Source organism: Streptomyces sp. NPDC006463, assembly GCF_042870715.1.
Lineage (GTDB): Bacteria > Actinomycetota > Actinomycetes > Streptomycetales > Streptomycetaceae > Streptomyces.
The window spans coordinates 181714-297056 of sequence record NZ_JBIAHP010000004.1 but is presented as its reverse complement, the minus strand read 5'-3'; the positions used below and the strand labels follow the sequence as shown (position 1 = coordinate 297056).

At 71.6% G+C, this 115343-nt stretch carries 65 protein-coding genes and 2 pseudogenes (1 of these 67 running past the window's edge); 24 read left to right on the top strand and 43 right to left on the bottom strand.

Annotated elements, in window-relative coordinates:
• The 9 genes from ACFYOB_RS10330 to ACFYOB_RS10290 form a co-directional block, all read right to left on the bottom strand.
• Window positions 1-1125, bottom strand: the 5' portion of a protein-coding gene (locus ACFYOB_RS10330; RefSeq protein WP_388557352.1) for a bifunctional salicylyl-CoA 5-hydroxylase/oxidoreductase. 1125 nt of this gene lie to the left of the window's left edge; 1125 of the gene's 2250 nt are visible here — the first part of the coding sequence; the start codon lies at window positions 1123-1125; its stop codon lies off the left edge, out of view.
• A 4-nt stretch (window positions 1126-1129) separates the two neighbouring features.
• Complete coding sequence (locus ACFYOB_RS10325; RefSeq protein ID WP_328928164.1) at window positions 1130-1957, bottom strand: enoyl-CoA hydratase family protein; 828 nt, start codon at window positions 1955-1957, stop codon at window positions 1130-1132.
• A 131-nt stretch (window positions 1958-2088) separates the two neighbouring features.
• Window positions 2089-3099, bottom strand: coding sequence for an ornithine carbamoyltransferase (gene argF, locus ACFYOB_RS10320; protein WP_388557348.1), 1011 nt, complete (start codon window positions 3097-3099; stop codon window positions 2089-2091).
• 95 nt (window positions 3100-3194) lie between these two features.
• Window positions 3195-4421 (bottom strand): arginine deiminase, encoded by a 1227-nt coding sequence (locus tag ACFYOB_RS10315; protein ID WP_388557345.1) that lies wholly within the window; start codon window positions 4419-4421, stop codon window positions 3195-3197.
• 46 nt (window positions 4422-4467) lie between these two features.
• Window positions 4468-4980, bottom strand: coding sequence for a hypothetical protein (locus ACFYOB_RS10310; RefSeq protein WP_388557342.1), 513 nt, complete (start codon window positions 4978-4980; stop codon window positions 4468-4470).
• 176 nt (window positions 4981-5156) lie between these two features.
• Window positions 5157-7706, bottom strand: coding sequence for a polynucleotide kinase-phosphatase (locus ACFYOB_RS10305; RefSeq protein ID WP_388557338.1), 2550 nt, complete (start codon window positions 7704-7706; stop codon window positions 5157-5159).
• Entirely contained in the window at window positions 7703-9226 is a 1524-nt protein-coding gene (locus ACFYOB_RS10300) for a 3' terminal RNA ribose 2'-O-methyltransferase Hen1 (protein ID WP_388557334.1), read from the bottom strand. The genes ACFYOB_RS10305 and ACFYOB_RS10300 overlap by 4 nt, the downstream gene beginning before the upstream one ends.
• Before the next feature lie 38 nt (window positions 9227-9264).
• Window positions 9265-10140 carry a homocysteine S-methyltransferase gene (mmuM, locus tag ACFYOB_RS10295; RefSeq protein WP_388557330.1) on the bottom strand — a complete coding sequence of 292 codons (876 nt, stop codon included), beginning with the start codon at window positions 10138-10140 and terminating at the stop codon, window positions 9265-9267.
• Window positions 10141-10166: 26 nt separating this feature from the next.
• Window positions 10167-11090: an LLM class F420-dependent oxidoreductase gene (locus ACFYOB_RS10290; protein WP_388557327.1), complete on the bottom strand. Its 924-nt coding sequence runs from the start codon at window positions 11088-11090 to the stop codon at window positions 10167-10169.
• A 215-nt stretch (window positions 11091-11305) separates the two neighbouring features.
• Between ACFYOB_RS10290 and ACFYOB_RS10285 the strand changes: the two genes are divergently transcribed.
• A complete protein-coding gene (locus ACFYOB_RS10285; RefSeq protein ID WP_388557323.1) occupies window positions 11306-11563 on the top strand; it encodes a hypothetical protein in 258 nt (85 codons plus the stop codon).
• Between the two features lie 49 nt (window positions 11564-11612).
• Here ACFYOB_RS10285 and ACFYOB_RS10280 read toward each other — a convergent pair whose 3' ends face one another.
• The 4 genes from ACFYOB_RS10280 to ACFYOB_RS10265 all read right to left on the bottom strand — a co-directional run bounded on the left by ACFYOB_RS10280 (window position 11613) and on the right by ACFYOB_RS10265 (window position 14373).
• Window positions 11613-12098: a DUF6099 family protein gene (locus ACFYOB_RS10280; protein WP_388557317.1), complete on the bottom strand. Its 486-nt coding sequence runs from the start codon at window positions 12096-12098 to the stop codon at window positions 11613-11615.
• A gap of 125 nt (window positions 12099-12223) precedes the next feature.
• Window positions 12224-12565 (bottom strand): nucleotide pyrophosphohydrolase, encoded by a 342-nt coding sequence (locus ACFYOB_RS10275; RefSeq protein ID WP_388557686.1) that lies wholly within the window; start codon window positions 12563-12565, stop codon window positions 12224-12226.
• Window positions 12566-12644: 79 nt separating this feature from the next.
• Window positions 12645-13910, bottom strand: a complete 1266-nt coding sequence (locus ACFYOB_RS10270) for an ATP-binding protein (RefSeq protein ID WP_388557313.1) — start codon at window positions 13908-13910, stop codon at window positions 12645-12647.
• A gap of 67 nt (window positions 13911-13977) precedes the next feature.
• On the bottom strand, window positions 13978-14373 hold the full coding sequence (locus ACFYOB_RS10265) for a cell division protein SepF (protein WP_030012729.1): 396 nt from the start codon (window positions 14371-14373) through the stop codon (window positions 13978-13980).
• A gap of 159 nt (window positions 14374-14532) precedes the next feature.
• Between ACFYOB_RS10265 and ACFYOB_RS10260 the strand changes: the two genes are divergently transcribed.
• The gene (locus ACFYOB_RS10260; protein WP_388557683.1) at window positions 14533-15267 is read left to right on the top strand and encodes a DUF2470 domain-containing protein; all 735 of its coding nucleotides are present in this window, start codon (window positions 14533-14535) and stop codon (window positions 15265-15267) included.
• Window positions 15268-15311: 44 nt separating this feature from the next.
• A pseudogene (locus tag ACFYOB_RS10255) lies at window positions 15312-16127 on the top strand (NADP-dependent oxidoreductase).
• A 79-nt stretch (window positions 16128-16206) separates the two neighbouring features.
• Here ACFYOB_RS10255 and ACFYOB_RS10250 read toward each other — a convergent pair.
• The 6 genes from ACFYOB_RS10250 to ACFYOB_RS10225 are packed head-to-tail and all read right to left on the bottom strand — an operon-like array spanning window position 16207 to window position 22047.
• Window positions 16207-17547, bottom strand: a complete 1341-nt coding sequence (locus ACFYOB_RS10250) for an LLM class flavin-dependent oxidoreductase (RefSeq protein WP_388557310.1) — start codon at window positions 17545-17547, stop codon at window positions 16207-16209.
• 49 nt (window positions 17548-17596) lie between these two features.
• Complete coding sequence (locus ACFYOB_RS10245; protein WP_388557308.1) at window positions 17597-18634, bottom strand: ABC transporter permease subunit; 1038 nt, start codon at window positions 18632-18634, stop codon at window positions 17597-17599.
• Window positions 18631-19452 carry an ABC transporter ATP-binding protein gene (locus tag ACFYOB_RS10240; protein WP_388557305.1) on the bottom strand — a complete coding sequence of 274 codons (822 nt, stop codon included), beginning with the start codon at window positions 19450-19452 and terminating at the stop codon, window positions 18631-18633. The genes ACFYOB_RS10245 and ACFYOB_RS10240 overlap by 4 nt, the downstream gene beginning before the upstream one ends.
• Window positions 19453-19458: 6 nt before the next feature.
• Window positions 19459-20493 (bottom strand): ABC transporter substrate-binding protein, encoded by a 1035-nt coding sequence (locus ACFYOB_RS10235; RefSeq protein ID WP_388557302.1) that lies wholly within the window; start codon window positions 20491-20493, stop codon window positions 19459-19461.
• A gap of 31 nt (window positions 20494-20524) precedes the next feature.
• A complete protein-coding gene (gene ssuE, locus ACFYOB_RS10230; RefSeq protein ID WP_388557299.1) occupies window positions 20525-21082 on the bottom strand; it encodes an NADPH-dependent FMN reductase in 558 nt (185 codons plus the stop codon).
• Window positions 21083-21117: 35 nt separating this feature from the next.
• Window positions 21118-22047, bottom strand: coding sequence for a TauD/TfdA dioxygenase family protein (locus ACFYOB_RS10225; protein WP_388557296.1), 930 nt, complete (start codon window positions 22045-22047; stop codon window positions 21118-21120).
• A gap of 972 nt (window positions 22048-23019) precedes the next feature.
• Here ACFYOB_RS10225 and mutA point away from each other — a divergent pair.
• From mutA to meaB, 3 genes are read left to right on the top strand one after another with little or no spacing between them, the layout of a single operon-like run.
• A complete protein-coding gene (gene mutA, locus ACFYOB_RS10220; RefSeq protein ID WP_388557293.1) occupies window positions 23020-24885 on the top strand; it encodes a methylmalonyl-CoA mutase small subunit in 1866 nt (621 codons plus the stop codon).
• Window positions 24882-27068: a methylmalonyl-CoA mutase gene (gene scpA / locus ACFYOB_RS10215; protein WP_388557291.1), complete on the top strand. Its 2187-nt coding sequence runs from the start codon at window positions 24882-24884 to the stop codon at window positions 27066-27068. Before mutA ends, scpA begins: the two co-directional genes overlap by 4 nt.
• Window positions 27069-27078: 10 nt before the next feature.
• A complete protein-coding gene (meaB, locus tag ACFYOB_RS10210; RefSeq protein WP_388557289.1) occupies window positions 27079-28059 on the top strand; it encodes a methylmalonyl Co-A mutase-associated GTPase MeaB in 981 nt (326 codons plus the stop codon).
• A gap of 33 nt (window positions 28060-28092) precedes the next feature.
• Here meaB and ACFYOB_RS10205 read toward each other — a convergent pair whose 3' ends face one another.
• On the bottom strand, window positions 28093-31365 hold the full coding sequence (locus ACFYOB_RS10205) for an NACHT domain-containing protein (protein WP_388557287.1): 3273 nt from the start codon (window positions 31363-31365) through the stop codon (window positions 28093-28095).
• Window positions 31366-31630: 265 nt separating this feature from the next.
• On the opposite strand from ACFYOB_RS10205, the gene ACFYOB_RS10200 reads away from it, so the two are divergent.
• Window positions 31631-32179: a hypothetical protein gene (locus ACFYOB_RS10200; RefSeq protein WP_388557284.1), complete on the top strand. Its 549-nt coding sequence runs from the start codon at window positions 31631-31633 to the stop codon at window positions 32177-32179.
• Between the two features lie 28 nt (window positions 32180-32207).
• Here the strand turns inward: ACFYOB_RS10200 and ACFYOB_RS10195 are convergent, their stop codons facing one another.
• Window positions 32208-33209 (bottom strand): asparaginase, encoded by a 1002-nt coding sequence (locus ACFYOB_RS10195; RefSeq protein WP_388557281.1) that lies wholly within the window; start codon window positions 33207-33209, stop codon window positions 32208-32210.
• A 148-nt stretch (window positions 33210-33357) separates the two neighbouring features.
• Here ACFYOB_RS10195 and ACFYOB_RS10190 point away from each other — a divergent pair, with 148 nt between their 5' ends.
• Window positions 33358-33813 (top strand): Lrp/AsnC family transcriptional regulator, encoded by a 456-nt coding sequence (locus ACFYOB_RS10190; RefSeq protein ID WP_388557278.1) that lies wholly within the window; start codon window positions 33358-33360, stop codon window positions 33811-33813.
• An 86-nt stretch (window positions 33814-33899) separates the two neighbouring features.
• On the opposite strand, the gene ACFYOB_RS10185 is transcribed toward ACFYOB_RS10190, so the two are convergent.
• The 7 genes from ACFYOB_RS10185 to ACFYOB_RS10155 form a co-directional block, all read right to left on the bottom strand.
• A complete protein-coding gene (locus ACFYOB_RS10185) occupies window positions 33900-34709 on the bottom strand; it encodes an ABC transporter permease (protein ID WP_388557275.1) in 810 nt (269 codons plus the stop codon).
• Window positions 34706-35674: an ATP-binding cassette domain-containing protein gene (locus ACFYOB_RS10180; RefSeq protein ID WP_388557272.1), complete on the bottom strand. Its 969-nt coding sequence runs from the start codon at window positions 35672-35674 to the stop codon at window positions 34706-34708. The genes ACFYOB_RS10185 and ACFYOB_RS10180 overlap by 4 nt, the downstream gene beginning before the upstream one ends.
• A gap of 92 nt (window positions 35675-35766) precedes the next feature.
• Window positions 35767-37200 carry a class II 3-deoxy-7-phosphoheptulonate synthase gene (locus tag ACFYOB_RS10175; protein WP_388557268.1) on the bottom strand — a complete coding sequence of 478 codons (1434 nt, stop codon included), beginning with the start codon at window positions 37198-37200 and terminating at the stop codon, window positions 35767-35769.
• On the bottom strand, window positions 37197-38000 hold the full coding sequence (gene trpC, locus ACFYOB_RS10170; RefSeq protein WP_388557265.1) for an indole-3-glycerol phosphate synthase TrpC: 804 nt from the start codon (window positions 37998-38000) through the stop codon (window positions 37197-37199). The genes ACFYOB_RS10175 and trpC overlap by 4 nt, the downstream gene beginning before the upstream one ends.
• On the bottom strand, window positions 37997-39022 hold the full coding sequence (gene trpD / locus ACFYOB_RS10165; protein ID WP_388557680.1) for an anthranilate phosphoribosyltransferase: 1026 nt from the start codon (window positions 39020-39022) through the stop codon (window positions 37997-37999). Before trpD ends, trpC begins: the two co-directional genes overlap by 4 nt.
• 1 nt (window position 39023) lies before the next feature.
• Window positions 39024-39611 (bottom strand): anthranilate synthase component II, encoded by a 588-nt coding sequence (locus tag ACFYOB_RS10160; RefSeq protein WP_388557262.1) that lies wholly within the window; start codon window positions 39609-39611, stop codon window positions 39024-39026.
• Window positions 39608-41095 (bottom strand): anthranilate synthase component I family protein, encoded by a 1488-nt coding sequence (locus tag ACFYOB_RS10155; RefSeq protein WP_388557259.1) that lies wholly within the window; start codon window positions 41093-41095, stop codon window positions 39608-39610. Before ACFYOB_RS10155 ends, ACFYOB_RS10160 begins: the two co-directional genes overlap by 4 nt.
• Window positions 41096-41387: 292 nt before the next feature.
• Here ACFYOB_RS10155 and gntA point away from each other — a divergent pair, with 292 nt between their 5' ends.
• Window positions 41388-42128: a guanitoxin biosynthesis heme-dependent pre-guanitoxin N-hydroxylase GntA gene (gene gntA / locus ACFYOB_RS10150; protein WP_388557256.1), complete on the top strand. Its 741-nt coding sequence runs from the start codon at window positions 41388-41390 to the stop codon at window positions 42126-42128.
• 52 nt (window positions 42129-42180) lie between these two features.
• Window positions 42181-43083 (top strand): DUF5937 family protein, encoded by a 903-nt coding sequence (locus ACFYOB_RS10145; RefSeq protein ID WP_388557253.1) that lies wholly within the window; start codon window positions 42181-42183, stop codon window positions 43081-43083.
• Window positions 43084-43087: 4 nt separating this feature from the next.
• Here ACFYOB_RS10145 and ACFYOB_RS10140 read toward each other — a convergent pair whose 3' ends face one another.
• The 4 genes from ACFYOB_RS10140 to ACFYOB_RS10125 form a co-directional block, all read right to left on the bottom strand.
• Entirely contained in the window at window positions 43088-43555 is a 468-nt protein-coding gene (locus ACFYOB_RS10140; RefSeq protein WP_388557250.1) for an ATP-binding cassette domain-containing protein, read from the bottom strand.
• Between the two features lie 295 nt (window positions 43556-43850).
• Window positions 43851-60587 carry a non-ribosomal peptide synthase/polyketide synthase gene (locus tag ACFYOB_RS10135; protein WP_388557247.1) on the bottom strand — a complete coding sequence of 5579 codons (16737 nt, stop codon included), beginning with the start codon at window positions 60585-60587 and terminating at the stop codon, window positions 43851-43853.
• Between the two features lie 241 nt (window positions 60588-60828).
• Window positions 60829-79032 (bottom strand): non-ribosomal peptide synthase/polyketide synthase, encoded by an 18204-nt coding sequence (locus ACFYOB_RS10130; RefSeq protein WP_388557244.1) that lies wholly within the window; start codon window positions 79030-79032, stop codon window positions 60829-60831.
• 81 nt (window positions 79033-79113) lie between these two features.
• The gene (locus tag ACFYOB_RS10125) at window positions 79114-80511 is read right to left on the bottom strand and encodes a serine hydrolase domain-containing protein (protein WP_388557241.1); all 1398 of its coding nucleotides are present in this window, start codon (window positions 80509-80511) and stop codon (window positions 79114-79116) included.
• A 233-nt stretch (window positions 80512-80744) separates the two neighbouring features.
• Between ACFYOB_RS10125 and ACFYOB_RS10120 the strand changes: the two genes are divergently transcribed.
• Window positions 80745-81524 carry an ABC transporter ATP-binding protein gene (locus ACFYOB_RS10120; RefSeq protein WP_388557238.1) on the top strand — a complete coding sequence of 260 codons (780 nt, stop codon included), beginning with the start codon at window positions 80745-80747 and terminating at the stop codon, window positions 81522-81524.
• Between the two features lie 11 nt (window positions 81525-81535).
• Window positions 81536-84094: an FtsX-like permease family protein gene (locus ACFYOB_RS10115; protein WP_388557235.1), complete on the top strand. Its 2559-nt coding sequence runs from the start codon at window positions 81536-81538 to the stop codon at window positions 84092-84094.
• 143 nt (window positions 84095-84237) lie between these two features.
• On the opposite strand, the gene ACFYOB_RS10110 is transcribed toward ACFYOB_RS10115, so the two are convergent.
• The gene (locus ACFYOB_RS10110) at window positions 84238-84465 is read right to left on the bottom strand and encodes an MbtH family protein (protein ID WP_388557233.1); all 228 of its coding nucleotides are present in this window, start codon (window positions 84463-84465) and stop codon (window positions 84238-84240) included.
• A 153-nt stretch (window positions 84466-84618) separates the two neighbouring features.
• On the opposite strand from ACFYOB_RS10110, the gene ACFYOB_RS10105 reads away from it, so the two are divergent.
• The 6 genes from ACFYOB_RS10105 (at window position 84619) to ACFYOB_RS10080 (ending at window position 90706) form a co-directional block, all read left to right on the top strand.
• Window positions 84619-85425: an alpha/beta fold hydrolase gene (locus ACFYOB_RS10105; protein WP_388557231.1), complete on the top strand. Its 807-nt coding sequence runs from the start codon at window positions 84619-84621 to the stop codon at window positions 85423-85425.
• Between the two features lie 13 nt (window positions 85426-85438).
• A complete protein-coding gene (locus ACFYOB_RS10100) occupies window positions 85439-86110 on the top strand; it encodes a hypothetical protein (RefSeq protein ID WP_388557229.1) in 672 nt (223 codons plus the stop codon).
• A 127-nt stretch (window positions 86111-86237) separates the two neighbouring features.
• Window positions 86238-86432, top strand: a complete 195-nt coding sequence (locus tag ACFYOB_RS10095) for a hypothetical protein (protein WP_388557227.1) — start codon at window positions 86238-86240, stop codon at window positions 86430-86432.
• 27 nt (window positions 86433-86459) lie between these two features.
• Window positions 86460-88760: a TOMM precursor leader peptide-binding protein gene (locus ACFYOB_RS10090; protein ID WP_388557225.1), complete on the top strand. Its 2301-nt coding sequence runs from the start codon at window positions 86460-86462 to the stop codon at window positions 88758-88760.
• Between the two features lie 70 nt (window positions 88761-88830).
• On the top strand, window positions 88831-90075 hold the full coding sequence (locus tag ACFYOB_RS10085; RefSeq protein WP_388557223.1) for a sensor histidine kinase: 1245 nt from the start codon (window positions 88831-88833) through the stop codon (window positions 90073-90075).
• A 19-nt stretch (window positions 90076-90094) separates the two neighbouring features.
• Window positions 90095-90706: a response regulator transcription factor gene (locus ACFYOB_RS10080; RefSeq protein WP_328928121.1), complete on the top strand. Its 612-nt coding sequence runs from the start codon at window positions 90095-90097 to the stop codon at window positions 90704-90706.
• Window positions 90707-90801: 95 nt separating this feature from the next.
• On the opposite strand, the gene ACFYOB_RS10075 is transcribed toward ACFYOB_RS10080, so the two are convergent.
• Both ACFYOB_RS10075 and ACFYOB_RS10070 read right to left on the bottom strand, forming a co-directional pair.
• Window positions 90802-91455 (bottom strand): response regulator, encoded by a 654-nt coding sequence (locus ACFYOB_RS10075; protein ID WP_388557220.1) that lies wholly within the window; start codon window positions 91453-91455, stop codon window positions 90802-90804.
• On the bottom strand, window positions 91443-92609 hold the full coding sequence (locus ACFYOB_RS10070; RefSeq protein ID WP_388557217.1) for a histidine kinase: 1167 nt from the start codon (window positions 92607-92609) through the stop codon (window positions 91443-91445). The genes ACFYOB_RS10075 and ACFYOB_RS10070 overlap by 13 nt, the downstream gene beginning before the upstream one ends.
• 181 nt (window positions 92610-92790) lie before the next feature.
• On the opposite strand from ACFYOB_RS10070, the gene ACFYOB_RS10065 reads away from it, so the two are divergent.
• The gene (locus ACFYOB_RS10065) at window positions 92791-92964 is read left to right on the top strand and encodes a hypothetical protein (RefSeq protein WP_388557214.1); all 174 of its coding nucleotides are present in this window, start codon (window positions 92791-92793) and stop codon (window positions 92962-92964) included.
• Between the two features lie 115 nt (window positions 92965-93079).
• On the opposite strand, the gene ACFYOB_RS10060 is transcribed toward ACFYOB_RS10065, so the two are convergent.
• Window positions 93080-94897 (bottom strand): galactose oxidase-like domain-containing protein, encoded by a 1818-nt coding sequence (locus tag ACFYOB_RS10060; protein ID WP_388557211.1) that lies wholly within the window; start codon window positions 94895-94897, stop codon window positions 93080-93082.
• 421 nt (window positions 94898-95318) lie between these two features.
• On the opposite strand from ACFYOB_RS10060, the gene ACFYOB_RS10055 reads away from it, so the two are divergent.
• A complete protein-coding gene (locus tag ACFYOB_RS10055; protein WP_388557208.1) occupies window positions 95319-97892 on the top strand; it encodes a DUF262 domain-containing protein in 2574 nt (857 codons plus the stop codon).
• Between the two features lie 200 nt (window positions 97893-98092).
• Here the strand turns inward: ACFYOB_RS10055 and ACFYOB_RS10050 are convergent, their stop codons facing one another.
• The 4 genes from ACFYOB_RS10050 to ACFYOB_RS10035 all read right to left on the bottom strand — a co-directional run bounded on the left by ACFYOB_RS10050 (window position 98093) and on the right by ACFYOB_RS10035 (window position 107427).
• Window positions 98093-99757: a flavin monoamine oxidase family protein gene (locus tag ACFYOB_RS10050; RefSeq protein ID WP_388557205.1), complete on the bottom strand. Its 1665-nt coding sequence runs from the start codon at window positions 99755-99757 to the stop codon at window positions 98093-98095.
• Window positions 99758-100383: 626 nt separating this feature from the next.
• Window positions 100384-105813: a sacsin N-terminal ATP-binding-like domain-containing protein gene (locus tag ACFYOB_RS10045; protein ID WP_388557202.1), complete on the bottom strand. Its 5430-nt coding sequence runs from the start codon at window positions 105811-105813 to the stop codon at window positions 100384-100386.
• Window positions 105814-106272: 459 nt separating this feature from the next.
• Window positions 106273-106563: a carbohydrate-binding protein gene (locus ACFYOB_RS10040; RefSeq protein ID WP_388557199.1), complete on the bottom strand. Its 291-nt coding sequence runs from the start codon at window positions 106561-106563 to the stop codon at window positions 106273-106275.
• A 15-nt stretch (window positions 106564-106578) separates the two neighbouring features.
• Complete coding sequence (locus ACFYOB_RS10035) at window positions 106579-107427, bottom strand: hypothetical protein (RefSeq protein ID WP_388557196.1); 849 nt, start codon at window positions 107425-107427, stop codon at window positions 106579-106581.
• A 129-nt stretch (window positions 107428-107556) separates the two neighbouring features.
• On the opposite strand from ACFYOB_RS10035, the gene ACFYOB_RS10030 reads away from it, so the two are divergent.
• A complete protein-coding gene (locus ACFYOB_RS10030; protein ID WP_388557193.1) occupies window positions 107557-107781 on the top strand; it encodes a hypothetical protein in 225 nt (74 codons plus the stop codon).
• 137 nt (window positions 107782-107918) lie between these two features.
• Here the strand turns inward: ACFYOB_RS10030 and ACFYOB_RS10025 are convergent.
• Window positions 107919-108288, bottom strand: a pseudogene (locus tag ACFYOB_RS10025) (transposase); the annotation flags it as partial.
• 101 nt (window positions 108289-108389) lie between these two features.
• On the opposite strand from ACFYOB_RS10025, the gene ACFYOB_RS10020 reads away from it, so the two are divergent.
• Window positions 108390-109838, top strand: coding sequence for a hypothetical protein (locus tag ACFYOB_RS10020; RefSeq protein WP_388557190.1), 1449 nt, complete (start codon window positions 108390-108392; stop codon window positions 109836-109838).
• A 271-nt stretch (window positions 109839-110109) separates the two neighbouring features.
• On the opposite strand, the gene ACFYOB_RS10015 is transcribed toward ACFYOB_RS10020, so the two are convergent.
• Complete coding sequence (locus tag ACFYOB_RS10015; RefSeq protein ID WP_388557188.1) at window positions 110110-111447, bottom strand: class I SAM-dependent RNA methyltransferase; 1338 nt, start codon at window positions 111445-111447, stop codon at window positions 110110-110112.
• Between the two features lie 170 nt (window positions 111448-111617).
• Window positions 111618-113666 (bottom strand): APC family permease, encoded by a 2049-nt coding sequence (locus ACFYOB_RS10010; protein WP_388557186.1) that lies wholly within the window; start codon window positions 113664-113666, stop codon window positions 111618-111620.
• Between the two features lie 197 nt (window positions 113667-113863).
• Here ACFYOB_RS10010 and ACFYOB_RS10005 point away from each other — a divergent pair, with 197 nt between their 5' ends.
• Window positions 113864-114532: a TrkA family potassium uptake protein gene (locus tag ACFYOB_RS10005; protein ID WP_266614489.1), complete on the top strand. Its 669-nt coding sequence runs from the start codon at window positions 113864-113866 to the stop codon at window positions 114530-114532.
• Entirely contained in the window at window positions 114529-115191 is a 663-nt protein-coding gene (locus tag ACFYOB_RS10000) for a TrkA family potassium uptake protein (protein WP_328928088.1), read from the top strand. Before ACFYOB_RS10005 ends, ACFYOB_RS10000 begins: the two co-directional genes overlap by 4 nt.
• Window positions 115192-115343: the final 152 nt, after the last annotated feature.

Here is a 115343-nt window from a genome sequence, read left to right as displayed (position 1 = left end):
CCGTTCCACGGCCCGGGTGAACCGGTCGTCGCGCAGCCGCAGGTTGTCGTGGGTGACCCGGCGGCTGCGCGTGAGCAGGTTGAAGGCGAACTGCCGGGCGGGCTGGCCCACGTATCCGGCCGCCTCCTCGAACCAGCGCATGCTGGCGGCCGCCGCCCGCTGGGTGCTGGCCACGGCCGGCCGCCGCGCGGCCTCGTACGCCGCGAGCGCGGCGGGTACGCCGGGCTCGGCGCGGACGGCTTCGGCGAGCGCGAGGGCGTCCTCGACGGCCAGCTTGGTGCCGGACCCGATGGAGAAGTGGGCGGTGTGGGCGGCGTCGCCGAGCAGCGCCACGTTTCCGTGCGACCAGCGTTCGTTGACCACCGTGCGGAACTGGGTCCAGGCCGAGCGGTTGCCGTGCAGGGGCCGGCCCCGCAGTGCCTCGCTGAAGATCTTGGCGCAGCGGGCCGCCGACTCGTTCTCGTCGCACAGGTCGAAGCCCGCCGCCCGCCACACCTCCTCCCGCATCTCCACGATCACCGTGGAGGCGTCCGCGGAGTAGGGATAGGCGTGCAGCTGCATCACCCCGTGCTCGGTCTCCGCGATCTCGAAGCGGAAGGCCTCGAAGGCGAAGTCGGCGGCGAGCCAGATGTACCGGCACCGCCCGCCGGTCACGGTCGGCCCGAAGTGCGCGGCGCCCGCCTCGCGCGTCGCGCTGTGCACCCCGTCGGCAGCGACCACCAGGTCGTGGGAGGCCGCGAGCGCCGCGGCGTCCACCGCCCCGGCACGAAAGCGAAGCCGGACGCCCAGCCCCGCGCAGCGCTCGTGCAGGATCTCCAGCAGCCGGCGCCGCCCGAGGGCGGCGAAACCGTGGCCGCCGGAGGTCAGCAGCCGGCCCCGGTGCACGATGTCCACGTCGTCCCAGCGCACGAACTCCGCGCTCAGGGCCTCGTAGACCACGGTGTCGGCCCGCTCGATGCCGCCGAGGGTCTCGTCGGAGAGGACCACGCCGAAGCCGAAGGTGTCGTCCGGCGCGCCCCGCTCCCAGACCTCGACGGTGTGGCCCTGGCGGGCCAGCAGTGCGGCGGCGTACAGCCCGCCCGGTCCCCCGCCGACGACGGCGACCCGCATGGCGCCCTTGGACATCCGGCTACCTGCCCTTCCAGGCCGGCGGCCGTTTCCCGGTGAAGGCCGCGTGGAACTCCGCGTAGTCCTGGCCGTTCATCAGCAGCGCCTGGGTGTTGGCGTCCAGCTCCACGGACGCGGCCAGGGGCATGTCGAGCTCGGCGGTGAGGAGCGCCTTGGTCTGCGCGTAGGCGAGGGCGGGGCCGGCGGCCAGGTGCGCGGCGAGCTCGGCGGCCCGTACGTGGGCCTTGCCCTCCTCGGTGAGCTCGCTGAGCAGGCCGATCCGTTCGGCCTCGGCGGCGCGTACGGGCTCTCCGAGCATCAGCAGCCGGGTGGCGTGGCCGAGGCCGACGACGCGGGGCAGCAGGTAGGCGGCGCCCATGTCCCCGCCGGAGAGGCCGACCCGGGTGAAGAGGAACGCGAAGCGGGCGCTGGGGTCGGCGATCCGGAAGTCGGCGGCGAGCGCGAGGACGGCCCCGGCTCCGGCGGCGACCCCGTGCACGGCGGCGATGACCGGGAAGGGGCACTCGCGGATGGCGCGGACGACCTGGCCGGTCATCCGGTTGAAGTCGAGGAGCTGGGCGGTGTCCATGGCGAGGGTGGCGCCGATGATCTCGTCCACGTCCCCGCCGGAGCAGAAACCGCGCCCCTCGCCGCCGAGGACGAGGGCGCGCACGGAGCGCTCGCGGGAGAGTTCGGCCAGCAGATCGCGCAGGTCGGCGTAGGCGCCGAAGGTGAGCGCGTTCAGCTTGTCGGGGCGGTCGAAGGTGACGGTGGCCACGCCGTCCTGCCGGGTCACCCGGAGGTGGCGCCACCGTTCGGTCGCTTCTGTGGAACCGGTGAAGGGGCTCACACGATCGACGGTATCACCAGATCGTGACTGCCGTCACAGAAGCGCGACATGTTGGAGGCGCCACCGTCCCCGCCGCCTCCGCGCGGCGGTCCGCCCTGCCCCGACCGGCCCGCGCATGACTATGCGTGGGGCTACACCCGGGTCTTCCCGAGCGTGGCGACCAGCACGGCCTTGATGGTGTGCAGCCGGTTCTCGGCCTCGTCGAACACGATGGAGTGGTCGGACTCGAACACCTCGTCCGTCACCTCCAGGGAATCCAGCCCGTGGCGCTCGTGGATCTCCCGCGCCACCTCGGTGCCGAGGTCGTGGAAGGCCGGAAGGCAGTGCATGAACTTCACGTCCGGGTTCTCGGTGGCGCGCAGCACGTCCATGGTCACCGCGTACGGGGACAGGGCCGCGATCCGCTCGTCCCAGACCTCCTTGGGCTCACCCATGGACACCCAGATGTCGGTCAGGACGAAGTCGGCCCGGGCCACGCCCTCGGCGATCTCCTCGGTCAGCGTGATCCGGGCGCCGCTGCGCTCCGCGAGTTCGCGCGCCGCGGCCACCACGGGCTCGGCCGGCCAGTAGGCCTCGGGCGCGACGATCCGTACGTCCATGCCCAGCAGCGCGCCGGTCACGAGGTAGGAGTTGCCCATGTTGAAGCGGGCGTCGCCGAGGTAGGCGAAGGAGATCCGCTCCAGGGGCTTGGCGGTGTGCTCGGTCATGGTGAGCACGTCGGCCAGCATCTGGGTGGGGTGCCAGTCGTCGGTGAGGCCGTTGAAGACGGGCACGCCCGCGTGAGCGGCGAGCGCCTCGACGGTGTCCTGGCTGTCACCCCGGTACTCGATCCCGTCGAACATCCGGCCGAGCACCCGCGCCGTGTCCTTGACCGACTCCTTGTGGCCCATCTGGGAGCCCGCGGGGTCGAGGTAGGTGGTGCGGGCGCCCTGGTCCGCGGCGGCGACCTCGAAGGCGCAGCGGGTGCGCGTCGAGGTCTTCTCGAAGATCAGCGCGATGTTCCTGCCCTGGAGCGCGGGCTGCTCGGTCCCGGCCTTCTTGGCCGCCTTGAGGCCTGCGGCGAGCTCGATCAGACCGCGGAACTCGGCGGCGGTGAAGTCGAGCTCCTTGAGGAAACTGCGGCCTGCGAGGTCGGTGGCCATGGGGTCGCTCCAGCATCACGGTGACAGGGGATGCTGGAAGTCTATACGATCCACTGCATTGATATACAGCCCTGCCTCCGCATGTGACGAAGCCTTCAGACAGCGTCCCGCTCGACCGGGCAGCTCATGCAGCGCGGCCCGCCCCGGCCCCGCCCCAGCTCGCTGCCCGGGATCTCGATCACCTCGATGCCCTCCTTGCGCAGATGGGTGTTGGTCGTCACGTTCCGCTCGTAGGCGACCACCACCCCCGGCTCCACGGCCAGCACGTTGCACCCGTCGTCCCACTGCTCGCGCTCCGCCGAGTGCACGTCCTGCGTCGCGGTCAGCACCCGGATCGAGTCCAGCCCGAGCGCCGCCGCGACGGCCCGGTGCATGTGCTCCGGCCGGTGGTCGGTCACCTTCAGCTCGCCCGGACCGTCACCCGGCTCGATCGTGTAGGAGCGGAGCATGCCGAGTCCGGCGTACTGGGTGAACGTATCTCCGTCGACCATCGTCATCACCGTGTCCAGGTGCATGAAGGCCCGCCGCTTCGGCATATCCAGGGCCACGATGGAGGTCGCCGACCCGGCGGCGAACAGCCCCCGCGCGAGCATCTCCACCGCCTGCGGGGTGGTCCGCTCGCTCATCCCGATGAGCACCGCGCCGTTCCCGATGACCAGCACGTCACCGCCTTCGATGGTCGAGGGGTAGTCGGCCTGCCCCTGCGACCAGTAGTGGAAGGCGCCGGAGGAGGTGAAGAGCGGATGGTGCTTGTAGATCGCCTCGAAGTGGACGGTCTCGCGCTGCCGTGCGGGCCAGCGCATCGCGTTGATGGACACGCCGTCGTAGATCCAGGCCGAGGTGTCCCGGGTGAACAGGTGGTTGGGCAGCGGGCCCAGCAGGAAGTCGTCCAGTTCCAGGGCGTGGAAGCGCACCGACACCGGCTCGGTGTGCCGCTCCAGGAACTCCCGCTTGGTCATCCCGCCGACCAGCGCCTCGGCCAGGGCGGCGGAGCTCAGCCCGTCGAAGGCCGACCGGAGGTGGTCGGTGGCGAGCGGCCCGTACTCCTTCTCGTCGAAGACCCGGTCCAGTACGAGGTGTCTCGCCTCCGGGATGCCGAGGGCCTCGCACAGCAGGTCGCCGAAGAGGTGGACCTCCACGCCCCGGTCGCGCAGCACGTCCGCGAAGCCGTCGTGCTCCTGGCGGGCCCGGCGCACCCAGAGCACGTCGTCGAAGAGGAGCGCGTCCTTGTTGCTCGGTGTGAGCCGCTTCAGCTCCAGGTCGGGCCGGTGGAGGATGACGCGGCGAAGCCGCCCGGTCTCGGAGTCGACATGGAATCCCATGCCGTACACGTTCGCAGACCGGGCGGCCTTTTGACGTGGCGTCTGCTCAGCGGGGGGTGCCGAGGCCGAGAAGCGCCGTCGGGGCTCCGATCAGTTCCGGGGCGGTCAGGCCCAGTTCGGGCAGGCCCACGTTCGGCACACCGGAGTTGGAGGCGTCCGGCATCGTCAGCAGACCGCCTGCGACCACGCCGGGGGTCCGGGCGACCAGGTCGGTGGCCGGTGACTCCAGCGAGCCCTCGCCGTCCGTCTCCGGCTTGCCCAGCAGGTTCGGCACCGGCGAGGTGACGAGGGTGCCGCCGAGCTCGGTAGCGATCGGGACCGCCGGGAGCAGCGGGGTCGGGAGCATGCTCCCCCTGTGGAAGCGGGGCGCCTCGGGCGCTCCCACGGCCGGCACCGGCACCCCGGTCGCCACCCGCGGGGTGTCCACCCCCAGCGTGGTCTTCACGGCGTCCAGCGGGACACCGACCGGCACCGAGTCGGCCACGGCCGGGGTGGCCGCGCCGGCCGCGGCCATGCAGGTCATGAGTGCCGCAATGCTTCCGCGCGCGGTCATCTTCATAGGTGACGTTCCGTCCTTCCAGGGTCGCGGACATTCCGCTGCCCTGGATGAACGATCCCGCGAGTGGGTTTCCCGGAGTTCTCCGCGAAAGTTCCCCCATACGACCTAATTCGAGGCCGTACGGGGGCCCTGGCTTTACGCCCCGGTTCACACCCCGGTTCACGCCCGGGTGGATCTCACAGCCGCGGGTCGACCGGCTCCGACTCCAGGGCGAGCACCGCGAAGACGGCCTCGTGCACCCGCCACAGCGGCTCCCCCGCCGCCAGCCGGTCGAGCGCCTCCAGCCCGAGCGCGTACTCGCGCAGGGCGAGCGAGCGCTTGTGGCCGAGGAACCGCTCGCGCAGCCGCTCCAGGTGGTCGGGGCGCGTGTACTCCGGACCGTAGATGATCCGCAGGTACTCGCGCCCGCGCACCTTGACCCCGGGCTGGACCAGGCGCCCCTTCCCGTCGCGGGCGTACGCCTGGAGCGGCTTGACGACCATGCCCTCTCCGCCCGCGGCCGTCAGCTCCAGCCACCAGTCGGTGCCCGCCCGTACGGAGTCCTCGTCCGCGGTGTCCACCAGGATCCGGCCGGTGCGGCGCAGCAGCCCGGTGCCCGCCGCCTCGTCGGCGGCGACGAGCCGGTCCAGCCAGAACAGCTGCTCGTCGTGGGGGACCGCGGCCAGCGACCGTCCGGCCGCCGCCAGCAGCTGGAACGGCGCGAACCGTACGCCCTCCAGCCCGTCCGTGGTCCAGCAGTAACGCCGGTAGGCGTCGGTGAACGCGGCGGCGTCATCGGCCCGGCCGCGCTGGCGTGCCAGCAGCTCGCCGGTGTCGATGCCCCGGGCGGCGGCCGCCTCCAGGGCGGCGATCGCGCCCGGGAAGACGGCCCCCGAGGCCGCGCCCACGGCGGCGTACTGGTTGCGCAACAGGCCGCCGGACTTCAGGGACCAGGGCAGCAGTTCGCCGTCGAGCAGCAGCCAGTCCGTACCGAGCTCCTCCCAGAGTCCGGCGTCGGTGACCGCCGAGCGGAGCCGGGTGAGGACCTCCTCGGTGACCTCGGGGTCCTTGAAGAAGGGCCGCCCGGTGCGGGTGTAGACGGACCCGGTCGGGCCCTCGACGCCGAAGCGCTCGCGCGCCGCGTCCGCGTCCTTGCAGACCAGGACGGTGGCGCGGGAGCCCATGTGCTTCTCCTCGCACACCACCTGGGCGATGCCGTCCTTGCGGTACTGCGCGAAGGCCTCGGCCGGGTGCTCCAGGTAGCCGTCCTCGCGGGAGGTGGCGGTCGGCGCCATGGTCGGCGGCAGGTACGGGACGAGCCGCGGGTCGACCGCGAAGCGGCTCATGACCTCCAGGGCCGCGGCCGCGTTCTCCTCACGCACGTTGACGTTGCCCAGGTGCCGGGTCTCGACGATCCGGCGTCCGTGCACGTCGGCCAGGTCCAGGGGGCGGCCGTCATGCCCCCCGGGTGCCTCGGCGGCGAGCGGCTTGACCGGCTCGTACCAGACCTTCTCGGCCGGTACGTCGACCAGTTCGCGCTCGGGCCAGCGCAGGGCGGTCATCTTCCCGCCGAAGACGGCGCCGGTGTCGAGGCAGATGGTGTTGTTGATCCAGGCGGTGTCCGGGACCGGGGTGTGGCCGTAGACCACCACGGCCTTGCCGCGGTAGTCCTCGGCCCACGGGTAGCGCACGGGCAGGCCGAACTCGTCGGTCTCGCCGGTGGTTTCCCCGTACAGGGCGTGCGAGCGGACCCGGCCGGAGGTGCGGCCGTGGTACTTCTCGGGCAGGCCGGCGTGGCAGACCACGAGCTTGCCGCCGTCGAGGACGTAGTGGCTGACGAGGCCGCGGATGAACTCCCGTACCTCCTGGACGAACTCCTCCGGCTCGTGGGACAGCTGCTCGATGGTCTCGGCCAGTCCGTGGGTCTGCTGGACCTTGGAGCCCTTCAGATAACGGCCGAGCTTGTTCTCGTGGTTCCCGGGCACGCACAGGGCGTTGCCGGACTTGACCATGCCCATGACGCGCCGCAGCACGCCGGGACTGTCCGGCCCACGGTCGACGAGGTCGCCGACGAAAACGGCGGTGCGGCCCTCGGGGTGCACCCCGTCCTGGTAGCCGAGCTCGGCGAGCAGGGTCTCCAGCTCGGAGGCGCAGCCGTGGATGTCACCGATGATGTCGAAGGGGCCGGTGAGGTGGGTGAGGTCGTTGAACCGCTTCTCCAGGACGACCTCCGCCGTCTCGGCCTCCTCGACCGAGCGCAGCACGTGCACCTTGCGGAAGCCCTCGCGCTCCAGGCCGCGCAGCGAGCGCCGCAGGTCCCGGCGGTGGCGCTGGATGACGGCGCGGGGCAGCCCGGCCCGGTCGGGGCGGGCGGCGTTGCGTTCGGCGCACACCTCCTCGGGCATGTCCAGGACGACGGCGATGGGCAGCACGTCGTGCTCGCGGGCGAGCTGGACCAGCTGACGGCGGGCGTCGGCCTGGACGCTGGTGGCGTCGACGACGGTGAGGCGTCCGGCGGCGAGGCGCTTGCCGGCGATGTAGTGCAGGACGTCGAAGGCGTCCCGGCTCGCACTCTGGTCGTTCTCGTCGTCGCTGACCAGGCCCCGGCAGTAGTCGGAGGAGATCACCTCGGTGGGCTTGAAGTGCTTGCGGGCGAAGGTGGACTTGCCCGACCCGGTGGCTCCGATCAGGACGACGAGGGAGAGATCGGTGACGGGAAGTACGCGGTGGGTCTCGGTGCCGGTCATGCTGCCTCGCCCTCCTTCGGGGTGCGGTCGGTGCCGTCGGTACGGCCGGTGCGGGTGGAGTGGTCGGTGTGGTCGGTGTGGTCGGCCGCGGTGAAGAATGCCATCTGGGTGGGCGGTCCGACCTCGGGGTCGTCATCCCCGACGGGGACGAACTCGACCCCGTACCCGTGGCGCCGGGCGACCTCGCCCGCCCAGGCGCGGAACTCCGCGCGGGTCCACTCGAAGCGGTGGTCGCCGTGGCGGACGTGCCCGGCGGGCAGGGACTCCCAGCGGACGTTGTACTCGACGTTCGGGGTGGTGACGAGGACCGTGCGGGGGCGGGCCGAGCCGAACACCGCGTACTCCAGTGCGGGCAGCCGCTCCGGGTCCAGGTGCTCGATGACCTCACTGAGCACGGCGGCGTCGTAGCCGGCGAGCCGCTTGTCGGTGTAGGCGAGGGAGCCCTGCAGCAGCCGCACGCGCGTGCTCTGCCGCTCCCCCATCCGCTCCAGCCGCAGCCGCTTGGCCGCCAGGTTCAGGGCCCGCACGGACACGTCCATGCCGACGATCTCGGTGTACGCCGGGTCCCTGAGCAGCGCCTGGACCAACTGCCCCTGTCCGCAGCCGAGGTCGAGGACGCGGGCGGCTCCGGCGGCGCGCAGCGCGGCGAGGATCGCGTCGCGCCGGTGCACGGCGAGCGGCACGGGCCGCTCCTGCGTGTCGCAGTTCTCGTCCACGGCGTTGTCGAGCTCCTCGACCTCGCTGCCGTCGGCCTCGGCGAGGCGCACCAGCTCCAGCCGCTCCAGGGCGTCCTGGGTCAGGCGCTTGTGGCGGGCGAGGTAGCGCGAGCTGATCAGTGCGTTCTCGGGGTGGGCGGCGAGCCAGCCGTCTCCGGCGCGCAGCAGCTTGTCGACCTCGTCGGGGGCGACCCAGTAGTGCTTGGCGTCGTCGAGCACGGGCAGCAGGACGTACAGCTGGCGCAGGGCGTCGGCGAGCTTCAGCTCGCCCTCCAGCACGAGCCGCACGTAACGGGAGTCCCCCCACTCGGGGAACCGTTCGTCGAGCGGTACGGGTTCGGCCTGCACGAGGTCCCACCCGAGCGGGTCGAACAGCCGGTGCACCAGCTCCGGCCCGCCGCGCGCGGGCAGCACCGGGATCTCGACGCGCAGCGGCCGGGCCTGCTCGGCCAGTTCCGGCCGGGCGGTGCACCGGCCCTTGAGCGCGCTGCGGAACACCCCGCTCAGCGCGACGGCGAGCAGCGAGGAGGCGGCGTACGGGCGGTCGTTGACGTACTGCGCGAGCGCGGCGTCGGGCGCTCCGCCCCGGCCCTTGCCCTGACCGCGCCGCACGAGCGCGACGGGATCCACCTCCAGCAGCAGGGCCGCCGTGCACAGCTGGGCCGTGGCCTCGGGATAGAACACGTGGGCGGTGCCGTGGGAGGTGGAGAACGCCTGCGTCTTCCCGGGATGCTTGTGCAGAAGGAAGCCCAGGTCGGTGGCGGGTCGTTCGGGGGAGCCGGTGGTGGAGATCGTCAGGAACACACGACCGATTGTTGCTGGTCACCCGTCCTGGCTGCGCCCTATTTTCCGGCGGCCAGATCCGCGATCCGGTCGGGGCCGATGCGGCAGCAGCCACCGATGAGGCGGGCGCCCGCGCGGCGCCAGGCGTCGGTGGGCCAGGGGACGGGCGTCCGGGGGGACTGCCAGGTGCGGGTAGCGGCGTCCCAGACCGAGCCGTCGTTGGGGTAGGCCAGGAGCGGCTTGCCGGTGGTGGCGGCCGCCGCTTCGAGGGCGGGCAGGACGTCGGCCGGGTCGCAGCAGTTGACGCCGACCGCGATGACCTGCGGCGCCGCGGCCGCGAGGGCGAAGGCCTCGGGGAGGGGGCCGCCGGATCGGGTCCGGCCGCCGGCGACGGTGTAGCTCAGCCAGGCCGGGGCGCCCGTCTCCGCGAGGACGGTGAGCAGGGCCTCGGCCTCGGCGGGGTCGGGGAGGGTCTCCAGGGCCAGGACGTCGGGGCCCGCGGCGAGCAGGGCCTCGATGCGGGGCCGGTGGAAGTCGGCGAGCTCGCGCACGCTCAGGCCGTACCGGCCGCGGTACTCGGAGCCGTCCGCGAGGACCGCTCCGTACGGGCCGACGGAGGCGGCCACCCACACCTCGTGGTCGGCGGCCTCGGCGGCTCGGGCGGCGAGGTCCACACTGCGGTGGAGCAGGTCGGCGGCCCGGGGGTGGCCGGAGCCGATCTGGTAGCTCGCGGTGATCAGCACCTCTGCGCCGGCCCGCGCGTACGCCGTGTGGGCGGCCCCGACCTGGTCGGGACGCTCGGCGAGCACCCGGCCCGTCCAGAGGGCGCCGGACAGGTCGCAGCCCTGGGCGGCGAGCTGGTTGCTCAGCCCGCCGTCCAGGAGCACGGTCCTGCGGGCCAGGGCTTCGGCGAGCGGGCCGGACGCACGTGGCATGCGGTACTCCCTCCTCGGGTCCTCGGTCAGCCGAGCTGGGGAAGAACCTGGGCGGAGATCAGCTCCAGGTGGTCCAGGTCGTCGAGGTCGAGGAGCTGGAGGTAGACGCGGGAGGAGCCGATGGCTCCGTAGGCCCCGATCTTCTCCACCACCTCGGCCGGGGAGCCGGCCAGGCCGTTGGCCTTGAGCTCGGCCACGTCGCGGCCGATGGCGGCTGCCCGGCGGGCCACTTCGGCGTCGTCCTTGCCGACGCAGACCACGAGCGCGTTGGAGTAGACGAGGCCGTCGGGCTTGCGCCCGGCCTCCTGCGCGGCCTCCCGGACCCGCCCGAACTGCCGCTCGCTGTCGGAGACCGAGGCGAAGGGCATGTTGAACTCGTCCGCGTACCGCGCGGCGAGCCGCGGGGTACGCCGGGCCCCGTGACCGCCGATGAGGACGGGCACCTTGGCCTGGGCGGGCTTGGGGAGCGCGGGGGACTTCTCCACCTGGTAGTGGGTGCCCGCGAAGTCGAAGGCGGCTCCCACCTCGGTGGCCCACAGACCGGTGACGATCTCCAGCTGCTCCTCCAGCCGGGACATCCGGTCCGCCGGGAAGGGGATCCCGTACGCCTTGTGCTCCTCCTCGAACCAGCCTGCGCCCAGGCCGAGTTCGACCCGCCCGCCGGACATCTGGTCGACCTGGGCCACCTGGATGGCGAGCACGCCGGGCAGCCGGAAGGTCCCGGCCGTCATCAGCGTGCCCAGGCGGATCCGCTTGGTCTCGCGGGCCAGACCCGCGAGGGTGATCCACGCGTCAGTGGGTCCGGGCAGGCCGTCGGCCGAGCCCATCTTCAGATAGTGGTCGGAACGGAAGAAGGCGTCGAAACCCAGGTCCTCGGTGGCCTTGGCGACGGCCAGGAGGGTCTCGTAGCTCGCACCCTGCTGGGGCTCGGTGAAAATTCGGAGGTCCATGCCTCCCATCCTGCCCTCCCTCCCCGCCCGCACCGCCCCCGCCGGGTGAATCGCGTCAACCGGACGTGTCCGCCCCTGCCCGGCCAGTGACCAGCCCGGAAGGGGATCGTTTGCTCGGACGGAGCCGGACCGCCCGGCCCGCGCGCCGGCGGCCTTTCGCCGGTGCGTCCACCGCCCCCTTCCGCTGCGGAAGGGGCAGGGCCGAGGAGGCCGCCATGTCCCACGAGGCCGTGCCGGAGACCCGCCGACAGACCGGACAGACCGGACAGGCGGCACATGACGATGCGTGCCATGACTCCACCTCGTCCGCCCAGGGCGGCGCGCCGAAGGGCCTGCTGCAGCAGATGGAAGAGCTGATGGCGGCACTGAACACCGACCTCTCGCAGCTCGACGCCGACCTCCAGTCCTCCACGGACCGCACCCCCGGCAGCCACGCCCCCGAGAGCGAGGGCCGCTCCGACCGGTCGTACTGACCGTGCGGGTCCCGTCGCGCGCGACGGGACCCCACACGTGCCGCCGCGCTCAGGCCACTCCCGAGGCGGACCCCCGCTCGCGGACCGCCATGCGGCGCAGGAGCGCCCGTACCCGGTCGCTCGACTCGTCAGCCGCGTCGATCGACTCTATGCACTGCCAGTACAGGGTCTCGTCGTCCGTCCCGCAGGCGACCCCGACCAGGGCTATGCCCACTTCGCCCAGCAGCGCCTGGAGTCCGAGCAGCGCCTGGCGGACATCCGACACCTGCGTCAACTGCGCGGCCCGCGGCGGATAGTCGGGCGCGCTGCCCTCTCCGCGCAGGGCCGCCCGGTCGATCACCCCGCAGCCTCTGCTTCCCGCTTCCCCCAGCCCCCGTGCCTCCGATCTCATCTCCGGCGGCCCGGTGACCGCCAGATAGCCTCCTACGCCCTGCGTGAGCGCCTGGGCCTGCCAGGCCTCGCCCACGATGTCCCACGCAGCTCCGCTCTGTGCCAGCGCGTGCCGGCCGGCCGCGATGAGCCGTACCGCATCCATATGCCGTCCCCCGTCCGCACGACATCCCACCGTTCCTCACCACTACCCAGAGTGAGGGCAATGAGCCAGTAAAGCCAGGGGTATTCGGAAAATAGTGGACACAAATGTGATTGTGATGGAGTCCATCACTCCGAAGAGTGACGATTCGCCGCCGGACCGCCCGGCACCGGGAAGCGGAGCTCGTTCCTCTCGATCTTCGCGGCGAGCGCATCCAGCACATCCACCCCGAGGACCTCACAGAATTGCAGCAGATACGCGAGCACGTCGGCCACCTCATCGGCCACGCGGTGGGCCGTTTCCGGCTTCTCCATGACCCTCGCCGACTGTTCCGGCGTCAGCCACTGGAAGATCTCGACCAGTTCCGAGGCCTCCACGCTCAGCGCCACCGCCAGGTTCTTGGGCGTGTGGTACGGCTCCCAGCCGCGGGCCGCCGCGAAGTCGACGAGCCTGCGCCGGAGTCGGTCCAGCCTGTCGCCGGACGTTTCGGGGGTCTCGCCCGTGCCGCCCGTACGTGCCGCGCCGCCCGCGCCGTCCGCGCCGTCCGTGTCATGCGTGTCGTTCATGGGTCAGGTCTACCACCGTGACCCCGGGGAGGCGGCGGGCGGCCGCCGCGGTCTCCTCCCCCACCGCCGCCGCCAGCCGGATGTGGCCGCGCCCGCAGGCCAGCAGGGCCAGGCGGAGCAGTTCGCCACTCTGGGCCCGGTCCAGGCCCCGGTCGAACCCGTCGGCCAGCACCGTCAGCGCCTGGCGCGCGGACAGCAGCTCGGCTGCCGGGTCCATGGCGAGCACCCCGGGCCCGGTCAGCAGGACCAGCGCCAGCGCGAGGAAGCGCAGTTCGCCCCCGGCCAGACGGGCCAGTTCTGTGGCGGGCCGGACGGGGCCGCGGTCGAGCACCGCCGTGACGGGGCCGCCCGCGTGGGCCCGTACGTCCAGCCCGGCGACGGGTCCCGCGCACCCGGTGCGGGCCGCCTCGGCGAGCAGCGCGTGCCGGGTGCCGCATTCGTGGCGGGTCCGGCGCAGTACGTCGGCCAGGTTGGCGCAGTCGCCCAGCAGCCTGCCCTCCCCCGGCGGGACGGGGGCACGCATCCGCTCGGGGCGGGGGTCGCAGGGGAACACCGAGCGCAGGGCCACCACGACCTGCTCGGCGCAGGCCAGCACCTGGCGCTGGCCTGCCGTGGCACCGGCCACGCGGAGCGGGAGCAGGGCGGTACCGAGCCGGTCGTCGGGCAGTGGGGCCCGGGTGACACCGATGGCGCCGCCGGTCAGCCACGCGGCTTGTACGGTGCGCCGGCCGGGGTCGCGCAGGGCGGTGGCGAGCAGGATCCGCCCCTCCTGCGAGAGCCGTTCGCCGACGATGCGCACGGTGGGCTCGGCCTGGACGGCGAGGTCGAGCCGGACCGGACCGGCGGGGCCGTCGACCGTGCAGCCGACACGGAAGCCGCGCCGCCCCTCGGCGTCGGGGACGGCCAGGTCGGGGATCCGGGCAGCGGGGTCGGGGAAGGCCTCCTCCAGGGTGGCCCCGGAAGCCAGCGCGGCGAGGGCCTCGTAGGCGGCCAGCGCCTGGGACTTGCCGCTGCCGCTCGGTCCGGCGAAGAGGGTGACGGGCCCGAGCCGGAAGGCCGCACCGCGGTGCGGCCCGAAGGCGGAGAGGCGTAACTCGGTGACCACGGGCCGCGGCTGGGCGCGACCCGCCTGCGCGGGAACGACGGGAGCGGCGGGAACTGAGGCGACAGCGAGCTCGTCGGGAACGGCGGCGGCTAACGCGACCGCGGCGGGGGCCAGGCCCGCCGGCGCGTCCAGGGGGGCGTCCATGCGCGGGACGGTACGGGCCGCCGGACCCCCCGTGGACCCGGCGAACCGTTCCGTCGCGGCGACCTTCCTACGATCGGGGGACGGCGGCGGCCGCGATCCCCTCGACCTCGGTCCCGACGGGCGCCAGCAGGAAGACGTTCCGGTCGACCCGGTGCATTCCGCTGCCGAGCCCGAAGACGACACCACTGCTGAAGTCCAGGATCCGCTTGGCCACTTCGCTGTCCGCGCCGGTGAGGTCGAGCAGCACCGGGATCTGCGCGATCAGATACTCCGCCACCTCCCGCGCGTCCGCGAAGATCTGAACCCTGATCACCACGAAGCGCCGCTGCTCCGCCGCCGACGCCCCGGGCGCCGTGGGGATGGTGCGGTGGTCCACCCGGGAGGGCCATTCGTTGCGACTGCGCAGGGGGACCACCTGCGCGAGCCCCTCCCACTGTTCGTCGGTGACGTCGTACCTGCTCACCGGGCCGCCTCGGCCGCGCGCTTCTTGTGCATCCCCCTATCCTCTCGCGTTTCACCCGTTCAGCCCAACACCGACACGGACCAGACCGGCTACTCCCCACGAAGCGAGTAGGTTAGGTTAGGCATGCCTAACTCAGTCGCGACGATGGAGAAGATCCAGATGCGCATCTCCGGTGTCCCCGCCCACCCGGCCGCCCGTCCCACCGATGCCGAGCGGGTCCGGTCGATCCTGGCCGCCGCCCACTCCATGACCGTGGTCACCGACGGACTGCGCACCGAGGTCCGCCACCTCGACGGCACGGACCCGATGGGCCGGCTGCACCTGCACCCCGCCGAGCCCGGCGGCGACGCCGAGCTCCGGCCCGCGCTCCGGCTGGAGTTCACCGACGTCGCCCCCACCCCCGTGCGCGACCGGGTGCGGGCCCGGGTGACCGTCCTGGGCCGCCTGCTCACCCCCTACTCGGACCACCCGAACGGCCCGGGCGGCTCGGGCGAGAGCACCGGCTCCACCTGCGTGGAGTTCGGCCAGGCCGTCCTGGAGACCGCGGACGGCTTCTCGTACGTGGGACTCCACGAGCTGGACGCGGCCCGCCCCGACCCGCTGGCCCCGTACGAGGCGGGCATGCTCACGCACCTCCTCGACGACCACGCCGACCTCGTCACCCTGCTGCTGCGCCTGGTCCAGCCGCTGCCCACCGCCGCCCTGGTCCGCGCGCTGCCGGTCGCGATGGACCGGTACGGGATCACCCTGCGGCTGGAGGAGCGGCGCGGCCACCGCGACGTACGGCTGCCCTTCCCCTCGCCGCTGGACGACGTGGATCAGTCGGGCGCCCAGATCCAGGCCCTCTTCAGCGCTGCGAGGCGGCGTTCGCACCGCAACACCCTGCCCGCCTGATTCCGGCCCGGCCAAGCCCGGGAATAGCGGGCCACCGCGCCCGGTTGGCGGTGACCACGAAGGCCATCGCATACAGCGCATACGGAACTGCCGCGGATCTCGAGCTCGTTGACACACCGGAGCCCGAGGTCGGACCGGGCGAGGTGCTCGTCCGCGTCAAGGCCGCGGGCGTGAACCCGGTGGGCTGGAGCATCGCCGCCGGATACCTCGACCCGATCCTCGAAGTCCGCTACCCCGTCATACCCGGCTGGGACGTGGCCGGGATCGTCGAGGCGGTCGGCGCGGACACCTTCGACTACGCGGTCGGCGACGAGGTGTACGGCTACGTCCGCAAGGTCGGGCGCACACCTACGCCGAACTGGTCAGCGCCCCCGTCCGCACCCTCGCCCGCAAGCCCCGCGGCGGGCGGCACCGGCTCCTTCGGCGTGCAGATCGCCGTCGCCCTCGGCCTGCGGGTCATCGGCACGGCGGGCGCGCACAACCACGACTACCTGCGCTCGCTCGGCGCCGAGCCCGTGCTGTACGGGGACGGCATGGCCGACCGCATCCGCGAGCTGGCGCCCGAAGGCGTCGACGCGGCCCTCGACTTCTACGGGGACGACGTCATCGACATCCTCCAGTCGCTCGTCAAGCAGCACGACCGGGTGGTCTCCATCGCCGACTACGAGGCCGCGGCCAAGGGCGCCCACCAGCTGTGGGTGCGACCGGACACCGCCGACCTGACCTTCCTGGCGGAGCCGGCCGACAGCGGGTGCCTCACCGTCAACGTGGAGCACGCGCTGCCGCTGGCCGAGGCCGCCAGGGCCTGGGAACCGAGCGCCGCGGGCCGCACCCGCGGCAAGATCGTCCTCACGGTCTGACGGCCTGCCCCGCCCTGCCGCACAGAAGCTCTGACCGCATGAGACGGGGGCTCCTCGCGGACCGCCCCCGCCCCCGCACTCACGATGCGATGGGCTGCGTACCGGCGTAGCGGTTGGCCGGGCGCGGCAGGCCGTAGTTCTCGCGGAGGGTGCGGCCCGTGTACTCGGTGCGGAAGAGTCCGCGCCGCTGGAGGATCGGCACCACGTGGTCGACGAAGTCGGTCAGGCCCGTGGGCAGGACGGGCGCCATGATGTTGAAGCCGTCGGCGGCTCCTTGTGTGAACCACTCCTCCAGCTGGTCGGCGATCTGCTCGGGGGTGCCGGCGAAGACCCGGTGGCCGCGGCCGGCGCCGAGGCGGGCGATCAGCTCGCGCAGGGTGAGGCCGTCGCGGCGCGCCAGTTCCGCGACGAGGGTGAAGCGGCTCTTGTTGCCGTTGATGTCCCGCTCCTCCGGGAGATCGGGCAGGGTGCCGTCGAGGGGGTGGCCGGTGAGGTCGACGCCGAGCATGTTCGAGAGCTGGGCGAGGCCGTACTCCGGCACCTGGAGGTCGGTGAGCTGCTGCTCCAGCGCTTTGGCCTCGGCCTCGGTGGAGCCGATGACGGGCGCGATGCCGGGCAGGACGAGCAGGTCGCTCTCGGTGCGGCCGTACTTCGCCAGGCGGGACTTGAGGTCCTTGTAGAAGGTCTGGCCGTCGGCGAGGGTCTGCTGGGCGGTGAAGACGGCCTCGGCGTACTGGGCGGCGAACTCCTTGCCGTCCTCGGAGGATCCCGCCTGCACCAGGAGCGGGTGGCCCTGCGGGGAGCGGGGCACGTTGAGCGGGCCCGCCACGCCGAAGTGCTCGCCGCGGTGGGCGGCCGGGTGGAGCTTGTCGGTGTCGGCGTAGATGCCGCGCTCCTTGTCGAGGACGATCGCGTCGTCCTCCCAGCTGTCCCAGAGCTTGGTGGCGACGTCGAGGAACTCACGGGCCCGGTCGTAGCGCAGGCCGTGCTCCAGGTGCTCCTCCCGGTTGAAGTTGCGGGCCTCGTCGACGCTGCCGGAGGTGACGATGTTCCAGCCGGCCCGGCCGCCGCTGATGTGGTCGAGGGAGGCGAACTTCCGGGCGGTGTGGAAGGGCTCGTTGAAGGTGGTGGAGACGGTCGCGATCAGCCCGATGTGCTCGGTGACGGCGGCGATCGCGGAGAGCAGGGTGAGCGGCTCGAACCCGCCGACGGCGTTGTAGCGGGCCTTCCCCCAGAGGGCGACACCGTCGGCGAAGAAGATCGAGTCGAGCCGTCCGCGCTCGGCGGTGCGGGCCAGTTCCTGGAAGTACCGCAGGTCGGTGACGCGTTCGGGGGTGCTGTCCGGATGGCGCCATGCGGCGTCGTGGTGTCCGGCGTTCATGAGGAAGGCGTTGAGGTGCAGGGTCCGGGGTGCGGTCATGGCTGTTCCTTGTGTTCGATATCGGGGGCCGGGGCCTGAGACGGAGCGGTCAGGCGGGGACGCGCCAGACGCTGAGGCGGCGTTCGACCGCGACCAGCAGCTGGTTGAAGGCCACGCCGATGGCGGAGATGGTGACGATGCCCGCGTACATCTGCGGGATCGCGAAGTTGAACTGCGAGGCGTTGATCAGGTAGCCGAGGCCCGCCTTCGCACCGATCATCTCGGCGGCCACGAGGACGAGGATGGAGACGGCTCCGGCGAGGCGGATGCCGGTGAAGACGGCCGGGACCGAGGCCGGCAGGATCACCTTCTGGAAGAGCCTGGGCGTGGACAGGTCCATCGAGCGGGCCAGTCTGACGAGGGTGGGGTCGGCGTTCCCGACCGCGCTGATGGTGTTCAGCAGGATCGGCCACACGCAGGCGTAGACGACGATCGAGACCTTCGACGTCTCCCCGATGCCGAGCAGGAGTACGAAGACCGGCAGCAGGGCGAGCGCGGCCGTGTTGCGGAACACCTCCAGCAGCGGGCCGAGCAGCGCGGCGACCGGCCGGTACCAGCCGATGAGCAGGCCGAGCGGGACGGCGACGGCGACGGCGATCCCGAAGCCGCCGAAGGAACGGACGAGGCTGGCCGAGACGTGCGTGCCGAGCTGGCCGTTGCCCAGGAGTTCCCACCAGGCCACGGCGACCTGGCTGACCGGGGGCAGGAAGGTGGCGTCGACCAGGCCGAGCCGGGGTGCCGTCTCCCAGACGGCGAGCAGGGCCAAGATGGCCGCGGACCGCAGGGCGACGGCGCGCAGCCACCGGGCCAGTACCCGGGCTGGCTGCCGGACGGGGCCCGAAGCCTTGGCCGGCGCTCGTGCCGGGGCCGGGGCTTCGGCCGTGGCTCGGCCTGCGCTCCGCCCGGCGCCGGGGAGCGCGGGCGGCGCGGGGTCCCGTACCGCATCGGCGGTGGCCGGGGGCCGGGTGGCCCCCGGCACCGGACGGGCATCCGGCCCGGTGGCGGGTGCCTCCGGCGCGGCCGGGCCGCGAGCGTCCTCCTCCTGCCCGGCCAGGGCCGTGGCGGCGGGGCTGGTGTTCGTGGTCATACGGCGGCCTCCTTCTCCAGTTGCTGGGCACGGGCCACCTCGTCGTGGAGCAGGGTCCAGATCTCGTGGCGGTAGCGGGCGAACTCCGGGCTGGAGCGCAGGTCCTCGCCCTGCAGGCCGGGTCCGCGCTCGCCGAAGGTGACCGGGACGACCTCCTTGACCCGTCCCGGGCGGGAGGTCATGACGGCCACCTTCTGGCCGAGGTAGACGGCCTCCTCTATGCCGTGGGTGATGAAGACGACGGTCTTGCCGGTGCGCTGCCAGATGCGGCGCAGCTCGTCCTGGAGGGACTCGCGGGTCTGCGCGTCGAGCGCGGCGAACGGCTCGTCCATCAGCAGCACGTCCGGGTCGTAGGCCAGCGAGCGGGCGATCGCCACGCGCTGGCGCATGCCGCCGGAGAGTTCGTGCGGGTGCCGGTCCTCGAAGCCGGCGAGTCCGACGAGGTCCAGGAACTCCCTGGCACGCTCCGCTCGTTGACGCCTCGGTACGCCGGTGGCCTCCAGGCCGAATTCGACGTTGCCCAGTGCCGTGCGCCACGGGAGCAGCGCGTACTGCTGGAAGACGATGCCCCGGTCCAGGCCGGGACCGGTGACGGGCTCGCCGTCGAGCAGGATCCGCCCGGCCGTCGGCCGGGACAGGCCGCCGAGCAGGTCCAGGAGGGTCGATTTGCCGCAGCCGCTGGGGCCCACGACGACCACGAACTCCCCCGCCCCGATCTCCAGGTCGATGCCGTCGAGGGCGGTGAACTCCTCCTTGCCGCGGCCCTTGTTCTTGGCCGGGAAGGTCTTGCCCACTCCCTCGAACACGATCTTCGCCATGTCCGGTCAGCCCTTTCCGTAGCCGTTGAACTCGTTGGTGTAGAGGTCGGACGGCTTGAACTGGCCCTTCTTGATGTCGCCGCGCTCGCCGAGCCAGTCGATCCAGAGCTGGAAGGACTGGTCGGGTATCCGGCCGCCCGTCTCGGCGATCCCGAACGAGCGCCAGTACTGCAGTGCGGCGGTGTCCTCGTTGCGCCCGCGCTTCTTGACGATCTCCGTCATGCGCGCGACGGCCTCCTCGCGCGGCGTGGTGCGGGACCATTCGATGGCCTTGGCCACGCCGGTCGTGAAGGTCCGTACGGTGTCCGGGTTCTGCTTGATGAAGCGCTCGGTCATGATGTAGGTGCCGGCGCTGAAGGGTCCGAGCAGCTCCACATCGGTGAACAGCGGGCGGATGCCGCCGCTCGCGAGGGCCTTGTCGCGGAGGATTCCGGTGAGTACTCCGACCTCGATCTGCTTCTGGCGCAGCGACTGTTCTGTGTTGACGGGCGGCACCACCAGGGCCTCGACCTTGGCCGCGTCCGCCTTGGACAGGCCGTTGCGGCTCAGGTAGAGATCGAGCAGGGCCTGGTAGTGGGCGCCCAAGGTGTTCATGCCGACCTTTTTGCCGATCAGGTCTCGGGGGGAGCGGATCGGGCTGTCCTCCAGGACGAAGTAGCCGCCGTAGGAGTACTGGTCGGAGCCGTAGGAGGAGATGACGGCCTTGATCGGGGCGTTGCCGGCGGCGAGCTTGATCACCGCGCCGTTGAAGGCGCTGCCGAAGTGGGTCTGGCCGGTGGCGGCGGACTGGATGTCCTGCGGGCCGCTGATGGTGTTGCCGACCCATTCGAGCTTGACGTCCTCGAAGTAGCCCAAATCCGCGGCGAGTTCGGGGAGCGTCACGGCGCCGACGGCACCCTGGTACTTCAGGGTCTTGATCTGCGAGCCGGAGCCGGAGCCGCCGGCGGTGGCCGTGCCGCAGCTCACCGCGGCCGCCGAGATGCCGAGCAGGGTCAGGAACTGGCGCCGGGAGGTGGGGGTCGAGGTGAGGGCTGCGGGCATGGCGGATCCTTGTCGGTACGGGGCCGGGTCGTTACGGGGTGGCGGTGAGCGCGGTGGGGTGCGCGGCGCGCACGGCGTCGGCGAACTCGTCGACGGCCTGGAAGAGGTCCAGCTCCGCCTCGGGACGCAGCCGGTCGGGGCCGTGGCCGCGCTCGACGGAGGAGTCGAGGACGAACCGGCCGGCGGTGACGTGCCCGGCCCCGAGGGCGGCGAGCACGGGGCGCAGGGCGTAGTCGATGGCCAGGACGTGGGCGAGGCTGCCGCCGGTGACCAGCGGCAGAACCGTCTTCCCGGCCAGGCCGTCCTGCGGGAGCAGGTCGAGGAAGGCCTTGAGCAGACCGGTGTACGAGGCCTTGTAGACCGGGGTCGCGATGACGATGCCGTCCGCCTCGGCGACGGCTTCGAGTGCCCGGCGGATCTCCGGCTCGCCGCGCCGGGCGGAGAGCAGGTCGGCGGCGGGGAGGTCGCGGACGGCGAGGTGCGCGGTCTCGAACCCGGAGTGGGACAGGCGGCGCAGCACGTGGTCGGCGACGACCTCGGTACGGGAGTGGAGGGACGGGCTGCCGGTGAGGCCGAGCAGTTGGGGCACGGGGGCTCCTTGGGTCTCGTACGGGAGCGGGACGGTCAGGTGGTGGAGGCGCCGGAGGCGATGCCGAACGCGGGGTCCGGGACGGCCTCGGGGCTGATCAGCCGGGAGGGCTCGCCGTCGGGGCCTACCGGGATGTCTCCGTCGACGGTGACGCGGCGCAGGGTGCGCTCGTGGTCGTCGGAGTCGTCCACGCCGTAGTGCTGGGTGGCGCGGTTGTCCCAGATGGCGACGTCCCCGGCCCGCCACTGCCAGCGGACGGTGTTCTCCGGGCTCTCGATGTGGGCCTGGAAGAGGTCCTGGAGGGCGCGGGAGTCGCGGCCGGTGAGGCCGTTGATCCGCTGGACGAAGTTGCCCAGCAGCAAGGTGCGTTCACCGGTCTCGGGGTGGACGCGGACCACCGGGTGCTCGGTGAGGAACTTGGTGGAGGTGAACACCTCGCGGTACTGGGCCAGTGCCTCGGGCAGGACGTCCGGCCTGAGGGCGGCGTAGTCGTACTCGTTGGAGTGGACGGCGCGCAGGCCGTCGGCGAGTGCCCGTAGCGGCTCGGGGAGGTTGCTGTAGGCGGTGGCCGTGTTGGCCCACAGGGTGTTGCCGCCGTACGGGGGGATGGTGACGGCCCGCAGGATGGAGAAGGCCGGGTAGGCGGGGACGAAGGTGACGTCGGTGTGCCACTGGTTGGCGCGGGCGCCGTGGTGGGAGTCGATGCCGAGGGCGTAACGGCCGTCGGCCGAGGGGACGGTGGGGTGCGCGACGGGCGCGCCGAGCAGCTGGGCGAAGGCCTCGTGGCCGCCCTCGTCGAGGTGGTCCTGGCCGCGGAAGAAGACGGCCTTGTGGGCGAGGAGCGCGGCGCGGATCTCGGCGACGGTGGCGGCGGGCAGGTCGCCGCCGAGCCGTACGCCGTCGATCTCGGCGCCGATGCGGCCGCCGATCTTCGTGACGGTGACGGAGGTGATTGCAGTGGCCATGGGAACTCCCTGGTTCGTTTCCGCAGCGGAAGAAATAGGGGTACGGGGCAGGAGGTGGCGCGGGGACGCGGGCGCGACGCCGCCACGCGACGGGGCGGGGCGAGGCGGGGCGGGGCGGGGCGACGGAGCGGGACGGGCGGCCACGGACGAATTCGGGCGGCGGGGCCGCCGGGGCGTGGGGCAGGGCCCTTCGGAACAGCCGGGCTCAGGCGCGGCGCGGGGCCGGACAGCGGCCCGGACACTCACCCGGCGCGGTACACGGGCCGGTGGTGTGGAGCCGCGGGACGAGGAGTTCGTTCGCGGACATGGCCCGGAGCGTGTCAGCGCCCCGGCCACCGGTCAACCCCCGGAGCGGCCCGCCCCGGGGGTTGCCCCACCGACCCCGTACGCCCCCTGCGACCTGGCCTTTCCCCGTACCGAGAGGGGTATGTCCACCGGGTCTCGGCGGCCGAAAACCGTGGCCGGATTTCATGGCCCCGCAACGCGGCCGCCACGCATCGGTCGGGGGCGGGGGTGGGGTGGGGTGTTGGCCGGGACGTAAAACGTGATTCGTGGCGCGTGTCGGCGACTGAGGGACGACGCCAACCCGGGGCGCCATAGATCATGCAGTCCCGGCCGACACCCCCCCCCCCCCCCGCCCCGCCCCGGCACAGCCGAGCCCACCCCCGCCACCGCGCGGCGGCCTTTCTGTTGGATGTCTTCAATCCCGCGATCATGGTCGTGACCGAGCTGCCGAGCGTCCTGCACGAGGGGCATCTGGAGGAGATCCGGGGCGCCGCGACGGAGTTCTCGCACGTCTGCGACGCCCCCGCGCGGATCGTCGTACCGCACACGGGTCCGGCAGCACTCCCGGAGGCGGCGGCAACGGCGCTGCTCAGCCGGGTTTCCAGGATCCGTTCGGCACGCTGCGAGAGTGCGAGATCACACCCGTCGGTATGGTGCCACCTGAGCGCCCTCCCCTACATTCGAGCCATGACGGTCCTGCCTGACGACGGGCTCTCCCTGGCCGCCGAGTTCCCTGACGCGACGCATGAGCAGTGGCAGCGCCTTGTAGAGGGCGTACTGCGCAAGTCGGGCAAGGAAGCCTCCGGCGAGGCCGCTGAAGAAGCGTTGTCCACCCCACTCGAGGACGGGCTCACCACCCGCCCGCTGTACACCGCGCCGCCCGACGGGACGGCTCCCGACACCGGTTTCCCCGGATTCGCCCCCTTCGTACGGGGTGGCCGACCGGAAGGCACCACCGCGAACGGCTGGGACGTGCGCCAGCGCCTCGCGGGCACCGATCCGGCACGGCTGAACGAGGCGGTCCTCGCCGACCTGGAGAACGGGGTCACCTCGCTCTGGCTGACCGTCGGCCGCAGCGGCGTCCCCGTCGACGGCCTCGCCCGGGCACTGGACGGGGTCTACCTGGACCTCGCCCCGGTTTCCCTGGACTCCGGAGCCGAATACGCGCAGGCCGCGCGAGCGTTCCTGGCCCTGTGCGCCGAGCGCGGGACGCAGCCGACGGCGGTACGGGGGAGCCTCGGCGCCGACCCCCTGGGCCACGAGGCCCGTACGGGCGAAGCGCTCGACATGGCCGACGCCGTGTCCCTGGCCCGGGAAGCCGCCTCCGGCTATCCCGGGGTGCGCGCCCTGACCGTGGACGCCCTGCCGTACCACGAGGCCGGCGGCAGCGCCGCCGAGGAGCTGGGCCTGTCCCTGGCCACCGGTGTCGCCTACCTGCGTACCCTCACCGGGGCCGGCCTGAGCACCGCGGCCGCCCTCGGCCAGCTGGAGTTCCGCTACGCGGCCACGGCCGACCAGTTCCTCACGATCGCCAAACTGCGCGCCGCGCGCCGCCTGTGGGCCCGTGTCGCCGAGGCCTCGGGGGCCCCGGAGGCGGGCGCCCAGCTGCAGCACGCGGTGACCTCGCCGGTGATGATGACCCGCCGCGACCCGTGGGTGAACATGCTGCGCACCACCGTGGCCTGCATGGCCGCGGGCGTGGGCGGAGCGGACTCGGTCACCGTGCTCCCCTTCGACAACGAGCTCGGCCTGCCGGACGCCTTCGCGCGCCGGATCGCCCGCAACACCTCCACGATCCTGCTGGAGGAATCGCACCTGGCCCGCGTGATCGACCCGGCCGGCGGCTCGTACTACGTCGAGCGGCTCACCGACGAACTCGCCCACGCCGCCTGGGAGTTCTTCCAGACCTTGGAGAAGGCGGGCGGCCAGGCCGCCGCCCTGCGCTCCGGGCTGGTCGCCGAGCGGCTCGCCGCCACCTGGGCCGAGCGCTCGAAGAAGCTGGCCAAGCGCCGCGAACCGATCACCGGTGTCAGCGAGTTCCCGCTGCTGTCGGAGAAGCCGGTCGTACGCGAGAGCGCGCCCCCCGCGCCCACCGGGGGACTCCCCCGCGTGCGGCGCGACGAGGCCTACGAGGCCCTGCGCGCACGCAGCGACGCGCACCTGGCGGCGACCGGCGCCCGGCCCCGGATCTTCCTGGCCGCGCTGGGCCCGGCGGCCGCGCACACCGCGCGGGCCACCTTCGCCTCGAACCTGTTCCAGGCGGGCGGTATCGAGCCCGTGCACGACCCGGTCTCCGTGGACCCGGCGACCGCCGCCGAGGCGTATGCGGCGAGCGGCGCCGACGGCATGGCCGTGCTGTGCTCCAGCGACGCGCTGTACGAGGAGCAGGCCGAGTCGGTGGCCGCCGCGCTGCGCGCCGCGGGCGCCACGACCGTGTTCCTCGCGGGCAAGCCGGGTACCGCACAGGCTTCCGTGGACGAGTACGTCTTCGCCGGCTGTGACGCCGTCGCCGTGCTGTCCTCCGTACTCGACCGGATGGGAGTGCCGTCTTGAGCATCCCCGATTTCTCCGAGCTGGCGCTCGGCCCGACCGCCGCCGCCGGGATCTCCGAGGACCAGTGGCGCTCCGCGGTGAAGGAGTCCACCGGCACCGCCGCCTCCGACCTGCTGTGGGAGACCCCCGAGGGCATCGGCGTCAAGCCGCTGTACACGGGCCGGGACCTGGAGGGCCTGGACTTCCTCCAGACGTACCCGGGGGTGGCCCCGTACCTGCGCGGCCCGTACCCGACGATGTACGTCAACCAGCCCTGGACGATCCGGCAGTACGCCGGCTTCTCCACGGCCGAGGAGTCGAACGCCTTCTACCGGCGTAACCTGGCGGCCGGCCAGAAGGGCCTGTCGGTCGCCTTCGACCTGCCGACGCACCGCGGCTACGACAGCGACCACCCGCGCGTGACGGGCGACGTCGGCATGGCGGGCGTCGCCATCGACTCGATCTATGACATGCGGCAGCTGTTCGACGGGATCCCGCTGGACAAGATGTCGGTGTCGATGACGATGAACGGCGCCGTGCTGCCCGTTCTCGCCCTGTACATCGTGGCGGCGGAGGAGCAGGGCGTCTCCCCCGACAAGCTCGCCGGGACCATCCAGAACGACATCCTCAAGGAGTTCATGGTCCGCAACACCTACATCTACCCGCCCAAGCCCTCGATGCGGATCATCTCCGACATCTTCTCCTTCACCTCGCAGAAGATGCCGCGGTACAACTCGATCTCCATCTCCGGCTACCACATCCAGGAAGCGGGGGCGACGGCCGACCTGGAGCTGGCGTACACCCTCGCCGACGGCGTGGAGTACCTGCGCGCCGGTCAGGCCGTCGGGCTGAACGTGGACGCGTTCGCGCCGCGCCTGTCGTTCTTCTGGGCGATCGGCATGAACTTCTTCATGGAGGTCGCGAAGCTGCGCGCCGCCCGCCTGCTGTGGGCGCGCCTGGTCAAGCAGTTCGACCCGCAGAACGCCAAGTCGCTGTCGCTGCGCACGCATTCACAGACCTCGGGCTGGTCGCTGACCGCGCAGGACGTCTTCAACAACGTGACGCGTACGTGCATCGAGGCGATGGCGGCGACCCAGGGCCACACCCAGTCGCTGCACACCAACGCCCTCGACGAGGCGCTCGCGCTGCCGACGGACTTCTCGGCGCGCATCGCCCGCAACACCCAGCTGCTGCTCCAGCAGGAGTCGGGGACGTGCCGGTCGATCGACCCGTGGGGCGGCAGCGCGTACGTCGAGAAGCTGACGTACGACCTCGCCCGGCGGGCCTGGCAGCACATCGAGGAGGTCGAGGCGGCCGGCGGCATGGCCCAGGCCATCGACGCGGGCATCCCGAAGCTGCGCGTGGAGGAGGCCGCGGCTCGTACGCAGGCGCGGATCGACTCGGGCCGGCAGCCGGTGATCGGCGTGAACAAGTACCGCGTCGAGAACGACGAGGCGATCGACGTCCTGAAGGTCGACAACTCCTCGGTGCGCTCGCAGCAGATCGCCAAGCTGCGGCGGCTGCGCGAGGAGCGCGACGAGGCGGTCACCCAGGACACCCTGCGGGCGCTGACGAACGCGGCCGAGCGCGGTGACGGCAACCTGCTCGCCCTGGCGGTGGACGCGGCGCGCGCCAAGGCGACGGTGGGTGAGATCTCCGACGCATTGGAGAAGGTGTACGGGCGGCACGCGAGCCAGATCCGTACGATCTCGGGTGTGTACCGCACCGAAGCAGGCGAGTCCCCGTCCGTGGAGCGCACCCGCGGCCTGGTCGACCGGTTCGAGGAGGCGGAGGGCCGCCGTCCGCGCATCCTGGTCGCCAAGATGGGCCAGGACGGCCACGACCGCGGCCAGAAGGTGATCGCGACCGCCTTCGCCGACCTGGGCTTCGACGTGGACGTCGGCCCGCTGTTCCAGACCCCGGCGGAGGTGGCCCGCCAGGCCGTCGAGGCGGACGTCCACGTGGTGGGCGTCTCGTCGCTGGCGGCCGGCCACCTGACCCTCGTACCGGCGCTGCGCGAGCAGTTGGCGGAGGAGGGCCGCGAGGACATCATGATCGTCGTGGGTGGGGTCATCCCGCCGGCCGATGTCCCCACGCTGCTGGAGATGGGCGCCACGGCGGTGTTCCCGCCCGGAACGGTGATCCCGGACGCCGCCCACGACCTGGTGACGCGGCTGGCCGCGGATCTGGGCCACGAGCTGTAGGCGGCCGCCGGTGCCGAAGATCGACATCGAGGCCTACGCCAAGGGGGTGCTCGACGGGAAGCGCGCGTTCATCGCACGCGCGATCACGCTCGTCGAGTCCACCCTGCCCGCTCACCGGGTGCTGGCGCAGGGCCTGTTGACGGAGCTGCTGCCGCACGCGGGCCGGGCCCGGCGGATCGGCATCAGCGGGGTGCCGGGGGTGGGCAAGTCCACCTTCATCGACGCGTTCGGCACGATGCTGACGGGGCTCGGCCACAAGGTCGCGGTCCTCGCGGTCGACCCGTCGTCGAAGCGCACGGGCGGCTCCATCCTCGGCGACAAGACGCGGATGGAGCGGCTTTCGGTCGACCCGGCGGCCTTCGTCCGCCCGTCGCCCTCGGCGGGGACGCTGGGCGGGGTCGCGAAGGCCACCCGCGAGTCGATGATCGTGATGGAGGCGGCGGGCTACGACGTGGTCCTCGTCGAGACGGTCGGCGTGGGCCAGTCGGAGACGACTGTCGCGGGCATGGTCGACTCCTTCCTCCTCCTGTCCCTGGCCCGTACGGGCGACCAGCTGCAGGGCATCAAGAAGGGTGTCCTGGAGCTGGCCGACGTCCTGGCGGTCAACAAGGCGGACGGCCCGCACGAGCGGGACGCGAAGGCGGCGGCCCGCGAACTGGCGGGCGCGCTCAGGCTGATGCACCCGGTGGACGCGGCCTGGACGCCGCCGGTCCTGACGTGCAGCGCCCGCGAGTCGGCCGGCCTGGACGAGGTGTGGAACCGCCTCGAACAGCACCGGACCCTGCTGGACGCGGGGGGCCGGCTGACGGCCAAGCGGGCGGCGCAGCAGGTGGAGTGGACCTGGTCGATGGTCCGCGACGAACTGCTGGAACGGCTGCGGGCCGACCCGACGGTACGGGAACTCGCGCCGGGCCTGGAGGAATCGGTCCGCGCGGGCACGCTCACGCCCACCTCGGCGGCGGACCGGATACTGGCGGCGTTCGGGAACTGAACGGCCGGACGGCGCCCGCCGGGCGCCGTCCGGTCACCCCAAACGGAGTCGTACGGACGGCGGCAGCAGTTCGGCACCGCGGACGCGGCCGCTGCCCCCCAGGATGTGGATCTCCTGCAGTGCGGACAGTTCGGCCAGCGGCGCGATGTCGATGTCGCCCTCTGCCGTCAAGTCCCCGATGAACTGGCAGTCGTTCAGCAGGGGGAACGCCGTGGGCAGTCGCCGGATCGCCGCCTGCACCACTCCTTGCCCGTCGCCGCCGAGCAGTTCCAGACTGGTGACGTCCGGCAGTGACGCCTCCTCCGGAAGGGTCTGGAAGGACGAGGCGGACACACTGAGGTAGCCGAGGGAGCTCAGGCCGCAGATCTCCTGCCAGTCGGCGGCCGAGATCGGGCTGGACTCGGCGTTGAGCGCGAGGCTCGTCAGCTCGGAGAACGCGCCGAGCCCTGAGATCCCGTGCACGGCACTGACCCCGCCGGTCACACTCAGCACTTCCAGAGGGGCGCCGGTGGGCAGTTCCCGCGCGGACCAGCTCATGCCCGCGGGCCCGCGCAGGAGGAGGGATCGCAACTCACCCAGTTGCGAGACCACCTGCAGGTCGAGATCGGCTCGGGTGGTGCCAACGCTCAGGTGCCGGAGCGGCAGGCCTGCGAGCGCCGACAGGTCCGTCAGCTCCGGGCAGTAGTTGACGTCGAGGAACTCCAGGGCGTTCTGCCCCCTCAGGAATCCCAGATCGGACCCCGCGTTGTGCGAGAGCACAAGCTCGGTGAGGCCGTACCGGGCGACAAACGTCGCCAGGGCTTGCTGGGACACGTCGCTCCTGATGTCCAGACGGTCCGGCCGCAGTCCGAGGCGCTCCAGTTGCTCCAGCTGTTCGTCGGACCGGACGGTGTAGAGGAGTCCGGCCGGATCCAGGTGCGCGATGACCTCGTCGGCGTAGTCGGCGCATTCGAAGCGTGACCAGCCCCAGAGCAGCTGGGAACGGACCGGAATCCAGCCGTGCGCGACGAACCGTGCGAGGAAGGAGACGGCCGCGTCCGACTTGACGTGCGAGGCCGCGATCACCACGTGGTACGCGTCCGTGTCGTCCAACTTCTCCGGGCCGGGGAGAAGGCCCAGGACCAGCGGACCGACCTCCGCGAGGGCGCGTGCCTCCTCCTCGTTCGCCGGCGGAATGAGGGTGGCGGTGCGCTCTTCCACGGCCGCACGCACGTCGGGGTCCAGGGTGGTGGCGTGTTCGACACAGGCGGCGGCGAGCAGGTAGATACGGGCCCGGGTGCGCTTGTCGTCGCAGCCGTCTCCCCGGGCGAGCAGGTCACGGATGATCGTGACGCGCTCGCCGGGCCGGGCGAGGGCGACCGCCATCCGGATGACGTCTTCCCACTGGTCGTTGTCGGCGTGGTCGATGAGCAGGCCGAAGTCGCCCTCCTCCACGGCGGCCCGCGCACCGAGGAAGTCCTGGAAGGTGCGGTGGATGAAGTCCACGGTGTCGGGCGCGGGTTCCCGCAAGAGCCCGCTGCGCTGCAGGAAGTGCCGGAAGACGACGGGTGCTTCGCCGAGAGCGGCTGCTTCCGGGACCATGGGCAGAGCTCGGGCGATGATGCCCTCCGCCCGGGAACGGTCCATCTCCGTCCTGCCGTTCTTGATCAGCCAGTACGCGAGCCGCTGGAGCAGGTCGAGCTGCGGCTCCTCGCGGAGGTCGGGGCCCGCCATGTCGCGCTCGCGGTCTCGGCGGCTCAGCAGCATCGAGAGCGCGGCCTCGTAGAGGTCTTTGCGGCCGTGCGGGAGGTAACCCCGCCGGTCCCGGTGGAGGGCGCAGATCAGCCCGCACATCAGGGGGTTGGTGGCCAGGCGGCCGAGATCGGGCTTGGTGCGGACGGCCATGAGGAGCTGGGCCTCGTACGTCCGGAGAACGGCGTCGTCGTCCGTGTCGGTGTGGGCCGCCTTGTGCCACCGCTTGATGAACGTGGCGATGTCGGCGGGACCCATGGCGGACAGCGTCAGCTCGGTGAACTCGTCCTCGGCAAGCCAGTCCGCCGCGACCGCGGAGGGGCGCGAGGTGACGAGCCAGCGGTTGTCGCCGTCGTACGTGTCCATGAGGTCCCGCAGCCAGCCGCGGGTCCGCTCGCGCTCACGGTCGGGGATCTCGTCGATGCCGTCGACGAGGACCAGGCCCCGCCCTGCGGCGAGGACCCGGTGCGCCCAGCCGTCGGGCTGGGCTCCCCCGAGCGGGCAGCCCGCGGCCCCCAGGAAGTCCTTCGGCGCGGGAAGCCGCTCGCCGTGGCGCGTCAGCGTGCGCAGCGGCAGGACGAACGGGATGCGGTCGTAGAGGTACTCCATCTGCGGGCCGAGGTCCTGGCGGGCGGCGGTGACGGCCAGCCACTGGACCAGTGTGGTCTTGCCGGAGCCGGCCTCGCCCCGGAGGAGGACACGGTGGCTGCCGGCCAAGGCCTCATCGGCGGCCTGCGGACCCAAGGAGTCGCGGTACGCCTGGAGGAACATGCGGCTCGCCGCCTGCGCATCGGTGGAGGCGGTGAGAGCGAGCCCCGCGCGGACGAGTTCCGGATCCTCGACGACGTGGTCGAGGGACAGGCGCGACTGCGACGTCGCCTCCAGGCTCAGGTACGCCGCGTCCAGCGGCCACCGCGCCGGGGAGTTGCTGAGGTCGATCCCGTAGATCGTCAGCTTGCCGTGCCTCTTGGCCACGTACGGCAGGTACGTCTGCTCGAAGGCGGCGTCCTCGGCGCCCGGCAGCGGCGCGCGGCGGATCAGTTCGTCGACCTTGGCCGTCAGCTCGGCGATCCCGCGCGTCTGCTGTACGAGGGCGTGGGCGACGAACGTCGAGCGCTGCGTGAAGAAGTGGAGGATGTGGAGGCAGGCGGCTTCGAGCAGCCGCTCGTAGAAGTACGTGGCCTCGGCGCTCAGTTGGCGCTCGGGCCCGCCGCTGACCCGACGCAGCTCTCGGGCGAGGGCTTCGGGGCCGAGCCGGACCGCGTCCAGATCGGACATCGTGATGTCGCCCAGCGCGTGCAGGGTGGTGGCGAGGGCGTCGGCCACCGCTGACTGCTCGTCGGCGGTGATGGGGCGCTCGCCCGTACGGAGGGCCTGCCTGACCAACTTGGCCGCCAGGTCTCGGACATCGGATTGCGTGAGCGAGCGCTTCTCGCCCCTGAAGGACACGTAACCCGAGATCCGGACCGGTTTGTCGACGAGACCGGCGCCAGGGCCCTCGGTGACGAAGAGCTTCTTGACGAGCGGGGCGATGACCGCCGAGGCGAGTCGGATGCCGATGGTCCCGGGCTCCATGCGTCCCCCCGTGGCGCGATGACCGATGCACCGGATCCTACGGCGCCCCGGTCATACCGCGCTGAGGAACGGAGGGCCCAAGGGCTGTCCCGTAGTAGGGCCCCGCGGTGGCGGGCTTCAGAGGCAGAGCGGGAACTCCTTCTTGATGCACAGCTCCAGGATGCCCGCCGGAGGGGACGGGGGCCGTTCTGTCGGTACCCCGTGGCACACTCAGCCCTTGATCACGGGGGCGCACGACCCCCGCGACGACCTGGGGGGTACGACTGTGCGCAGGACGACATGGGTCACCGTGGCGGTAGCGGTCATCGCGCTCGGAGCCGCGGGCTGCGGCACGAGCGGCGCCGGCGCCGGCGTGGCCGCCGCCCCGGCGCCGGCGTCGCCCCGGCCCGAGGGCACCGCGCCGCTCACGAAGGAGGTCGTGCGCACGGACCTCGACACCTCGGCCGCGGGCGCGGGCGTTCCGGCGAACGCACCGGAATACGCCCGAGTGCCCGAGGACGCTTCGCCCGGCTCGCCGCAATCGTGCAGCGTCGCTTTCAAGGGCTTCGGCACCAAGACCGCCCAGGTGGACGTCGCCCGCTTCAAGGCGGTGGTGAGCGAGCTGCGCGAGCGCGACTGGCAGCAACTCCGGGAACCGAAGGAACGCAAGGGCGCCGACGGGGTGATCCACGAGGCCCAGGTGTTCCTCACGCAGCGCGGCTGGAACATGGTCGCGGAGTACCGGAACTTCCAGGAGGGCGGCGCGATCACCCTGACGGCCATTGATGACGCGTGCATGAAGAAGAACGGCGCCGACGCGGGTCCGGTCGGCTGACCGGCCACGCCTCGCACGGGGACAGCCCTTAGGCGCCGATCAGGACCGGGCCCTCGGAGGAGAGGGTCTCGCGCAGGATGCGGGTCTGCTCCGCGCCTTCGGTGGAGGCGAGCAGGGCCGAGAGCACCGCGATGCGGGCCTGGCCCGCGCGCAGGGTGCCCGTCGGTACGGCTCCGGCCGCGACCAGGTCCACGGCGCCGCCGTGGGTGTAGATCTCGGTGACCGGACCGGCCATCACACGTGTGGTGAGCGCGACCAGTACGCCGCGCCCGATGGCGGCCTTGACGGCGTCCACGATCTCGGGGGTCGCGTTGCCCGCGCCCGTCCCGACGAGGACGATGCCCCGCGCGCCCGCCGCGACGGCGGCGTTCAGCAGCACAGCGTCGCCGTCGGTGTGGTGCACCACCACGTCGACGCGCGGCGGGAGTTCGGGCATCGCGGGCAGCGGGAGCGGAGCGGGGCGCTGGGGTGTGCGCAGGATCGCGACCTTGCCGAAGCCGACCTTGCCGAGGAGTTCCTTCGAAGGGTCGGCGAACGCGTCCAGCGCCACGGCCTGGCTCTTCACCGTGCCGCGGGCGGCGTGCACCCGGCCGGCGAAGGCGATCAGCACGCCCAGCCCGCGCGTGGTGTCGGCGGTGAGCAGCGCGTCGTAGAGGTTCTCCGGTCCGTCGCCGTCGGCGGTGCCCATGGGCCGCTGCGAGCCCGTGAAGACCACGGAGCGCGGGTCGTGGTGGTGCAGGTCGACGAGGAACGCCGACTCTTCGAGGGTGTCGGTGCCGTGCGTGACGACGATGCCGTCCACGCCGGGGTCGGCGAGCACCTCGTGCACGGTACGCAGCAGGGTGAGCTGGTGGGCGGTGGTGAGCCGCGGGCTGTTCACGCTGAACAGGTCCACGAGCTCGACGGTGATGCCCTCGGGCAGCGGCGCGGTGGCCATGACCTCGCTGCCGTCGGCGTCCGCCGCGAAGCCCGAGCCCTGCCAGCGGCTGGCTATCGTCCCGCCGGTGCTGATGACGACGATCCGTCCCATGGCCGTGGCCGCCCTTCCTCGTATTCCTAGTCACTCGCACAGGTGAACTCGCACACGCGTGCTGAAACGGCAATCATAGAGAGATCTACGCGCAATGCGATTGCTTCTTTGGCCCCGCCTGTAACACTGGCTGGGTGATAATTGCGCAATGGACGCCATCGACCGGGATATCTTGCGCGAGCTCCAGGCGGACGGCCGCCTCAGCAACCAGGAGCTCGCCCAACGCGTGGGCCTGACCCCCTCCCCCTGCATGCGCCGGGTGCGGCAGCTGGAACAGGACGGGGTGATCCAGGGCTACCGCGCCGTGATCTCCCCCGAGGCGGTGGGCCGCGGTTTCGAGGTGCTCGTCTCCGTGGAGGTGCGCCGCGACCGCGAGGCGGTCGAGGCCTTCGAGGCGGCCCTGCAGGACATCCCCGACGTCATCGAGGCCTACCGCCTGTTCGGCAGTCCCGGCTGCCTTCTGCGGATCGCCGTCGCGGACCTGCGCGCGTACGAACGCCTGTGGATCGAGAAGTTGACGGCGCTCGAAGGCGTCACCGAGGTCAACTCGCAGATCATCATGAAGCGCATCAAGGAGCCGACCGGCCTGCCCGTCGAACGCTGAAGGAAGAGGGGAGGGCGACGGACGGGGCGGCAGCGACCCCCCGGCCGCTGCCGCCCCTGTCCTCACGGCCTGCGGCCGCCGCCGGGCTACCTGCCCAGGCGGCGGCGGTACGCGCGCATCGACAGCGGGAAGAAGACCAGGACGAAGCCGGCCATCCAGGCCAGACCGCCCAGCAGCGGCCCCGTCAGCGAGCCCTCGCCCAGCAGCAGCGAGCGGTTGACGTCGGTCATCAGGGTGACCGGGTTGATGTTCACCCAGACCTGCAGCCAGCCCGGCATGGTCTCGGCCGGGGCGAAGACGTTGCTGCCGAAGCTGAGCGGCATGACGGCGCCGATCAGGACGCCGGGGACGGCCGCCGGAGTGCGGACCAGGATGCCCGCCAGGATCGACATCCAGCACACGGACAGGCCGAAGGCGATCATGAGGACGACCGCGAACAGCACGGCGAGCGGATTGGTCTGGATCCGGAAGCCCATCAGCGTTCCCACGCCGAGGACCACGGCGACCGACAGGAAGTAGCGCGCCACATCCCCGATCACGATGCCCGCCAGCGGTGCGGAGCGGGCTATGGGGAGGCTGCGCAGGCGGTCGAAGAAGCCCTTCGAGATGTCCGTGCACAGTGCGACACCGGTGCCGATGGTGACGAACAGCGGGCTGAACACCAGCAGGCCCGGGACGAGTTGCTGGAGGTAGCCGTCGCGGTCGCCCCCGGCGATGGCGCCGCTGAACAGGAACGTGAACATGAACAGCATCAGCAGCGGCTGGAGCGTCACGTCGACCAGGGCGTCAGGGTTCTTCCTGAGCTTGGTGACGTTCCGGGAGGCCAGGGACAGTGCGTTGCCGACGGCTTCCAGCGGGCCGATGCGGCGGCGCGCCGCCCGGGTGGGGGTCGTCATCGAAGCTTCTCTTCCGTGAGGGGGGCCCGTACGCCGCCCGGGCTGGTGATCGCGAGGAACGTCTCGTCCATGGTGGGCAGGCGCAGCCCGAGCTCGTCGAAGGCCACGTCGGCCGCTTCGAGCTTGTGGACCAGGGCGGAGAGGATCACCGGGTCCTGGACCGGCACGGTGAGCCGGCCGGTGTCCTCGTCGCGGGCGGGCAGCTGGCCGGTGAGGCCGAGCATGATCTCGGCGACGGTGTCCACCTGGTCGCGCCGGGCAGCCCTCACCTCCAGGGTCTGGCCGCCCGCCATCCGCTTGAGTTCGTCCGGGCGGCCCTCGGCGACGACCGTGCCGTGGTTGAAGACGGTGATGCGGTCGGCGAGCTGGTCGGCCTCTTCGAGGTACTGCGTGGTGAGCAGGACGGTGACCCCGCCCGCGACGAGGCCACGGACGGTGTCCCAGACCTCGCCCCGGCTGTGCGGGTCCAGGCCGGTGGTCGGCTCGTCCAGGTAGAGCACCGACGGCCGGCCGACCAGACTGGCCGCGAGGTCGGCGCGGCGGCGCATGCCGCCCGAGTACGTCTTCACCGGACGGCCCTCCGCCTCGGTGAGGCCGAAGTCGGCGAGGAGTTCACGGGCCCGGGCCCGGGCGTCGGCTGCCGGCAGCCGACGCAGCCGGCCGATGAGCGTGAGGTTCTCGACGGCGCTGAGCTCCTCGTCGAGGGCCGCGTACTGGCCCGTCAGGCCGATCACGCCGCGCACCCCGACCGGGTCGCGGATCAGGTCGTACCCGCCGACCGTCGCCCGGCCGGCGTCCGGGGTGAGCAGGGTCGCGAGGATGCGTACGGCGGTGGTCTTCCCGGCCCCGTTGGGGCCGAGGACGCCGTGGACGGTGCCGGCCGGCACCGCGAGGTCGACGTCCCGCAGGGCCGTCGTCTCCCGGTACCGTTTGACCAGTCCCTCGGCCTCGATCGCGAGCGGCATGGGAGTTTCCCTTTCGTAGGCTGGCGTGCGAAATGTTTCCACCCGCCTGATCGGCGTCACAAGGTCATTAAGGCCTCGCCTAATCGCCCCGCTCAGACGGAATGCTGCGAGCGCAGCAAGTCCCCTACTCGGAAGGCGAGTTCGAGGGACTGCACGGCATTGAGCCGCGGGTCGCAGGCCGTCTCGTAACGCGTGCCGAGCTGCCCGTCGAGAATCTCCTCCAGATCACCGCCGAGGCATTCGGTGACGTCGTCACCGGTGAGTTCGAGGTGAATTCCCCCGGGGTGGGTTCCCTCTTCACGGTGTACGGCGAAGAATTCGGCGACTTCGGCGGTGACATCGGACAGCCGGCGGGTCTTGTAACCGCTGTCGGAGACGAAGGTGTTGCCGTGCATCGGGTCGCAGGCCCACACGGGGAGGTGTCCGGCGGAGCGTACGGCGCGCAGCAGCGGCGGCAGCAGGTCCGCGGACCTGCCCGCGCCGAGGCGGGTGATCAGGACCAGCCGGCCGGGTTCCCGGTCTGGGTCCAGCCGTTCGCACAGCGCGCGCAGGCCCTGCGGGGTGGTGCCGGGGCCGACCTTGACGCCGACCGGGTTGCCGAGCCCGGACAGCAGCTCCACGTGGGCGCCGTCGGGGTCGCGGGTGCGGTCGCCGATCCAGAGCATGTGGGCGCTGGTGCCGAACCAGGTGCGGCGGCGCTCGTCGTACCGGGTCAGGGCCTCCTCGTAGGGCGGCAGCAACGCCTCGTGGGAGGTGTAGAGCTGGATCCGCTGGAGTGCGGAAAGGGCGCGGGGGTCCACCCCGCAGGCGGTCATGAACCGCAGGGCCCGGCTGATGTCGTCGGCGGCCGATTCGTAGCGCTGCCCGGCGGCGCTGCGCCGGACGAACTCCTGGTTCCACGCGTGCGCCTGGCCGAGGTCGGCGTATCCGCCGAGGGTGAGCGCGCGCAGCACGTTGAGGGCCGCCGAGGAGTGCTGGTACCCGCGCAGCAGCCGGTCCGCGTCGGGACGGCGGGCCTCGGCGGTGAACTCGGGCGCGTTGACTATGTCGCCGCGGTAGACGGGCAGTTCCTCGCCGCCGACGGTCTCGGTGGGGCGGCTGCGCGGCTTGCCGAACTGCCCGGCGATCCGGCCGACCTTCACCACCGGCAGGCCGGATCCGTACGTGAGTACGACGGCCACCTGGAGGATCACGCGCAGCTTGCTCCGTATGCCGTCCTCGGTGCAGGAGGCGAACCGCTCGGCGCAGTCCCCGGCCTGGAGCAGGAAGCCCTCGCCCGCCGCGACGCCCGCGAGCGCACCGCGCAGGCCCATGATCTCGTCGGGCAGGACCAGCGGCGGCTGGAAGGCGAGGGTGCTCTCCACCCGCGCCAGCGCCTCCGGGTCGGGCCAGTCCGGCTGCTGGGCGGCGGTCCGCGTACGCCACGAGCCGGGGCTCCAGGAGCCGGTGGCGGCGGGCGCGTCCGCGGAGACGGCCGACGGGCCGCTCACGGTGGCGGTGGCGGTGGCGGTGGCGGTGGCGGTCATCCGATCAGCTCCTTGATCACGGCACCGGGGTGCGCGGCTCGCATGAGGAGTTCACCGACGAGGACGGCGTCCACCCCGGCCCGTTCCAGTGCGCGGGCGTCCCCGGCGCCGCGCACTCCGCTCTCGCCGACCATGACCCGGCCGGGGCCGACCCGGTCGCGCAGCCGGGCGCAGAGCGTGCGGTCGATGGCGAAGTCCCGCAGATCGCGGTGGTTGACCCCGATGACGGTGGCGCCCGCGGCGAGCGCGGCGTCCACCTCGGCCTCGTCGTGCACCTCGACGAGCGGCTCCATGCCGAGCTGCCTGGTGGCGGCGACGAGTTCGGCCAGGCGCGGCGCGCTCAGGGCGGCGGCGATGAGCAGCAGGGCGTCCGCGCCCAGCGCCCGGGCCTCCAGGACCTGGTACTCGTCGACGATGAAGTCCTTGCGCAGGAGGGGGACGTCCACCACGGCGCGGACCGCGGCCAGGTCCTCCGGGCTGCCGCCGAAGCCGGCCTCGTGGGTGAGGACGGAAAGTGCGGCGGCCCCGCCCGCGGCGTAGGCGCGGGCCAGTTCGACGGGCCGGTAGTCCTGGGTGAGGGGCCCCTTGGAGGGGCTGCGGGGTTTGAGTTCCGCGATGACGCCGAGGCCCGGGGCCCGCAGGGCGGCCGCGAAATCGCGGGGCGCGGGCGCGGCGGCGGCCCGTACGGCCAGTTCCGCCACGGGGCGGGCGGCACGGCGGCGTTCGGTCTGCTGCCGGGCCTCGTCCACCAGGGTGCCCAGGACCCCGGTCAGGACCCCGGTCGGCTGTGCGGCGCTCATGCGGACACCTCCAGCTCGGCTCCGGCGAGCTGCCGGGAGACCGCGACCCACCGGTCCAGCAGGGTCGCGGCGGCTCCGGTGTCGAGGGCCGCGCCGGCCGCGGCGAGGGCCTCGTGCCAGGTGTCGGCCGCGTCCGCGACGCGCAGCGCGGCGGCCGCGTTGAGCAGCACGGCCTCGCGGGCGGGGCCGCGTTCCCCGGCCAGGACCCGGCGGATGACGGCCGCGTTGACGGTACGGTCGCCGCCGGCCAGGTCGGCGGGGGTGTACGGGCGCAGGCCGAGCCCTGCCGGGTCGAAGCGGTACGCCGTACGGGTGCCGTCGGGCAGCAGCTCGACGACGCGGGCGGCGGCTCCGGTGCTGAGTTCGTCCATGCCGTCCTCGCTGTGGAAGACCATCGCGCGCCGGGCGCCGAGCCGGGCCAGCACCTCGGCCATCGGCTCGACCAGGTCGGCGCTGGGCACGCCGAGGGTGCGCAGCCGCGCCCCGGAGGGGTGGCAGAGCGGGCCGAGCAGGTTGAAGACGGTCCGGGCGCCCAGCTCGCGGCGCGGCGCGGCGGTGTGCCGGAACGCCGGGTGGAACCGGGGGGCGTACAGGAAGGTGATGCCGGTCGCGGCCAGGCAGTCGGCGGCCTCGCGGGGGCCCAGGTCGATGCGGACCCCGAGTTCCTCCAGCACGTCGGCGCTGCCGCAGGCCGAGGAGGCGCTGCGGTTGCCGTGCTTGGCGACGCGGACTCCGCAGGCGGCGGCGACGATCGCGGAGGTGGTGGACACGTTGAAGGTGTTCAGGCCGTCGCCGCCGGTGCCGCAGGTGTCCAGCACGTCCCCGCCGAACGGTACGGGCGTGGCGAACTCCTGGGCGGCGCGGGCCATTCCGGTGAGGTCGTCGACGGAGGCGCCGCGCACGGTGACGGCGAGGGCGAAGCCCGCGATCTGGGCGGTCGTGGCCTCGCCGCGCATGATCGTACGCATCGCGGAGGCCGCCTCCGCCTCGGTGAGGGACCGCCGGGAGACGGTCTTCAGCAGGTCAATCAAGGCTGCACTCCAGGAAGTTGGCGATCAGCTGCTTGCCGTCGGGGGTGAGCACCGACTCGGGGTGGAACTGCACGCCGAAGGTGGGGTGGTCGCGGTGGCGCAGGCCCATGAGGGTGCCGTCGGCGGTGCGGGCGTTGCCGGCGAGTTCGGCCGGCAGGCTGTCCGGGTCGACGACCAGCGAGTGGTAGCGGGTGGCGGTGAACGGGTCGGGCAGTCCGGCCAGGACGCCGCTGCCGTCGTGGTGGACCGGGGAGGTCTTCCCGTGGACCGGGGCGCCGCGGACCACGCTCGCCCCGAAGGCCTCGGCGATGGCCTGGTGGCCGAGGCAGACGCCGAGGATGGGCAGCCGGCCGCTGAGCGCGCGCACGGCCTCGACGCAGATCCCGGCGCCCGCCGGGCTGCCCGGGCCGGGCGACAGCAGGAGCAGGTCGTAGCCGGCGAGTTCGGCGACGGTGGTGGCGTCGTTGCGGAAGACCTCGGGCGCTCCGCCCATCTCGCCGATGTAGTGCACCAGGTTGTAGGTGAAGGAGTCGTAGTTGTCGAGGACCGCGACGCGGGGTGCGGCGGGCGGGGTGTTCACGCGTGGGCCTCCGCCCGTCGTACGGCGGTGATCATGGCGCCTGCCTTGTGCAGGGTCTCCTGGTACTCGGCGCCGGGGTCGGAGTCGGCGACGACGCCCGCTCCGGCCTGTACGTGGACCTGGCCGTCCGCGACGACCATGGTGCGCAGCGCGATGGCGAAGTCGGCCTGGCCGTCGTGGCCGGCGAAGCCGAGCGCGCCGCCGTAGACGCCGCGGCGCTGCGGCTCCAGCTCGGCGATGATCTCCATCGCCCGGATCTTGGGCGCGCCGGAGAGGGTTCCGGCGGGGAACGCGGCGCGCAGGGCGTCCAGCGGGGTGCGGCCGGGCGCCAGTCGGCCGGAGACGGTGGACGACAGGTGCATCACGTGGGAGAACCGCTCGACGCGCATGACCTCGTCGACGGTGACGCTGCCGATCTCGGTGACCCGGCCGAGGTCGTTGCGGCCGAGGTCGACGAGCATGACGTGCTCGGCGCGTTCCTTCTCGTCGGCGAGGAGTTCGCGCTCCAGCGCGAGGTCGATCACCGGGTCGGGGTGGCGGGGCCGGGTGCCGGCCAGCGGGCGCGTCCGTACCCGGCGGCCCTCGCTCTTGACGAGCAGTTCGGGCGAGGCCCCGATGACGTGCCGGCCCCCGCCCAGGCTCAGGTGGTACATGTACGGCGAGGGGTTGGTGGACCGCAGGTGCCGGTAGAGGTCGAGGGGTTCGGCTTCCAGCGGCTTGCTCAGGCGCTGTGAGAGCACGATCTGGAAGGCGTCCCCGGCCGTGATGTGGGCCTGGGCCCGCCGCACCCGGTCGCGGAACTCGCCCTCGGTGAGGTTGGCGGTCCAGCCCGCCGTGGGGTCGGCGACCGGGACGGAGGGCAGCAGCGGGCGGCCGGAGATCCGGCCGGCGGGGACGGCCGTGCGCAGCCGCCGGGCCATGGCGTCGATCCGGGCGACCGCCTCCTCGTACCTCTCGGCGGCCGGGCGGTGCAGGGTGATGAGCAGGACGCGCTGCGTGGCGTGGTCGAAGACGACCAGGTCGTCGGCGATCAGGAAGGCGGATTCCGGCAGCCCGGGTCCCGGGTCCGCGGCGAGCGGCAGTTCCTCGAAGTGGCGTACGGATTCGTACCCGAGGTAGCCGACGACCCCGCCGTGGAAGGGCGGGAGCCCGGGCACGGGCGCCTCGGACGCCGCGAGCCGCTCCTGGAGCGCGGCCAGCGGGTCGCCGTCGGGCAGCGCGAGCGGTACGGGGCGGTGGCCGACGTACGAGTAGCGGGCGACGCCGCCGGAGACGGGCACGCTCTCCAACAGGAAGCCGGGCTCGTCGGACCCGCAGAGCAGCGCGAAGGCGGCGCCCGGCGTGAGGGTGTCGGTCAGGAACTCCTGCCGGACGGGGACCACGTCGTGGGTGCGGGCCAGGGCGGCGGTGGCGGCCCGGTCGGGCACGGTCGCGGGGTCGTCCGCGAGGGCCGTCCCGGTGGCGGCTTCGGTGGGAGCCGGCACAGATGTCCTCCAAGTGTTTTCCGGTCGATTTCGGTGCTGCGTCGGGGAGGGTGTCCGGCCGGACCGTAACCCCGGTCACCGGTCCGCACCATGACTTTCAATTTCCGCTGAAGTGACCCCCAAGCACCCCTCAAGGTCGCCCTACACCCACTCTGACCTGCGGAAACAGCATCTCGCCCGACATGTTTCCGGCCAGTAACCGTGAATAATTCATATTCAACACGAAGAAGAATTCATACCCCGGCATGCGAACTACTCACGTTGCCAAGAAACAAGCCGATGTCTAAAGTGGATGGCGCTGCATGGGGGAGGAGGTGCATGCATTTGTACACGATGCACATCGCGGCAAGGGGGAACCATGGAAAATCCGGTTCACAGGCATCTGGCGGACTGGATCATGGGCGAGGATTTCTCGTGCCTGGCGGCCAAAGCGGCCGTACGCAGAGGGACCCTGACGCCCGTTCAACTCGGCAGCATGGGCAGTGCGGACGCGACGTCCGACCTGCACACCGCAATTTTCGAATTCACGAAAATGGAATTGTCGCCGACCGAGAACTTCGCGACACTCGTCGCGGTATTCGAGGAGCCGACGGCTCTCACCGAGCCGGAATTCGACGCGCTGATGTGGCAGCAGCTCACCGATCTGCACGCCGTGGACGTGGAGCGCGGGTTCTCCTGGGCTCCGGACGTCTCCCCGGACCCGGCATCGCCGGACTTCGCGTTCAGCCTGGCCGGCCACCCGTTCTTCGTGGTGGGCATGCACGGGAACGCGTCCCGGATCTCCCGGCGGTACCCGCGCCCCGCCCTCGCCTTCAACTCCAACCACCAGTTCCGGCGGCTGAAGCAGTCCGGCGTCTACTACGGCCTCCAGCGCCGTATCCGGCAGCGCGAGGAACGTCTGCAGCGGTCGATCAACCCCAACCTCGCCGAGTTCGGTGAGGCTTCGGATGCCCGCCAGTACTCCGGAGCGGCCACCGGCGAACAGTGGCGCTGCCCCTTCCATCCCCAGGACGGCACGGCCTCCGGCTCTTGAGCCGCCGACCGGCCCGGCCCCCCTTCTTCGATCACGGAGTGTGCATTCCGTCATGCAACGCGTGCATTTTTCCGGCCAGGACCTGGCGCGCACGGTCGTCAAGGTCGCCGAGCGGCCCCTCGTCGAAACGTTGTTCGCCCTGGACCTGCTGGCCCGTCAGGGGGGCGGCGACGGCTACGCCTCCTGGCGTCAGCGGACCACCAGCCGGCTGGGCCGGCGCTCCTGGTCCCTGATGACGCTGGCCCGTACCCTGCGGCCGATCCCCGACCTGCTGCACATGGCCGACAACTCGGCGAACCAGGAGCCCGGGACCGAGCGGCAGAACCTGGCCGGGATGCTGGAGGAGTTCCACAAGGCGGCCCTCGCGCCGTACTGGGACCGGGTCTCGGCCACCCTGGAGGCCGACTGCGTCGCCCGCGGCCGGACGGTCCTGGCGGGCGGCATCGAGCAGTTGCTCTCGACGCTGCACCCCACGGTGCGGTGGAACGGCGGCGTCCTGGAGATCCCCAGCCACCGCTCCCAGGACGTGGTCCCGGGCGGGGCCGGTCTGCTGCTGGCACCGTCGATGTTCCTGGTCGACCGGCCGGTGCTGATACCCGCGGCGGGCCGGGGCCGCCCGCCGGTGCTCGCCTACCCGGTCGCCGCCGGTTCGGCCGAGACCGTGCTGGCCGCGCCGTCGTCCGAGCAGAGCTGCGCCGACGCCCTCGGCCCGCTCGTCGGACGGACCCGGGCGGCCATCATGAAGACCCTGACCGACAGCTGCACCACCACCGAACTCGGCCGCCGCATGGGCATCTCGGCGGCCTCCGCCAGCCAGCACACCTCCGTGCTGCGCAGCGCCGGGCTGATCACCACCCAGCGGCGGCTCAACACCGCGCGCCACTCGCTCACCCCGCTCGGCGCCGCCCTGCTGGACGGCTACCACCACCGGGACCTGGCGCGCGTGAAGCCCTGACGGTTCAGAGGCACGACGCGGTCAGCTGCGCCAGGCGCACGTCGATCTCCGCGGCCGTGACGTCGCACATGACGTCGGCGAGCCGGCCCTCCACCAGGAACAGCACGACATCGGCGGCGGCCGCCACGGCCGCCGCCGATGTCGTGACGAGCACCGTACGGGCCTCGTCCTCGAGGCCCATCACCGTATACAGGCTCCCGGCGTCCGCCAGGTCGTCGGCGACGAGCAGCTCGGGCCGGGCCGGGTCGGCGGCCGGCAGTCGCTCCCAGCAGGACGGGTCGGGGGTGACGATCCGGTCGTGCCGGCCCACCCACCCCGAAGTCGGTGCCCGGCGGCCGGTGGCACACGCCAGCAGGGTGCTCTTGCCCGCCCCCGGGGGGCCGATGACGGCGGTCACCCCGCCGCGCACGAGGCCGATCGTCACCTCGCTCAGGGCCTGCACCTCACCGTAGTTCTTCGAGACGGCGTCCATTTCCAAGGCATACGGCGAAATTTCCAGGGAGTCACAACCCCCGGCTGCTTCCTTGGTGTTCATTTTGCGTGGACCTCCAGTGCATCGAGCGATATGAAGAAGCTACCGACCGGGCGCGGACCGGGTAAGCACGTGAGGTGCACTTCCGACAGTGGAGCAGGCTCCACCAATGAACGGGGGGCAGAGGGTAATGCCCCCCGTCGATTCCCTGCCTAGTCTTCTCTTCGAGAACAAAAAGGGCTCCCCGGCCCGCAGCGCGCTCAATCCCCCGCGAGCGCCTGCGGGCCGGGGTTTTTCATGACCTCGGCGTGACACTGCCGGCGAGGTCGCGGAGCAGGTCGCCTAGCCGGGCCGTGAGCCGCTCGATGTCGGCGCGTTCGTGGACGGCCGTCGAGTACGAGACCCCGACCGTCAGCCGATCGCCCTGGACCCCGCACACCACGTCCAGGAGGTGGGCGCGCACCCCGGCTCCGCCCTGCGCGGCGGAGGTGTCCTCCAGCAGGCTCCCGTAGAAGCCGGGGTCGAAGCCGTCGGACCTGCCGACGTAGTTGAAGCTCACGTCGGGCAGCGGGCGGCCCAGCGGGGCGTCCGCGCGCAGGTGGCGCAGGACTCCGTAGCCCAGGCCCTTGTGCGGCACCGCCCGCAGCCCGCGCTTGACCGCGGCGACGTACGGCCGCCAGTCCTCGCCCCCCGGAACGTCCCAGGCGAAGGGGAACAGGGTCGTGAACCAGCCGACCGTACGCGACAGGTCGGCGCCCTCGACGAGTTCCTCCTCGCGGCCGTGGCCCTCCAGGGTGACCGCCACCCGGTCCTGGCCGCTCCACCGGGCCAGGGCCCGGCCGAGCGCGGCGAGCAGCACCTCGTTGACCCGCGCCCGGTGGGCGCCGGGGACGGTCTGCAGCAGCGCCCGGGTGGTCCCGGCGTCCAGCCGCAGCGAGACGGTGTCCTCGAAGTCCGCGGTGTTGGCCGGTGAGCCGGACCCCGGCAGGCGCGGTACGCGCTCTGCCTCCCGCCAGTAGGGGATCTCCTCGTCGAAGCGGCCGGCGGCGGCGAGTCCGGTGAGCTTCCCGGACCACTCCTGGAAGGAGGTGGTGCGCTCGCCCGGTTCCGGCCGCTCCCCCGCGGCGATCAGCCCGTAGCAGCGGGCCAGGTCGGCGAGCAGGACGCCCCAGGAGACGACGTCGGTGACCAGGTGGTGGGCGACGAGGGCCAGGCGCACCGGCAGGCCCGCCCCCTGGTCGAAGACCAGGGCCTTGAGCAGGGGTCCGGCGGCGATGTCCAGGCCTTCGTGCGCGTCGGCGAGGTGCCGGGCCATCTCGGCCTCCCGCTCGGCCGGGTCCTCCTGGAACAGGTCGTACCAGGTGAACCAGTTGCCGTCCTCCCGCTCGACGACGGTCTGCTCCCAGCGGCCGTCGCCGTCGCGGGTGTACCGCGAGCGCAGGCCGTCGTGGTGGTTGTAGAGCGCGGCGACGGCCGCCCGCAGGGTCGCGCGGTCGGGCCGCTCGGCGAGTTCGGCGTAGGCGGACATCGTGAAGCGGTCGTGGGAGCCGCGTTCGCCGTCCAGGAACCAGCGCTGGACGGGGGTCAGCGGTACGGATCCGGTGACGGGTCCGGTGCCGGCCCACTCGCCCGCCGCGCCGGGGGAGCCCGCCAGTTCGGCCAGGCCCGCCACGGTCGGCGCGGCGAAGAGCTGCCTGGTGGAGATCGCCAGCCCGGCGGCCCGGGCCCGTGCGACGACCTGGATGCTCAGGATGGAGTCGCCGCCGAGCTCGAAGAAGTTGTCGTGGACGCCGACCTCTTCGAGGCCGAGCACCACCTTCCACACCTCCGCCAGGGTGATCTCGCGCTCCGTGCGCGGGGCGGTGTACGAGGCCGCGCGCGCCGGGAGTCCGGGCGCGGGCAGCGCCCGCCGGTCCACCTTGCCGTTGGCGGTGAGCGGGAGTGCGTCGAGCGTCACCCAGGCCGCCGGGACCATGTACGGCGGCAGCGAGCGGGCGGCGTGCTCGCGCAGCGTGTCGGGGTCGGGGAAGGAGGCGGGGTCGTCCGCGACGACGTAGGCGACGAGCCGCTTCACGCCCGGCTGGTCCTCGCGGATCTGGACCAGGGCCCGGCGCACGCCCGGGTGGGCCGCGAGCACGCTCTCGATCTCGCCGGGCTCGATGCGGAACCCGCGCAGTTTGACCTGGTCGTCGGCGCGGCCGGTGAACTCCAGCTGCCCGTCGGGCAGCCAGCGCACCAGGTCGCCGGTGCGGTACAGCCGCTCCCCCGGTGCGAACGGCGAGGCGAGGAAGCGGCTCGCGGTGAGCGCGGGCCGGCCCAGGTAGCCCCGGGCGACGCCCGCGCCGGCCACGTACAGCTCGCCGGGGACGCCGGCCGGTACGGGGCGCAGCCGGGCGTCGAGGACGTAGACGCGCGCGTCCTGGTTGGGGCGGCCGATGGGCACTGCGGTGCCGGGCACGAGGCGGTCGCTGATGGTGGCGGAGATGGTGATCTCGGTGGGCCCGTACGCGTTGAACATCGCGCGGCCGGGCGCCCAGGCGGCGACCAGCTCGGGCGGGCAGGCCTCGCCGCCCACCACCAGGGTCCGCAGGTCCGGCAGGGGGGCCTGGCCGGCCCCGGCGAGCGCGGCCGGCGGGATCATGGCGTGCGTGACCCGCTGGCGGCCGAGGACCTGGACGAGGTCCTCGCCGAGGACCCGGCCGGGGGCGGGCAGGACCAGGGCCGCGCCGGCGGACCAGGCCATCAGGATCTCCATGACCGAGGCGTCGAAGTTGGCGGACGCGGCCTGGAGCACCCGGGAATCGGCGGTGATCGCGAAGCGGTCCGCCTGGGTGGCGGCGAAGGCGGCCACGCCGCGGTGGGTGACCAGGACTCCCTTGGGAACTCCGGTGGAGCCGGAGGTGTAGATCAGGTAGGCGCCCGCGTCCGGCAGGGGCGGGCCGGCCGGGTCCGGCGCGGCGTCGTCCCCGGTGGCGGGGGCGTCGACCAGGAGCGCGGGCACCGCCGAGGTGTCGAGCAGCGCGGCGTGGTCGGCGTCCGTGACCACCAGGGCGGCGCCGGAGTCGGTGAGCATGAACGCCCTGCGGTCGGCCGGGTAGTCGGGGTCCAGCGGCAGGTAGACCGCGCCCGCCTTCAGCACGCCGAGGAGGGCGGTGATCCAGTCGGCGCCGCGCGGCAGGCAGACCCCGACGACGGTCTCGGCGGTCACGCCCGCGGACCGCAGCCGCCGGGCCAGGGCCGCGGCGCGGCCGTCGATCTGGGCGTAGGTCCACCGCTCGGTGTCGGTGACGACGGCCGTCGCGTCGGGCCGCAGCGCCGCCTGCCGCTCGAACAGCGCGTGCAGGGCGGCCGGTTCCAGCCCTGAGTCGGTGGCGTTGCGCTCCTCGGTCAGGGTGCGCCGTTCGGCGGCGGACAGCAGGTCCAGGTCGCAGAGGGCGCGCGCCGGGTCGTCGGCGAGGGCGGTCAGGACGGTGAGCAGGTGGCCCGCCATCCGGCGGATGGTGGCCGCGTCGAACAGATCGGTGTTGTAGACGAGGTGGGCGTGCAGCTCCCCGTCGGCCTCGCCGAAGTCGAAGGTGAGGTCGAAGGGGGAGGTCCAGGACCGCAGCGGGTACTCGGTCCAGCTGACCGCCCCGCCGCTGTCGCCGTCGGCCGCCGCCGGGCTCTCGTAGCTGATCACCGCCTGGACGAGGGGGCTGCGGCTGGGGTCGCGTTCGGTGACGACGGCGTCGACGACCCGGTCGAAGGGCGTCTCGGCGTGCACGAAGGCGTCCAGGACCGTGCGGCGTACGGAGGCCAGCAGCTCGGCGCCGGTCGCGTGCTCGTCGATCCGGGTGCGCAGGGCGAGGGTGTTGACGAAGAAGCCGACGACGTCTTCCAGTTCGGCCCGGTCGCGGCCGGAGGTGACGGTGCCGAGGACCACGTCGGGCCGTCCGCTGTAGCGGGCCAGCAGCAGCTGGGTCGCCGCGGTCAGGCCCATGAACAGGGTGGCGCCCTGCGCCTGGCAGAGCTCGGTGAAGCGGGCCAGGATCTCCGCCGGCACGGCCACCTGCTCGCTCGCGCCGCGCGTGGTGCGCTCGGCCGGGCGGGGCCGGTCGGTGGGCAGCTCCAGCACCGGAGCGTCGGCGAGCTGCTCACGCCAGTAGCCGAGGCCCGCCTCCAGGGCCGGCGGTGTCAGCCGTTCTCGCTGCCAGCGCGCGAAGTCGGCGTACTGCACCGGCGGGGCCGCCGGGGTGCGGCCCGCGTACAGTTCGGCCAGCTCCCGGGTGATCACGTTCAGGGACCAGCCGTCGGTGACGATGTGGTGCATGGACAGGACCAGGATGTGGTCCTCGTCGGTGATCCGGACGAGGGTGGGCCGCAGCAGCGGTCCCCGGCGCAGGTCGAAGGGCTCGCCGAACAGGGAGCGGACGAGGGCGTCGACGCCGTCGGGGGCGCACTCGGCCACCGGCAGGGGGACGGGGGCGGCCGGGTGGACCACCTGGACGCCGTGGCCGTCGGCCGCGGCGAAGGTGGTGCGCAGCGACTCGTGCCGGGCGACCAGGGCGTCGAGCGCCCGGCGCAGTGCGGCCTGGTCCAGCGGGCCGGTCAGCCGCAGGGCGGTGCCGGAGTTGTACTCGGTGCTCTCCGGGTCGAGGTCGGCCGCGAACCACATGCGGGCCTGCGCGTACGACAGCGGCAGGGCGCCGTCGCGGGCGGTGGGCACGACCGGGTCGGCGGGCCCGGCCGCGGCCCCGGCGAGTGCGGCGAGCCGGGCGACGGTGGGCGCGTTGAACAGCTCGCGCACGCTGGTGTCGTAGCCTGCGGCGCGCATCCGGGAGACGGCGCGGGTGCTGAGGATGGAGTCGCCGCCGAGTTCGAAGAAGTTGTCGTGGACCCCGACGCGTTCGGCGCCCAGTACGTCGGCCCAGACGGCGGCGATGGCCGTCTCGGCGTCCGTACGAGGGGCGGTGTAGGCGTCGGTGAGCGCGGCCGGGTCGGGCGCGGGCAGGGCGCGCCGGTCCACCTTGCCGCTCTGGTTGAGCGGGAAGGCGTCGAGGAGCATCCAGGCCGTCGGGACCATGTAGTCGGGCAGGGCGTCGGCCGCGTAGGCGCGCAGCCGCGCCGCGTCGAGGCCGGCGCCGCCGACGACGTACGCGACGAGCCGCTTGACGCCGGGGCGGTCCTCGCGGGCGACCACGACGGCCTGGGTGACCTCGGGGTGGCGGGCCAGGACGGTCTCGATCTCGCCGAGTTCGATGCGGAAGCCGCGGACCTTGACCTGGTCGTCGCGCCGGCCGAGGAACTCCACCGTGCCTTCGCGGGTCCAGCGGACCAGGTCGCCGGTGCGGTACATGCGTGTCCCGGTGAACGGGCAGGCCACGAAGCGGCCGGCGGTCAGGCCGGGCTTGCCGACGTAGCCGCGGGCGAGGCCCGCGCCCTCGATGTACAGCTCGCCGACGACTCCGGCGGGCACCGGGCGCAGGGCCGCGTCGAGGACGAAGGCGCGCGCGTTGCCGACCGGGCGGCCGATCAGCGGCCGGTCACTGCCCTGGGCCGTCCAGGTCAGCGAGTCGCAGGTGCACTCGGTGGGCCCGTAGAAGTTGTACGCGGCGATCTCGGGGTGGGCGCGCAGGGTGTCCCAGATCTGTCCGTCGACGGCCTCGCCGCCGAAGACGATCACGCTGGGCACGTGGACCGGGTCCTCCAGCAGGCCGTCGGCGATCAGCTCGCGCAGGTACGTGGGCGCCTCGTCGATGACGTCGACGCGCCGCTCGCGCAGGTAGTCGCGGAAGGCCCGCAGGTCGATGTGGGTGTCGTGGTCGACGGTGTGCAGCTGGTGGCCGCCGACCAGCCAGAGCAGGGCGACGCAGGAGGCGTCGAAGGAGATCGAAGCGGTCTGCGCCATCCGCAGCTGGCGGCCCCGGGAGGCGGGTTCGAACATGCGCCGGCGGTGGTGTGCGAAGAGGTTGCGGAAGGCGCCGTGCCGGATGAGCGTCCCCTTGGGCAGGCCGGTGGAGCCGGAGGTGTAGATGACGTAGGCGAGGTGGTCGGCGGTCAGCGGCGGTACGGGACCCGGCGCCTGGGGGTCGAGGTCCTCGTCCGCGCCGCGGTCCAGGGTCAGCAGGGTGCCGCCGTAGTCGGCGAACCGCTGCGCGAGGTGCTCCTGGACGAGCACGGTCGCCGTACCGGAGTCGGCCAGCATGTGCCGTACCCGCTCGGCCGGGTAGGCGGGGTCGATGGGCAGGGAGGCGGCCCCGGCCTTCAGGATGCCGAGCAGGGCGACCACCACGTCCGCCCCGCGTTCGGCGCAGACGCCGACGACCGTGTCGGGTCCGGCGCCCTGGGCGCGCAGACGGTGGGCGAGGCGTCCGGCGGCTCGGTCGAGTGCCGCGAAGGTGAGCTGCTCCTCTCCGTCGACGAGGGCGACCGCGTCGGGGGTGCGGGCGGCCTGGGCGGCGAACAGCTCGGGCAGCAGCGGTTCCGGGACCGGGACGGCCGTGTCGTTCCAGCCGTGCGTGATGGTGCGCTCCTCCTCGGCGCCCAGCATCCGGACGGCGGACAGCGGCTTGTCCGCGTCGGCCATCTCGCTCAGTACGCGGACCAGGTGGGCGCCGAGCCGGTGGACTGTGGCGGCGTCGAAGAGGCCCGTGTTGTAGTTGATCACCATGGCCAGGGAGCCGTCGCGGTCGGCGAAGTCGACGGCCAGCTCGAACTGTGCGGTGTCCACCTCGAAGGGCTGGTCCCGCCAGGTCAGGCCGGCGCCGGTGGCGGGCCGCGGGGCGGTCTCCATGCTGACCAGTGCCTGCACGAGGGGGCTGCGGCTGGGGTCGCGCTCGGTGACGACGGCGTCCACGACCCGGTCGAAGGGGATCTCGTCGTGGGCGAAGGCGTCCAGGACGGTCTCGCGGACGTCGTCCAGCAGCGCGGCGACGCTGCGCTGCTCGTCGATGCGGGTGCGCAGGGCGACGGTGTTGACGAAGAAGCCGATCAGGCCCTCCAGTTCGGCGCGGGAGCGGCCGGAGGTGACGGTGCCCACGAGGACGTCCTGCTGGCCGCTGTAGCGGGACAGCACCAGCTGCACGGCCGCGACCAGCCCCATGAACAGGGTCACGCCGCGCGCCTTGCACACCTCGGCGAAGCGGTCCACGGTCTCGGCCGGGACCTCGATGTCCGCGAGCGCCCCGGCCCAGGTCCGCTCGGCGGGGCGCGGCCGGTCCGTCGGCAGTTCCAGCACGGGTACGCCGGCCAGCCGCTCGCGCCAGTGCGCGACTCCCGCCTCCAGGGCGTCCGGGGTCAGGTTCGCGCGCTGCCAGGCGACGAAGTCGGCGTACTGGACGGCCGGTTCGGGCAGTTCGACGCCTTGGTAGAGCTGGTCGAGCTCGCGGACGGCCACGCCCATCGACCAGCCGTCGGTGATCATGTGGTGCATCGCGAGTACGAGGACGTGCTCCTCCTCCTCGATCCGCAGCAGGGTGGCCCGCAGCAGCGGTCCCGTGCGCAGGTCGAAGACCCGGCCCAGGGCGGCGCGGATGCGGCCGGGCAGCTCGGCGGCCGTGCAGGCGGCCACCGGCAGGTCGACGGGGGCGGGCGGGTGGATGACCTGGACGGCTTCGCCGTCGGCTTCCGCGAAGGTGGTGCGCAGCGACTCGTGGCGGGTGACGAGGGCGTCGAGTGCCCGGCGCAGCGCGGCCAGGTCCAGCGGACCGGTCAGCCGCAGGGCGCCGCCCGAGTTGTACTCGGTGCTCTCCGGGTCGAGTTCGGCCGCGAACCACAGGCGGGCCTGGGCGAAGGACACGGGCAGTGCGCCGTCGCGGGCGACCGGCACGACCGGACCGCCGTTGTCCGGAAGATCGGTGGCGGTCTCGATCCGGGTGGCCAGGGCGGAGACGGTGGGGTGGTCGAAGAGGGCCCGGACGGTGGCCGCGTAGCCGGCCCGGCGCAGCCGGGAGACGGCCTGGATGCTGAGCAGCGAATCGCCGCCGAGGTCGAAGAAGTCGTCGTCGGCGCCGATCCGGTCGGCGCCGAGCAGCTCGGCGAAGACGGCGGCCACGGCGCGCTCGGCCTCGGTGGCGGGCGCCACGTACTCCCGTACGAGGTCGGACAGGTCGGGGGCGGGCAGGGCCGCCCGGTCGACCTTGCCGTTGGCGTTGAGCGGGAAGGCGTCGAGGACCACGCAGACGGCGGGGACCATGTACTCGGGCAGCGAGCGGCCCGCGAACTCCCGCAGCTCGGCGGGGTGGACGCCTTGGGCGACGACGTAGCCGACGAGCCGCCGGCTGCCGGGCCGGTCCTCGCGGACCGTGGCCACGGCCTGGGACACGCCCGGGTGGCGGGTCAGCGCGGCTTCGACCTCTCCGGGCTCGATGCGGTGGCCGCGCACCTTGACCTGGTGGTCGGTGCGGCCGAGGAAGGCCAGCTGCCCGTCGGCTCCCCGGCGGACCAGGTCGCCGGTGCGGTACATGCGCCCGCCGGTGAACGGGTTCGCCACGAAGGCGGCGGCGGTCAGGCCGGGCCGGCCCGTGTAGCCGCGCGCCACTCCGGGCCCGGCCAGGTACAGCTCGCCGGCGGTGCCGTCGGGCACCGGCCGCAGCCAGGCGTCCAGGACGAACGTGTGGGCGCCGTCGACGGCGCGGCCGATGGGCGGGATGGCGGTGGCCGGGTCGAGGGGGTCGCTGAGGGTGGCGGCGACCGTGGTCTCGGTGGGCCCGTAGGCGTTGACCAGGATCCGGCCGGGCGCCCAGCGGGCGGGGATCTCGGCCGGCATCGCCTCGCCGCCGGAGACGAGCGCGCGCAGGTGCGGCAGCGGTACGTCGGGCAGGGTGGAGATCGCGGCCAGCGGCAGCATGGCGTGGGTGATCCGCTGCTCGTCGAGGAGCCGGGCGAGGGGTTCGCCGACGGTGTGCTCGGGTCCGGCGAGGACGAGAACGGCGCCCGCCGTCCAGGCGTTGACGAGGTCGCCCATGGCGACGTCGAAGCCGAGGGAGACGCTCTGCAGTATGCGCGAGTCGCCGTCGAGCTCCAGGGTGCGGACGTGGGACGCACCGAGGTCGCGCAGGCCGCGGTGGGACACGGCGACGCCCTTGGGGGTGCCGGTGGAGCCCGAGGTGTAGATGACGTAGGCGGCCGCGTCCGGGTGGTCGGGGCGGGCCGGGGGCACGGGGCTGACGGGCACGCCGAGCTCCAGGAAGTCCGCGGCGTTCAGAACGGGCGCGGTGGCGGCGTCGCCCAGGATCAGGCCGGCGCCCGCGTCGGCGGCCATGAAGGCGAGCCGCTCGGCGGGGTGGGCCGGGTCGAGCGGCAGGTACACGGCGCCCGTCTTGGCCACGGCCAGGAGACAGACCAGCCAGTCCACTCCGCGCGGCAGGCTGACGCCGATCACCGTCTCGGGGCCCGCGCCGAGGTCGGCAAGCCAGTGGGCCAGGCCGTTGGCGCGGGCGTCCAGCTCTCCGTACGACAGCTCGGTGCCGTCGCAGACGACGGCGGGCGACTCGGGGCGCCGGGCGGCCTGGGCCTCGAACAGGCCCGCCAGGGTCACGGTCTCCCGCGGCCCGGCGGCGGTGGCCGCCGCCGCGGCGAACCGGTCGCGCTCGGCCTCGGTGAGCAGCGGGACGCGGGCCAGCAGCTCCTCGTCCAGCAGGGCGCGGACCAGCGCGGCGAGACGCCCGGCCAGCCCCCGCGCGGTGACGTCGCCGAAGACCCGTGGGTCGTAGGAGAGGCGCAGGCTGACGCCCGGGGTGTCGCCGCCGACGAGTTGACGGCCGGTGAAGGCGGTCAGGGAGAGCGGGTAGTCGCCGCCCTGGACGGCGGCCTCCGCCTCGGTGACGGCGAGGCCGTGGCGGGCGGCGAGGTCGTCGGCGACGGGGTAGTTCTCGAAGACGAGGACGCTTTCGAAGAGCCGGGCACCGGGCGGCAGGTCGGCGAGCGCGGTCAGCTCGGGCAGGGAGAGGTACTCGTGCGCCCGGGACTGCCACTGCTCGGCCTGGAGCCGCTGGAGCCATTCGACGACCGGGGTGGCCGGGTCGAGGACCGTACGGACCGGCACGGTGTTGATGAACAGACCCAGCGTGCCGTCCGCGTCGGGCAGTTCGGCGGGACGGCCGGAGGTGGTGGCACCGAAGACGATGTCGTGCCGGCCCGTGGAGGCTGACAGGAGCAGGGCCCACGCGCCCTGGACCACCGCGTTGACGGTGAGCCGGTGGCGGCGCGCGAAGGTACCGACGTCCGTGGCGAGCGTGCCCGGCAGGTCGACGTCGAGGTGGCGGATGCCCTGGGCCGGTCCGGCGCCGGGTACGGCGTCGGGTGCGGCCGGGAGGGTGAGCGCGGTGTCGTACCCGCGCAGGACGGAGCGCCAGTGCGCGCGGTCGGCGGCGGTGTCGCGGGAGGCGAGCCAGGCCAGGTAGTCCCGGTAGGGGGCACGGTCCTGGGGGCGGCCGCCCGCGTAGCGGGTGAAGACGTCGTCGAGCAGCTGGGGGGTGCTCCAGCCGTCGAGCAGGAGGTGGTGGAAGGTCCACACGAGCTGGACGCGGCCGCCGCCGAGATCGGCGAGGGACAGGCGCGTCAGTGGTGCCTCGTCGAGCCTGATGCCGTGGAAGTCGGCGGTCCGGCGGTCCTGGAGGCGTTCGGCGCGTGCGGCGGCTCCGAGCGCCGTCCAGTCCTCGGTGTGGACGGGGATCTCGACGCGCTGGTGGACCAGCGCGGCCGGTTCGTCGGCCTGCTCCCAGACGACGGAGACGCGCAGGGCGTCGGAGGCGTTGACGGCTTCCTGCCAGGCGGCGGCGAGCCGGTCGATGTCGTGGACGCCTTCGAGGACGAAGGACATCTGCTCGACGTAGGCCGTCCCGGACGGGTCTTCCAGGGAGTGGAAGAGCAGGCCCTGCTGCATCGGCGAGAGGGGATGCACGTCGGCGATGCGCTGTCCGTCGCCGATCACCTCGTCGACGGTGGCCTGGTCCCAGGCGACGAGCGGGAAGTCGGACGGCGTGCGGCCGCCGACACCTTCGCTCAGGCAGTACGTGACCGCTTCGCGCAGGGTGTCGCGGTAGTGCGCGGCGAACTCCCGGGCTCGGGAGGGGCCGTGGCCGTGGCCGTGGTCGGAGGCCGGGTGGTAGAGGTCGATGCGCAGGCGGCCGTCCTCGACCCGGCCGACGACGTCCCAGACGTGGGGGCGTTCTTCGGCGGGGGCGTGGTCGTTCTCGGCCGGGAGCATGCCGGCGAAGACGTCGGGGTGTCCGTCGGCGTCGAAGCGGCCGAGGTAGTTGAAGCTGACCTGGGCCGGGTCGGTCAGGTCGGCGCCGTGCAGGTGGCGCAGTGCGCCGAAGCCGATGCCCCGGTCGGGGATCGCCCGGAGCATCTCCTTCGTGCCGCGGATCTGCTCACTCCAGTCACCGCTCGCACCAAGAGCCACGGGGAAGATGGACGTGAACCAGCCGACCGTACGCGAGACATCCGCCCCGATCACCGCCTCCTCACGGCCATGGCCCTCCACGTCCACCACGACGCGGTCGCGGCCGGTCCAGGAGCCCAGGGCGCGGCCCAGGGCGGCCAGGAGGATGTCGTTGACCTGGGTCCGGAAGACGGCGGGGACCTTGTGGAGCAGGGCCTCGGTCTCTTCCGGGGACAGGGTGACGGTTTCGATGGCGGATGCGGCCACCGTGTTGGCACCGGCCGGCACGTCGAACAGAGGCTCGGCGCCGTCGACGACCGAAGCCCAGTAGTCCAGCTGACCCGAGAAGTCATGGGCGGCGAGCTTGGCGGTCCACGCCGGGAACGACATCGACGCCGCGTCCAGCTCGACCTCCCGGCCGGCCACCAGTTCCCGGTAGGCCAGCGCGATGTCCTCCAGGAGGATCCGCCACGAGACACCGTCCACCACCATGTGATGCACAGCGATCAACAGCCGGTCCCCGTTCAGGACAGCCCGCACCAGCGGCCCGCCCTCAAGCCGGAACGACTCCTGGACCACCCCGTCCACATCCCGCTCGACAACCACCACACCCGGCTCACCAGCCGACTGCCGCCAACCCTCCGGGGTCCGCGCGAACCGGACCCACAGCCCCTCGTGATGCGAAAGGACCGCCGACACCGCAGCCGACAACACATCCGCGTCAACACCCTCGGCGACCTTCACATGCATCGACATGCCGAAGTGGTCGGGCGCCACCGGATGCGTCTCCAGGAACCACTCCTGCACCGGAGACAGCACCACCGGACCGGACACAGCCTCCGACTCCTGGCCGGACCCAGCCGTGCCCGCCACAGCAGCCACACCCGCCACGGTCTGCCGCACCAGCACATCCTGCGGCGAAACCACCAGCCCCGCCCGCCGCAGCCGCGACACCACCTGAATACTCAGGATCGAATCGCCACCCAGCTCGAAGAAGTTGTCCCGCACGCCCACCCGCTCGACGCCCAGCACCTGCGCCCACACATCAGCCACCACCCGCTCCACCTCGGAACGCGGAGCGACATAACCCTTCGAAACAGCCGCACCCAGATCAGGCTCCGGCAACGCCCGCCGGTCCACCTTCCCGTTCGCCGTCAACGGGAACGTACCCACCACCACGAACGCCGTCGGAACCATGTAATCCGGCAGGGACTTGGCAACGAACTCACGCAGCCCCGAGTGATCGACCCGGTCGCCCACCACGTAGCCGACCAGCCGCTTCACTCCCGGCCGGGCCTCGCGCACCGCGACCACGGCCTGCTGCACGTCCGGGTGCGCGGCCAGCGCCGACTCGATCTCACCGATCTCGATCCGGAAACCACGCACCTTGACCTGATGGTCGGCCCGTCCCACGAACTCCAGCTGCCCGTCGGCCAGCCACCGCACCACGTCACCGGTCCGGTACATCCGCTCGCCGGAGCCGAAGGGCGAGGCGACGAAGCGGCCCGCGCTCAGCCCGGGATGCCCCACGTAGCCGCGCGTCAGTCCCTCACCCGCGATGTAGAGCTCACCCGCGACCCCGGCCGGCACCGGCCGCAGCCAGGAGTCGAGCACGTAGGCGCCGGTGCGCCCGAGGGGCGAGCCGATCGGCACGGACGCGCCCACGGACGCGGCGTCGACGGGGTGGACCGCCGCGAAGACGGTGGTCTCGGTGGGCCCGTACCCGTTCACGAGCCGTACGTGCGGCAGCCGTTCGAGCACGGTCCGGCAGTGCTGCGGGGCCAGCGCGTCGCCGCCCGCCATCAGCAGCCGGAGCCCGGCCAGCATGGTCACGTCCGTGTCGACCACCTCGTGGAACAGGCCCGCGGTCAGCCAGGCGACCGTCACCCCGTGGTGGCGCAGCAGCGCACCGAGTTCCTCGACCGACAGCACGCGGGCGGCGGACACCACGAGCGCGGCGCCGTTGGCGAAGGCGCTCCAGATCTCCAGGGCGCTCGCGTCGAAGGACAGCGTCGCGAACTGGCCGACGACGTCCGCCGCCGTGGTGGCGAGCCGCGGGTCGCGGGCCACGCGCAGCACGCCGGCGTGCGGCAGCACGATGCCCTTGGGCCGGCCGGTGGAGCCGGAGGTGTAGAAGACGTAGGCGCCGTTCTGCGGGGTGAGCGCGACCTGCGGCGGCCCCAGGACGTGGACGGAGCAGACGGCGGCGCGGTCCTCCAGTTCGCCGAAGAGCAGCACCGGCGCCTCGGCGCCGGGGATCGCGTCGCGGGTCGAGTCGTCGGCCAGCAGCAGTTCGACCCCGGCGTCCCGCGCCATGTACGCGAGGCGCTCGGTCGGGTAGCCGGTGTCGAGCGGTACGAAGATCCCGCCCGCCTTCAGTACGGCGAGCAGCGCCACGATCGGCTCGGCGCCGCGCGGCAGGCAGACCCCGACCCGGGTTTCCGGACCCACGCCGTGCTCGCGCAGCGCGTGGGCCAGGCGGCTCGTGCGCACGTCCAGTTCGCCGTACGTGAGCTGCTCCTCGCCGCAGACCAGGGCGGCGGCGTGCGGGGCGCGGGCCACCTGCTCGGCGAAGACGTCCGTGAGTACGGCGCCGGCCGGTCCGTCGGCGCCCTCGGCCCAGTCGCCGAGGATCATGGCGCGCTCGGGCGCGGAGAGCCGGGGGATGCGGGAGAGCGGCTGCTCCGGCTGGTCCGCGAGGGCACCGAGGACGGTCGCCAGGTGGTCGGCCATGCGGTGGATGGTGCCGGCGTCGAACAGGTCGGTGTTGTAGTTGAGGGACAGCCGCATGCCGTCGGCCTGCTCCCAGAACTCCAGGGTCAGTTCGAACTGCGCGTCCTGGCGCGGGAGGTCGGCCGCCTCGAAGCCAAGCCCCCGGACTCCGTCCGCCTGCCAAGGGCGCTTCTGGAGCACCATCATGGCCTGGACGAGGGGGGTGCGGGAGGGGTCCCGCTCTGTGACGACGGCGTCGACCACCCGGTCGAAGGGGACGGCCGCGTGCGCGAACGCGTCGAGGACGGTCTCGCGCACGGACGCCAGCAGCTGCGTGCCGGTCGCGGCCTCGTCGATCCGGGTGCGCAAGGCGAGGGTGTTGACGAAGAACCCCAGCACGTCCTCCAGTTCGGGCCGGTCGCGGCCGATGGTGGCCGTACCGAGGACCACGTCCCGCTGGCCGCTGGTGCGCGCCAGCATCAGCTGGACAGCGGCCGTCAGGCCCATGAAGAGGGTGGCGCCGCGCGTCCGGCAGACCTCGGCCAGCCGGTCGAGCAGGGCGGCGGGCAGGTCGAGGTCGTAGGTGCTGCCGGCGCGGGTGCGGACGGCGGGGCGGGGGCGGTCGGTGGGCAGGTCCAGGACGGGGGCGCCGGCGAGCTGCTCGCGCCAGTAGGCCAGGCCGCCCTCGTCCAGGGCCCTGGGTGTCAGCGTGGCGCGCTGCCAGACGGCGTAGTCGGCGTACTGCACGGGCAGTTCGGGCAGGGGTTCACCGGCGTAGAGCGCGGCGAGCTCCCGGGCCAGGACGTTCACCGACCAGCCGTCGGTGACGATGTGGTGCATCGAGAGGATCAGGAGGTGCTCGTCGGGGGCGGTTCGCAGCAGGGTGGGACGCAGCAGCGGTCCGGTGCCGAGGTCGAACGGGGTCCGCAGTTCGGCGTCCATTACGGCGGCGGCCTCGGCGGCGGTGGCCTCGACGACGGGCAGGGCGACGGGTGCGGCGGGGTGGATGATCTGCACGCCTTGGCCGTCGACGGTGGCGAAAGTGGTGCGGAGGGACTCGTGGCGGGCGACGAGTTCACCGAGGGCGGCTTCGAGGGCGGGGACGTCGAGGTCACCGCGCAGGCGGACGGCGCCGCCGGTGTTGTACTCGGTGCCCTCGGGGTCGATCTCGGCGGCGAACCACATCCGGGCCTGCGCGAACGACAGCGGCAGGGCGCCGCGGCGGGCGGCCGGCGACGGTCCGCCGGCGGCGCGCCGGGTGCCGGCCTGCGCGGCGGCGGCGAGCGCGGCGGTGGTGGGACGGTCGAACAGATCGCGGACGCTGATGTCCACTCCGGTGCGGCGCAGTCGTGAGGCGGCCTGGACGGCTCGGATGGAGTCACCACCGAGCCGGAAGAAGTGGTCATGGACACCGACCCGGTCGAGCCCCAGCACCTCCGCGAACACCCCCGCCACAACCTCCTCACGCTCATCACGCGGAGCAACGTAAACCTCCGCGAGACCAGACAGATCCGGCTCCGGCAGCGCCTTGCGGTCCACCTTCCCGTTCGCCGTCAACGGCAGCGCGTCCAGCACCACACACACCGCCGGAACCATGAACTCCGGCAACGAGGCCGCCAGGAACTCCCGCAACACCCCAGCACCAACACCCTCAGCAACCGCATAAGCGATCAGCTGCTTCACACCCCGCGCATCCGCCCGCACCACCGCGACAGCCCGCGACACCGCAGGATGCGCCGCGAGCGCCTCCTCGACCTCACCCAGCTCAACACGGAACCCACGCACCTTGACCTGGTCATCCGCCCGGCCCACGAACTCCAGCACACCCCCGGACACCCACCGCACCACATCACCCGTGCGATACATCCGCTCACCCGAACCACCCGGCGCAGCCACGAACCGGCCCGCCGTCAGCCCTGCCCGGCCCCCATACCCGTGCGCCAGACCGATACCCGACACATACAACTCGCCCTCGACACCCACATCCACCGGCCGCAGCCCACCGTCCAGCACCCGCAACCCGGTGTCCGGCGCCGGACCACCCAGCAGGACGGGGCCTTCCACCACATGTGTGGACGCCGAGATCGACGACTCCGTCGGCCCGTACACATTCACGAGCCGCACATCGGGCACCTCGTCCAGGACCTTCCGGCAGTGCCGCGGCGACAGCGCATCACCACCCGACATCACCAGCCGCACACCCGAGAACACCGAGACATCCGCATCCACGACCTCGTGGAACAACCCCGCCGTCAGCCACAGCACACTCACCCCGTGCGCCCGCACGAACGCACCCAGCTCATCCACCGACAGCATCCGCTCAACGGAAACAGCCAACGCCGCACCATTCAGCAGCGCATTCCACATCTCCAACGCACCGGCATCAAAAGACAGAGTGCTCAGCTGCGAAACCACATCATCCGGACCCAAACCGAAATTCGGATCACGCACCACCCGCACAAAACCCTCATGCGGCAGCACCACACCCTTCGGACGCCCCGTCGAACCCGACGTGTAGAACACGTACGCCGCGCTCTGCGGAAACACCCCCACCACCGGCGCCGTCCCCGGCCGGCCAGAGGCACCGGTGGCCGCGAGGAGTCCGGGCGCGCCCGCCCGGCGCATCACGTCCGTCGTGGAGGCGTCGACCAGCACGGCCGACAGGCCGGCGTCCGTGACCATGAACTCCAGCCGGTCGATGGGGTATTCGGGGTCCAGCGGGACAGCGGCCGCGCCGGCCTTCAGCACGGCGAGGAGCGCCACGACCGGCTCCACACCCCTCGGCAGGCAGACACCCACCCGCGATCCGGGCACGACCCCCTGCGCGAGCAGCTCGTGGGCGAGCCGGTTCGCCCGTACGTCCAGCTCCGCGTAGGACACCCGCTCGCCGGCACACACCACGGCGGGCGCCTCAGGCGTCCGCGCCACCCATTCCGCGAAGATCTCGGTAATCACCACTCCACCGAAACCGGACACCCGGACCACTCCCCCACGCATAGAAAAACCAATCGATCAGCAATCGAGCACACCATCAACGAGGCGCCCGGCACAACGAACTAAAGGCACAGCCAAATTCATTCTTCAGCGGAGGCTGAAATGCCCGCGGAAACGCGCGCGGGAGGGGAATGGGCAATGCCCTTCCCCTCCCGCGCGGCCGGCCGGGATCAGCCGGAACCGGCTCCGGCATCAGCAGGGGTCATCCGGCGCCGACGATCTCCTCCAGCCCGGCGACGAAGTGCTCCGCGAGCGCGGTCACCGTCTCGGGGCGGTAGGTGTCCGTCGCGTACATCACCTGGACCTCCAGCCGGCCCTCGGAGACGATCGCCACGACGTCCAGCAGGTGGTGGCGTTCCTCCGTGGCCGGTGCCGTCGGCGCCTCGTACGGGACGGGTGCCCCGTAGAAGCCGTCTCCGGCGTCGGCGGTGTCGTACTGGCCGAGGTAGTTGAAGCTGACCTCGGGCGCGGGCCCCTCGGCGAGGGTGCCGCGGAGGTGGCGCAGCAGCCCGTACCCGATGCCGCGCTGCGGTACGGCCCGCAGCAGGCGCTTGACCTGGTTGATCTGCGGGCGCCAGTCCGGCCCGGCCGGGGCGGGCAGGCGGACCGGGAACTGCGTGGTGAACCAGCCGACCGTGCGCGAGAGGTCCACCCCGTCGAGGATCTCCTCGCGGCCGTGGCCCTCCAGGGTGACCAGCACGCTGTCGGCTCCGGACCACCCGGTGAGCGTCCGGCCGAGGGCCGACAGCAGCACGTCGTTGATCTGCGTGCGGTAGCGGCCGGGAACCTCCTGCAGGAGCCGCCTGGTGGTCTCGGCGTCGAGCGTGGCGCGGGCGACGGCACGGTGCCGGTCCAGGTTCCCGCCGTCCAGGTCGACCGGCAGTCGGCCGGTCCCGCCCTCGGCGAGCGCGTTCCAGTACGGGACCTCGCCGTCCACCGTGCCCTCATCGGTGTGCGCGACGAGGGCCCGCGTCCAGTCCCGGAACGAAGTGGTCTTCGCCCCGAGGTCGACGGGACGTCCCGCGCGCGCCTGCTCGTACGCGGTGGCCAGGTCCGACAGGAGGATGCGCCAGGACACGCCGTCGACGACCAGGTGGTGGACGGTGACGAAGAGCCGGGGGCGCCGGTCCCCGCCGTATTCGAAGAGGACGGCCTTCACCAGCGGTCCGTCGACCGGACTCAGGCTGCCCTGCGCGTCGGCCACGGCCCGTGCGGTCTCCGCCTCCGGATCGGCCGCGTGCGACAGGTCGTGCCAGGTCAGCACGGAGCCGTGGGCGGAGGCCGGGTTGTACTGGCGCCAGCCGACCGCACCCACGCCCGTGCCCCCGTCCTTCCGGGTGTACCGCATCCGCAGGGCGTCGTGGTGGTGGAGCAGTCCGGCGAGGGCCGCCTCCAGGGCGCGGCGGTCCACGTCGGTGAAGCCGAGCTCGACGAACGTCGCCATGGTCAGGTGCTCGGGCGCGGTGAAGCTGTCGAAGAACCAGCGCTGGATGGGGCTCAGCGGCACCTCGCCGCTGACCGGCGCCTGCGCCGCGGCCCCGGCGGGCTCGTCCGACTGTCCGGTCTCGGTGACCAGCTCGGCGAGGCCGGCCACGGTCGGCGCCTTGAACAGCTGCTTCGGGGAGATGGCCAGTCCCGCTTCGCGGGCCCGCGACACCACCTGGATGGTGAGGATGGAGTCACCGCCGAGCTCGAAGAAGTTGTCGTGGACGCCGACCCGCGGCAGGCCCAGTACGGCCGCCCACACGTCGGCTAGGATCCGCTCCCGCCCCGTGCGCGGGGCGGTGTACTCGGTGCTCGCCGCAGCCTCCGGGTCGGGTGCGGGCAGCGCCTTGCGGTCCACCTTGCCGTTGGCGTTGAGCGGCAGCGCGTCCATGACGACGAAGGCCGTCGGCATCATGTAGTCCGGCAGCGACTCGGCCGCGAAGGCCCGCAGGCCCGCCTGGTCCAGGCCGGTGCCGGCCGCGTAGGCGACGAGCCGCTTGGTGCCGGGCCGGATCTCGCGGACGGCCACCACCGCCTGGGCGACGTCCGGGTGGGAGGCCAGAGCGATCTCGACCTCGCCGAGCTCGATCCGGAAGCCGCGGATCTTGACCTGGTTGTCGGCCCGGCCCACGAAGTCCAGCTGCCCGTCCGGCAGCCAGCGGACCACGTCACCGGTGCGGTACATCCGGCCTGCGGAGTACGGGCTGGCCACGTAGCGGCCGGCGGTGAGCGCGGGATGCCCGGCGTAGCCGCGGGTCACGCACTCGCCCGCGAGGTACAGCTCGCCCGCGACGCCGACGGGGACCGGCCGCAGCCAGGCGTCCAGTACGTACGCCCGGGTCTGGCCGAGCGGGGTGCCGATGGGCACCGACGGCTTCTGGGTCTCCCAGTCGACCAGGTGGACCGTGGCGAAGATGGTGGTCTCGGTGGGTCCGTAGGCGGCCACCAGCTGGACGCCGGGGGCCCGGTCGACGACCGTCTGGAAGTGCCGCGGCGAGAGCACGTCGCCGCCGGTCATCACCATGCGCAGGTCGCGCAGCATCGCCACGTCGGCGTCGACGACCTCGTGGAAGAGGCCGGTGGTCACCCACAGGACGCTCACGCCGTGCGTCCGTACCAGCGCGCCGAGTTCCTCGACGGACAGCACCCGTGCCGTGGAGACGGCGAGGGCGGCGCCGTTGGCGAAGGCGCTCCAGATCTCCAGCGCGCTCGCGTCGAAGGACAGGGTCGCGGTCTGGCTGACCACGTCGTCGGCGGTGAAGGCCAGCCGCGGGTCGCGGGCCACGCGCAGGACACCCGCGTGCGGGACCACGATGCCCTTGGGCCGGCCGGTGGAGCCGGAGGTGTAGAACACGTACGCGGCGTTCTGCGGGGTCAGGGCCGTCACCGGCGGTCCCGCGGGGGCCGTGCCGGCCGCACGCTCCAGCTCCTCCAGGAGGAGTACGGGTACCTCGGCGTCCGCGACGGCCTCACGGGTGCCGGCGGTGGCCAGCAGCAGCCGCAGCCCCGAGTCGCCCATCATGAACGCGAGCCGGTCCGCCGGGTATTCGGGGTCGAGCGGTACGAAGACCCCGCCCGCCTTGAACACGGCGAGCAGCGTCACGATCGGGGCGGTGCCGCGCGGCAGGCAGACCCCGACCCGGACCTCGGGGCCGACCCCGTGCGCCCGCAGGGCGTGGGCGAGGCCGTCGGCCCGCGCGTCGAGTTCCCCGTACGTGAGCCGCTCGCCCTCGCACACCACCGCGACGGCGTCCGGTGTGCGGGCCACCTGGTCGGCGAAGACCTCGCTCAGCACCGCACCCGCGGGGCCTTCGGCACCGTCGGACCAGCTGCCGATGATCTCGGCGTGCTCGGCGCCGGTCAGCCGGGGCGTGGTGCGCAGGGGGCGGTCGGGGCCGTCCGCCATGGCGGTGATGAGTTCGAGCAGGTGCGCGGAGAGGCGGCGCACGGTGCTCTCGTCGAACAGGTCGGTGTTGTAGACGATGTTGCTGAGCAGGGCTCCGTCGACCTCGCCGAAGTCGAGGGTGAGGTCGAACTGGGAGGTGCCGGCCTTCAGCGCGTAGTCCTGCCAGCTCAGTTCTCCCGCGCCCGGCCGGGCGGGGGCGCCGGACAGCTTCTCGTAGCTGATCGCCACCTGGACGAGGGGGCTGCGGCTGGGGTCGCGTTCGGTGACGACGGCGTCGACCACCCGGTCGAAGGGCACCTCGGCATGCGCGAAGGCGTCCAGGACCGTGCCGCGTACGGAGGCCAGCAGCTCGGCGGTGGTGGCGCGTTCGTCGATCCGGCTGCGCAGCGCGAGGGTGTTGATGAAGAAGCCGACGGCGTCTTCGAGCCGGCCGTGGTCGCGGCCGGAGGTCACGGTGCCCACGACCACGTCCTGCTGCCCGCTGTAGCGGGACAGCAGGACCTGGCCTGCGGCTGTCAGGCCCATGAACAGGGTGGCGCCCTGGGTCTGGCAGACCTCCGTGAAGCGGTGGAGCAGTGCGGACGGGATCACCGTCTGGAAGCTCGCGCCGCGGGTGGTGCGCTCGGCGGGGCGCGGCCGGTCGGTGGGCAGCTCCAGCACCGGGGCGTCGGCGAGTTGTGCCCGCCAGTAGCCCAGTCCCTCTTCCAGCCGCTGCGGGGTCAGCCGCGCGCGCTGCCAGAGGGTGTAGTCGGCATATTGCACCGGCGGTTCGGCCGGGGTACGGCCCGCGTAGAGCTCGCCGAGCTCACGCTGGATCACTCCGAGGGACCAGCCGTCCATGACGATGTGGTGCATCGACAGGACGAGTACGTGCTCGTCGTCGGTGACCCGGATCAGGGTGGGCCGCAGGAGCGGCCCGGTGCGCAGGTCGAAGGGCTCCGCGAGCAGGCGGTGCACGAGCGCGTCGAGGCCGTCGTCGCCCTCGGCGGGGCGGTCGAGCACCGGCAGCTGGACGCGGGTCGGCGGGTGGATCACCTGGACGCCCTGGCCGTCGACCGTGTCGAAGGTGGTGCGCAGGGATTCGTGCCGCGCGACCAGCGTCTGGAGCGCCGCGCGCAGCGCTTCGGCGTCGAGGCGGCCGCCGAGCCGGACGGCCCGGCCCGAGTTGTACTCGTCGCTGGCGGTGTCGTGTTCGGCGGCGAACCACATGCGCGCCTGTGCGGAGGAAAGCGGCAGTGCGCCGTCGCGGGGGGCCCGCGGGATGACGTCCTGCCGCGCGCCCGCGGCGGGCAGGCGGGGGGCGAGCGAGGCGGCCGACGGGTGGTCGAACAGCTCCCTGACGGAGACGTCCGCCCCGGCCCGGCGCAGCCGCGACACCACCTGGATGCTCATGATGGAGTCGCCGCCGAGCTGGAAGAAGTCGTCCAGGGCGCCGACCCGGTCCAGTCCGAGCACCGCGCCGAACACCTCGGCGACCAGCTGCTCACCGGGCGTGCGCGGGGCGACGTACCCCTCGCCGAGGGCCGACAGGTCCGGTGCGGGCAGAGCCCGGCGGTCCAGCTTCCCGTTGGCGTTCAGCGGCAGCGCGTCCAGCACGGTCAGGGTCGCGGGGACCATGTACTCGGGCAGTACGGCGGCCAGCGCGGCCCGCAGCGCGGCCGGGTCCGGTGCGCCGGCGCCGGAGCGGGTGGCGGGGACGGCGTAGGCGGCCAGCCGCTTGACGCCGGGCGTGTCCTCGCGGGCCATGACCGCGGCCTGGGCGACTTCGGGCAGGTCCGTCAACGCCGCCTCGATCTCGGAGAGTTCGATGCGGAAGCCGCGGATCTTGACCTGGTCGTCGCTGCGGCCGGCGTACTCCAGCACGCCGTCGGACCGCCAGCGCACCACGTCGCCGGTGCGGTAGAGCCGCGCGCCGGGGCCGGCCGGGTCGGCGACGAACCGTTCGGCGGTCAGCGCGGAGCGGCCCAGGTAGCCGCGGGCCACGCCCTGACCGCCGATGTACAGCTCGCCCCAGACGCCGGCCGGTACCGGGCGCAGCCAGGGGTCGAGGACCCGCAGGACCTTGCCCGCGACCGGGCGGCCGATGGGCACCGAGCCGGTGTCGGGGGCCCGTTCGGCGTCCGAGAACCACCCGGTCGCGTACACCGTGGCTTCGGTGGGTCCGTAGATGTTCCCGATGACCGCGTCCGGCGCGACCTCGCGGATCCGCTCGTACAGCGCGGCGGGGAACGCCTCGCCGGCGAGCACCACGTGCCCCGCGGAGATGCCGGCGCCGTCCTCGGCCAGTACGGCGCCGAGCGCTGACGGGACGGCGGAGATCAGGCTGCCCGACCAGCCCCGCGGCCGCTCCGCGAGCTCCAGGACGTCGCGCATCACGTGGACGGTGCCGCCCGCGGCGAGGGTACCGAAGAGCTCGAAGACCGAGACGTCGAAGTTGAGCGAGGTGGAGAAGCAGGTCGTGGCGAAGACCTCCTCGCCGAGGGACACCGCCCACTGGACGAGGGAGGACATGGCCTCGTGGGAGACCACGACGCCCTTCGGCCGGCCGGTGGAGCCGGAGGTGTAGATCACGTAGGCCGAGGCGGCGAGCGGCGGCCGGGGCAGCACGGCGGGAGCCGCGGCGGGCTCCAGCGGGCCGTCCACCGCGAGGAGTTCGGCCTCCCCGGCGAACGGGAGCCCGCCTGCGAGGGCGCGCTCGGTCAGCACCAGCCCGATGCCGGAGTCGGCGGCCATGTAGCGCAGCCGGTCGGCGGGGTAGTGCGGGTCCAGCGGTACGTACGCGCTGCCGGCCCGGAGCACGGCCAGGACGGCCACGACCAGGTCCGCGGAGCGGGACATCGAGACGCCGATCGGGGTCTCGGGGCCCGCGCCGCGCGCGATCAGGACGGCCGCCAGCCGGTCCGCCCGCTCGGCCAGGGCCGCGTACGTGAGCACCTGCCCGCCGTGTACGACGGCGGGGGCGTCGGGCCGGGCGGCGACCCGAGCCTCGAAGAGGTCCTGGAAAGTGAGGTCCGGGCTCGTGGGCAGGGCCCCGGACCAGGCCGCGAGCCGGGTCCGCTCGACCGGCGTCAGCCGGGGCAGAGCGGACAGCGGTCGGTCGGGGGACTCGGTCAGGGCGGCCAGGGTGGCAGCCAGGTGGGCACCCAGGACCTGGACGGTCACCTCGTCGAACAGTTCGGGCCGGTAGGTGATCCGGAGGGCGACCTCGGCGGCGGTGCCGCCCATGGCGACCAGGTGCCGGCCGGTGTACGCGCTCAGGGTGAGCGGGTAGTTGGTGGCCAGGCCGCCCTGGGTGTCGGTGACGGTGAGCCCGTGCCGGGCGGCGAGGCTGTCGTCGACGGGGTAGTTCTCGAAGACGAGGAGCGTGTCGAACAGGCTGGTCCCGGTGGGCACTTCGGTGACGGTGTTGATCTGGCTGAGGGACAGGTACTCGTGGGCGCGGGACTCCCACTGATCGGCCTGGAGCCGCTGGAGCCACTCGACGACGGGCGTGGCCGGGTCGAGGACGGTACGGACGGGAACGGTGTTGATGAAGAGCCCGATGACGGAATCGGCGTCGGCGAGGTCGGCCGGGCGGCCCGAGGTGGTGGCGCCGAAGACGATGTCCCGCTGGCCGGAGTAGGCGGACAGGAGCAGCGCCCAGGCGCCCTGGATCACCGCGTTCACGGTCAGCCGGTGGCGGCGCGCGAAGTCGCCCACGCGCGCGCCCACTTCGGGGTCGATGACGATGTCGTGGCCGCGCGCCTCCCACTTCTGTGCCGTGACCGACCGGTCGACGGGCAGGGGTACGGGGGTGTCGAAGCCGGCGAGCACGGAGCGCCAGTGGTCGAGGCCCGCCGCGGTGTCGCGGGAGCCGAGCCATTCCAGGTAGTCCCGGTAGGGGCGCCGTACCTCGGGGTCCCCGCCCGTATACCGGGTGAAGACGTCCTCCAGCAGGCGCGGGGTGCTCCAGCCGTCCAGGAGCAGGTGGTGGAAGGTCCACACGACCTGGATCCGGGAGCCGCCGAGGTCGGCGAGGGAGACCCGCAGGAGGGGGGCGGCATCGAGGCTGATGCCGCCCCGGTCGGCGGTCCGGCGCTCGTCGAGGGCCGCGGCGCGCTGCGTCGCGTCCAGGGCGGACCAGTCGGCGGTGTGGACGGGGACGTCGACGCGGTGGTGCACGAGCGCGACGGGTTCGTCGACCGCCTCCCAGACGACGGACACGCGCAGGGCGTCGGAGGCGTTGACGGTCTCGCGCCAGGCGGCGGCGAGCCGGTCGATGTCGGCGGCGCCTTCGAGGACGAAGGACATCTGCTCGACGTAGGCGGCGTCGTCGTCCGCTGCCTCCAGGGAGTGGAAGAGCATGCCCTGCTGCATCGGCGAGAGCGGGTGGACATCGGCGATGCCCTGTCCGTCGCCGATCACCCGGTCGACGCCTGCCTGGTCCCAGGCGACGAGGGGGAAGTCGGACGGCGTGCGGCCGCCGACGCCCTCGCTCATGCAGTACGCGACCGCCTCGGCCAGGGCGTCCCGGTAGCGCTCGGCCAGCGCCCGGATGGCCTCGGGGGTGTGCAGAGCCGTCGAGAACTGCAGCTGGATCTCCAGCGCGCCGTCCACGACCCGGCTGACGACGTCGAGGACGTGCGGCCGCTCTTCGAGGAGGCTGCGGTCGCCGTCGGCGGGCTGCAGGCCGGCGAAGACGTCCGGGTGACCGCCCGCATCGAAACGGCCGAGGTAGTTGAAGCTCACCTGGGCCGGGTCGGTCAGGTCGGCGCCGTGCAGGTGGCGCAGTGCGCCGAAGCCGATGCCCCGGTCGGGGATCGCCCGGAGCATCTCCTTCGTGCCGCGGATCTGCTCACTCCAGTCGCCGCTCGCACCAAGAGCCACCGGATAGATCGAGGTGAACCAGCCGACCGTACGGGAAACATCCGCCCCGATCACCGACTCCTCACGGCCATGGCCCTCCACGTCCACCAGGACCCGCTCACGCCCGGACCACTCACCGAGCACCCGGCCGAGAACCGCCAACAGCACATCGTTGACCTGCGTACGGAAGACGGCCGGGACCTTCTGGAGCAGCGCCTCGGTCTCCGCCGCCGGCAGAGCCACCGACACGATCTCCGCCGACCCGACGGTGTTCACCCCACCGGCAACCTCCACCAACGGCTCGGCGCCGTCGACGACCGAAGCCCAGTAGTCCAGCTGACCCGAGAAGTCATGCGCGGCGAGCTTCGCGGTCCACGCCGGGAACGACAACGACGCCGCGTCCAGCTCGACCTCCCGGCCGGCCACCAGCTCCCGGTAGGCCAGCGCGATGTCCTCCAACAGGATCCGCCACGAGACACCGTCCACCACCATGTGATGCACAGCGATCAACAGCCGGTCCCCGTTCAAGACAGCCCGCACCAGCGGCCCGCCCTCAAGCCGGAACGACTCCTGGACCACCCCGTCCACATCCCGCTCGACAACCACCACACCCGGCTCACCAGCCGACTGCCGCCAACCCTCCGCAGTGTTCGCGAACCGGACCCACAGCCCCTCGTGATGCGACAGGACCGCCGACACCGCCGCCGACAACACATCCGCATCAACACCCTCGGCAAGCCGGATGTTCATCGACATGCCGAAGTGGTCGGGCGCCACCGGGTGCGTCTCCAGGAACCACTCCTGCACCGGAGACAGCACCACCGGACCGGACACAGCCTCCGACTCCTGGCCGGACCCAGCCGTGCCCGCCACAGCAGCCACACCCGCCACGGTCTGCCGCACCAGCACATCCTGCGGCGAAACCACCAGCCCCGCCCGCCGCAGCCGCGACACCACCTGAATACTCAGGATCGAATCGCCACCCAGCTCGAAGAAGTTGTCCCGCACGCCCACCCGCTCGACGCCCAGCACCTGCGCCCACACATCAGCCACCACCCGCTCCACCTCGGAACGCGGAGCCGTGTACTCCCGGAGCAGGACGCTCAGGTCGGGCTCGGGCAGGGCCCGCCGGTCCACCTTGCCGTTCGCCGTGACCGGCAGGCTGTCGAGGACCACGCAGATCGCCGGGACCATGTACTCGGGGAGGGACTGCCCGACGAACTCCCGCAGTCCGGCCGAGGTCACGTTCGCGGCCACCACGTACCCGACCAGCCGCTTCACGCCGGGCTGGTCCTCGCGGACGACGACCACCGCCTGCTCGACCTCGGGGTGGTTCGCGAGTGCGGCCTCGACCTCGCCGAGCTCGATCCGGAAGCCGCGCACCTTGACCTGGTCATCGGCTCGGCCGGCGAACTCGATCACACCGCCCGGCAGCCACCGCACCACGTCACCGGTCCGGTACATCCGCTCCCCGGTGCCACTGAACGGCGAGGCCACGAACCGGCCGGCCGTGAGCCCGGACCGCCCCGCGTAGCCGCGGGCCAGCTGGACGCCGGTGACGTACAGCTCCCCGGCGACGCCCTGCGGGACCGGGCGCAGCCACGGGTCCAGGACGTACAGGCCGGTGTTCCACACGGGCCGGCCGATGGGCACGGTCGCGGTGTCCGGCTCGGCCGGGTGCGAGGTCACGTCGACGGCCGCCTCCGCGGGCCCGTACAGGTTGTACAGCGTCGCCTGCGGCAGTACCTCGCGGATCTGGTCGCGCAGTGCGCCTTGCAGCATCTCGCCGCCGCTGAAGACGGTACGCAGTCCCGTGCAGGCCCGGGTGGCGGGTTCGGCGACGAGGGCGCGCAGCATGGACGGGACGAAGTGGACGGTGGTCACGTCGAAGTCGCGGATCATGCGCGCCAGGTACTGAGGGTCACGGTGACCGTCCGGGCGGGGCAGTACCAGGCCGGCGCCCGCGATCAGCGGGCCGAAGAACTCCCACACGGCCACGTCGAAGCTCGACGAGGTCTTCTGCAGGACGCGGTCCGCGCCGGTCAGGGGGTATACCGACTGCATCCACAGCAGGCGGTTGGAGATGGCCGCGTGGGAGACGAGCACACCCTTGGGGCGGCCGGTCGAGCCGGAGGTGTAGATCATGTACGCCGCGTGCTGGACCAGCGTGTCGATGCCCGGGGAGGTCGCGGGCTGCCGGGCGATATCCGCCGTGCCCGGCGCCACCACCTCGATGTCCCCGGACGTGGCCGCGGACGCATCCACCCGGTCCGAGATCAGCAGCCGGGCCCCGGAGTCGCCGAGCATGTAGGCGATCCGGTCCGCCGGATAATCCGGGTCGACGGCGACGTACGCGCCGCCGGCCTTCACGACGGCGAGCAGGCTCACGACGAGGTCGATCCCGCGGGGCAGGCTGACCGCCACGACGGTGTCCGGGCGTACGCCGTGCCGCTGCAGCAGGTGCGCGAACCGGTTGGCCCGCTCGTCGAGTTCCCGGTAGGTGAGGGCGGTGTCCTCGGTGACGACGGCGAGGGCCTCCGGGGTACGGGCGGCCTGTTCGGCGAAGAGCTCGGGCAGCAGGCGCGGCGGGCAGTGCCTGCGTGTGTCGTTCCAGTCGCCCGTGATGGTGGCCGACTCCGCTTCCGTGAGCAGCGGGATCCGCCCGGTCACCTCCTCGTCGAGCAGGGCGCGCAGCAGCCCGCCGAGCCTGCCCGCAATGTCCTGGGCCGTGGTGTCCTCGAACAGGGCGGGGTCGTACGACATGCGCAGCGTCACGCCTGGGTCGGCTCCGCCGACCAGACGGCCGCCGGTGTAGGCGGTCAGGGAGAGCGGGTAGCTGCTGCCGCCTTCGCCATAGCTGTCGCGTACGCGCAGACCGCTCCCGGCGCCCATGTCCTCGTCGACGGGGTAGTTCTCGAAGACGAGGAGGCTGTCGAACAGGCTGGTCCCGGCGGCTACTTCGGTGACGGTGTTGATCTGGCTGAGGGACAGGTACTCGTGGGCGCGTGACTCCCACTGCTCGGCCTGGAGCCGCTGGAGCCATTCGACGACGGGCATGGCCGGGTCGAGGACCGTACGGACCGGGACCGTGTTGATGAACAGGCCGAGCATGCCTTCTGCGTCGGCGAGGTCGGCCGGGCGGCCCGAGGTGGTGGCGCCGAAGACGATGTCCCGCTGGCCGGAGTAGGCGGACAGGAGCAGCGCCCAGGCGCCCTGGATCACCGCGTTGACGGTGAGCCGGTGGCGGCGCGCGAACGTACCGACGTCGGTGGCGAGGGTGCCGGGCAGGTCCACCTCGAGGTGGCGGCCGGCCCAGGTGCGGTGGTCGGGAGCGGGCAGGCGGTCGGCGGGCAGGGGTACGGGGGTGTCGAAGCCGGCGAGCACGGAACGCCAGTGATCGAGGCCCGCCGCGGTGTCGCGGGAGCCGAGCCATTCCAGGTAGTCCCGGTAGGGGCGACGTACCTCGGGGTCCCCGCCGGCGTACCGGGTGAAGACGTCCTGGAGCAGCAGCGGGGTGCTCCAGCCGTCGAGCAGGACGTGGTGGAAGGTCATCACGACCTGTGCGCTTCCGTTGCCGAGGTCGGCGAGGGATATCCGCAGGAGGGGGGCCGCATCGAGGCTGATGCCGGCCCGGTCGGCGGTCCGGCGCTCGTCGAGGGCCGCGGCGCGCTGCGTCGCGTCCAGGGCGGTCCAGTCGGCGGTGTGGACGGGGACGTCGACGCGGTGGTGCACGAGCGCGACGGGTTCGTCGACCGCTTCCCAGGCGACGGACACGCGCAGGGCGTCGGAGGCGTTGACGGTCTCGCGCCAGGCGGCGGCGAGCCGGTCGATGTCGTGCACGCCGTCCAGTACGAAGGACATCTGCTCGACGTACGCGGTGCCTTCGGCGTCCTCCAGGGAGTGGAAGAGCATGCCCTGCTGCATCGGCGAGAGCGGGTGCACGTCGGCGATGCCCTGTCCGTCGCCGATCACCCGGTCGACGCCTGCCTGGTCCCAGGCGACGAGGGGGAAGTCGGACGGCGTGCGGCCGCCGACGCCCTCGCTCAGGCAGTACGCGACCGCCTCGGCCAGGGCGTCCCGGTAGCGCTCGGCCAGCGCCCGCATGTGGACGCGGCCGTGAACGGCGGTGGAGTAGTACAGGTCCACGTGGAGGGACCCGTCCTGGACACGGGAGACCACATCGAGGAGGTACGGGCGTTCCTCGCCCGCGGCGTGGTCGTTCTCGGCCGGGAGCATGCCGGCGAAGACGTCGGGGTGTCCGTCGGCGTCGTAGCGGCCGAGGTAGTTGAAGCTGATCTGGGCCGGGTCGGTCAGGTCGGCGCCGTGCAGGTGGCGCAGTGCGCCGAAGCCGATGCCCCGGTCGGGGATGGCCCGGAGCATCTCCTTCGTGCCGCGGATCTGCTCACTCCAGTCGCCGCTCGCACCAAGAGCCACGGGATAGATCGAGGTGAACCAGCCGACCGTACGGGAAACATCCGCCCCGATCACCGCCTCCTCACGGCCATGGCCCTCCACGTCCACCAGGACCCGCTCACGCCCGGACCACTCACCGAGCACCCGGCCGAGAACCGCCAACAGCACATCGTTGACCTGCGTACGGAAGACGGCCGGGACCTTGTGGAGCAGCGCCTCGGTCTCCGCCGCCGGCAGAGCCACCGACACGATCTCCGCCGACCCGACGGTGTTCACCCCACCGGCAACCTCCACCAACGGCTCGGCGCCGTCGACGACCGAAGCCCAGTAGTCCAGCTGACCCGAGAAGTCATGCGCGGCGAGCTTGGCGGTCCACGCCGGGAACGACAACGACGCCGCGTCCAGCTCGACCTCCCGGCCGGCCACCAGCTCCCGGTAGGCCAGCGCGATGTCCTCCAACAGGATCCGCCACGAGACACCGTCCACCACCATGTGATGCACAGCGATCAACAGCCGGTCCCCGTTCAGGACAGCCCGCACCAGCGGCCCGCCCTCAAGCCGGAACGACTCCTGGACCACCCCGTCCACATCCCGCTCGACAACCACCACACCCGGCTCACCAGCCGACTGCCGCCAACCCTCCGCAGTGTTCGCGAACCGGACCCACAGCCCCTCGTGATGCGAAAGGACCGCCGACACCGCCGCCGACAACACATCCGCGTCAACACCCTCGGCGACCTTCACATGCATCGACATACCGAAGTGGTCGGGCGCCACCGGATGCGTCTCCAGGAACCACTCCTGCACCGGAGACAGCACCACCGGACCGGACACAGCCTCCGACTCCTGGCCGGACCCAGCCGTGCCCGCCACAGCAGCCACACCCGCCACGGTCTGCCGCACCAGCACATCCTGCGGCGAAACCACCAGCCCCGCCCGCCGCAGCCGCGACACCACCTGAATACTCAGGATCGAATCGCCACCCAGCTCGAAGAAGTTGTCCCGCACGCCCACCCGCTCGACGCCCAGCACCTGCGCCCACACATCAGCCACCACCCGCTCCACCTCGGAACGCGGAGCGACATAACCCTTCGAAACGGCCGCACCCAGATCAGGCTCCGGCAACGCCCGCCGGTCCACCTTCCCGTTCGCCGTCAACGGGAACGTACCCACCACCACAAACGCCGTCGGAACCATGTAATCCGGCAGGGACTTGGCAACGAACTCACGCAGCCCCGAGTGATCGACCCGGTCGCCCACCACGTAGCCGACCAGCCGCTTCACTCCCGGCCGGGCCTCGCGCACCGCGACCACGGCCTGCTGCACGTCCGGGTGCGCGGCCAGCGCCGACTCGATCTCACCGATCTCGATCCGGAAGCCACGCACCTTGACCTGATGGTCGGTGCGGCCCACGAACTCCAGCTGCCCGTCGGCCAGCCACCGCACCACGTCACCGGTCCGGTACATCCGCTCGCCGGAGCCGCTGAACGGCGATGCGACGAATCGTTCCGCCGTCAGCCCGAAGCGTCGTACGTAGCCGCGTGCCACCCCGGGCCCGGCGATGTAGAGCTCACCCGCGACCCCGGCCGGCACCGGCCGCAGCCGCGCGTCCAGTACGTACAGTCGGGCGCCCGCGACCGGCCGGCCGATGGGGACGCCATCGGCGCCGTACTCATCCACCGGGTCTCCCGCGGTGACCGTGACCGTGGTCTCGGTCGGGCCGTAGACATTGCGCAGCATCCGGCCCGGCGCCCAGCGGGAGATGAACTCCGCCGACATGGCCTCGCCGCCGACCAGCAGGCCGCGCAGCTCGGGCAGGTCCATGTCCGGCACGCTCTGCAGAGCCGCGGGCGGGATTTCCAGATGGGTGATCCGCTGATCGCGCAGCACCTGACCGAGCGCCTCGCCCGCCAGCGGGCCGGGCTCGGGCAGGACCAGGGTGGCGCCCGCGTTCCAGGCGGCCAGCACATCGGCCATCGCGACGTCGAAGTTGGGCGAGACGGCCTGGAGCAGCCGGGATCCGGTGGTCAGGCCCAGCGCCCGCTGGTGCGCTGCGGCCATGCCGGCCACGTTGCGGTGCGGGACCAGTACGCCCTTGGGGCGGCCGGTGGAGCCGGAGGTGTAGATCATGTAGGCGCCGGCGTCGAGCGAAGCCGCGGGGGGCAGCTCCGCGACTTCCACCGGGCTGGTGACAAGCGCACCGTCCCCGTCAAGGTCCCCGTCAAGGTCCGCATCCACGCGCAGGACCGGTACCGCGACGTCCGGTACGAGGTCCAGCGTCTCCGTGTCGCTGAGGACCAGCGCCATCCCCGCGTCGGCGGTCATGAAGGCGAGCCGGTCGGCCGGGTACTGCGGGTCCAGCGGCACGTAGACGCCGCCCGCCTTGGCGACGGCGAGCAGTGCGGTCAGCCAGCGCACTCCGCGCGGCAGGCAGACGCCGACCGCCACGTCGGTGTGCACCCCGTGGGCGCGCAGGGCGTGGGCGAGCCGGTCGGCGCGGGCGCCCAGCTCGGCGTAGGTGAGGGCGAGTTCGCCGTCGACGACCGCGGTCCCCTGCGGGTCGCGGGCCGCCTGCGCCTCGAACAGACCCGCCATCGTGAGCGCGGGTGCCTGCTCGTCGGCGGCGTTCCACTCGTCCAGGATGCGCGTGCGCTCGTCGGCGGTCAGCGTCGGCACGGCCGCCGCGAGGGGCAACTGCGCGGCGGCCGGCTCGCCGAGCTCGGTGAGTGCCGCGACCACGTGGGCGGCGATGCGGTCGACGGTGGTCCCGTCGAAGAGGTCGGTGTTGTAGTTGATCAGGCCGCCGAACTCGCCGCCGTTCTCCTCGAAGGCGACCAGCAGGTCGAACTGGGCGGACTCGATGTCCAGGGGGTGTTCGCTCCACCTCAGACCACCGGAGTCGCCGAGTCCGCCGGGCATGCTCTGGAGCAGCACCATGGCCTGGACGAGGGGGGAGCGGGAGGGGTCCCGCTCCGTGACGACGGCGTCGACCACCCGGTCGAAGGGGACGGCCGCGTGCGCGAACGCGTCGAGGACGGTCTCCCGTACGGAGGCCAGCAGAGCGGCGCCGGTGGCGTCCTCGTCCACGCGGGTGCGCAGGGCGAGGGTGTTGACGAAGAACCCGACCTGGTCCTCGAGTTCCCAGTGCCCGCGCCCGGAATCGGCCGTGCCGACGACGACGTCCTGCTGGCCGCTGTAGCGGGACAGCACCAGCTGGACGGCCGCGACCAGGCCCATGAACAAGGTGACGCCCTGCTCCTCGCACATGCGGTTGAAGCGGGCCAGCCGGTCGGCCGGTATCTCGAAGCGGCGCGTGGCACCGGCCGACGTGCGGACGGCGGGGCGGGGGCGGTCGGTGGGCAGGTCGAGGACGGGCGCACCGGCGAGCTGCTCGCGCCAGTAGGCCAGGCCCTCGTCGAGGGCCTGGCGGGTGAGCGTCCTGCGCTGCCAGACGGCGTAGTCGGCGTACTGGAGCGGCAGTTCGGCGAGAGGGCGGCCGGCGTAGAGCTCGCCGAGCTCGCGCAGCAGGACGCCCATGGACCAGCCGTCGGTGACGATGTGGTGCATCGACAGCACCAGGAGGTGGTCGTCGGCTGCGACCCGGAGGAGCAGCGGACGCAGCAGTGGTCCGGTGCTCAGGTCGAAGGGGACGCTGTGGTGGGCGCGGACGACACGGTCGATGTCCTCGGGCGCGCAGTCGGCGGCGCTCAGCCGGACGGGAACCGCGGGTCGGACGATCTGCACGCCTTGGCCGTCGACGGTGGCGAAGGTGGTACGGAGGGACTCGTGGCGGGCGACGAGCTCGCCGAGGGCGGCTTCGAGGGCGGGGACGTCGAGGTCACCGCGCAGCCGGACGGCGCCGCCGGTGTTGTACTCGGTGCCTTCGGGGTCGATCTCGGCGGCGAGCCAGACCCGGGCTTGCGCGAAGGACAGGGGGAAGGAGACCGGCAGTTCCGTGCCGCGCACGGCGGGGGTCAGCTGCGGGACGGCCACTCCGGTGATCCCGGCGGCGAGGGAGGCCGCGGTGGGACGGTCGAACAGGTCCCGGAGGGGCGCCTCCAGGCCCGCGCGGCGCAGTCGTGAGGCGGCCTGGACGGCGCGGATGGAGTCACCACCGAGCCGGAAGAAATGATCGTGAACACCGACCCGCTCCAGCCCCAGCACCTCCGCGAAGACCCCGGCGACCGTCTCCTCGCGCGCATCGCGCGGAGCAACGTACGCCTCGGCGAGATGAGACAGATCCGGCTCCGGCAGGGCCTTGCGGTCCACCTTCCCGTTCGCCGTCAACGGCAGCGCGTCCAGCACCACACACACCGCCGGAACCATGTACTCCGGCAACGAGGACGCCAAGAACTCCCGCAACACCTCGGCACCGACACCCCCACCGAGCGCATACGCGACCAGCTGCTTCACACCCCGCGCATCCGCCCGCACCACCGCAACAGCCCGCGACACCGCAGGATGCGCCGCGAGCGCCTCCTCGACCTCACCCAGCTCCACCCGGAAACCACGCACCTTGACCTGGTCATCCGCGCGGCCCACGAACTCCAGCACACCCCCGGACACCCACCGCACCACATCACCCGTGCGATACATCCGCTCACCCGAACCACCCGGCGCCGCCACGAACCGGCCCGCCGTCAGCCCCGCCCGGCCCCCGTACCCGTGCGCCAGACCGATACCCGACACATACAACTCACCCTCGACACCCACACCCACCGGCCGCAGCCCGCCGTCCAGCACCCGCAACCCGGTATCCGGAGCCGGACCACCCAACAGCACCGGACCATCGATGACATGCGAAGACGCCGTGATCGACACCTCGGTGGGCCCGTACGCGTTCACCAACCGCACACCCGGAACCTCATCCAGCACCTTCCGGCAGTGCCGCGGAGACAACGCATCCCCACCCGACATCACCAGCCGCAGCCCGGCCAGCACACTCACGTCGGCGTCTACGACCTCGTGGAACAACCCCGCCGTCAGCCACAGCACACTCACCCCGTGCGCCCGCACGAACGCACCCAGCTCATCCACCGACAGCATCCGCTCAACGGAAACAGCCAACGCCGCACCATTCAGCAACGCATTCCACATCTCCAACGCACCCGCATCAAAAGACAGAGTGCTCAGCTGCGAAACCACATCATCCGGACCCAAACCGAAATTCGGATCACGCACCACCCGCACAAAACCCTCATGCGGCAGCACCACACCCTTCGGACGCCCCGTCGAACCCGACGTGTAGAACACGTACGCCGCGCTCTGCGGAAACACCCCCACCACCGGCGCCGTCCCCGGCCGGGTGTCCAGGTCCAGGTCCTCCCAGAGCACCACCCGGCCGCCCGCCGCGGCGGACGCGACCGGGGCCGTTCCGGCCGCGGCGAGCACCACCGACGCGTCCGAGTCGTCCACCATGAACTGGAGTCGCTCCACCGGGTATTCGGGGTCCAGCGGCACGGCGGCCGCGCCGGCCTTCAGGACGGCGAGCAGCGCAACCACCGGCTCCACACCGCGCGGCAGGCAGACACCCACCCGTGATCCGGGCGTCACGCCCAGGGCGACCAGCGCGTGCGCGAGCCGGTTCGCCCGGGCGTCGAGCTCCGCGTAGGACACCCGCTCGCCGGCACACACCACGGCGAGCGCGTCAGGCGTACGCGCCACCCACTCGCCGAACACCTCGGGAAGCACCGCATTCCCGAAGCCGCCACCCTGCGAAGCCCACGACCCCAGCACCCGAACCACTCCCCCACGCATCGAAACAACAACCATCCAGACGAACGAAAGACAACCCGCGCACGCGAAAACGAATACGTGCCGGAAACCGGAAGCGAGGAATCAGCCGATCAGGCCGATTCCCTCGCGCACCTGGAGCCGTCCACCGCTCATGTACATGCCGCCGACCTGCCCGGTGCGGGAATCCCGCACGAACCGGTACAGGTCCTTTGATTCGTCACTGCCGTGCCCGCCGTCGGCGGTACCGCTTTTCAAACAGAATTCCAGTCCCTGGTGGATTTCCAGCCGGACGGGTACGAGCCCGCCCCGCTCCAGGAGCAGTTCCCCGTTTCCGGAGCGGCGCACGGTGTGAAGGTCCGCGCCCGCCCGGTAATCCCCGCACACTTCGTCGGCGACGGCGGTCAGTGCGTCGCCGGAAAGCGGGCTGCCGATTTCCGGCCGGCGGTAGCGGCCGATGTCCCAGCCCTTTGCCGCCAGCGCGTCGAAGAAGGCATTGCCCATCTGCCGGCCGGAGGTGGCGTTCGCCATCAGGGCGACGGCGATCCGCCGCTCGGGGTCCAGGCGCAGCGCGCAGCTCGCCCCTCCGGTGTTGCCGTCGTGGCCCAGCCAGCGCCGCCCTTCGCCGTCGGTGTGGACGGCGAGCCCCAGGCCCCAGCCGTCGGCCAGTCCGAAGGCCGCCGAGCCGGGCACCGGGGTGCGCAGTTCCGCGAGCATGTCCGGTTCCAGTACCGCGGTGCCGTCCGCCGCGAGGTGCACCTCGGCGTAGCGCAGCAGGCCGGCGGCGCTGGAGGTCAGCGCCCCGGCCGGTACGAGTGCCTTGGGCAGTCCCGGTTCGTCGACCACGTGCACCGACCCGGTCGGCAGGTGCACGGCGTGCTGGCCCGCGACGGGCCCCGGGGCGGTGGCGCCGAGGAAGCCGGCCGCCACGCCGAGCGGGCTCAGCGCGAAGTCCCGTACCGCTTCCCACCAGGTCACTCCCGTGACGGATTCGAGGATCCGGCCGGCCAGGACGTAGCCGAGGTTGGAGTACGAGAACAGCCGCCCGGGCTCGCACAGCGCGGCCGCTCCGGCCGACGCGGCCACGCAGTCGCGCAGGGACAGGTCGTCCTCGACGGGCGGCATGTCGGGCAGGCCGGCGGTGTGGCTGAGCAGCCCGCGCAGCGTGGCCGTGTAGAGGGGGCCGGCGGGTGTCCGCGCAAGTTCCGGGAGCAGCGGCCCTACCGGCTCGTCCAGCTCCACGTCCCCGTCGCTGACGAGCTGTGCCAGCAGCAGCGCGGTCGCGGACTTCGTCACCGATCCCCACGGGAAGACGGTGTCGGCCGTCACCGGCCGGCCCGACCCGTGGGTCTCTTCTCCGTACGTGAAGGTCGTGATCTCACCGCGGTCGTAGACGGCGAATTGCACACCGGGTACGAGGTATTCACGGGCGAGTGTTTCCAGCAGGTCGGCCACTTCGCCGTGCGCGGGCAGCCCCATGGAAAAGTCAGCGGATTCCGTCATCAAGTCCACCCAGGTCAATGAATAACGGCCAGCGTAGTGATGCCCCTATGCCAGGACCAAAGAGCTAAAGTCTGGGGTTAAACGGCCAGGTGGAAAGGGGGGCCCGCGCAGTGGACCGAACGGAACCGGCCATGGTGTAGCTGGCTCCACCTCCAATACGGGATTCTGGGGGTTCGCCGCCCATCATCTCTTCCCATAGTCTGATGCGGCTGACGAACGGGAGGGCGAGAAATATGACATCGGTTTGGCGCCGGTCGACGACGGCCAAGGAACAGAGCCAGGGAACGGCTGCCGCCATGCGGCTGGACTCGGTGAGCAAGACGTACGGCGAGGGGACGGGCGCCGTCACCGCTCTGGACGACGTCTCGTTCGATGTGCCCCGCGGGTCCTTCACCGCCGTCATGGGCCCTTCCGGCTCGGGCAAGAGCACGTTCCTGCACTGCCTGGCCGGACTCGACCGCCCGTCGTCCGGTCATGTCTACCTCGGGGAGACCGAGTTGGGCGGCCTGAAGGAGTCCGCGCTGACGGCCGTGCGCCGCGAGCGGATCGGCTACGTGTTCCAGGCGTACAACCTGATGTCGGCGCTGACGGTGAAGCAGAACGTGACGCTGGTACCGCGACTGTCGAACACGGCGGTGGACGAGTCCTGGCTGCGCGAGATCCTGGAGCGCGTCGGCATGCTCCAGTACGCCGACCGGCGGCCCAACCAGCTCTCCGGCGGCCAGCAGCAGCGGGTGGCCATCGCCCGCGCGCTGGTGACCCGGCCCGACGCGGTGCTCGCCGACGAGCCGACGGGGGCCCTGGACACCCGCAGCAGCCAGGAGGTCCTGCGCCTGTTCCGGCAGATCGTCGACGAGACGGGGCAGACCGTGGTGATGGTGACCCACGACCCGGTGGCGGCGTCGTTCGCCGACTCGGTGGTCTTCCTGGCGGACGGCCGGCTGGCGGGGCAGCTGCAGCGGCCGACCCCCGACCAGGTCGCCGACCGTATGACGCACCTCGGCAACTGGTAGGGCGGCCGGACATGTTCGACATCGCGTGGAGCACCATCAAGAACCGCAAGGGCGGTTTCATCGCGGCGTTCATCGCCGTCTTCTGCGGATCGGCGGTCGTGACCGCCTGTGGCGTACTGCTCATGTCCGGGCTGCGGTCCGGGGTTTCGCCGGAACGCTACGCGGGCGCCGCCGTGATGGTCGGCGGCAACCAGACCAAGGACGTCAAGGAGAACTTCGACCCGCACTTCGCCGAGCGCGTCACGCTGCCCGCCGGCCTGGCAGGCGAGGTCGCCAAGGTCCCCGGGGTCCGATCGGTGGTCGGCGACCGCACCGTGGAGATGAGCGTCGCCGGTCCGCAGGGCGGCACGGTGGCCCTCGACGACCCGCTGTTCGGGCACGGCTGGGCCTCGGCGGCCCTCGGACCGTTCCCGCTGGCCGAGGGCCGCGAGCCGCGTTCCGCCGAGGACGTGGTCCTGGACTCCGCCGTGGCCCGGCGGGCCGGGGTCAAGACCGGCGACACCGTGCGGCTGTCGGTGGGCACCACGCCCGCCTCGTACCGGGTGTCCGGCCTCGTCGCGCAGCCCCCCGGCGGCCTGAAGCGGCAGTCGGCGGCGTTCTTCACCGACGACCGGGTGGCGCAGCTGTCGCAGCGCCCGGACAGGCTCACGGCCATCGGCGTGCTCGCCGAGCCGGGCACGGACGCGGACGCGCTGGCCGCCCGGATCGGGAAGGCGCTCGCCGGCTCGCCCGAGGCGGTCGCCGTGTACACGGGCAAGCAGGTCGGCGACCTGGAGTTCCTGGACATGGGGCAGTCGCGCGGCTTCCTGGTGGCGCTCTCCGCCTCCTTCGGCGGTACCGCGCTCGCCGTCGTCATCTTCGTGGTCTCCTCCACCCTCGGCCTGACCGTCCACCAGCGCCGCCGCGAACTGGCCATGCTGCGCGCGATCGCCGCCTCGCCCCGCCAGATCCACTCACTGATCGGCAGCGAGATCCTGATGGTCGCCGCCGCCGGCGCGCTGCTGGGCGCCGCGCCCGGCTTCCTGATCGCCGGGGCGCTGCGTGACGCGTTCGCCGCGGTCGGGGTGCTGCCGGGTGACTTCGAGCTGTCCTACAACCCGGCGCCGGCGGGCGCGGCCGTGGTGCTGTGCGTACTGGGCGCGCGGCTGGCGGGGTACGTGGCGGCCTTCCGCACCGCGCGGATCCAGCCGGTGGAGGCGCTGCGCGAATCGCAGGCGGAGCCCCCTCGGCTGGGCCGGCCGCGGCTGATCGCCGGCCGGGTACTGATCGTGCTCGGTCTCGCGGCGGCGGTCGTCCTGCCGTTGGTCATCCCCGGGCAGCTGGCCATCGCGGGCGCCGCGGGTTCGCTGCTGATCCTCATGTTCGGCTGCGCGCTGATCGGCCCGCAGCTGGTCAAGATCACCACGCGGGTGATGGCTCCGCTGCTGCGCCGCTTCCGGGTCAGCGGCTACCTGGCCGCCGCCAACAGCAGCGCGAACTCGCGCCGGCTCAGCAGCGCCGTCGTCCCGCTCGCGCTCGGCGCCGCCCTGGCCCTGATGCAGCTGTCGACCCTCTCGACCGTCGAGGCCACGGCCAAGCAGCAGGCGGCGACGGGAGTCGTCGCGGACTACGTCCTGACCAGCGACGCCACCGGGCTGTCCCAGGACCTGACCGGGACCGTCCGAGCCGTGCCCGGCGTCGCGGCCGCCACCCCGGTGGCCCGCTCCCAGGTGATGCTCACGTACGTGGAGATCGACAAGCAGGCCTCCCGGCCCTTCAGCGCCCAGGGCATCGACCCGCGCGGACTCGGCCGTACGCTCGACCTGGACGTGCGCGAGGGCAGCCTGGACGAACTGACCGGGGACACCGTGGCGCTCAGTTGGATGGCCGCGGGCACGGCGGGACTCGGCGTGGGCGACACGGCCGACGTCAGCCTCGGCGACGGGACCGGCCAGAAGCTCAAGGTCGTGGCCGTCTACGGCAACGGCCTGGGCTTCGGCGACGTCACGCTCCCCCACGACGTGCTGGCGGCGCACACCACCCAAGGCCTCGACTCGGCCCTGCTGGTGACGGCTTCGGGCCCCGAGGTCCGCGACCGGGTGGGGACGGCGCTGGCCGAGCTCGCCCAGCGCACCCCCACGCTCAAGGTGCAGGAGGCGGACCGGTTCGCGGCGGTGCAGCAGGGGCAGTTCGCCCAGCAGTCCTGGACCAACCTGATCGCCAACTCACTGCTCCTGCTCTACGTGCTGATCGCCGTGGTGAACACCCTGGTGATGGCGACCATGGCGCGCAGCCGCGAGTTCGCCATGCTGCGCCTGATCGGCACCAGCAGGCGCCAGACCCGCCGGATGATGTTCATGGAGTCCTGGGTCGTGGTGGTCACGGCGATCGCCGTCGGCGTCTTCATCGCCATCCCGCCCACGGTGGGCAGCAGTCTGGCGATGACCGGCCAGGCCGTCCCGCACCTGGAGCCGGCCGTCTGGCTCGGCATCGCCGGGTTCATCGCGCTGCTGGGCTGGCTGTCCATCGCCCTGTCCACGCGCTCGGCGCTGCGCACCAGGCCGATCGACGCCGTGTACACGGGCGAGTAGCCGGTCCGGCGGCCGCACGCGGCGGCCGCCGCACCCGGCAGCGGCCGGCCCCGGCGCGGCCGGACAACACGTCAGGGCGGGTGCCCCGGATCTCTCCGGTGCACCCGCCCTGACGCTGTGGGGGGTTGGGGGGTTCCTGACGGTCAGGCAGCTGCCTGGGCCGTCTGCTCCATCGCCTTGATGAGGCTGGCGGGCCGCATGTCGGTCCAGTTCTTCTCCACGTAGTCCAGGCACGCCTGGCGGCTTTCCTGGCCGAACACGACGGTCCAGCCGTCCGGGACCTCGGCGAACACGGGCCACAGCGAATGCTGGTTCTCGTCGTTCACCAGAACGTAGAAAGTGCCGTTGTCGTCGTCGAACGGATTGTCCATGAGTCTCCCCTTCGGTCGTGCCGATCGTGACCCGTCCCCACGGCCCGGCGCAACGATTTAAGGCAGGGCCGAAACTGCTGGTCCGTCGGTATCCGGCCGACTAATTTCCGACCCGGAACCAGCCGGTTCCACGGCGCAGAGGAGGACATGGCCGTGCCGGTCAGCACAATCAACGGAATCAGCCTCGGCTATGACGTCACCGGCCGCGGGGAACCCGTGGTGATGGTCATGGGGACCGGAGCGAGCGGCCGCGCCTGGCACCTGCACCAGGTACCGGCGCTCGTCGCGGCGGGGTACCAGGTCGTCACCTTCAACAACCGCGGGATCCCGCCGACCGACGCCTGCGCGGACGGATTCACCATCGACGACCTGGTCGCGGACACCGCCGCCCTGGTCGACCACCTGGGCCTGGGTCCGTGCCGGTTCGTCGGCACCTCGCTCGGCGCGCACATCACCCAGGAGCTGTGCCTGGCTCGCCCCGACCTCGTGACCGAGGCGGCGCTGATCGCGACCCGCGGCCGCAAGGACGCCATGCGTCGCTTCCGCGACCTCGCGGAGCGGGAACTGCACGACAGCGGGATCAGCCTGCCGCCGCGCTACGCCGCGACCGTCCGGGCGATGGAGTTCCTTTCCCCGGCCACGCTGAACGAGGACAAGGAGATACAGGACTGGCTGGACCTGTTCGAGGTGTCCCCGGCGAGCGCGGCACCGGGATACCGGGCGCAGCTCGGAGTCGAAATGGCGGCCGACCGGCTCACCGCCTACCGGGGTATCCGGGCGCGTTGTCTGGTCATCGGTTTCGCCGACGACCTCGTCCTTCCGCCGCATTTGAGCCGGGAAATAGCCGACGTCATTCCGGACTCCCGGTACGTGGAGATCGAGAATGCCGGACACTACGGCTACATGGAACGCCCGGACCGTGTGAATGCCGAACTCCTGAGTTTCTTCGGGCAGAACTGACTGCGGAGGATCCGTGATTGTCCGAACTACCGGTGAGGCTCGCTCCCTCGGCCTGTACCACCCTCGCGTCTGGCGGCTCACCGCCGGCCGGCCACTGTTGTCGGCCGAGGGCCTGACGGCCGACGAGGCGCACTCCCGGTACGCCGCGCAGCAGCCGATTCCGGACGGATACCGAAAACTTCTGGCCGAATTGGGATACCCGTCGGTGATCCCGGCGGGCGAACGTCTGCGTGAACTCGTGGCCACGCGCGGCTGGAAGTCGCACGGCGCGGTCGTGGACGCCGTGACCGTCGCGACACTGCTGCACGGTGCGGGAATCGGGCTCCACCAGGCCCCACCGTCCGGTGACGGCCGGGACCTGGTCGTCACCCGGGCCGCCGGCGGCGAGCGGATCGTCCCGGCCTTCTCCACCAAGTCCCGGCCGATTCCCGCCGGCGACCTCGTCTACGGCCTCGAGCGAGCGGGCGAGCCCTTCGACCCCCTCGCCTGGCTGGGAAAACGCGACTGCGACGCGGCCGGCCACCAGCTCGCCCCGGACGGCCACGAGGCCCTGCTCGTGGTCCTCGGCTGCCCCGGCGAGGACGCCCGGCACAGTGAGGAGATCGGGGCGACGGTCGCCCGGATACTGGCAGAAGCGCGTTTCGAAGCGGTCATGACACCTGTTCCACTCGCACCGGCACCGTGAATCATGCTGCCCGGTTCATGAGAAGTTCACGTCTTCACGGTGATTGCGGCACTGCCTGTAGGGTGCATGCGCCGTGCAGAATTACCAGAGAAACAAACAAGTTCAATCCTTGGGGGAATGAAGCACCATGACGAACATCCTTGCCTCGCACAGCCGATTCGGTGAACAGTCCGCCGCCGACACCATGCGTTCCGCCGCCCGTGCCCTCGTGATCGAGGACCTCGACGCGTCCGGCGACAGCGGCGCCGCGCTGCTGTCCGTGTGCGTCGTCGCCGTCCCCGCGGGCACCGCCGTCGCGGCGGCGCCCATACGGTTCGAGTAGGAAACGAGACGGGGGGAACGCATGTCCATGGGGGACTCAGACCACAGAGCGCCGTCCGACGGCGAGGACGAGGCGCGGATCGGCTTCAAGAGCCACCTGCGCGCCACGCTCGTCCCCGGGGAAGCCGCCTACCTCGTCTCGCACCGCGGCGTCACGGCCCTGCACGGCCCGCCCGCCGACGTACTGGTCCCGCTCCTGGACGGCAGCCGCACTGCGGCCGCCGTCGTACGGGACGCGGCCCCGTCGCTGACCCCGGCGGAGGTCGACGCCTCCCTGCGCGCCCTCGACGCCTCGGGCCTGCTCCGGCTGCGAGCGTCCGGGGCGCCCGGCTGTCAGCGCCCCGACCCGGCGGCCGAGGCCTACTGGGACCTGGCCGGCCTCGACGGCGGCCAGGTCCCGGACGCGCTGGCACAGCGCACCCTGCGGGTGGTCACCCCGGCCGGCGTGGACGAGGACGAGGTCCGCGCCGCCTGCCGGGCCTCGGGCCTCGTCCTCGCCGAGCCGGGTGCGGACGGCGACCTCACCCTCGTCCTGTGCGAGGACTACCTCTCCCCGCTGCTGCGGGAGATCGACGCCGAGCACCGCCAGTCCAAGCGGCCCTGGCTGCTCGCGGGTCTCGGCTCCACCGCCTCGTGGGTCGGGCCGGTCTTCCAGCCGTACGAGGGCCCGTGCTGGCACTGCCTGGCGACCCGGCTGCGCGGTCACCGGCACTCGGAGGAACCGCTGCGGCGGGCGCTCGGCCTGGCCGGTCCGCCGCCCCGGCCGCAGGCCACCCTTCCCGCGGGCCGTTCGCTGACCGTGCAGCTGGCCGTGCTGGAGGCCGCCAAGTGGCTGGCCGGCGTACGCAATGACGCGCAGCACGCCGTACACGTACTGGACACCCTCGGGTGGCAGAACGCCGCGCACCCGGTGGCGCGGCTGCCGCAGTGCGCGGCGTGCGGGGATCCCGGCCTGGTGGCCCGGCGGGTCGCCGAGCCCTTCGTACCGCGCTCGCGCCCCAAGGCCGTACTGGACCTGGGCGGGCACCGGGCGCTCACCCCCGCCGAGATGCTGCGGCGGTACGCCCCGCTGGTCGACCCCGTCACCGGGATCGTCCGCGAGATCCGCCGGGCCCCGGGCAGTCCCGGCTTCGTCGAGGCGTTCGTCGCGGGCGAGAACCTCGCCATGCGCAGCCCCACCCTGGCGGGGCTGCGCGCCGGTCTGCGCTCGCTCAGCGGCGGCAAGGGCCTCAGCGAGGAGGAGGCCCGGACCAGTGCCCTCGGCGAAGCGGTGGAACGGTACAGCGCGACCCGGCAGGGCGACGAGCCCGTGGTCCGCGACAGCTACCGTGCGCTGGGGCCCGCCGCGCTGCACCCCAACGCCGTCCAGCTGTACGCCGACCGGCAGTTCGCCGACCGCGAGCGGATCAACGCGCGCGGCGACCGGCTGCAGTACGTACCGCCGCGCTTCGACGAGGACCGGCCCACCGACTGGACGCCGGTCTGGTCGCTCACCGAAGGCGTCCAGCGGCTGGTGCCCACCGCCCTGCTGTACTTCAGCGAAGAGCCGTCTCCGGACGGCCTGTTCGCGGACTCCAACGGCAACGCGGCCGGCAGCAGCCCTGAAGACGCCCTGGTGCAGGGCTTCCTGGAGCTGGTCGAGCGGGACGCGGTGGCCCTGTGGTGGTACAACCGCACCCGTCGGCCCGCCGTCGACCTCGACGCCTTCGCCGAGCCGTACATCGACCGGCTTCGCGATGGCTACCTTTCGCTAGGGCGCGAAGTGTGGGCGCTGGACCTCACCTCGGACTTCGGGATCCCGGTCGTCGCGGCCCTGTCGCGGCGCACCGACAAGCCGGCCGAGGACATCGTCTTCGGCTTCGGCGCGCACTTCGACCCGCGCCTGGCGCTGCGCCGCGCGCTGACCGAAATGGGCCAGTTGCTGCCCCTGGTGGCCGGGGCCACCCCGCAGGGCACCGGCTACCGGGTGACCGATCCCGAACCGCTCGACTGGTGGCTGCGCGCCACCGCCGCCAACCAGCCCCACCTACGGCCGGATGCCGAACGGCCGCGCGGGCCGCGGGACTGGGCGTACAACCCGACCGCCGACCTGCTCGACGACGTGGCCCTGATCACCGAGACCGTCCGGTCGCGCGGCATGGAGCTGCTGGTGCTGGACCAGACCCGGCCCGACCTGAAACTGCCGGCGGTCAAGGTGCTGGTGCCGGGGCTGCGGCACTTCTGGCCGCGGTTCGCGCCGGGCCGCCTCTTCGACGTTCCTGTGGCTTCGGGGCACTGCCTCGCCCCGACTCCGTACGAACACCTGAACCCCGTCCCTCTGTTCGTCTAGCCCGTATGATCTTTACGAACGCACCGGGGTTCGAAGGACGAGACAGACAAGGCTGCAGACCCAGACGACCATGCCACGCCATGACGAGAACGATCCCTTGCATTCAGCGGCCGAGGCGGGCGGTGGCAACAGCCAGCCGCACGACGTGCCGGACCTGCCCGCTCCCCGGCTGGCCCGCATCATCCTCACGGTCGCGCTGATCAGCTACCTGGGCATCACGGTCCTCAACCTGCTGGGCACGAAGCTGCCCACGCCGTCACTGCTGACCTCGCTCGTCTGCCTGGGCCTCATCTTCGTCCTGCAGCTGCGTCATTCGGGCGTCGCCGCACGCCGCGCCCCGGCGTGGCAGCGCTGTGCGACGCTCGGCGCGCAGGCACTGCTCACGTACCTGCCGATCGCCGTCTTCCATTCGCAGTGGGGCGCGATGGCCGGATTCCTGGCCGGGTCGCTGCTGCTCCTGCTGCCGGGCCGCTGGGCCTGGCCGGCGTACGGCCTGGTCGGACTGAGCATGCTGATCCCGCCGACCCTGGACAACCTCTCCATCCAGGAGACGGTCTACCTGTGCCAGTCGACGCTGCTGACCGGCCTGGTGGTCTACGGACTGTCGCGGCTGGCCTCGCTCGTACAGGCCCTGCACGACACCCGCAGCCAGCTCGCGGGCCTGGCCGTCACCAAGGAGCGGCTGCGCTTCGCGCGGGACCTCCACGACCTGCTGGGCTACAGCCTGTCGGCGATCACCCTCAAGGGCGAGCTGATCCACCGGCTCATCCCCTCCCATCCGGGACGCGCCATGGAGGAGGTCAGCGAAGTCCTCGCCATATCCCGGCAGTCGCTCGCCGATGTCCGCGTGGTCTCCAGCGGTCTGCGCACCATGTCCCTGGAACAGGAGATGCGCTCGGCCCAGTCCCTGCTGGAGGCCGCGGACGTCGAGGTGCGGGTGGAGATCCGGCTGGACGGGAGCGTCGACCGGCAGGTCGACTCCGTACTGGCCGCCGTCCTGCGCGAGGCGGTCACCAACCTGCTGCGGCATTCCCGCGCCACCACCTGCACCATGACGGCGACCCGGGACGAGGACTGGGTGCGGCTGTCCGTTTCCAACGACGGTGTGGACCCCTCCTACCGTGATGTGTCGCCCCACAGTGGCAGCGGCCTGGGCAACCTGCGGGAACGGCTGCTGTCGGCCTCCGGCGTGCTCACCGTCACCCGCGGCTCCGGCGACACGTTCGAGCTGGTCGCCCAGGCCCCGGCACGGCCGCTGCGCAGACTCGCCGACCCCGACGACACCGAGCTCGGTGTCCGGGACCCCGCCGCCTGAACCGGGAGGACCCTTCCGCATGACGATCCGCATCCTGCTGGCCGAAGACATGAACATGGTGCGCGGCGCCCTGGTGGCCCTGCTCAACCTGGAGGACGACCTGGAGGTCGTCTGCGAGGTGGAGCGCGGTGACCAGATCCTCGACGCCGCCGTCCTGCACGAGCCGGACGTCGCCATCATCGACATCGACCTGCCCGGCATCGACGGGCTGACCGCCGCCGAACGGCTGCGCAAGCGCCTTCCGGAGTGCCGTGCGCTCATCCTCACCAGCCTCGGTCGTCCCGGCGCCCTGCGCCGCGCCCTGGCCGCGCAGGTCTCCGGCTTCCTGCTCAAGGACGCCCCTCCCCGCGAACTCGCCGCCGCCGTCAGGAACGTCGCCGCCGGAAAGCGGGTGATCGACTCCCAGCTCGCCCTCTCCGCGTGGAACAGCACGGAGAGCCCGCTGACCAGCCGCGAGACCGAAGTGCTGCGACTGGCGGCGGACGGACTGGAGCCGGTCGAGATAGCCAGACACCTGCAGCTCTCCCTCGGCACCGTTCGCAATTACCTGACCACCACGGTGACCAAGTTGCAGGCCCGGAACCGGGTGGACGCCATCAAGATCGCGCGTGACGCCGACTGGCTGCTGTAGCCGCTGTGGCTGTACCACGCAATCATCAAGAACGAGTATGCGGGCGGGACTTCAGCGGGCGGTAGCGCCAGACTCACGTTTCCGGCATGAATATTTCACGTACGGAACCTCTTGTTCAGGTAGGCGAGTACCGCCAGGACCCGGCGGTGGCCGCTGTCGGTGGGCGGGAGCCCGAGCTTGAGGAACACGTTCCCGATGTGCTTGCTCACCGCCCGCTCGGTGACCACCAGGTGCGCGGCGATCGTGGCGTTGTCCCGCCCCTCCGCCATCAGCTGCAGGACCTCGCGCTCGCGCGGGGTCAGGGAGTCGATCGGATCGTCCTTGCGCTTCGCGAGGAGTTCCGCCACCACCTCCGGGTCCAGCGCGGTACCGCCCGCGGCGACCCGGTCCAGGGCGTCGAGGAACTCGTCGACCCGGCCGATCCGGTCCTTGAGGAGATAGCCGACGCCGCTCGCGCCGCCGCCCAGCAGCTCGGCCGCGTAGGTCTCCTCCACGTACTGCGACAGCACGAGGACCGGGAGCCCCGGGATCTGTGCCCGCGCCGCGAGCGCCGCGCGCAGCCCCTCGTCGCGGAAGCCGGGCGGCATTCGCACATCCAGCACGGCGACGTCCGGCCGGTGTTCGAGCAGGGCCGGGAGCACCTCGGGACCGCTGGCCGCGACGGCGACCACCTCGTGGCCCGCGGAGGTGAGCAGCAGGACGAGTCCTTCCCGCAGCAGGGCGTTGTCCTCGGCGATCACCACACGCACGGAAGCTCCACTTCGATCACGGTCGGCCCCCCGACGGGGCTCGACACCTGGACGATGCCGTCGAGCGCCGCGATCCGCCGCCGCATGCCGAGCAGCCCGCTGCCGCCCGCCTCGTCGGCGCCCCCGTGCCCCTCGTCGCGCACCAGGATCTTCAACGCGCGGGGCGCCCGGGACAGTTCCACCCGGGCCCGCCGGGATCCGCTGTGCTTGGCGGCGTTGGTCAGCGCCTCCGCGACCGCGAAGTAGGCCGCCGCCTCGACCGCGGCCGGCGGACGCGAGCCGCCCTCCAGGCCCTCCTCGGCCACCTCGACCTCCAGTGCGCTGCCCGCGGCCAGCGCCCGTACGGCGCCGGTGAGGCCGCGGTCGGTGAGGATCGGCGGATGGATGCCGCGCACCACGTGGCGCAGTTCGGTCAGCGCTTCCTGGACCTGGTCCTGCGCGTCGTCGAGGAGTTTGCGGGCGGCGTCCGGGTTGTTGTCGTACGCCCTCCTGGCCAGCCCCACCCGCATCGACAGCGCCACCAGGCGGGCCTGGGTCCCGTCGTGCAGGTCACGCTCGATGCGCCGCAGTTCGGCGCCGTGCGCGGCGACCGCCCCGGCCCGGGTGGCCGTCAGCTCCTCGACGCGCTCGGCGAGTTCCGCACTGCGCCGGGCGTCCGTGGAGGGTTCCAGCAGGGAGCGGGACCAGGTCGCGTCGAGGGCGGCCAGCCGCCCGATGGCGGGCAGCACCACGGCCCGGTGGCCCAGCACCCCGCACCAGATGCCGTCGACCATCAGGCCGAAGATCCAGACGAGCAGGGCGGCGTAGGCCAGCAGCCAGCCGTAGAGGAAGTGCGCGGCCAGCCACCGCAGGTCCCGGTAGGTCCCCGGATCGGCGACCGCCGTCCGTACGCGTACGGAGAGCCCGCCGACGATCGGTACGTACGCCTCCGGGACCGGCTCACCCGTCCAGTTCTCCACCTCTCGGCGCTTGAGCCCGGCGGTCCTGCGGAGCAGCAGGACCGTTTCGGGCAGTACGCCGGCGCCGATCACCAGCAGGGTGGCGACCGCGGTGAATCCCGCGACGGGCAGGAACAGGAGCGAGGCCAGGGCGAGGCCGGCCGATCGCAGCAGTTGCCTCGTCGCCCGCCATTCGATCCACAGCCTCTCTTTCATGGGCCTCAGATTAGGCGAACGCCCTGGCCGGCGAAGGCGTGTGCACCACCCGGCCCTTGGTGTAGCGGGCTACACCAAGGGTCCGGTAGACCGCCCCCTCGCTCCCCCGCACCGTGAGCGGGCATCGTGGTGTCCACAAGGGGCCGCACCGGCCCCGCCCCCCTCGACGAAAGGAACGGCCATGAAGGCCCTGCTCTGGATCCTTCTCGTGGCGGCCGTCGCCGTGAACGTCTCCACCAGCTTCGCCTTCGACGGCGGCAAGCAGATCGCCATCAGCGTCAGCACGGGCACGGTCGCCCTCGCCTCGGCCCTGACCCTTTTCCTCCTCCGCACCAAGCGCCGCACAACCGCCTGACGGCGGCGGCCCACGCGGTGGAGGCGGGAACCGGCAGCGCTGCGCGGCGGCGTCTGCGCGGCGCGAGCGACGGCCCGACCGGGTTTCCGGCAATCGGGCCGTCGCTCCCGTTCGTTCAGCGCAGGGACACGAACTTGGCGATGCTCGGGACCCCGTTCTCGTCCAGCAGGAAGAGCATGTAGTGGCCCGGAGGGGCGTCGTTGGCGGAGGGCGGGGCCTGGAGCCCGATCGTGTTGCCCTCACGTTGGACGATCCGCAGTTCCAGATGACGCTGGCTGGTGTTGACCGCGTGGGTCGCCGTGGTCGGCGCCAGCAGGACGGCCTTCTTGACCTGACCCGGGGTCGAAGTCGTCACCTTGAAGCGGGAGTCGTAGCGGACGGGGCCGCCGGGCACCTGGTCGAGCCTGGGCCGGGCACCCTGGTGGAGGTAGGCAGGCTCGAAGATCTCGATGCTGCCGTTCATGTCGTCGTCGATCTTCGGGTCGTTGGCGAGCTGCTGGAGTTCGTCACCCGTGACCATGATCCGGCCGTCGGGCAGCACGACGGCGTTGGAGTGGTAGCCGCGCGGCAGCCGCTGCACGGGCCCGAGCCGCCACTCCCCGAGCGCGTTGCGGGTCTCGATCTGGCGGTACTTGAGATCGGCCTTGGGGTTGTAGTCGCCGTTTCCGTAGTCCCGGATGCCGTGGGCGCCGTTGACCGTCAGCAGGCTCGCGTCCGGGAGGAGAAGGGTGTTGTCCTGGGTCCGGCCGAAGGCGCGCGGCTGCTTCTTCTCCCACGCCCCGTTCGCGAGCTGGTAGGTGTTGGGGTCGTCGCGGTCACCGCCGAGGATCAGTACGGAGTCCGGGCCGCGGAATCCGGCGGGCAGCGCCACCGCGGAGCCGTAGCCTCGGTGGACGCCGTCCGGACGGGCCGGAAGGTCCGCGCGCGTCTCCGCGACCGGGTCGAAGGCCCACTGCCGGGTGGCGTGGCGGCCCAGGCCGTACACCTTGCCGTCGCGCAGGGTGAACAGGTGCGGGTAGTCGCTGTCCTCGCCGAACGGGGCGTCGACGCGAAGGGTGTCGGTGGGAACGTCCCGCGGGACCACGGTCTTCTCGAACGGGACCGGGTGGCTCTTGGCCGGGAACCGCTCGACGACCGAGGTGGAGGTGCCCCATCCCTTGTCGGTGTGGCCGGACATGATGAGCAGCCGCCCGTCGGGGGCGGTGGCGACGGTCGGGTACCAGCGGCCGACCGCCATGTCCTTGTTGACCGACCACTTCTCGGTCCACGGGTCGAAGACGAGGGACAGCTTCGCTCCGGCGCCTCCGCCGTAGCCGAGGTTCCCGCCGAAGACGCCGAGCATGCCATTGGGCAGGAAGGCGTGCCCGGCGCAGAAGAACGGGGCCGGGCGCTTCACGTCCGTGCCGTCCGGCACGACCAGCTCGGGCGGGGTGACCTTTTTGAACGCCTCGGGGCCGGTCCCCTTCCCCGGATCCCACAGGAAGGCACGGCCGGCGTTCTCCGGCCCGAGCGTGTTGGTCGGGGCCGGCTCCTCCGTGGGATCGGTCTCCACGCGCTCGAAGGAGAACATCAGCACCTTGCCGGTGGGCAGCATGGCGATGTGGGCGGCGAAATCGGGCGACTGGAAGTACTCCGCGAACTGCCCGTACACCTTGGGGTGGAACTTCGAGTTCGCCAGCTCCTGGGACCTGGTCAGATCGCTCAGGCTCTCGATCCGCGCCAGCTGGGAGTAGCCGCCCAGAGCCTGGGCCGCGGCGCGGATCTTGGCATGTTCCTGAGCATGCTCGGCCCCCAGTGTCGCCGCCTCGGCGGCTTCATCGGGATGACCGGCCGCGTCATGGGCGGAGGCCGGGACGGCGGCGACGAAGAGGGCGGTGGCCGCGAGCGCGGATAGCGACGACGCGAATCTCTTGGAGCGGTGCCTGCGTGACATGTGACTCCTCACCTGTGAGACGTGCGGACAGGCGGCGAGCCTGCCGGTGGGTGATGGTTACCCACAGCGACAGATGTATGACGATATACACGCAGCGTGCTTGTCGAAAACCGGGCGCTCGGGGCACAGCCATCGGTGTCACGGACCAGCACCAACCTGCCGACACGCCGACCCCGCGGCCCCGGCACGGTCCCCCGCACGGCCGTCACTCTTCGTAGACGAACACGCCGCCCGCGCCGAACGGACGGACCGCCCCTGACAAGGCGTCAACCGTCGTCGGCGGACCTTGCCCGGCGCAGCCGGCGGCGGGTGCACCCCTGCCCCTGGACCAACCTGATCGTTTCCTGCCGATCTCGCGAACACGCTGCGTAGGCTGGCCCCCGAGCCGTGATCGCTGCCGGTCGGTACCAGAGGGGGAGCAATGCAGGCGAAGGAAACCCTGTTCGCCGATCTCGTCCAGGGAAGGGCCCAGCAGTTCCAGGTGCCCCTGTACCAGCGGACGTACTCCTGGACAGACAAGCAGCTGAGCCAGCTGTGGAACGACATCCTGGAGCAGGCCGAACTCCTCGGGTCCGGGGAGTCGGCCAGCACCCACTTCCTCGGTTCCGTCGTGCTCGCGCCGTCGCCGCAGAACGAGGCGACGTTCCCGCGGTGGCTCGTCGTCGACGGTCAGCAACGGCTGACCACGCTGTCCCTCGCGCTGGCGGCGATCCGTGACCACGTCGCCGGTGCCCACCCCGACGAGGCTGAGCGCATCGAAGAGGAATACCTCGTCAACAAGCGCAAAACCGGCGACGACCACTTCCGGCTGCTGCCGACCCAGGCCGACCGGTCCCGGTTCGCCGCGCACATCTGCGGCGCCGAGGCGACGCCGGCACTCTCGGGTGGCGTCGCGAACGCCTATCAGTTCTTCCGCCGGAAACTCGCGGCCGTCGGCGATCCTGCGGCTGCGCAGGACGTCTTCCGCATCGAGCAGGCCATCACCTCACGCCTCACGCTGGTCGCGGTGACCGCCGAACGCGGCGACAACGTGCACCGCATCTTCGAGTCCCTCAACAACACCGGCCTGAAGCTCAGCCAGGCGGACCTGCTGCGCAACTACCTGTTCATGCGACTGCCCACCCGAGGGGAGCACCTCTACGAGTCCCGCTGGCTACCCCTGCAGGCAAGTCTGGGCAATGACGAGCTCGAACAGCTCATGTGGCTCCAGCTCGTACTCGACGGGGACGACCGGGTCCGCCGCCAGGACCTGTACACGGCCCAGCAGCAGCGGTTCGAGCGTGGGGAGAGCGACGAGGCTGCCATCGAGGCGTACATCCGGGAACTGCACCGGCACAGCGTCCTCTTCCGGCGGATCCTGCACCCCGAGGAGGAACCGGACCATGCGGTCCGTGCCCACCTGCACCGCCTGAACAACTGGCAGGCCCAGGTCACCTATCCGGCGCTGCTGCTGCTCCTCGACCGGCGCGAGCAGGGGATGCTCGACTCCTCCGAGACGGCCCGAGCCCTGTCGTACATCGAGAGCTTCCTCGTCCGCCGGATGATCTGCAGGGTGCCGACGAACAACCTCAACAGGATCTTCCAGTCCCTGCCCGGACAGCTTCCGCGTGATCTGCCCGTGGCCGACGGCCTGCACCAACTCCTCTCCGCCGACAACCGGTTCTGGCCCGACGACGGCGAACTGCGCGAGAAGATCCGGACGGCGCCGTTCTACCAGTACGGACGCTGGCACCAGCGCAAGGCGGTGCTCCAGCGCCTGGAGGAGAGCCACGAGCATCCCGAACCGGTGGACTTCGCCGCCGCACAGCTCACCATCGAGCACGTCATGCCCCAGTCACCCGGCGACGAGTGGCTGCGCATGCTGGGCGCGGACACGGTCGACGGGGAGAGCGCGGAGGACCTGCACGCCAGGCTGCAGCACACCTTGGGGAACCTGACGCTCACCGCGGTCAACTCGGAACTCTCCAACCGCCCCTTCGAGCGCAAGCAGGACCTGCTGGTCGGCAGCCACTTGGAGATGAACCGCCGGATCGCCGCAACCGCGAGCTGGGGCTCGAAGGAGATCCTGGCCCGCGCCGACGAACTCGCCGACCGCGCCGTCGGGCTGTGGCCGGCCCCGCTGCCGGGAGCCGGCCGGGCCGAGCGCAGCCGGGACTGGCAGCTGATGCACCAGGTGCTCGCCGCGCTCCCCCACGGAACGTGGACCTCCTACGGCGACCTCGCGGCCTTCATCGGGTCCGGCGCCCAGGCCGTCGGCAACCACCTCGGCGGTACCGCGGGCATCCCCCGTGCGTACCGGGTCCTGACGGTCGACGGGAAGGTGGCCGACGGCTTCCGCTGGGCCCCCGGGGACGCGGGCGCGGACGTCCGCGCCCGACTGACGGCCGACGGCATCCACTTCACCGGGAGCGGAGCCGCCGACCCCGCGCAGCGCCTCACCGCTGACGACCTCGCCCTGCTGCTCGCGGGTAACGACGACGAGGCCGACGGCGAGGCCACCGCGCAGCACTCCGGCGAACCCGGCCAGGACGACCAGACGCGGGCCGGAAGGTTCTTCCGCCAGCTGGCCGCCGACGACTCCCCCGAGACCGTCAAGGCGGTCCACAGCCTCTTCGCCCGCTGGGAGGCGCTCGGCGGCTGGATCGGCCACGGAGCGGGGCGCGTCACCACCAGCGCCTTCCTCATGCTCGGCAAACCGGGCACCGCGGGCCGCGGCATCTGGCCGCTCACGCTCTACCCGGGCAGCGGGCGCGGCGGCACGGCGGAGGTCGTGTTCCAGTACCTGGCCGCCCGGGACCCGTTCACCGACCGCGCCCTGCGTGCCGAGCTCCTGCGTCGCCTCAACGAACTGGACGGCATCGAGATCCCCGAAGGCAAGCTGGAGCTGCGCCCGAACATCCGGCTGTCCCTACTGGAGAACGACCTCAACCTCGAACTGCTCGCCAAGACCTTGTCGTGGTTCAAGGACCACTGGGACCACCGAGCCGCGTCCTGAGGATCGAGCGGGGACAGGCGGCCGAACAGCCACGTGCCCCCGCCCACCAGTCCGCCCTGCCCTACCGGCGCGACACCATGAGCCGCTGGCTACGGTGGAACGACGACCTCTGGTACAACACCGCCCACGGTGCCGGGGTCGCCGCCTTCGACGACGGCCTTCCCAAGCCTCTGGTCGTCCTCCCTCTGCACCGGCCTGCGTCAGACCATGCCCTGGGTGAGGGCGACGGAGTCGGGAACGGCGACCACTTCGGGCACCGAGAGCGGCATGACCCCGAGGATCTGCCAGGTGACGTACTCGGCCGACATCATGGCCCCCTCCTGCCAGCCGGGCAGCGGGGAGATCTGGTCTCCGGTGACGAAGAAGGCGTCACCGCCCTCGGGCTGGAGCAGCCGCCGGTACGCCTCGTAGTGGCTTTCCTCCGACGGGTCCCAGGCCGCCCAGCCTCCGAGCTGGTAGGGCACCTTGTGCCAGGCGATGGTGACGCCCTTGTCCTGGGGCACGAGTTCGTCCTTCCCGAACTCGGGATGCAGTTCCATGGCGCCCTTGCGGGCCAGGTTCAGCCGTTCCTGGACCGGCAGTTTGCCGAGGAACTCGGCCTTGTCCTTGAAGTTGTAGGCGCCGGTCAGCGTCCCCTTGTGGGAGAAGTAGTCGTTGGACGGGTACCACATCTGCGTGATGTTGTGGGAAGTCCAGCTGATCCCACCGTAGATCGCATGGCGATCACCGACCACACCCTCGAAATCGCCTTCCCAGAAGCGCTCGTTGGCCTGCCAGCCCACCTTGCAGGTCTTCGCGAACTCGACGGCCTCGATCGCGCTCTCGAACTCCTCGGAGAAGCCGGTCCGCCCGATGCCCTTGAGTACCGGAATGGGGATGTTGCTCACGCAGTAGCGGGCCTCGGCCTGATGGTCCTGGCCGCCCGCGCGGTAGGAAACCGTGACCTCCGGCCCCTCCTTCAGGATCGTGATGTCGGTGACCTCGGCGCCGAGCACGATCTCCGCGCCGGCGAGCCTGGCCTGGTGCGCCAGCGCATCGACGATCTTGTCCATGCCGCCGACCGGCTGGAACATCGTCGCCTGCCACAGATAGTCGAGCGGCTGGTAGAAGCTGGCCTTCCAGAATCCGGACTCCACCAGCTCCTCGAAGGTCAGCGGCGGGGCCGGCACCGGGAACGGCTCCTCGATCACCGGGTCGTAGAGGTACCCGGACCGCTTGGCCTCGGAGTACTTGCCGTCGATGTCGAGCGCCCCGAAGAGCCGGAGGAGATCCCGTACCTCACCGGTGAACGCGTCCTTCGCCACCAGTGTCTCGGCGAGCTTCGCCGCGATGTGACCGCGCGTGTCGTTGGCCACCCGCCGGTTGGGCCAGGCCTTGTCGGACTTCGGCGGCCGGACGAGGTTCGCCGTGGTCTCCATGACGTACGGCTCCAGCGCCACCTTGAACTCACGGCAGTACCTGAGCACCCGGCGGTGGTGGTACGGGATGCGGCCGGGCCCCAGGTTCAGGTACAGGCCGTCATCGAACCGGCAGGTATGGGTGTGGACGGTCTTGCCCGTCTTGTCGTCGATCTCGTAGAGCTTGTCGCCCTTGCGCGCGGTGCGGTTGCGCCCGCCCACCCTCTTCTGGGCCTCCAGGACGGTGACGTCGAAGCCGAGCTTGCTCAGCTCGTACGCCGCGGTCAGCCCCGCGACTCCGGCGCCCAGGATCAGTACCTTCTCCCCCCACCTCACGGTTCCGGGGACACTCAGCGGGCCGGACATCCCGGTCGCAGCAGGACCCGCGGCGCCGATCATCGCCTGGTGCAGCGCCTGCGCGGCCTTCGGGGCCGCTGCCAACGCCCCCTTGTGTTTGGCACTGGTCATCGCGATACCTCTTCTCATCGAGCACGGATGGAAAACAGGCACTGCGCGCACGCGCCAGTACGAACAGGGCGAACGCCCCGACCCCCGGCCGGCGCGCACAACAGCCCGTCAGGCAACGATGCTTCAGCATCCGGCGGGGCCGCCTCAATGCCCGGCCCGCCTGTTCACCCATCCGGTCCAGCCATCGATACCCCTGCTGACCAGGCAAAACCATTCGCCCGCCACACGGCGGGGTCCACAGCCGGGGCCGGGAGGCGGGCGCACCCGTGACGCAGGCGTGGCTCACGCCAAAGAAAACCGCCTCCCGCCCCGGGTCGTACCCCACGTGGTGGGCCATCGGATACACATCCCAATGCCCGGGGCCCACCAAATACAAGGTCAGAGCGTCTTACTCGGCCCTTCGGCCGGGCAGCCAGGCCCTCGGAGCGTCAAACGAGCGTCACGAGCCGAGCCCTGCCCAACCCGCGTCGGCAGGCGCCCAGAGCTGGATGGCGAGTCTGGGGCCGCGCGAGACACCCGTGTCGCTGGAGTTGCTGTTGGTGAGCGCTCGGCGGATGCCATGGTCACCCATAAAGGTCGGCTACGAGGGCGTGGTGATCCGTGCGGAGGCTGGCCGAGTTCTTGACTCACAGGCGATACGAGAAGCGCAGCGCACCGCCTTCCTCCCGGTACAGATCGCGGCCTCGCGCGCTGAAGGGATTGGGGAGCATCGCCATCCGGAGCCGGGCAGGTTCCAGCACCGACGTCACCATGAGGATCCGCCAGCGGTCGCTGCCGGTGTGCCGCTGAGCCGCCCGGACTTCGCTCTCGCCGAGTTCGATTTGGCCTCCCTCGCCCTGACTGGCTTTGACCTCGAACAGCAAGGGCTGGCGGCCAGTGCCGACACAGAAGTCGTACCCAAGCCCGTCGTCTCCAGGGAGTCCGGGGAAGAATTTCCTGCGGTTCGTCGAGACCCAGCTGGTTTCGTTCGCAGACGGGTAGTGACGGCGAAGCCACTGGTAAGCGAACCACTCCCCGGCGTAGCCGATCGCTTCTCGTTGCACGGCCGACAACCTTCGGGGCTCGCTGCTGCCCACGCCACCACGGCCGCCGGACGGCGCTTTCCGTCTCCCCGGATCCATGGGAGTCAGTGAGGCAAAGACGTTACGACTGCCGAGGAGCTGCGGATCATCGTCGAGCGCTCGCTGCAGTTCGGCAGTCAGTCCGCCGAAGTCGCCGGTGCACACATCGACCTCCTTCCCGCCGACGGTGACGATCCGCTGGCGGCGCTCGCGCTGTGCCTGTGCCGAGTCGGCGGCCCTGCGGCCGTTTTCGACTTCAGCGGCTGTCACACCATGGACCGCGGGGTCTGCACTGGCAGGCATGCCAGCTGGCCAGTGCCCAAGTGCCGAGAGCCAGGCGACGATGCTCTCCGATTCGAGAAGACGGAAGTCCAGCGCGCCGACCCCGTCAAGTAGTTCGGTCACCACCTCCGCTGGATCGCTGTGATCCAGTGCAGTCGGCAGCGGACGGCGGCAGGCACGGACCAAGGCGACCAGGTCGGGTACAGCTGTCCTGATGGCCGCTCGGTTTCTGGGAAGCAGGGTTGTGTAGGCGGGGAGGCCCTCTCCCTCCGCGGGGAGTTGCGAACCCAGCTGCTCGGCGAGGACCTCCTCCACGCGAGCGCGTACCTGCTCCGGTGTCGCCGTCTCCAGCGTTGTATTCCAATCCGCAGGAGGTTCGATTCCTTCGAGCGCACGCAACTGCCGCCAGTCTGCCTGGGCTTCACGGGCATCGAACCGCCCGAGCCGAGCCCGCCGGAGACGGTCGAGAAGTGCTCCCCGATGCAGTAGCAGATGCTTCTGGATCGCCTCCCGGTGGGCGTCGGCGTGGCTGATCACGCTGTGCGCAGGAGCCAGCCCCGCCAGGGTGGCATTGAACTCCGCGAACCCGACGCCGAGCGCTTCCCGCAGTTCGTCGGTGTCGCGTGACCGGCGTGCCTCGGTCAGGAGCGCGCCAGCCTTCACCGGCAGTTCCGCCGTGTGGAACTCAATCGCTGCCTGGAACTCCCTGGTGTCGCGGGGAGGCGGTTCAACGAGGGCGTCGGCCCGCTCGCGGCCGAGGAAGTGAACCAGGAACGGGTAACAGCGGTGGACGACAGCGGCAGTGGTGCCTTCGAGGCGCTGCACGCTTTCGGCGAGTTGGTGCGAGGAGAGGCCGAGTGCCTGAGCAAACTCTTCCTGCCCCGGCTCTCGGAGATCGGCATGCAGGTGCTCAAGCTCGCGTGCCGCCAGCCGCAGCCGGACGCCGAGATCGGGCCGGCCGATCAGGTGAGCGACGGGTTCGGCGAGCCGCGCCACCGCGTTCCAGTCATCGGGCTGGGCCCGGCCCATGAGCAGGGGGCGGTGGTCGTCGGGCAGCGGCAGGATTCCACCGAGCCGGTCCGGCAGCGCTACCTCTTCCTCATCCAGCCGGATCTCCAGCGTCCGGTAGGTACGTGAGCCGATCCGCCGAATGCCTGCGACCAACTCCGCCAGGGACGCCTCGGTCGGCCGAATCCCTTGGGCACTATGGTCGGCCAGGGCCGCCAGCGCCATCGGCAGCCACGGCAGGACGGTGACCAGCGGTGTCCCGGTTTCCGACCGGTCCAGTGGCTGTTCATCGACGAAGACTTCCAGCCGGGCCTCGTCCACGTGACGTACCGACCGCGCTCCCCCACGCACGAGCAGATCGACGACCTCCCGGGCCAAGCCCGGTACCACGAGCAACGGACGTTCCATCTCCTGGGCGATGCGTGCCTTGACGCCTGCCCGTTCGTCTGTGACGTAGAGCGTGCTGTTCCCGTCACAAAGGCCGGCGAACGGCACGGCGATCAGTAGCTCTCCCGACTCCGCGAGCAGGGCGCCGCCGGCAAAGGGCAGGCTGCTGGATGCGGTGTTCGTACGGGCCCGGGTGACCAGAGACCGCCACGCGTACTCATTGGCGCGTTGCAGCGCGGGACGGCCTTCGGACCCGACCGCACCCTCGGCGACGAAGTCGGCCAGGGCCGCGAGAAGTCTGCCGCTGTCCCGGCCATCGTTCCAGGTCGGAAGACCGTACGACCGCAGCTGCGCCACCACCTCCGGGGATTCCAACAGGGAGCTCACCTGCCGAGCGATCGTCGGGGCGAATAGGGGCTCCTCCTCCATACTGGGCGGGCAGTGCCAGGCTTCCCTTGGGCGTACGAAACGCACCGCGCGGCCCCGGCCGCGCACCGGAAGCCAGGGCTGCTCCCGTACAAAGGCGTCTAATGGCGTCGGTACTTTTTGGGGATCCTTGTTGCCAGACCGGTCCCTGAACCACGTGCTGGTGAAGCAGTTGGCGGACCATTGCGGCAGGCCGTGCAGCACGAGCCGGGCGAAGGCGAGCCGGGCGGGCTCGCTTAGTTGGTCGACGGTCTCCTGGCCTGGGAGCCGGTAGGCCGGGGTTCCCTTGTACGGCGTGTAGGGGTACTGGGCGGTTCGCCCGTCCCGGTGAATGTGCGGCTGCCATTGCTCCGCGACGGCGACGGGCACCTTCGCCATGTGCACCAGGTCGGCCGGTGTCAGTCGCCATCCCTCCGCCGTGGTATCGGCGGCAGGTGTGCAGACCGGACGAAAGCCGTCGGTGACACCGAGCTCGCCGAGAAACGCCCGCCAGTCGGCCTCTGCCTCCCCACGGCGAAGGAGCATATCCGGCGTCGCGACGAACTGCCGGGCGAGCGAGCGCAGGGACACGCTCTCCTCACGCCCCTCTTGCGCCACGCGCGCCAGGTCCTCTCCCATGGTGCCGGACCAGCCCGGCCCGAACTTGCCACTCGCCGCCGGGATGAGCGGGCCGTCCGCCGACGGCACGTAGAGACCAAGGTCACGCAGGCGCAGCGCACCAGAGGACTGACGGGAACGGTGCAGGTGGAAGACGAAGCGTAGGGCTTGAATGCGCAGCTTTTGGTCCTTGCTGCGCGAAAGGGCATGCCGGACGTGCTCCAGCAGGCCTGCCGCGTCGAACCGGCGTACGAGACGATGCTGTTCCAGGAAGAGGCGGGCCTGTTGCCGGCGCACCTGCCCTTCACTTTCGATCCAGGTCAGGCCCGGGTGCAGATAGAACAGCCGCTTGCTCAGGGACGCGGGCACCGCCAGGTCGCTGGCGGCAGCAGCAGCGGTGGAGCCAGAGGGTTCGGAGAGCCCCCGGGCTGGCGGGAAGAACGCCTGGCGCCGGGACCGGCGAAGCTCGTTGGAAGGGACGTGATCGACCGCTGCCGCGCCGTTCATACGCTGCAACGTCCCGTCGGCCGCCAGCAGCAGTTTGCGGCCTTGGAGTACCCGGCCGCGGCCCTCGAAGAGGTGGGGCAGATCCGCGTAGACGCCGTCCCACACGTCGACGGGCTCGTCCGGTCCAGGCAGAGGAAGCGTCGCCGCGATCCGCTCGACGTGGCTGGCAAGCTCCTCCGCCGACGGTTCCAGGGGGCACCGCAGGGCTTCGCAGAGCTTGGCCAGGCGGGTGCGCGGCCCGCGCGGCAGAGCCGTGTCGACCACCTCGACGTCGGCTTCGCATGCCGCCCGCGCGGTGAGCACTGCCAGATCGGCCTCAGGCCACAGGACAGCGGCTCGCGGAGATCCCCACGCCAGCGGGGATCCGGCAGGGCCAGCGGGGCCGAGCACCGGCGCGATCGGCGTGTCGGCGAGTTCACGCCCCAGGGTCCGCCGCGACGCAGCGGCCACCCGCCCGGCCCACTTCGGGTGCCAGCTCACCAGATCCACCGCCAATCGGGCGGCATCCGGTGTCTTGCTGCCCCGCAGCGCTGCGGCGGCGGTGAGACAGGTCTCTGCCGCGGCATCAAGAAGCATGGTGTTGAGTGGGTGTTCGCTGTCGTAGCCCGTGCGGTCGGTCTTGGTGTAGAACGGCGCGTTGAGATGGCCGGCCAGCGGAGCGATCACATCGTCGCCGAGCGGCAAGAAGGTGTACACGCGCCCGGGTGAAGCCGACACGACCGGCAAAGCGATCTCGATGACGGCGGGTGTGGACCACTCGGTCCAGGAGTCGTCCAGCCCTTCGTCCTCGACGGCCTCAGCAACCGTGGCGCGCAGTCTTGCGGCAGGCACCGTACCGCGTGCGAGCACAAATCGGCCGATCGGGCCGAGATCAACCTGCGCCAGCGACACGGCCGGTGCACCGCCCGCAGCCGGAACGTTCGGCACGGCTGACAACCGCTTCTCGGAGCGCGTCAGTTCGGTCCGCTCCTCTACATCACGCGCACGCCGTTCCAGCACCAGACACTCAAGGCGCTCCAGGAACAGCATGGCGGGAGCGCCTGAGCCGACCAGCTCGTCGATCCGCCGCCGCACCTCGCCGCGTGCCGTCGCGCTGCGCAAGGGCAACCGGATCACGGTGACATGGCCGGCCAGGGCCAGCTTCGCGCAGTTCTCGGGGACATCGGAGACCGGGAACGGGAGCTGGAGCGGCGGGAACTCCTCGGTCGCCCGGCGCACAAGCTCGGCGTCCGCCAGCAGCAGGCTCAGGTCGTCGGGCGTGGTGAAGCGGAAGCAGTAGCCGTCCAGGACGGCCGGGGTGCCACCGTCAGGTCTGGCGCTGTAGATCTCGGGTGCGGCACTGATCTGCAACACGCTGCGGAACCCGACGCCCTTGTTGCCGATTCCCTCGCCCACCACCTTGTCACTGCAGGAGAGCTTGGTCACCGAATCCACGCCGTCCCAGGTGAAGGGGTTGCCCGCGTTGGCGACATAGAGGGTGCCGTGCTCGCCCTCCTCCTCGTCGAGCAGGATGTGCACCTGCCCTTCGTTCCGTTCACCGGGGTGGGCGTCATGAGCGTTCTGCAGAAGTTCCAGGAGGAAACGGCCCCTGTAGTCGCGAGTGGTGCTCCGGGAGAGACCGCGCAGTTGCTTGCCCGGCTTCCACCTACGCGTGTGCTGCCACTCGCCCAGCACTTCCCGGGTGTAGGTCATCAGTTGTGCGGCGAACTCGCTGCCGTAGCCAACTGAGCCATCGGCCCCCCTGAGTCCCCACGCCTCTTCAAGCTGACCCGAGTCGACAGCAGCCACGCGTTCCCCCCTCTGCCCTATCTATGCGGGGACTCTAGCGAGGAGTTCAGGCAAGGCGGGCGGCCTTACGAGAAGCATGAGCAGGTCGACTCGAGACCCGCAGCAGGACGTCTCGGCTCCCGATGGGCCAGCGGTCGGCGAGAGAACCGCAATCACAGCACCAACGATATGAACCAACGTGAAACACCCGACACTCCGTCAGAGTGTGAGTCATTGCCTCCTCTCCTGCGGGCCCTCGCGTTCGAGACCGTCGCCAAGGACGCCAGAATGATCGCCGCCGGGCTCAACCAACCGGTGGCGACCACTTGGGACTTTGGCATCTCGTTTCCCAGGTCAGCGACGCGGTCTGCAGGATCTCTCCCGGCAGCGACGCCAGGCGCCGGGCACGAGGTGTCCGTAGATGTCGACGGTGACCTTGATGGACCGGTGGCCGAGCCGCCGGGCGACCCCAAGACACCCTCAATGCATCGCGGACTGGTCGCGCAGACAGACGGGCAGATAGACGGCGTAAGTGCCGGTGATCCCGGAGACGTCGGCGGTCTCGGTGGTCCAGGTCTGCCGGCCGCCGGTATTGGACACGGGGACGCCGGCGACCGCGGTGCTGGAGAGGGGGTCGAGCCGGACCTCGATGCGGCCTTCGACGCCGCAGGCCACCCGGACCTTGAACTGTTGCTGCTCGCCGGGAGACCCATTCACAGCCCGGTAGCGGTACTCGGCCAACTGCTGTACATCATCACCGGGGAACTTCACCCGTGAGAGATTGCGTCATGTCCGGTGCCGCGTTCGCTGCCCCTTGCTGACAGGTGTCTGCGACGTAGGCGTCGAGGAGACCTGCTCGGAGAAGAGGCTTGCTCCCTCTCGCAGTCCATGGATGAAGCCGGCGACCGCTGCTCGCTCGCGGGCAGGCATCGCCTCGACCGAAGAGAGGATCCATGCTACGTCGGGCGAGATGGCCTCAGAGTTGGTCCTCGCCGTCGGCTCGGACGGAACAGGTCGAGCCACGGGTTCCGGGCATGCGAATGTGACCATCAGCTCAGGGGACTTGTTTGACTCGTCCCCGTCCGAAACCTTTGTCCGCAGTTCGATGATGACTGCCGCGAGGCGCCCGTCAATAGGGTCGCGGAGGCCGATCTCGTGTTTGTAGCCAACCTTCCAAGAGTCGCCCAGTAGGCGCACCAGGATCTTGCAGATCGCCTCGGCGAGGGCGAACAGCTCCAGTGAGGGCTCGTAGAAGTCCTCGTTCGGGGTCCAGGCCCCACTGGCGTCGCTACGGGCTTGGTGATGGTCGAGCTCTGCCTGAGGACTCACCTCACCCTCCCGCCACCATTGGGGGACCGGCAGCTCTTCGGCCCAGATATCGATCCCGATCATCCCCTGCATCGCCCACCAGAGCTGAAGCAGAGCATCCTCGTCGAGCTCCAGGGCGACGGCGTAGCCACGGACCATCGCCTCGGTTCTGGGCGGACGGCTGCCGCTTTCGGCCATCGAGACAGCGGCCACGGAGAGCTTGGGATCGAAGAAGCTGGCGACATCGGCTTGGGTCTTCGACCAGCGTTTGCGCGCTGCCTGCAACACGCGACCGAAGGCCACCGCCGAACTGGATCCTGCTTTCACTTCACCGACTCCTCGTGAACCGTGTAGCCTGCGTTTCACATCACCAGCAATTCGTGAAACCTACCACGATGCGTCTTCTCGATCCGCGAGTGCGACGCAGTCACGCCCGCAGGAGAAGGGAAGTTGCGCATGAACCGGCAGTTCACGATCGACCTCGTCACGGACGCCCGAGTCTTCGCCGAGAATGCCGAGCAGGTAACCCAAGACCTCCGTCGGACGGTGGCCACGGTCGAGAGGGTCGTCGATGACCTCAAGGGCTGCTACGAGGTCGTGTCTCCACTCGTCAAGTGGGTCAGGTCGGCGCTGGCCAGCCCTCCCGCCAAAGCCCAGGTGGTGGTCTCGACGGAAGAGTGAAGTTCCCGCCCGCTGAGCTGGACAGCCTGATACGCATCCGAAAAGTTCAAGAGGATGCCGGCGGTGGCTGGCTAGACGGTCTCCCAGCGCCACTCCAGCGTGGAGAGGCACCCGGCGTGCCTCCGGTGATCCCAGGGTCTGGCTCCCTTCCCTCCCTCATATTTGGCACATGCCGTTCGCCAGCCTCCAGAGCTCCCTGCGGACGCCGTCACATCGACGCTCACCATCGACCGGTCGATCCGGCCTTCCGCGTCGGCATCAGCCAGGACGGCCGCGAAGCTCCTGCCCCAGGTGCCGTCAGCCGACCAGCGCCTGTGCCGTTCGCACACTGTCTCCCAACGACCGAAACGCGCAGGTAGATCCCGCCATGGCACCCAGTGCACTCGGTACAGGATCCCGTTGATGACCTTGCGGTGGTTGGCCCAACGGCCGCCGCGCTACCCCGGACTTCGGCAGATGCGGTTTCAGCCGGGCCCACTCCTCATACGTTAAGCCTCCCCGCCCCACGCTCATGCCAACGGCCCCAAGCCGCGACGGTCACATGACCCGCCGGACAGGCCCGCGGCTGAGAGCATGCCCATCAGGCATTCGCACGGTGGGGAGTTCAGGTGCCACGAGAGCTCAACAAACGGCAGCAGCAAGTGCTGCAATGGGTCGGCCGAGGCTGCCCTGACGGCGTGTGGGAAGGAACCGGGCACAAACTCAGCTGCCAAGCCCTGCACAGCCGCGGACTGGTCAAAGTCTCCAGGCGTCAGGGACAGTGGTCCGTCGCCCTCACCAAGGCCGGCCAGCAATACCTGGACCACGGATCCCATCCGCCCGAACAACCTCGCAGCAAAGACACCGCACCAGCGCCGCAGGCTGGAATCCAGTCACCCGACGTGGCCAAGAACGAGAAATCCGGCGTCAAGGCAGTTGCCCCCGTGCCGGTGCAGCAAACCAGCTCCCTTCCACGGAAGAAGACCAAGACCGTCACGGAGCAGCTCTTGGAGGAGCTCGCCGAAGCCGGCGGCCGCGTCGTCAAATGCGAAGCCAGCGGTCGGGAGACCGAGAAATGGCCGATCCGTGTTGCCGCAGCACGCCGGTCGGGAAAGATCCCTGAGACCAAGAAATTGCACGCTGGCTGGTGCCCCGACGGATACGAAATCCGGCTCGTCGACACCCCCGCCTGGCGCCTGGCCGTACTGCCACCCGTCCCCGTACCGGCACGGCTCACCACTCCACACCCCGTGGTCAAAGCTCTGCAGGCGCACCCCCAGCCCATGGCGCTGACCAAATCTGTGCAGGGCAGAGCCTTCCGCCTCATCCACGCGCTGCTCACCGCAACGCAGAGGCTGGGGTGCGCCATCGCATTCGGCACAGCCGAGAGCGCACCGGCACCGCATCGCCGGCGAAACGGCCCTCCGCACTTCACCATCACAACCCAGGGCCAGAGATGCGATTTCCTCATCCTGCAGGAACAGGACCGGGCCGAACACATCCCCACGAAGAAGGAACTCTCGGACGCCGAGAAGCACTCCTGGGTCAGGATTGCTCGGTACGACCACTCCCCGGCTGAACGCCTGAGGATCTGCATCAGCGGCGGGTCACGGCATAGGGCCGACGAGTGGGCCGACACGGCCGCACGCCCTCTTGAGGACCAGCTCGCCGAAATCGTGCAGGAAGTGGGACTCCGGGGGGAAGCTGCCGAACGCAAACGGCTGACCGACCTGGAGGCCGCGCGGGAGAAGCGGCTCCGGTGGGAAGCTGCGATGGAACAAGCAAAGATCGACTACGCCGAGACAGTTCGCGTCCAGCGACTCGAAGCACAAGAAAAGGCATGGCGTCGCGCAGTGGGCCTGGCCGAGTACATCGACGCCCTCTACCTCCACACACAGACCCTGCCGATTGGTCCGGAGAGGGACGAAGCCGAGGCATGGATCGTTTGGGCCTCAGGCCACGTGCAGCGCCTGAACCCACTCAACGGGACGCTCCGCCTGCCGGATATTCCCGAACCTCGCGCCGATGATCTGCGGCCATTCCTGCACGGATGGAACCCCTACGGTCCCGGCTTCTAGCAGCGAGCCCCCGCCAAGCAGTCACAGAGCATATTCGGAGGAGGAAGGCGGAGCGCGAGTCTGAGAGCGACAGACTCGGCCGCTCACTACAAAGAAGAGCGCCTTCCGCAGCAAGATCACAATCTGCCGCGGAGGCGCCCATCCTTAGCTGACTAGACGTCAGGAATCGTTGACTGTGTGCGTCAGGCGTGCGTCACGGCGTCAAATCAGCGTCAAGATATCGCCCACAACGCACACAGCGCCCATAACGCACACTGCCCTACCCCGCAGGTCAGAGGCCCTTGGCGATGGGCTCAAGGATCGCCACGCACTCCACGTGGTGCGTCATCGGGAAGAGGTCGAAGACGCGCAGGGTGCGGACCTTGTAGCCGTGCTCCTTGAAGTAGCCCAAGTCGCGGGCCAGGGCCGCCGGGTCGCATGCCACGTAGGCGATGCGGCGGGCCGAGAGGCCCGCGATGTGGCGGACCGTCTGCTTGCCCGCGCCCGCGCGGGGCGGGTCCAGGACGACCAGGTCGCACTCCGTGATGCCGGTCTTCGGGAGGACCGTCTCGACCTTGCCCTGCTCGATGCGGACCCGGGGGAAGTCCTCCAGGTTGTGCCGGGCGTCCTCGACCGCGCGCTTCGTGGACTCGATGCCGAGCACCGCGCCCGTGTCACCCAGGCGTTCCGCCAGAGCGCCCGCGAAGATGCCGACGCCGCAGTAGAGGTCGAGGGCCATCTCGCCCTTGCGCGGCATCAGGCCCTGCATGACGGCCTTGATCAGGGTGTCGGCGGCCTGCGGGTGGACCTGCCAGAAGCCGCCCATGCCCACGCGGTACGTACGGCCGTCCGCGCGCTCCCGTACGAAGGGGCGGCCGTGGACGCGGTGGACCCCGCCGTCCTTCTCCTCGACCCGCAGGACCGAGACCGGCTTGTCCAGCTCGACGAGGGGAAGGCGGCCGCCGGGACGCGGGGTGAGGACGACCTGGCGGTCGTTCGAGCCGGAGGCCGCGATGGCCTCGACGGTGGCCATCTGCGGCCAGTCCTGCTTCTCGATGCCCAGCTCGCTCACGCCCGGGGCCGCGATCATGCAGTGGTCGATCAGTTCGATGTCGTGCGAGCGGTGCTTGCGCAGGCCCGCGTTTCCGTCCTCGTCGATGGCGAACTGCACGCGGGTGCGCCACTGCGGGACCTGCCCGGCGGGCAGCTTGTCGCCCTCGGCCGGCATGACGGTGCCGTCCCAGCCGGCTTCCTCCGGGGTGAGGCCCGCGAGCCGCTTCAGCTGCTCAGCGACGACCTCGCCCTTGAGCCGGCGCTGGGCACCGGGCTTGGCGTGCTGCCAGTCGCAGCCGCCGCACTTGCCGGGGCCGGCGTAGGGGCAGGGCGCCTCGACGCGGTCCTTGGAGGCCTCCAGCACGGTGATCGCGTCGGCGCGCAGGAAGCGGGAGTCCACGTCGCCCTCGGTGACCTTCGCGACGACCTTCTCGCCCGGCAGGGTGTGGCGGACGAACAGGACGCGGCCTTCGGCGGTCCGCGCGATGCAGTGGCCGCCGTGCGCGACGGGGCCGACCTCGACCTCGTACTCCTCCCCGACCAGTGACTGCTTCTCGTTCTGCTCGGCGCTCGTCATGGTGGGGAGACTCCAAAAAACTGAAACGGGGAACGGCCGGACGACCGACCCACCAGTTTACGTGGATCTCGTCCGGCCGTTCGCCAACCCTGTCCGGCCGCTATATCGCCGCCGGTGCGTCGCCGCCGGTGCGTCGCCGCCGGTGCGTCGCCGCCGCTACTTCCCCGCCGCTACTTCCCCGCCGGGGTCTTCGACCGCGGGGCGTCCACCGGGCCGCGGCGCACCGCGCCGGGGGCGTTCCACTCCGCCCGCTTCTTCGCCCGCTTCTTCGCGAGCTCCGAGGACTGCAGCTGGTAGGGCACCGAGGTGACCATGACGCCGGGGGTGAAGAGGAGCCTGCCCTTGAGCCGCAGCGCGCTCTGGTTGTGCAGCAGGTGCTCGTACCAGCGGCCGACGACGTACTCGGGGATGTACACGCTGACCGCGTCGCGCGGGTTCTCGGTGCGCAGCCCCTTCACGTACTCCACCACGGGGCGGGTGATCTCCCGGTACGGCGAGTCGAGGATCTTCAGCGGGACGTTGATCCCGCGCCGCTCCCACTCCTCCTTGAGGGCCTTGGTCTCGACCTCGTCGACGTTGACGCTGAGCGCCTCCAGCCGGTTGGCGTGCAGCAGCTTGGCGTAGGCGAGGGCCCGCAGCGTGGGCTTGTGGAGCTTGGAGACCAGGACGACGGAGTGCACGCGCGAGGGGCGCACGTACTCGTCGGGGCGCTCCTCGGCGGCGGCGATCTCGGTGGCGACCCGGTCGTAGTGCTTGCGGATCGCCGTCATCGTGCCGTAGAAGATCACCATGCCGAGCAGGGCGACCCAGGCTCCGTGGGTGAACTTGGTGGCGAGGACGACGACCAGCACGAGGCCGGTGAAGAAGGCGCCGAAGGCGTTGATCGCGCGGGAGCGGATCATGTGGCGGCGCTTGGCGGGGTCCTTCTCGGCCTTCAGGTGACGGTTCCAGTGCCGCACCATGCCGGTCTGGCTGAGCGTGAAGGAGACGAAGACGCCGACGATGTAGAGCTGGATCAGCTTCGTCGAGTCGGCCCCGTAGAGCCAGGTGAGCAGCGCGGCGGCGCCCGCGAGGAGCACGATGCCGTTGGAGAAGGCGAGCCGGTCGCCGCGGGTGTGCAGCTGGCGCGGCAGGTAGCGGTCCTGGGCGAGGATCGAGCCGAGCAGCGGGAAGCCGTTGTACGCCGTGTTCGCGGCGAGGAACAGCACGAGCGCGGTGGCCGCGGCCAGCATGATGAAGAGGAACGAGCCGTCGCCGAAGACCGCCTCGGCCACCTGGGAGATCACCGGGTTCTGGACGTAAGCGGGGCCGACCGGGGTGCCGTTCACCAGCAGGTCCGTGGCCGGGTTCTCGGCCATCCTGACGTCGGTGACCATGGCCAGGCCGATGATGCCGCAGAACATGGTCACAGCCAGGGCGCCCATCAGGGCCAGCGTCGTCGCCGCGTTCTTGCTCTTGGGCTTGCGGAAGGCCGGTACGCCGTTGCTGATCGCCTCGACGCCGGTCAGGGCGGCACAACCGGAGGAGAAGGCGCGAAGGAGCAGGAAGACCATCGCGAACCCGGCCAGCCCCTCCTGTTCCGGCTTGATCTCGAAATCGGCGGTCGGGGCCTTCATGGTGTCGTCGAGCACGATGCCGCGCCACGCACCCCACGCGATCATGATGAATACGCCGGCGACGAAGACATAGGTCGGAATGGCGAAGAGCTTGCCGGATTCCTTCATGCCGCGCAGATTCAGCAGCGTGAGCAAGAGGATCGTCCCGACGGCGCAGGCCACCTTGTGCTCGACCACGAAGGGAACGGCCGAGCCCAGGTTCTCGACGCCCGAGGCGATCGACACGGCGACGGTCAGGACGTAGTCGACGAGCAGCGCGCTCGCGACGGTGAGACCGGCCTTGGGCCCCAGGTTGGTGTTGGCGACCTCGTAGTCGCCGCCGCCGCTGGGGTAGGCGTGGACGTTCTGGCGGTACGAGGCGACCACGGTGAACATCAGCACCACGACCGCGACGGCGATCCACGGGCTGAATCGGTACGCCGACACGCCCGCGATCGACAGGACCAGCAGAACCTCGCCCGGGGCGTATGCCACGGAGGAGAGCGGGTCGGACGCGAAGACAGGGAGGGCGATCCGCTTGGGAAGGAGAGTTTCCCCGAGGCGGTCGCTGCGTAGCGCCCGGCCGATCAGGATCCGTTTGGGCAGGTCGGTCAGTTTGGACACGCAGAGGATCGTAAGCGTTCGAAATCCGGCTGACGAACCCCCCACCCCTTCCCGCCGCAGTTCACCACCGACTGCACACCAAGGGGTCACACTGATGACCGCCCGTGTGTAGCTTGGGCCATGGTCTGAGACCCTGTTAAGCCAGAGCATGCAATGAGGCTGGAAACCAGCGAGCGCTGACAGCCGGAAGGACGGCCGTGCACATCGTCATCATGGGCTGCGGAAGAGTGGGCTCCGCCCTCGCGCAGACCCTGGAACAGCAGGGGCATACGGTCGCCGTCGTCGACCAGGACCCCACCGCATTCCGCCGGCTGGGAGCCGGTTTCGGCGGCCGCCGTGTCACCGGGGTCGGCTTCGACCAGGACACCCTGCGCGAGGCGGGAATCGAGGAGGCGGGAGCCTTCGCGGCCGTCAGCAGTGGTGACAATTCCAACATCATCGCCGCGCGTGTCGCCCGTGAGATGTTCGGCGTCGAGAACGTCGCGGCCCGCATCTACGACCCCAAGCGCGCCGAGGTCTACCAGCGCCTCGGCATCCCGACGGTCGCCACGGTCCGCTGGACCGCCGACCAGATGCTGCGCCGGCTGCTGCCCTCGGGTGCCGAGCCGCTGTGGCGCGACCCGAGCGGCGGTGTGCAGCTCGCCGAGGTGCACACCTCGGCCGCCTGGATAGGCCACAAGGTCAGCCAGCTGCAGGAGGAGACCGGCGTCCGCGTCGCCTTCCTCACCCGACTGGGCGAAGCCATGCTGCCCACGTCGGCGACGGTCCTGCAGGAGGGCGACCTCGTCCACGTGATGATGCGCACGGACGAGATCGACAAGGTCGAGGCGGCCTTCGCCGAGGGGCCTGAGGAGGCACACGCATGAGGGTCGCGATCGCCGGAGCGGGCGCGGTGGGCCGCTCCATCGCGGGCGAGCTGCTCGAGAACGGCCACGAGGTTCTCCTGGTCGACAAGGCCCCGACCGCCATCTCGGTGGAACGGGTACCGCAGGCCGAGTGGCTGCTGGCCGACGCCTGCGAGATCACCTCGCTGGACGAGGCTGCGCTGCAGCGCTGCAACGTCGTCATCGCGGCGACCGGTGACGACAAGGTCAACCTCGTCGTCTCGCTGCTCGCCAAGACCGAGTACGGGGTGCCGCGCGTGGTGGCCCGCGTCAACAACCCGAAGAACGAGTGGCTCTTCAACGAGTCCTGGGGCGTCGACGTCGCGGTCTCCACGCCGCGCCTGATGTCGGCCCTCGTCGAGGAGGCCGTCAGCGTCGGCGACCTGGTCCGGCTGCTGCGCTTCAGCCACGGCGACGCCAACCTCGTCGAGCTGACCCTGCCGGCCGACTCCTCGGTCGCGGGCACCCAGATCAGCGAGATCACCTGGCCCGAGGACACCTCGCTGGTCACCATCATCCGCGGCAACCGGGTCCTCACCCCGCACGCGGAGGAGACCCTGGAGCCCGGCGACGAACTCCTCTTCGTGGCCGCCCAGGCCCGTGAGGAACAGCTGGAGGACCTCCTCCAGGCCCGTCGCTGAGGAAGCGGACAGACACCGAAGGGGGGGGGGGGGGCCGACCGGGCCCCCCCCCCCCCCCCCCCCCCCCGGCGGGCCCCCCCCCCCCCCGGGGGGGGGCGCGGGGGGGGGGGGGGGGCCCCCCCCCCCCCGGGGGGGGGGGGGGGGTAGGGAGG

What these genes read in the sequence shown, in the direction of transcription:
- ACFYOB_RS10065 (WP_388557214.1), top strand. Translation starts at nt 92,791, where the DNA reads ATGAAGGCCCTGCTCTGGATCCTTCTCGTGGCGGCCGTCGCCGTGAAC.
- ACFYOB_RS10015 (WP_388557188.1), bottom strand. Translation starts at nt 111,447, where the DNA reads ATGACGAGCGCCGAGCAGAACGAGAAGCAGTCACTGGTCGGGGAGGAG.
- ACFYOB_RS10190 (WP_388557278.1), top strand. Translation starts at nt 33,358, where the DNA reads ATGGACGCCATCGACCGGGATATCTTGCGCGAGCTCCAGGCGGACGGC.
- ACFYOB_RS10185 (WP_388557275.1), bottom strand. Translation starts at nt 34,709, where the DNA reads ATGACGACCCCCACCCGGGCGGCGCGCCGCCGCATCGGCCCGCTGGAA.
- trpC (WP_388557265.1), bottom strand. Translation starts at nt 38,000, where the DNA reads ATGAGCGCCGCACAGCCGACCGGGGTCCTGACCGGGGTCCTGGGCACC.
- ACFYOB_RS10145 (WP_388557253.1), top strand. Translation starts at nt 42,181, where the DNA reads ATGCAACGCGTGCATTTTTCCGGCCAGGACCTGGCGCGCACGGTCGTC.
- mutA (WP_388557293.1), top strand. Translation starts at nt 23,020, where the DNA reads ATGACGGTCCTGCCTGACGACGGGCTCTCCCTGGCCGCCGAGTTCCCT.
- ACFYOB_RS10305 (WP_388557338.1), bottom strand. Translation starts at nt 7,706, where the DNA reads ATGACCGGCACCGAGACCCACCGCGTACTTCCCGTCACCGATCTCTCC.
- ACFYOB_RS10205 (WP_388557287.1), bottom strand. Translation starts at nt 31,365, where the DNA reads ATGGAGCCCGGGACCATCGGCATCCGACTCGCCTCGGCGGTCATCGCC.
- ACFYOB_RS10070 (WP_388557217.1), bottom strand. Translation starts at nt 92,609, where the DNA reads ATGAAAGAGAGGCTGTGGATCGAATGGCGGGCGACGAGGCAACTGCTG.
- mmuM (WP_388557330.1), bottom strand. Translation starts at nt 10,140, where the DNA reads ATGCCACGTGCGTCCGGCCCGCTCGCCGAAGCCCTGGCCCGCAGGACC.
- ACFYOB_RS10280 (WP_388557317.1), bottom strand. Translation starts at nt 12,098, where the DNA reads ATGGATGCGGTACGGCTCATCGCGGCCGGCCGGCACGCGCTGGCACAG.
- ACFYOB_RS10085 (WP_388557223.1), top strand. Translation starts at nt 88,831, where the DNA reads ATGCCACGCCATGACGAGAACGATCCCTTGCATTCAGCGGCCGAGGCG.
- ACFYOB_RS10090 (WP_388557225.1), top strand. Translation starts at nt 86,460, where the DNA reads ATGGGGGACTCAGACCACAGAGCGCCGTCCGACGGCGAGGACGAGGCG.
- ACFYOB_RS10050 (WP_388557205.1), bottom strand. Translation starts at nt 99,757, where the DNA reads ATGACCAGTGCCAAACACAAGGGGGCGTTGGCAGCGGCCCCGAAGGCC.
- ACFYOB_RS10315 (WP_388557345.1), bottom strand. Translation starts at nt 4,421, where the DNA reads ATGGGATTCCATGTCGACTCCGAGACCGGGCGGCTTCGCCGCGTCATC.
- ACFYOB_RS10140 (WP_388557250.1), bottom strand. Translation starts at nt 43,555, where the DNA reads ATGGACGCCGTCTCGAAGAACTACGGTGAGGTGCAGGCCCTGAGCGAG.
- ACFYOB_RS10115 (WP_388557235.1), top strand. Translation starts at nt 81,536, where the DNA reads ATGTTCGACATCGCGTGGAGCACCATCAAGAACCGCAAGGGCGGTTTC.
- ACFYOB_RS10030 (WP_388557193.1), top strand. Translation starts at nt 107,557, where the DNA reads ATGAACCGGCAGTTCACGATCGACCTCGTCACGGACGCCCGAGTCTTC.
- ACFYOB_RS10125 (WP_388557241.1), bottom strand. Translation starts at nt 80,511, where the DNA reads ATGACGGAATCCGCTGACTTTTCCATGGGGCTGCCCGCGCACGGCGAA.
- ACFYOB_RS10290 (WP_388557327.1), bottom strand. Translation starts at nt 11,090, where the DNA reads ATGGACCTCCGAATTTTCACCGAGCCCCAGCAGGGTGCGAGCTACGAG.
- ACFYOB_RS10225 (WP_388557296.1), bottom strand. Translation starts at nt 22,047, where the DNA reads ATGGCCACTGCAATCACCTCCGTCACCGTCACGAAGATCGGCGGCCGC.
- ACFYOB_RS10130 (WP_388557244.1), bottom strand. Translation starts at nt 79,032, where the DNA reads ATGCGTGGGGGAGTGGTTCGGGTGCTGGGGTCGTGGGCTTCGCAGGGT.
- ACFYOB_RS10055 (WP_388557208.1), top strand. Translation starts at nt 95,319, where the DNA reads ATGCAGGCGAAGGAAACCCTGTTCGCCGATCTCGTCCAGGGAAGGGCC.
- ACFYOB_RS10250 (WP_388557310.1), bottom strand. Translation starts at nt 17,547, where the DNA reads ATGACCGCACCCCGGACCCTGCACCTCAACGCCTTCCTCATGAACGCC.
- ACFYOB_RS10260 (WP_388557683.1), top strand. Translation starts at nt 14,533, where the DNA reads ATGCGCATCTCCGGTGTCCCCGCCCACCCGGCCGCCCGTCCCACCGAT.
- ACFYOB_RS10175 (WP_388557268.1), bottom strand. Translation starts at nt 37,200, where the DNA reads ATGACCGCCACCGCCACCGCCACCGCCACCGCCACCGTGAGCGGCCCG.
- ACFYOB_RS10195 (WP_388557281.1), bottom strand. Translation starts at nt 33,209, where the DNA reads ATGGGACGGATCGTCGTCATCAGCACCGGCGGGACGATAGCCAGCCGC.
- ACFYOB_RS10060 (WP_388557211.1), bottom strand. Translation starts at nt 94,897, where the DNA reads ATGTCACGCAGGCACCGCTCCAAGAGATTCGCGTCGTCGCTATCCGCG.
- ACFYOB_RS10245 (WP_388557308.1), bottom strand. Translation starts at nt 18,634, where the DNA reads ATGACCACGAACACCAGCCCCGCCGCCACGGCCCTGGCCGGGCAGGAG.
- ACFYOB_RS10095 (WP_388557227.1), top strand. Translation starts at nt 86,238, where the DNA reads ATGACGAACATCCTTGCCTCGCACAGCCGATTCGGTGAACAGTCCGCC.
- ACFYOB_RS10240 (WP_388557305.1), bottom strand. Translation starts at nt 19,452, where the DNA reads ATGGCGAAGATCGTGTTCGAGGGAGTGGGCAAGACCTTCCCGGCCAAG.
- ACFYOB_RS10310 (WP_388557342.1), bottom strand. Translation starts at nt 4,980, where the DNA reads ATGAAGATGACCGCGCGCGGAAGCATTGCGGCACTCATGACCTGCATG.
- ACFYOB_RS10285 (WP_388557323.1), top strand. Translation starts at nt 11,306, where the DNA reads ATGTCCCACGAGGCCGTGCCGGAGACCCGCCGACAGACCGGACAGACC.
- ACFYOB_RS10000 (WP_328928088.1), top strand. Translation starts at nt 114,529, where the DNA reads ATGAGGGTCGCGATCGCCGGAGCGGGCGCGGTGGGCCGCTCCATCGCG.
- ACFYOB_RS10180 (WP_388557272.1), bottom strand. Translation starts at nt 35,674, where the DNA reads ATGCCGCTCGCGATCGAGGCCGAGGGACTGGTCAAACGGTACCGGGAG.
- gntA (WP_388557256.1), top strand. Translation starts at nt 41,388, where the DNA reads ATGGCGCTGCATGGGGGAGGAGGTGCATGCATTTGTACACGATGCACA.
- ACFYOB_RS10120 (WP_388557238.1), top strand. Translation starts at nt 80,745, where the DNA reads ATGACATCGGTTTGGCGCCGGTCGACGACGGCCAAGGAACAGAGCCAG.
- ACFYOB_RS10080 (WP_328928121.1), top strand. Translation starts at nt 90,095, where the DNA reads ATGACGATCCGCATCCTGCTGGCCGAAGACATGAACATGGTGCGCGGC.
- ACFYOB_RS10110 (WP_388557233.1), bottom strand. Translation starts at nt 84,465, where the DNA reads ATGGACAATCCGTTCGACGACGACAACGGCACTTTCTACGTTCTGGTG.
- ACFYOB_RS10270 (WP_388557313.1), bottom strand. Translation starts at nt 13,910, where the DNA reads ATGGACGCCCCCCTGGACGCGCCGGCGGGCCTGGCCCCCGCCGCGGTC.
- argF (WP_388557348.1), bottom strand. Translation starts at nt 3,099, where the DNA reads ATGGCCACCGACCTCGCAGGCCGCAGTTTCCTCAAGGAGCTCGACTTC.
- ACFYOB_RS10235 (WP_388557302.1), bottom strand. Translation starts at nt 20,493, where the DNA reads ATGCCCGCAGCCCTCACCTCGACCCCCACCTCCCGGCGCCAGTTCCTG.